Here is a 115,343-nt window from a genome sequence, read left to right on the forward strand (position 1 = left end):
GCCCCAGCGCTGCACGTTGAACAGCAGCGGGCCTTGGCGGGTGTCGATCAGGCGGATGTTTTCTGCCAGCGTCCACTGCGCGCGCGGGCGGTTGAATTGGCGTTCGAGGCGTTGCGGGTCGATGCCGCCGGGGCTGTGGTTGAGCAGTGACGGCAGGGCCTGTTCGAGGCTGACGCTAAGGGCAAGGGTTTGCAGTTGCGCGAGGCGTTCAAGGCTGCGGCGTTGGCGCGCCGGGGCGAATGGGTCGAGCACAACACCGCCGCCCAATGTGCCCTGGGCGCTGGCGTCGCGCAGGATCAATCGATCGCCTTTCACTGCGTGCACCGGCGCGTTGATCAGCAGTTGCGCGAACATGCGCTCGCCGGGGCTCAGGCGCGGGCCTTGCAGCAAGGCGACGCGGGCGATGACATCTTGGGTGCCGAGGTGCAGATGCACCGGGTGGAAGTGTTCGAAGGTGCGCTCGCCCGGCAACAGATGAAAGTCGATGTCGATGCGCTGGGTCGGGGCATGCAGCCAGTCCGCCAGCAGCCATTGGCCACGGTGGATCTGCGTCAGTTCCAGACGTTCGCCGCTGAGGTTCAGCGCCACGCGCTGGCCGGCGAAGGCCTGTTCGGCGGCCTGGTTTTGCGCGTGCAGGCCACGGATGCGCACCGATTTGCCGGCAGGCGCCAGAACCAGTTTGTCGCCCACTGCAACCGTGCCCGATAGCGCCGTGCCCGTGACCACAATCCCCGCACCCGCGACGCTGAACGCCCGATCAATCGCCAAACGAAAGCCGCCGTCGCAACCGCGCGCCTGCACCTCGCTCCGCACCTGCAACAACGCCGCGCGCAATCCATCGACGCCCTGCCCGCTCACACTCGACACGGTAAAAATCGGCGCATCAGCAAATGGTCCGGGCGCGAGCAGGTCCAGGACCTGGCGCTGCACCTCTTCCACCCTGCCCGCTCCCGCCCGGTCGCATTTAGTGATCGCCACCAGCGCGCGCGGGATGCCGAGTAGTTCGACGATCGCCAGATGTTCGCAAGTCTGCGGCATCACGCCGTCGTCGGCCGCGACCACCAGCAACACCAGATCGATGCCCTGCGCACCAGCGAGCATGTTGTGGGTGAATTTTTCGTGGCCGGGCACGTCGATGAAGCCGGTCAGCCCGGAGCCCGCTGCGAGTTCGGCGTAGAGATAACCGAGATCGATGGTCATGCCGCGTTCGCGCTCCTGCGGGCGGCGGTCGCCGGTTTGCCCGGTCAGCGCCTGCAACAGCGAAGTCTTGCCGTGGTCGATGTGCCCCGCCGTGCCGACGATCACGGATCGACCTGCAATTGCGGCAACTGCGCCAGCCACGCTGGCTCAGCGTCGAGCTGGCGTAGATCCAGCCACAGCGCATCGTCGCCGATTCGCCCGAGCACCGGGATCGGCAAACCGCGCAACGCTGCTTCGAGATTGAGCAGATAACGCCCGCGCCAGCGCTTGGACACTTGCGGGCGGCAACACAGCGCTGCACTCGGCAAGCGCGCCACCGGTTGGCTGCCGCTGCCGATCATGCCCAACGCCTCGACTGCACTGACCTGCCAGACCTCGCCCAACACATCGGCGAGCAACGGTTGCAAACGCAGAGCCTGAGCATGAATGTCGGCCTGGGGCCGGGTCAGCAGACGCAGGCTCGGCAGACGCTCGGCGAGGCGATCCGGATCGCGGTACAGACCGAGCACCGCTTCCAGCGCGGCCAAGGTCAATTTATCGACCCGCAGTGCGCGCTTCAGTGGATTCTTCTTGATCTTCGCGATCAGTTCTTTGCGCCCGACGATCAACCCGGCCTGCGGCCCGCCGAGCAATTTGTCGCCGCTGAAAGTGACGATGTCGGCGCCATCGAGCAGCGCCTGCCGCACGGTCGGTTCCGCCGGCAGCCCCCAGCGCGTCAGGTCGAGCAGACTGCCGCTGCCCAGATCTTCCAGCAACGGCAAGCCATGGGCGTGCGCCAGTTCAGCCAACTCGGCGGTCGCCACTCGCGCGGTGAAGCCTTCGATGCTGTAATTGCTGGCATGTACGCGCATGATCAAACCGCTGCGCGGACCGATTGCCGCTTGGTAATCCCGGGCATGGGTGCGGTTGGTGGTGCCGACTTCGTGCAGGCGCACGCCGGCCCGGGCCATGATGTCGGGGATGCGGAAAGCGCCGCCGATTTCGATCAGCTCGCCACGGGAAATGATGCCTTCCTTGCGCGCGCCGAGGCTGTTGAGGGTCAGCAGCACGGCGGCGGCATTGTTGTTGACCACGGTGACGGCTTCGGCGCCGGTCAGTTCGCGGATCAGGCCTTCGATCAGGTCGTCACGATCACCGCGCTTGCCGCTCGCCAGATCGAACTCGAGATTGAGCGGATAGCGTGCGGCCATTTGCACCGCTTCGATGGCTTCTTCGGGCAGCAAGGCGCGGCCGAGATTGGTGTGCAGCACCGTGCCGGTCAGGTTGAACACCCGGCGCACCTGACTGCGCTGCTGTTGCGCCAAGCGTTCACCGACGCGGCCGGCGAGCACTTCGGGGCCGATTTCCACGGCCGCCAATTGCCCGCTCAACACGTCAGGCCTTAGCTCATCGAGCAACTGACGCAGGCCAGTCAGCAACGAATCCCGGCCGTAACGTTCGGCCAACGGCGCGCACGCCGGATGACGCAACAACCCATCAATGGACGGCAACCGCAGGGCAACGCTTGAAGACATCAGCCACTCCTGATTTGACCGAAACAGGCCCTTTTGGGAGCAAGCTTGCTCCCAAAAGGGTTTCAGAAGTGTAGACGCACTGCCGGAGCTAGCCTGCTCGCGAATGCGGTGTGTCAGTTGGTGTGGATGTGGCTGACCTGACGCCTTCGCGAGCAGGCTCGCTCCCACAGAGAAATTCGGGGCTGACCGGGCTTTGTGATTCGGCACATAGACTTGTGGGAGCTGGCTTGCCAGCGATTGCGGTGGGTCAGTCAAAGAAGGCGGTGGATGTGCCGACCAATCGCTGGCAAGCCAGCTCCCACAGGGATTCGGGGTGGAATGAACATTGTTGGTCACCACAAAAACCTGTGGGAGCGAACCTGCTCGCGAAAGCGGTGTGTCAGTCAATGTGGATGTGGCTGACCTGACGCCTTCGCGAGCAGGCTCGCTCCCACAGAGAAACCCGGGGCGGACCGGGCTTTGTGATTCGGCACATAAACCTGTGGGAGCACACCCCCTTCCACAATTTGCTCTGGTCAGTCGTCTCCCGGCGCCAGCAACAGATTGGGCGCCAGACGCTGATAGCCGTCCTGGGCCAGACGCATGTCCAGCAGCAAACTGCCGAGATCCGCCGACAACGCCTCGGCTTCGGCGTCGTTCTCCAGATAGAGCAATTTCAGGTAGCTGTTGCAGCTCGGGCAGACTTCGGCGCGCAGCGGCGCCTGTTCGGCGCTGTGCCGGTCGTCTTCCTGGCTCAGATACTCAAGGCCCTTGCTCTGCTCGCAATACACGCACTTGACCCGCACCACATGCCATTCGCAGGCGCACAGCGAACACACCAGATAGCGCAAACCGTTGTGCTTGCCGCGATGGCGAATCACCCCGGCCATGGCCGGTGAACCACAGGCCGGGCATTGGCTGAGGCTATCGCCAGGCTTGAGTTGCAGATTTGGCACACTGAGCAGCCAGTGGCTCCATGCGGTTTGCAGCGCCGCGCCGAGAAACGGCACCAGCGCCGCCGGCACCAGCGAATACTGCCCACTGACCAGCGCCACCGCCCACGCGCGCAACTGGCCGGAACTGGCCCCGCGCAGAGTGTCCAGCGCGTCGATCACTGCAGGTTGATCCGCTGGCGCATAGCGCTGCAGCAAGGCGTCAAGCCACGGCTGCCAGGCATCTTCGCGCACCAAGGTATCTGCCGCGAATGGTGGCAGACCGTGTTGCTGACAGGCTTCGAAACGCTGCGCATCAAACGGCGCGGTGAGCGGCGGATCGTCGAAGACCTGCTGCTGCGCCCGGCACAATCCGGCCATCAGCCGTAGATAATCCGCCAACCCATTGCCCTCGGCCAGACGCTCGAGGCGTTCAGCGCGCAGGGCAAACAGGTTACGTGGCGGCAGATACAGAAACGGCGGCGAACTGGCCGCCGCCTCGATTTCCCCAGGTTCAAGAATGCTTGGCAAAAGTCAGCCCTTTTTTGTCAGCGGTCGCTCGGGCACGTCCCGAGGCTGTTCGTCGCGGGTCACCTCGCGGTACCACAGTTCATGGTGTTTTCTCGCCCACGGCCGGCTGACCCAGCCATGCAACATGGCGTCGACCGAACCCTTGATCCACAAACCGGCGTAGATGTGCACGATGATGCTCAGCACCAGCACGAACCCGGCCAGCGCATGCAGCAGCATGGCCCAGCGGATCGTGGTGATGGCGAAGTACGCGCTGAACCACGCGCGCCAGATCACCAGCCCGGTGAACAGCAACGCGAGCATGCACAGCAGTAAAGTCCAGAACAGCAACTTCTGCCCGGCGTTGTATTTGCCCACCGGCGGCACGCTTTCTTCGTCGTTGACCATCACCCGGTTGATCCGCCGCAGCCACTGGCGGTCATTGGCGATGAAGAAATTGGTACGCCAGAAGCTGAACACCAGGCCGAGAAACAGCACGAACATGGCGATGCCCATGTACGGGTGCAGAATCCGCGTCCAGGTGCCGCCGCCGAACAGGTTGCTCAGCCAGAACAGCGATGGATGAAACAACGCCAGCCCGGACAACCCGGCCATGAAAAACAGGATCGCTACCAGCCAGTGGTTGGTGCGCTGGTTGGCGCTGTAACGCAGGATCGTCTTGTTGCTCATGGCCGCTCCTCCCCGCGTGGATCGAAGGTGTGCACCGCCGGGTCGACCACGTGCACCGAGGTGTCGGGTGGCGTGGGATGCTCATCCTCCTCGACACGATTCGGGCCGATGCGCACGTAGTGGAAGAACCCGGCCAGCACCGCCGCGCCCATCGCCAGCAGGCCGAGGGGTTTGCTGATGCCTTTCCACAAACCCACCAGCGGACTGATCGCCGGATGGTCCGGCAAACCTGCATAGATTTTCGGCGTATCGGCGTGATGCAGCACGTACATCACGTGGGTGCCACCAACGCCTGCCGGGTCGTACAGACCGGCGTTTTCAAAACCACGGCTTTTCAGGTCGACGATGCGTTCGGCGGCGTGTTCTTTCATGTCTTCCTTGGTGCCGAAGACGATCGCGCCGGTCGGGCAGGTTTTCACGCAGGCCGGCTCCAGCCCCACCGCCACCCGGTCGGAACACAGTGTGCATTTGTAGGCCTTGTGATCCTTCTGCGAGATGCGCGGAATGTTGAACGGGCAACCGGTGATGCAATAGCCGCAACCGATGCAGTGGTCCTGATCGAAATCGACGATGCCGTTGGCATGCTGAATGATCGCCCCGGGGCTTGGGCACGCGGCCAGACAACCGGGCTCGGCGCAGTGCATGCAGCCGTCCTTGCGGATCAGCCATTCGAGGTTGCCGGCGTCGGTTTCGTGCTCGGTGAAGCGCATCAGCGTCCACGAATCCGCCGTCAGATCCTGCGGATTGTCGTAGGTGCCGTGGTTGTGACCGACCTCGTCGCGCAGCTCGTTCCATTCCGAGCAGGCGACCTGGCAGGCCTTGCAACCGATGCATTTGGTCGTGTCGATCAGCTTGGCAACGCCCTGCTGAGTCCTTACCGACGGCGGCACGGTGGTGGTGGCCGAGCGGGCAATGATGTCTTGGCTGGCCATTTACAGTTTCTCCACGTTGACCAGGAATGACTTGGATTCCGGGGTCTGAGTGTTGCCATCGCCGAGGAACGGCACCAGGGTGTTGGTCAGGTAACCGTGGCGCGTCAGGCCGGTGAAACCCCAGTGCAGCGGGATGCCGATCTGATGCACGACCTGGCCGTTGACCTGCAGCGGCCGGATCCGTTTGGTCACCACCGCCACCGCTTCGATAAACCCGCGCTTGCAGCTGACCCGCACCCGATCACCGGCAGCAATGCCCTTCTCGTTCGCCAGCACCTCGCCGATTTCAACGAACTGCTCAGGCTGGGCAATCGCGTTCAACTTGCAGTGCTTGCTCCAGAAGTGGAAATGCTCGGTAAGCCGATAACTGGTGCCGGCGTACGGGAAGTCCTTGGCTTCGCCGAGGGTTTCCCAGACCGAATCGAAGATCCGCGCCGCCGGGTTGCTGGTGGCCTTCTTGTTTTGCGGGTGCAGCGGGTTGATGCCGATCGGCGTTTCGAACGGCTCGTAGTGTTCGGGGAATGGGCCTTCGTTCATCTTGTCGACGGCGAAGAACCGGGCCACGCCTTCGGGGTTCATGATGAACGGATTCATCCCGGCTTCCGGCGGCACGTCGGCCTTGTAGTCCGGCACATCGGTGCCGGTCCAGGTCTTGCCGTTCCACCACACCAGCCGCTTTTTCGGGTCCCACGGTTTGCCCGCCGGATCTGACGAAGCGCGGTTGTAGAGAATCCGCCGATTCGCCGGCCACGCCCACGCCCAGCCCTGATGCTGGTGCATGCCGAATGGGTCGGCGTTATCGCGCCGGGCCATCTGGTTACCGGCCTCGGTCCAGCTGCCGGCGAAAATCCAGCAACCGGACGCGGTGCTGCCGTCATCCTTGAGCAAGCCGAAACCGGCCAGTTGCGTACCGGCCTTGACCGTGACACCGCTGGCATCGGTGAAATCGCTGACGGCGGTGCCGTTGATTTCCCGCGCCAGTTCTTCCGGCGAAGGCTCGTCGGGGATCTTGTATGGCCACGACAGTTTCAGCAGCGGATCAGGAAACTTGCCGCCTTCGATCTGATAACGCTGGCGCAGGCGCAGGAACAGTTCGCTCATGATGCGAATGTCGGTCTGTGCTTCGCCGGGGCCGTCGGCACCCTTCCAGTGCCATTGCAGCCAGCGGCTGCTGTTGACCAGCGAGCCGTCTTCCTCGGCAAAACAGGTAGTTGGCAGGCGAATGACTTCGGTCTGGATTTCGGCGGTTTTCACGTCGTTGTACGGCCCGACGTTCTGCCAGAACTCCGAGGTTTCCGTGGCGAGCGGGTCCATCACCACCAGCCACTTGAGCTTGGCCAATGCGCCCATCACGCGGTTCTTGTCCGGCAACGCCGCGATCGGATTGAAGCCTTGGCAGAAGTAGCCGTTGACCTTGCCCTGGCTCATCAGATCGAACATTTTCAGCACGTCGTAGTTGGGGATGTCGAGCTTCGGCAAATGATCGAACAGCCAGTTGTTCTCGGCGGTGGCATTGGCGCCGTACCAGGATTTCATCAGGCTGACGTGGAATTTGCTGTAGTTCTGCCAGTACGAAAGCTGCCCCGGTCTGAGCGGAACCTGCGTGCGTTTGAAGATGAACTGACCGTAGTCCTGCTCGCTGTCGCTGGGCAGCGTGAGGTAGCCGGGCAAGGCGTTGGACAGCAGGCCGAGATCGGTCAGACCCTGGATGTTCGAGTGCCCGCGCAGCGCATTGACGCCACCGCCGGGCATGCCGATGTTGCCCAGCAGCAATTGCACCATCGCCGCGCTGCGGATGATCTGCGCGCCGATCGAGTGCTGCGTCCAGCCGAGGGCATAGAGAATCGTCATGGTCTTGCCCGGTGTCGAGCAGGTGGCAATCTCTTCCCAGATTTTCTGCATGGCGTCGACCGGCATGCCGCAGATCTGGCTGGCCAGGTCGATGTTGTAGCGGCTGTAATGATGCTTCATCAGTTGATAGACGCAGCGCGGGTCTTGCAGGGTCGGGTCGACGCGGACGAAACCGTCCTCGGCGAATTCGTAGCCCCAGCCGGACTTGTCGGTGTAGCTGCGTTTTTCCGCGTCATAGCCGCTGAACAGGCCGTCTTCGAAGCCATAGCCGGCTTTGACGATGAACGACACGTCGGTGTAATTGCGCACGTATTCGTGCTGGATCTTGTCCTCGGTCAGCAGGTAATTGATCAATCCGCCCATGAAGGCGATGTCGGTACCGGTGCGGATCGGCGCGTAATAGTCGGCCACCGAAGCGGTCCGGGTAAAACGCGGATCGACCACGATCAGCCGCGCAGCGTTGTGCGCCTTGGCCTCGGTCACCCATTTGAAGCCGCACGGATGCGCTTCTGCTGCGTTGCCACCCATCACCAGGATCAGATTCGCGTTGGCGATATCGGTCCAGGTGTTGGTCATGGCACCACGGCCGTACGTCGGGGCAAGACTTGCCACCGTCGGGCCGTGTCAGACACGCGCCTGGTTATCGAACCCCAGCAGACCGAGGCTGCGAATCACCTTCTGAGTGATGTAGCCGGCTTCGTTGGATGCCGCCGATGCCGCGAGAAAACCGGTGGTCAGCCAGCGATTCACCGTTTGCCCGTTGGCATTTTTCTCGATGAAGTTGGCGTCGCGGTCGGCCTTCATCAGGTCGGCGATGCGATCGAGGGCTTCGTCCCAGCCGATGCGCGTCCATTCATTGCTGCCGGGCTTGCGCACTTGCGGGTACTGCAAGCGGCCGGGGCTGTGAATGAAGTCGAGCAGGCCCGCGCCTTTCGGGCACAGCGTGCCGCGATTGACCGGGTGGTCGGCATCGCCTTCGATGTGAATGATGTTTTGCGCCACGTTCTTGCCGGCATCGCCCTGGCTGTACATGATCAAACCGCAACCGACCGAGCAATACGGGCAGGTGTTGCGGGTTTCACGGGTGTGGGCGAGCTTGAAGTGACGCACCTGCTCGGCGAAGGCCGCCGTCGGGGCCATGCCCAACGCGCCCAGGCTTGAGCCTGCAAGGCCGATACCGGCGACCTTGAAGAACTGACGACGGCTGAGATCCATCGTGCACTCCTGATCAGGTGGAACCCGGTACTTGTGCCGGGCTTTATCTGGACAATCACGGTTGCGACGCCTTGACGCCGACTTTTTCACTGTAGACAAAGACCTTGCCGATTGTGTGAAAACCGACCGTCGGGTGTCTGGCCCGGATTTCCAGCCAGTGCACACCCCCCCCTGTGGGAGCGAGCCTGCTCGCGAAAGCGCTGGGTCATCCAACTCGATGCTGCCTGACCCGACGTATTCGCGAGCAGGCTCGCTCCCACACAGATGGTGTTGCGCATAGAATGTCCGGCAGAACCAACTCCGCCTCGACGAGACCATGCATGACTTTCGATTTTGATCAGCTGTTCGACCGCCACCACACTGGCAGCACCAAGTGGAGCCGTTACCCGACGGATGTGTTGCCGATGTGGGTCGCTGACATGGATTTCGCCGCGCCGCCGGTCATCGTCGAAGCCTTGCAACAGCGCCTGCTGCACCCGCTGCTCGGTTACAGCGTGGCCCAGGACAACCTGCGCGACGCCATCGTCGCCGACCTGTGGAACAAGTACGCATGGCAGGTCAAACCGCAGGAGCTGATTTTCCTGCCGGGCGTGGAATCGGGTTTCAACATGGCCCTCAAGGCCTTGGTCCAGGCGCAGCAGAATGTTGTCGTGCAAGTGCCGAACTATCCGCCGCTGCGCCATGCGCCGGGCCACTGGGGCCTGAACAAGGTCGAGCTGCAATTCGAAGCCCAGGCCGATGGCACTTACGCCACGCCGCTGGACGCACTGCGCGAGTCGCTGAAAGGCGGCGGCGCCCTGCTGTTGAGCAACCCGCACAACCCGATCGGCAAGGTCTTCGCCCGCGAAGAATTGCAGGCAGTCGCGGATATCTGCGCAGCGCAGGACGCGTGGATCATCTCCGACGAAATTCATGCCGAACTGTGCTTCGACGGCCGCGTGCACATTCCCACCGCCTCGCTGAGTCCGGAAATTTCCAAGCGCACGATCACCCTGATGTCGGCGAGCAAGGCCTACAACATCGCCGGTCTGAAGACCTCGTTCATGATCATTCAGGACGCCGCGCTGCGTGAACGCGTCAACCACGCCCGCTGCGGCATGGTCGACAGCGTCAACCCGCTGGGCATGGAAGCCACCCGCGTCGCCTACAGCGAAGCCGGGCCTTGGCTCGCGGAATTGAAAATCTACGTGCAGGCCAACCGCGACTGGCTGGTGAACGCCGTACGCACGCGCCTGCCGGGCGTGACCATCAATGTGCCGCAGGGCACGTATCTGGCGTGGCTCGATTGCACCGCGCTGGACCTGCCGGATCCGCAGCGGTTCTTCCTCGAACAGGGCAAGGTCGGCCTGAGTGCCGGGCTCGATTTTGGTGACCAGCATCAGCAGTTCGTGCGCTTGAACTTCGGTTGCCCGAGGGCGTTGCTCGAAGAAGGGATTGCGCGGATGGAGCGGGCGCTGGCCAGCCGCAAACGCTGATCCTTGCCCGGTATTCCCCTGTATAAATGACCCCCTGTGGGAGCGAGCCTGCTCGCGAAAGCGCAGTGTCAGTCGACATATTTATCGTCTGACAGACCGCTTTCGCGAGCAGGCTCGCTCCCACATTGGTTTTGCATAGCCAACTAAATCCAGCGCAAATCCGATCGAACTCAAGACAAAGCCACCGGGTCAACCCGGAACACTGGACTTGAAATCAGGAGACCCTGCGATGACTGACTATCCAAAACCACCCTTCCCGAAACAAGCCCAACCGGTGCCCGGCTCGCAACGCAAGATGGAACCGTATCCAGACTGCGGCGAGCAAAGTTACGTCGGTTCCGGCCGCCTCGCCGGCAAGATCGCGCTGATCACCGGCGCTGACAGCGGCATCGGTCGCGCGGTGGCGATTGCCTTCGCCCGTGAAGGCGCCGACGTCGCCGTGGCTTACCTGAATGAACACGAAGACGCCAAGGAAACCGCACGCTGGGTCGAACAGGCCGGGCGTCAGTGCATCCTGCTGCCGGGCGATATCGCCGAAAAGGCTCAGTGCCAGGCGCTGGTCGACAAGACTGTCGAGCGCTTTGGCCGCATCGACATTCTGGTCAACAACGCCGCGTTCCAGATGACCCATGAAAACTTCGAGGAAATCCCCGATGACGAATGGGTGATGACCTTCGACGTCAACATCACCGCCATGTTCAGGATCTGTCAGGCGGCGATCAAACACATGCGCCCAGGCTCGTCGATCATCAACACCAGCTCGGTCAACTCGGACATGCCCAAACCGACCCTGCTGGCCTACGCCACCACCAAAGGCGCGATCGCCAACTTCACCGGTGGCCTGGCGCAGATGCTCGGGCCGAAGGAAATTCGCGTCAACAGCGTCGCCCCAGGCCCGATCTGGACGCCGCTGATCGTCTCGACCATGCCTGATGAAGAAGTACAGAACTTCGGCGGCAGCACCCCGCTCGGCCGTCCGGGCCAACCGGTGGAAGTCGCACCGATTTACGTGCTGCTGGCCTCCGACGAAGCCAGCTATATCACCGGCCAGCGCTACGGCGTGACCGGCGGCAAACCGATGCTGTAACCGTGCAGCAGAAAAACTGAACCCGAGCGGCATGGCATCTCTCCATACCTGTAAGCGCCTACGGGCCAACAGGAACAGGAGGTTGTCATGTCCGCCCCCCTCGTCAGACTCTTCACCCAACCGAACTTCGCCTGGACCGATATCCGCCGCGAAGAGGAAACCCATCCCCGCCACTACCTCGCGCATCTGCTGCTGCTCGCGTTGATTCCCGCCGTGTGCCTGTTCATCGGCACCACCTATGTCGGCTGGAGCCTCGCCGCGGGTGAGAACGTGCGCCTCAGCACGGCCAGCGCCCTGCAACTGAGCGTGCTGCTGTACGTGACGATCGTTGCTGGTGTGGCGATTATCGGCGGGTTTATCAGATGGATGTCGCGATCGTTCGATGCGCGACCAACGCTCAATCAATGCATCGGTTTTGCCGCCTACACGGTGACGCCGTTTTTCCTCGCCGGGATTGCCGGGCTGTACCCGAGCCGCTGGCTGGCGATTCTGGTGCTCGGCGCGGCGTCGATCTATTCGACGTTTTTGCTGTTCGTCGGCCTGCCGACCTTCATGCATGAGCGCAAGGAGCAAGGCCTGCTGTATTCGGCGTGCGTGTGGGGCGTTGGCCTGCTGGTGCTGGTGACCATGCTGGTGTCGATGATCCTGCTGTGGTTCAACGTGCTCATCCCCGAGTACCTGCGCACGACCGTGAGCTGACCCGGTGCGCCTGTCCTTGAGAATTCACCGAAGTGAGCGGTCATGAGTTTCGGCATATGGGTCGCGGTGCTCGGCGCCGTGCTGCTGACGCTGGCCCTGACGTCGTCGTGGTTGCGCTGGATGCCGGTCACCACCTCGGCGGTGTGCCTGCTGCTGGGCATCGCCATCGGCCCCAGCGGCCTCGACCTGCTGCAATTGCCGCTGGGGGAATCGTCGCTGTGGATGGAGCACCTGACTGAAGTCGCGGTGCTCTTTTCCTTGTTCGTCTGCGGTCTGAAGCTGCGGTTGCCGTTGGCCCACAAGACCTGGCGTATCGCTTTTGGTCTGGCGGGGCCGGTAATGATTCTGACGATTATCGGCGTATGCCTGCTGTTGCACTGGGGCCTGCAATTGCCGTGGGGACCGTCGTTGCTGATCGGCGCGATTCTGGCGCCGACCGACCCGGTGCTCGCCGCACTGGTGCAGGTCAATGATGCGCAGGACGTCGACAGCGTGCGCTTCGGCCTCTCCGGTGAAGCCGGGCTCAATGATGGCGTGGCTTTCCCTTTCGTGATTCTCGGCCTGCTGTTGCTGCACGGTGACGGCAGCGCCGGCGAATGGCAGCACTGGGTGCTTCGCAGTCTGTTATGGGCGGTGCCGGCGGGTTTGCTCACCGGTTACTGGATGGGGCGCGGCATTGGCCGCATCGCTCTGTTGCTGCGCATTCACAACGAGGACAGCACCCTCGGCCCGAACGATTACCTCACTCTCGCGCTGATCGCGCTGTCCTACGTGGTCGCCGACGCCATTGGCGGCTACGGCTTTCTTGCGGTTTTCGCTGCTGGCCTGGGTCTGCGTCAGGAGGAAGTCAAATCCACGGGCATCACCCAGGCACCTGCCGAGCATCTGGTGCAGCCGGTGGTCGGTCATCAGAACGTCGAACCACAGAACGCCGTGCACGGCGACACCGAGAAGCTGGAAGACAGCCAGGTCGCGGCGGGAATCATGATGGGCGACATGCTCGCATTCGGCAGTCTGGTCGAGCGGGCGATGGAAGTGTTTCTGGTGACCCTGCTCGGTGTCGTGCTGATTGCGCATTGGGACTGGCGGGCCTTGTGGATCGGCGCCGTGCTGTTCTGTCTGATTCGTCCACTGAGCGTGGCGCTGATGCCGTGGGGCAATCTGCTCAGCGGACCGCAGCGTTTGTTGATCGGCTGGTTTGGCATTCGTGGCATCGGCAGCCTTTTCTATCTGTTCTTCGCCCTGAACCATGGCCTCGATTCCGACGTGGCCAAGGTCTGTACCGACATCACGTTGTCGGTGGTGGCCCTGAGTATCCTGCTGCATGGCATCAGCACACAGCCGATGCTGGCGCGCTATGAAAGTCTGAAGCAACGAAAAAGCTGATTCTTCAACCGCTGCGCTTTGACGAAAATCATCGAAGATTTTTCTACAAAAAAATGGATCGCCGGGCGCGACCCAAGGGTCACACCTTTAACCGCGCCAACCATCCAGCGCGACCCGGCAGGTTCGGTTCCCCTGCGGTGAACAGCCTATCAAACGGAACCCCGACACAAACAAGGTCACAGTCATGAACGAATGCTCGACTCCTGCGCAAATCAAGGCTTGCAGAGCACTGGCTCTGGAACGCAATCGTCAACTGTTCGAAGAAGCCCACGAACTGAACCGAGCGGCCAACGCGCTGCTGGAACAGACCCCGACCGACTTCGAACGCTTTGAGCAATACCGGGCACTGCGCAAGAAAGCCGATGCGAAATTTGAAGATGCAATTGATCATCTGTGTGTGCTGAATGAGGATTTCCCGCCTATTCCGGCAGCGGTGCAGAATGCTGTTACACCGCGGCGTGAGCTGGAAACCGCGTGATAAAAGTCAAAAGCCCCTCACCCTAGCCCTCTCCCCGAGGGAGAGGGGACTGACCGAGGTGTTCTCACGTGCTACACCGACCTGGCATACCGCGCCGAATGTAGATTTTGAAAAGCATGAAGATCTGCTCCCTTTCCCCCTCGCCCCCTTGGGGGAGAGGGCTGGGGTGAGGGGGTAAGATCTCACTAACACCACAAAATCCAGCACCTGTCCCCTGCCCCCGACCAATCCACCTCAAGGATTGGTCACCTGAATAAACACCGCATACACCCCCAACATCACCCAGAACGTCGCAAAAATCCAAGGCGTGCGCACTGAGAACAGCAGCGACTTGCGATAGCCCTTGTGGCTCGATTCCATTTCGCTGAACAGTGGAGACTCGTCATACGCCGCGCCCATCACCGGTTCGCTGTGCAGCAACTGGCTTTGTTTAAAGTGCCAGTGATCAATGATGTCGTAAGCCGCACGAATCCCCGGCCAGGCATTCAGCGAACTGAGCACACCAAGCAGCGCCAGAAAAGGCGGCACGACAAGGGTGAACATCTTGCCCCACTCGGGATTGAGGTTGGCCATGCACGAGGCGAAAGCGATCACCAGAAACGACTGCGCCGCCAGGTAGGCGTCTGTGCGGTTGGCGAGGATGCTGGTTTCGTACTGGATTTCCCGGCGATAGAAATCCAGCCGCTCCTTGGGTGAGCCAAACATCTTGGCGTCGTGCTCGGCCAAGGCTTCTTCAACAGCGCTTGGCTGGGTCAATATGCGAGACAAGAGACGTGCCCTCCAAAAGTGAACAAGACTTTTGGAAAGGCACGCGTCAGCACTAGTTCAGCCGGATCGACCAGCGCGTCACTTCATCGACTGGGCGATGATCTGGACCAGATTCAACTGGGTGAACGGTTTCGGCAGGCGCGGCAGATCGGCGGCGAAGCCTTCCAAACGTTCGGCGTATCCAGTGGCGAGAATGATCGGCAAATCCGGCTTGAGCATACGCAAGGCGTGAGCCAGTTGCGCGCCGCTCATTTTTGGCATGGCCATGTCGGTGATCACCAGATCGATGACTTCGCCCTGATCGAACAGCGCCAGCGCCTGGGCGCCGGAGGTCGCGCCGATGACGCGGTGGCCGAGGTCTTCGAGCAGCAGGCTGGTGCTGGTCAGCACCAGCGAATCGTCATCGACCACCAACACGCTGAGCCTTGGGACCGCAATGGGCGCGGCGTTGCTGTACGCCGGGCGACTGGCCGTTTGCTCTAGCGCCACCGGAATCCACAGTTCGGCCGCCGTGCCGTGGCCCTTCTCGCTTTTGAGAGTAAAGCGCCCGCCCAACTGCTCGATAAAGCCGTGCACCATCGACAAGCCCAGCCCGGTGCCTTTGCCCAGGCCCTTGGTGGTGAAGAACGGGTCGCGGGCGCAGGCCAGCGTGGCTTCATCCATGCCTTCGCCGCTGTCGATCAGGCTCAGGCACACGTAACGCCCCGCTGCCAGGGTCGAATGAGTTTGTTCCAGCACCACTTCGGCTTGCGCCTGAATGATCACCGTGCCGCCCTCGGGCATGGCATCGCGGGCGTTGGTGGCGAGATTGAGGATCGCCAGTTCCAGCTGATTGCTATCGGCCAGCACTGGCTGCAGGTCGTCGGGAAAGCGTGTTTCGATACGAATGCCCGGTCCGAGCGAACTGCGCAGCAGCCCGGTGATGCCTTGCACCAATTGCGGGATATCCACCGATTCGGTCTTCAGTTCCTGACGCCGGGCGAAGGCCAGCATGCGCTGGGTCAGCGAGACACCGCGCAAGGCCCCTTGGGTGGCGTTCTCCAGCAGTCGAGCGATTTTCGGCGCGTCGCCGATGCGTTTCTGCACGATCTCGAGATTGCCGAGAATCACCGTCAGCAGGTTGTTGAAGTCATGGGCGATGCCGCCGCTGAGTTGGCCGATCGCCTGCATCTTCTGCGCCTGGAACAACGCCTCGCGGGTCTTTTCCAGGGCTTGCTGCGCCTCGTGCGCCTCGGTCACATCGCGGGTGATCTTGGCAAAGCCGAGCAGCGTGCCGGTGTCGCCGCGAATCGCATCGACGACCACGTGGGCAAGAAACCGCGTGCCGTCCTTGCGCATCCGCCAACTGCGGCTCTCGAACCGGCCTTCGCGGGTGGCAATCTCCAGCGAGCGCTGCGGCTCGCCGAGTTCGCGGTCTTCGGGGGTGTAGAAAATCGAAAAATGCTGGCCGATGATTTCTTCCGGCAAGTAACCCTTGATGCGCTGCGCGCCCTGGTTCCAGTTGCTGACGCAACCTTCGGGGCTGAGCATGTAGATCGCGTAGTCGGTGACGCCCTGCACCAGCAGGCGGAACTGCTGTTCGCTTTGCTTGAGGGTTTCCTCGGCCATTTTGCGGTCGGTGAGGTCGCGGGTGATCTTGGCGAAACCGAGCAGTTCGCCGTTGGGGTCGATGATCGGATCGATCACCACGTGCGACCAGAAGTGCGTGCCGTCCTTGCGCACGCGCCAGCCCTCGCCTTCGAAGCGACCTTCACGGATCGCTGTGTCCAGCGCCCGTTGCGGCATGCCGTTGGCGCGGTCTTCCGGGGTATAGAAGCGCGAGAAATGCTCGCCGATGATTTCCGCTTCTTCGTAGCCCTTGAAGCGTTTGGCGCCGGAGTTCCAACTGGTGATGGTACCGTCGGGGTCGATCATGTAGATCGCATAGTCGACAACCGCGTCGATCAATAGCCGGAAACGGCTGTCTTCGATCGCTGCGGTACTGTTGTTTTCACTCATCACACTCACCAGCCACTGTCATGGGCTGAAGTATGCGTGAATCCACTGATTTGGAAAGTGCCGGCTCGCTTTTGATTGCCCACCACTGCGGCAGCAGTTGCTGGATGCGGCTTTCGGCAAAGCGGTCATCAATGAGCATGACCGTACCGCGATCCTCGCGGGTGCGAATCACCCGCCCGGCGGCTTGTACGACTTTTTGCATGCCCGGGTACAGATAGGTGTAGTCGTAGCCGGCGCCAAAAATCGCCGCCATGCGCCGCTTCATCTGCTCGTTGACCGGGTTGAGCTGCGCCAGCCCCAGCGTGGCGATGAACGCGCCGATCAGCCGCGCGCCGGGCAAATCGATGCCCTCGCCAAACGCCCCGCCCAGCACCGCAAACCCGACGCCCTGGCTGTCGGCGCTGAACTGGTCGAGAAACGCCTGCCGCGCGCCCTCGGCCATGCCCCGCGATTGCAGCCACTGGGTGATGTGCGGATGGCGCTCGGCCAATAAGGTCGCGACCTGTTGCAGGTAATCGAAACTGCTGAAGAACGCCAGATAGTTGCCCGGGCGCTCGCTGAACTGGCGCGCGATCAGTTCGACGATAGGCTCCAGCGAGGCCTGGCGATGGTTAAAACGGGTGGAGATCTGGCTGACGATGTGTACCTGCAATTGCTCGGCGCTGAACGGCGATTCGACGTCGATGCACACCGTGTCGGCGGGCGTGCCGAGCAGGTCGGCGTAATAGTTGCGCGGGCTCAGCGTGGCCGAGAACAGCACGCTGCTGCGCGCCGCTGTCAGGCGCGGGCCGATGAACGCCGCCGGCACCACGTTGCGCAGGCACAGTTGCGACAGCGGACGCTTGCGGTCGAGATCGCGTTTGCTGATATCGAACAGGTAATGCTCGTCGTACAGCTCGGCGACCCGGGCGAATTGCAGCAGATCGAAATAGAAATTCTGCAAGCTGCTGTCGAGGCCTTGCGGATGCTCGTTGAGGTAATCACCAATGGCCGCGCAACACAGCGAGATGGCGTGCAGGAGCTTGTCCGGCGCCTTGTCGTACGCCTGATACGCCGCCAGTTGCGGCGCATGCAGCGCGTTCCATTCGCGGTTGACCCGTTGCAGGGAATTCTTCAGCGCTGCCGGCGCGGTTTTGCGCACGCTGGCGAGGGTGAACTGGTCGAGACTGGCGCTGTACATTTGCCGGCCGCGTTCGACCAGGTTGTGCGCCTCGTCGGCCAGCACCGCGACTTTCCATTGATTGAGCTGGGCCAGGCCGAACAGCAGCGCGCTGAAGTCGAAGTAATAGTTGTAGTCGGCAACCACCACATCCGCCCAACGGGCCATTTCCTGACTCAGGTAATACGGGCATACGCTGTGCTGCGCGGCAACTTCACGCATCGCCGCCTGATCCAGCAGATTGATATGGCTGGCAGATTCGCGGGCAGCCGGCAGGCGATCATAAAAACCCTGGGCCAACGGACAGGATTCACCGTGGCAGGCTTTGTCCGGATGTTCGCAGGCCTTGTCGCGAGCAACCATTTCCATCACTCGCAGCGGCAAGTCCGGCGCTTGCCTGAACAACACTTGACTGGCATCGAGCGCCAGTTTGCGTCCGGGAGTCTTGGCGGTGAGAAAGAACACCTTGTCCAGTTGCTGCGGCGCCAAGGCCTTGAGCATCGGAAATAGCGTGCCAAGGGTTTTGCCGATGCCGGTCGGCGCCTGGGCCATGAGGCAGCGGCCGGTGCTGACGGCTTTGAACACTGATTCGGCCAGATGCCGTTGGCCGGGACGAAAATCCGCGTGCGGGAACGGCAGTTGCTGCGCGGCCAGATTGCGCGCTTCGCGATGGGCCATTTCCTGCTCGGCCCATTGCAGGAACAAAGCGCACTGCTGCGCGAAAAACCCCTGAAGCGACTCGGCGCTGTAGGATTCAACCAGGCAGGTTTCCTTTTCGCTGACGACGTCGAAATACACCAGCGCCAGATTGATCTGCTGCAATTGCAGTTTCTGGCACATCAACCAGCCGTAGATTTTCGCCTGCGCCCAGTGCAACTGGCGGTGATTGGCCGGTTGCTTGCTCAAGTCGCCGCGATAGGTTTTGACTTCTTCCAGGCAGTTTTGCGCCGGGTCGTAACCGTCCGCCCTGCCCTTGACCTTCAGCTCGCCGAATTCGCCTTGCAGCGCCACTTCGCTCTGGTACTGCTCGCTGCGTCGCGAGGCCACGGTGCGATGGCCGACGATGCCTTCCAGCGCGGTCGGTGACGGGGTGAAGCGCAGGTCGAGGTCGCCGGTCTTGGCGGTGAACTCGCACAGTGCACGCACGGCAACGCTGTAGCTCAAGCGCTCTGCTCCGCCCATTGCACGTAACACACGGCCACCGGCATTTGATGCTCGTGGCAGAACTCCAGCCAGCGCAGTTGATTGTCCTGCAAGCGGTCGCCGGGGCCTTTGACTTCGATCATCCGGTAGGTCTTGTGCTGCGGCCAGAACTGGATCAGGTCCGGCATGCCAGCGCGGTTGGCCTTGATGTCGAGCAATAGACGATTGCACCAGTGTTTGAGGTGTTCGGCGGGCAGACAGGCCAGCGCCTGTTCCAGCAAGTCTTCGTTGAGCGCGCCCCAGAACACGAACGGCGACTGGATGCCCCACTTGTCGACGAAGCGCTGGCGGATGGTCTCGGCGTAGCGGCCGTCATCGAGTTCGCCCAGGCAGGCCTGGAACAGCTCGGCGCGGCGCTCGAGGAAGTCTTCGCTGAGCAGATCCACCGGGCCGCGCTGGAACGGGTTAAAGAACGCGCCCGGCAACGGCGCGAAGATCGCCGGCCAGCACAACAGGCCGAACAGTGAATTAATCAGGCTGTTCTCGACGTAATGCACCGGGCCGTCATCGGCGTGCAAGTGCGCTTGCACATGGAATTCCACCGATCGCGTCGGATCGACGCGTGGCAAGTGCAAGTCGAGGCGCTCGACCTCTCTGGCCTTGGCACGCTTGAGCGGCGGGCCACCGAGTTTGCGCCGCAGACGCGGGACGATGCGTTGCAAACCTTGTTGCTCGGCCGCGCTTTGCGGTGCCTGTTCGGCCAGCGTGCCGAGCTCCAGCGCCAGCGCGTATTCGCCGCAACGCTCGAGCACACGGATCATCCGCAGCCGTGCGCCCGGATAAGCGCAGTCGCGGTAAACACTCAGGGCCAGCGCAAAGTCGCCGATGCGCTCGCCATATTGGCCGATCTGGAACAACGCCTTGGCTTGCCGGCGGCGCAGCCACGGGTTGTCGAATTGCACGGCGTTGATCTGTTCGACGATCTCGTCCAGCGCTTCACCGGCTTCGAAGCGCAACTGGCATTGATGCAGGAACAGGCAGGCGTCGACGTCTTCGCGGCTGCGCAGGCCTCGGGAGTCGGCGCAGAACTCGACTTTTTCATAAGTGAAGATGCCCAGGTCGGCCAGCACGAACTCCGACCAGTCCTGATACAGATTGCCGAAGAACATCAGGCGCAGGCGATCGCACAGGTCCATCAGGGTCAGGCTGAACAGCCGCTCAGCCAGTTGCGGCGCCCAGACACGCAGGGGCTGCGCCTCGCTGAACTGTTCGGCCAGCACCGGCAGCCACTCGTCCTTGCGCCCTTTCGGCTGTTCTATAAAGGTGCCGAACGCTTGCAGCAGCTCGGCCTTGAGCAGGACATCAAACAGCTCTGCCAGGGTCAGCGCAGCGTGTTCGTCGAGCCAGCCGTGTTCGAGCAACGGCCGCGCCGCCTCGGCAATGTCGCCGATTTCCAGATAGTTGAGTTTGCTCGCGCGAAAGTGAATGCCCTTGCGCATGACCATGCGCACCAGCAATCCCTGCGAGGCTTGCGGCAGCGTGTTGAAGTCGCGGATGAAGCCGTGCTCGCTTGCGCTCATCACATCGGCATAGCGAAGCCCAAGCCAATCAAGCACTTGCCGGAAGTTGTTGAGGTAATAGAACGGATCGTCGAGAGGGTTGGAGGTCACGGGAATTCAAAGCCACGGCAAGCGAACACTGGTTATGCGTACAGATAACAGCTCAGCCCTGCCCGGCGCAAACGGAAAAAGATCAATGGCATTTTTTCGCGCCGCCATCGAACTTTTCCGCCGCTGCTGGCACCAACCGCGTTACAGGGCCGACAATGCCCGCAATCACATTCAAGCAAGGAGTCAGAGGTGGGTATGAAAATCAAGATGCTGGGCATTCCTGTAGCGGTCGCAGCCCTGTTGGCGCTGGGCGGCTGTTCGACCCAGACCGTGGTGACGTTGCAGAACGGCACCCAGTACCTGACCGAGGACATGCCAAAGACCGAGACCGAGGACGGTTTCTATGAGTTCGAGGATATTTCCGGCGCCAAGGTCAAGGTTCGCGCCGATGAAGTCGCGACCGTGCGCAAGGAAGACTGACTTGGCCTGAATGATCGTTCCCATGCGCAGCAAAGGAATGCCTCCACGGACGCTCCGCGTTCGGCTCTCGAGTGGGACTCAGAGCGTCCCGGGCTGCATTCCCACGCGGAGCGTGGGAACGATCACACACTGGATCTGCGTCGTTCACAAATCCCCTGTGGGAGCGAGCCTGCTCGCGAAGGGGCCGGCACAGGCCCCGCATCAACCTCAGGCGATAACCACCCCGTCGTCGCTCAAACTCCCCAGCGCCACCCCCACCAACGTCACCGAATCCCCACCAAATGTCAGCACGGTATCCTGCCCGACCGCCGACGCATGGGCGCGCAAATCATCCCCCGGCAACACACCCTGTACGCCGAGAAACACCAGTTTGTCATCGGCGGTATAGCCAACCACACGATCCTGGCCGAACGCGCCGTGGAACAGAAACGTATCCGCCCCGCCGCCCGATTCCAGCAGGTCATTGCCAGCGCCGCCGACAAACACATCATTGCCCGCGCCGCCGAGCAAATGATCATTGCCCTCCAGGCCAAACAGCCAATCGCCGCCGGTATGCGCCTTGAGCATGTCAGCAGCGGCCGTGCCTTTTACGCTCGATTCATAAACGGTGAGGTTGCTGCCGACTTTCAACCCCGTGGCCGTGACGCTGTGCAACACGTCGTCCTTGAACACGCCCCAGAGAAACCCCGGCTCTTTGCTGACAATGCTACCGATGTCGCGGGTAATGCTGATCCCGCCGTTGGCATCGCGGATGTACAGGTTGCCGGCACCGTCGTTGGCGAAATCAAAGTTCTTCACTGTTTGCTGCAAGTCGAGCGTGTTGTTGCCCTGCCCGCCCAGAATGACGTTGTTGCCGCCGTTGTCGCGGAAGCTGTCGTTGCCGGCGCCGCCCTCCAGATAGTCATTGCCGCTGCCGCCCTGGATCAGGTCGTTGCCGTCACTGCCAATAATGAACGTGCTGCCCTTGTGGGTTTCGGCGTTACGGTTGAGGTCCTGTACCCAAGTGTTTGCCCGCGCCGGGTCGGAGAGGTTGGCGACGATGATCGTCGAGTCGCGGCTGGTCAGGTCGTAGAACTTCGATTCCAGCACGCGGGTCATGCCGTCGCCGTAGCCAGTGGGCAGGTGCGAAATCCAGGTCGGGATATTCAGGATCGAATACGGCAGCACGTTCCAGGCGTTCGAGGCGTAGTGATCGTTGAAGCTGACGAGGTTGTCGGTGGTGGATGTGTGCGGCGCATCGTGCACACCCACCGAGGCACTGCTGAAGGTCGAACCGTCGAGGGCGCGAAACACCGGGTCGTTTTCGTAGCCGATATTCAGCACCTTGTCGCCGCTGCTCTGGGTCGGCGAGGCGTAGGCGATGTAGTTGGAATCGGCGAAGAAACCGCCCCACTTGCCAGCGCTCAAGTCAGCCATGCTGTTCACCGCCAGACCGCCCAGGCTGTGGCCGCTGACCAGCACGTCCTTGCCGCTGAGGCCGTTGGCCCGGGCGAATACGACAACATCGTTGAGCAGATTGCCGAAAGCTTCGCCGACGTAGTTTTTTGCGTAATCGGCCGGGCCGAACGCTGCGAGCAGATCGTTGATCACGTCGCCAATCGAATCACCAATGAGGATTTCGCGCGGGCCGCTGGTGCCGCGAAAGGCGATACCCAGTTCGGTGAGGTGACCCTGGACATCGTACTTGCCGAGGATTTCCACTTGCGCGCTGGTGTAGCCGGCCTTCTCGCCGAAGAACGTCCCACGTGCATCGGTCTTGCCGTCGTAGCCCAATTGCGCAGCGGTGATGGGCGTCCAGCCGGCCTTTTGCACGGCATCGAGGGCGAGTTTTTCCGAGTCGGGATTCCACGGGATACCGGGGATCACCCCTTGCGAATCGGTGCCGCCAATCAGTGCGGTGACCAGCGTTGCCGGCAGGCCCAGGCCGAAGCCGTTGTGCTGATAACCGGCGGCGAAGCCGTTATCGAGGTTGTGATAGGAATACAGCGTGATCGCCATGGCATCGCTGAACAGCGCCGCGGAATCGGCTGTGCCGAAGTTCTTGTAGTCGTATACACCCATTGCCATTGCCTCTCTTGTTGTTGGAATTGTCAGAGATAGCTCACAGCCAGAGCGCGGGGCTCTGGAGCATTCGTTACATCTTGCACATCCTCTGTAGGAGCTGCCGAAGGCTGCGTTCTTTTGGGACGCAGAGCGCCCCCGGCTGCATTCCCACACAGAGCGTGGGAACGTTCATGTGTACGCCGCACCTGTGGGAGCGAGCCTGCTCGCGAAGGCGGCAGCACATTCAACATCACAATCGCCTGACCCACCGTTTTCGCGAGCAAGCTCGCTCCCACAATGAGATCTCCTGCACCTTCGGAATCAGGCAAAGACGAAACTCGAATCCGTCAGGTCAGTCACGCCGACGCCAATCAGCGTCACGGCAAAATCGCCGACTTTCAGCACGGTATCAGCGCCGGACTGCGCGGCATGCTGCTTGTAGTCATAACCCTGTCCCGCGCCCGCGACGCCCATGAACAGCAGTTTGTCGCTGCCTTGATAACCATTGATCGCATCGAAACCGAACGCGCCGCTGAACAGGAAGGTGTTGCCGCCACCCACCGCCGTCATCACGTCGTTGCCGGCGCCACCCACGAAAGTCACCTGCGACTTGTCACTGATCAGTTGATCATCGCCACCAAGCCCGAACAGCCAGTCGCCATCGGCCGTGGCATGCAAGGCATTGCCGTAGCCATCACCGCTGAGCGAATGGTTGTACTGGGTCAGTTCGCTGCCGTTGCTCAGGCCCTTGGCGGTGACGCCCCAGGTGATTTCCTTGCTGCCCCACCACGAACCGGCCTCTTTACCGACCAGCGCGCCGATGTCGCGGGTCAGGCTGATGCCGCCGTAGGCGTCGCGCACGTACAGCGTGCCGTCGCCGTCGTTGGCGAAGCTGAAGTTCTGCAACGGTTTCTGCAGTTCGAAGGTGTTATGGCCCTGCCCGCCGAAAATGACGTTGTAGCCGCCGTCATCACGGAAACGATCGTCGCCGCCCAGCCCTTCAAGAAAGTCGTTACCCGCCCCGCCCTTGAGCCAGTCGCTGCTCTGCGTGCCGATGATGAAGGTGCTGCCGCTGTGCGGCTCGCCGCTGCGGCCCAGGTCCTCGACCCAGGTCTTGCTCCGCGATGCCTCTTCGAGATTGGCAACGATGATTGTCGAGTCGCGCTCGGTCAGGTTGTAGAACGCCGAATCGATCACCCGATTCAAGCCATCGGCGTAGCCTAGTGAACTGTGCGCCGACCAGTTCAGCGGGTTGGCGATGCTGAACGGCACCAGGTTCTGCGCCGTGGAAGCGTAGTTATCGGTGAAGTTGACGAGGTTGTCGGTGGTCGATTCGTGCGGCTTGTCGTGCTTGCCCATCGACGCCGTGCTGAACGTGGTGCCGTCGAGCACGCGAAATACCGGATCGTTTTCGAAACCGATGTTGAGCACCTGGGGGCCGGTGCTGCTCTGGGTCGGCGAGGCGAAGGCGATGTAATTGGCATCCTTGTAGAAGCCGCCCCAGTTGTCCGCGCTCAATTCAGCAACGCTATTAACCCCAAGCCCGCCGAGGCTGTGGCCGCTGATCAGCACATCGTTGGCGGCAATGCCGTTGGCGATCGCGAAATCGGCGACGGCGTTGAGCAGATTGTCGAACGCGTTTTTCGCGTAGTTGCTCGCGTAATCCGACGGCCCGACCGCGGCGAGCAGATTGTTTTTCAGATCACCGAAAGTGTCGCTGTAACCCAGCCCGCCGGTGCCGCGAAAGGCAATGCCAAGGCCGATCAACTTGCCAGCAGCGTCATACTTGCCGAGCACTTCGGCCTCGGCGCTGGTGAATCCGTCCTTTTCCCCGAAGAACGTGCCTTGCGCACCGACCTTGCCCTGATAGCCCAGCGCCGTCGCCGTGACCGGTGCCCACGCCGTGGCCGGCAACGGTTTGCCGGTGGGCGTGTAGGCATACAGCGTCAGCGCGATGGCATCGCTATAAAGCCCCTTGCCGTCGGCATTTTTGTAATCGAACAATCCCATGTGCAGCGCTCCCTTTTCTTGAAAAACCGGCAGCCCATCAAGCGCTGCCGGTTACGCCTCAGAACTGCCAGTCGAGGGTCAGACCGACGCCGTGATCCTTCTCGTTCGAGCCGATCAGGCCGTTGTAGTCGAGGTTGACCCGCACGTCGCGATTGAGCGCCAGCCCGGCGCGCACTCCGACCACGGCAGCGTCACGATCCATCGACACGCTCTGCACGGTGAACGCGCTATTGCCGTTGGCGAAGGCCAGATGGCTGTCGGCATCGACGCTGCTCAGGTTGTGCTGCCAGCCGAGACTGGCGCCCAGTTCCAACTGATGCTTGTCCGACACAGCGAAGCTGCGCTTGGCGCGCACGCCGAGGGTCGACAGCACCACGTCGCGGTTGTCTTCACCACCCTTGAGCGCGGCAGCGTCACCCTTCTCGGTGAAGCTGTCGGTGTTGAGGTGCACGTAGGACAGATTGGCGAACGGCTCCAGGTTCATCGGTTGCAGGCCCAGATCGTATGCGGCCTCGGTGAACACTTGCGCGGTGGTCACGTCACGTTTGATTTTCTGTTTGCCGCTGACGTCGCCGAACTGCAGATCACGTTTGACGTCGATGCGATGCCAGCTATAGGCGCCACCGACGGTCAGGCGCAACGCGTCGATTTCATGGCCCAGATACGCACCCAAGTGGTAGCTGTCGACCGACGCCGACGAATGCGTGCCGCTGCCCATGCTCAACGAACTGTCGCTGTAACCGGTGACGAAACCGAGACGGGTATCTTCAGCAATCAGACCGTCGACACCGGCCAGCAGCCCACCGATGGAGCTGTTGGAATCGGCATTGTCGTGTCCGCCGTCACTCTCGCCCCACGAGCCGAGGACCTTGACCCAGACGTTGCTGCGCTCATCAGTCGGCGCATCGGCGTTGAACAGATCACGCTCACGCAGGCGCTCGCCGACGGCTTCGCGCAGGTAGCGGCTGTCGTTGATCAGCAGCGTGCCGATGGCCGGGTGAATCTCGCCGGACAACTGTTGAAAGGCCTGCTGCGCCGACGCCGCGTTGGGCGACAGCAACAGGGTTTCGAACAGCGCATTGCCCGCCCCCAGACGTTCGGCAGCCGCACCAACGGCGCGCTGGTTCGGCGTCAGACCGACGCTGGCGAACGATGCCTCATTGCGTCCCACCGCCAGCTGAATGCCGCCCGCCGAGTAATCCAGGGTGCCGCCAAGGAAGGCGTAATTCGGCAAGACCTGACCGAAGCGCCCTTCAATGCCACCCGCCGCTTGCAGAATGTTGTAGCGGGTGCCGAGCAGGCTTTGCACTTCGCCGGTGCTGAGCAAGGTCGGGCTGTTTTCCAGCGACAGGCTCACCGTGGCGCCGTCGATGATGGCTTTGCCGCCCGCAACGATCTGATCGCTGCTGGTTGGCGACAGCTCTACGGCGTAGGTCGAACCCGGCGCGAAGGTCACGTCACCGGCGACGTTCAGGGTGCCGATGGAGTTGCCCGGCGCCACTGTACCGCCGCTGTTCACTGCCAGCGCGCCGATGCGGCCATTGCCGCCGAGGATGCCGCCATTGTTGACGGTGACCGCCGATTGCAGCGAACCGTTGATGGCCAGTCGACCCTGATTGACCAGAGTCGGACCGCTGTAAGTGTTATTGCCGGTCAGCACCAGGGTGCCGATGCCTTGCTTGGTCAGACCGCCATGGCCGCCGATGTCGTTGCGCCAGGTGTCGAGGCCGCACGTGATATCGCTGCACACGCGTTCGGTGGGTTTGCCCTGATCGATGATCGCGCCGATGCCCGGCAGATCGGCGACAAACTGGCCGGAACCGTAAGCGCCCTGCACGCGGAATTCCTCGGGAATGTCCTGCTCGGTCACGAACATCGCCGGGCCATCGATGGCCTTGCGCAGGTTGATCATGCCCCAACCGTACAAGGCGTCGATGCCCGGTGCGCCGAGGTCGGTCGCAGTGGTGCGCAACACGCTGGCGACCTGGTCGCCGCTCATGTATGGAAAGCGCTCCATCAGTACGGCAATGGAACCAGCGACATGCGGCGCCGCCATCGAGGTGCCGTTGTAATTGGCGTAGCTGGTGGTCAGGTTGCCGGCGTTGGTGCCTTCGATGATCGAGCTGTAGATCTTGGTGCCCGGCGCCGAGACGCAGTAACTCGCCGTATAGCCGCAGCGCGAGGAGAACGTGCTGATCACGTACGGATTGGCGCTGGCGGTGTCCGGGTTCTGCTGCAACGCGGCGACGGTGATCCAGTTCGGCGCGATGTCCGGGACGAAATAACCCAGGCCGGCAATGGCGTCGGGATTGTTCAGGTTGTAATCGTTGCCGGCGGCAAAAATGGTGACGATGCCGCTGCGAGCGGCGGCGATGGCGCCGTCGTAAGCGCCGCCGGGTTTGGTGCCGAGCAGCGTGCGGATTTCGTTGAATTGCAATTGCGCGTCGTTGACGGTGAAGTGCGGATACGCCGGATCGCGGCCGCCGAGGTCGAAGCGGTCGGTGATGCCGATGCCCCAGCTGTTGTTGATGATCCGCGCCCCGCTGGCGATCAGCGCATCCCAACCGGCCTTGTACACCGCGCCGTCGTTGCCGCGCACGATGCCGTCTTCCGGGCCTGGGTCGCCGTTATCGGCGCTGATGATCTGCGCACCGAATGCAACACCGTGCATCACCCCGCCGTCGCGACTGCCCGCCGCGATGCCGCCGACGTGCGTGCCATGGGCGCCGAGCTTGCCGTTGGAGCCGACCGAGGGTGAACCGTCATAGAGGAACGCATCGCCGGCCTTTACCGGGATGTAAGGGTCGGTGTATTCGCGAATGCCGCTGGTGACCAGGGTGACGACTTTGTTGCTGCCGGAGAACTCCGGATGTGCGGCGTAGACCGGCTGATCGAAGATGCCCAGCTTCACGCCTTTGCCGGTGTAGCCGGCGGCGTAGGCGTAATCCGCGCCGATCGCGCCCAAGCCCCAGTCAGCCTTGAATTCATTGCTGCGCCAGCTCGACGGATCGCCGCTGCGGCCGTTTTCCACGTAAGGCGCTGCCTGCGCCATCGCACTGGCACAGAGCATGGCGACTGTCAGGGTTTTCAGGGCAAAGCGGCCACCCGATTGCGCGGGGGTATTGTTGTTTTCCATCCACGACCTTCCTTAGTGATGTTGCGAAAAATCCGGTTGTTTCAATAGTTGTGGCGAGGGGATTCATCCCCGTTGGGTTGCGAAGCGACCCCCAGGAATTTTTCCAACCTACGTAAACACAGGTTTTGCGACTGCTGCGCAGTCGAGCGGGGATAAATCCCCTCGCCACGGTGACTCAAACACATGCAATCAGAACTGCCAGTTCAGACTCAGGCCAACGCCGTGCAGCTGCTCGCGGCTGGCCAGTTGGCCGTTGTAATCGAGGTTGACCCGCACGTCCTTGCTCAAGGCCAGACTGGCCTGCACGCCGACCAGTGCGGCATCGCGTACCAGCGCTGAGCTCTCCACGGAATACGGCGTGCCGCCGCTGGCAAAACGCAAATGCTGCTCCGATTCGATATCGCTGAGGCTGTGCTGCCAGCCGAGACGCGCGCTGACGTCCAGCGCTTGCTGGCTGGAAAGGTTGAAGGTTTTGCTCGCCCGCACGCCCAGAGTGCTCAGCACCACATCGCGCTGATCGCCCGAGCTTTTCAGCGCAGCGGCATCGCCCTTTTCGGTGAAGCCTTCGGTGTCCAGATGCAGGTAGGTCAGGTTGGCGAAAGGTTCCAGCGCCAGCGCTTGCAGTTGCAAGCGATACGCCGCTTCGCCGAAGACTTGGGTGGTGGTCGCGTCAACTTTGGCTTTCTGCTTGGCGCTGACCTCGTCGTATTGCAGATCGCGTTTCACATCGCCGCGATGCCAGCTGTAGGCCGCGCCAGTGCTCAAGCGCCAGGCGCCGAGATCGTGTGCGGCGTAAGTGCCGAGGTGATAGCTGTCGACTTTCGCCGAAGAATGCGTGCCCGAGCCCATGTTCAACGAGCTGTCGCTATAACCGGTGACCAGACCGATGCGGGTCTGCTCGTCCAGCGCGCCGTCGACCCCCGCCAGCAGGCCGCCGATCGAGGTGTTGTAGCCGGCCGTGTCGTGGCCCGAATCGGTACTGCCCCAGGCGCCGAGTGCTTTGATCCAGCCATTGCTGCGTGTCGCCGATTCATCGTGCAGCCGCTCGCCGACCGCATCACGCAACTGGCGGCTGTCGTTGATCAGCATTGTCCCCAGCGCTGGGTAAATCTCGCCGCTCAGTTGCTGGAAGGCTTGCTGGGCCGAGGCTTGAGTCGGTGCACGAAGCACACTTTCGTAAACCGAATTGCCGGCGCCCAGACCTTCAACTGCAGCGGCCACCGAACGCTGGTTCGGCGTTTGCCCGACGCTGGCGAAGCTTGTGGCATTGCGCTGGATATTCAGCTGGATGCCGCTTGCGGCGTAGTCAAGGGCGCCGCCGATGAACAGGTAGTTCGGCACTACTGCAGCGAACTGCCCCTGCACGCCGCCGGCCGCTTGCAGGATGTTGTACTGGCGACCGAGCAGGCTTTGCGCTTCGGCGCTGCTGAGCAAGGTCGGGCTGTTTTCCAGCGCCAGGCTGACGCTGGCGCCGCTGACGGTTGCCGTGCCACCGGCAACGATGCGGTCACTGCTTGTGGGCGATAGCTCGACGGCGTAAGTCGAGCCCGGGGCGAGTGTCACATCACCAGCGACGTTCAAGGTGCCGATGGAATTGCCCGGTGCGACCCGGCCGCCGCTGTTGGCGGTCAACGCGCCGATGCGTCCGGAGCCGCCGAGGGTGCCGCTGTCGTTGACGGTGACCGCTGAGGTCAGCGAACCGTTCACGGTCAGCAGACCGCCGTTGACGGTGGTCGGGCCGCGATAGGTGTTAGCGCCACTGAGCAGCAATTGCCCGGCGCCGGACTTGATCAGGCTGCCCTCATACACCCGGTTTGCCGCTGCCGCATCACGCAGCATGCCGATGGCGTAATCGGTCTGGTCCTGCTGACTGGCGCCGGCCGGGACACCGTTCTCCCAGCCTTTGTCCTGCAGGGTTTGCTGCCAGGCGCTGTGCTCGGCGAGGTCTTCGCGCTGGCGCTGGAGCAGCGCCTTGTCAGAGATGTCATTGCTCCAGACATCGCGCTGCCCTGCCCCCAGATTCGCGTCGAACGTACCGAGCAATTGCCCCGGCCCGCGCATCGCCCGATTGAGATTGGCGACGCCCCAACCGACGCGCTCGTTCGGTGCGTCGGTGACCGCGCCATCGAGCTGGGTGGCGGTGGTCAGCAGCACCTCGAGCGCCTGCTGATTGTTCATGTACGGATAACGTTCCATCACCAGCGCCAGGGCGCCGGTCGCGTGCGGCGCCGCCATCGAGGTACCGGACTTGATCGCATAACCGCCACCGGGAATGGTGCTGTCGATCTTCGCCCCCGGTGTGGTGATGCACCAGTATTTGGCGATGCCGCACTGGTTGTATTTCTGCTGATTGCTCTGATCGAGCCCGGACACCGCCAGCCAGTGACCTTCCAGATCCGGCTGAAAGTACGGCAGCGCCGAACGTACGCTGGCATTCGGGTAGCCGCTGTTGCCGGCGCTGAAGACATTGATCACGCCGCGCCGGGAAACATCGGCAGCGGCGTCGAGCCAAGTGCCCTTGTTCCAGTGTTGCGCGTAGGCGGCGTGCAGATCCGCGAGAGTGCGGTAACTGACATCCGGCGGCTGACTGCCCCAACTGTTGTTGATCGCCCGCACCCCGGCATTGGCGAGGCTGTCGTAGACCGCTTTGAAATAACGCGGATCAGGGCTGGGGCCGAAGAGGAAACTGTCGTTCTTGTTGGTGTTGCCGACGTAGATTTGCGCGTTGTACGCCACCCCGTGCATGCCGCTGCCATCACGGGCGGCGCCCATGGTGCCGACCACGTGGGTGCCGTGGGAATCGTTGTTGGGGTTGAGCGTGCCGTCGACGTTGAACGCGGAGCCATCGACGTAGCTGCCGCTGGCGGTTACCGGGTGATAACGGTCGGCGGAGAATTCGGGGTGGGCGGCATCGAAACCGGAATCGAGCGCGCCGATTTTCACGCCCTTGCCGGTGATGCCGGCTGCGTAGGCCTGATCGGCCTGCATGCGTTCCAGGCCCCAGTCGCGCAAGAACTCGGCGCTGCGCCAACTGGCCGGATTGCCGGGCTGGCCGGGTTCCAGGTATTGCGCCTGCGTTGCGGAGGTCACCAGCAATAGCGTGCCGAGCGAAATCGGTTTGATGCGTACGTCCATGGTCATCATTCTCGTTTTTGTTGTTTTGTTCAGGGCTGATAGCGATGTCGCCCGTTCCCCTCACCCCAGCCCTCTCCCCGAGGAGAGGGAGCCGATTTGTGTTGATGTCAAAACCTGCGGCCTGCTCGGTCGCTCAAGTCGATGCAGCTATCGCAGGCCACTCGGTCCGTCCCCTCTCCCTCTGGGAGGGTCAGGGTGAGGGCTGTTGCGCGACCACAAATGCTTCGTCCACCCGCACCAGATCCTGCTCATTAACGTCTCGGTGCAAAGCCTCAGATCCTGCGGTGTCGCCCGTTTCCCTCACCCCAGCCCTCTCCCAAAGGGAGAGGGAGCCGACCGTGTTGTCTTCAGTTATTCAGCGACCTGGAAAACCAGTCGATTACGGATTCAGCACAGCTCGTTCAAATCGGTGCATCTCGCCAATCTCCCCGGATCGGTCCCCTCACCCCAGCCCTCTCCCAAAGGGGGAGGGAGCCGACCGTGTTGTCTTCAGTTATTCAGCGACCTGGAAAACCAGTCGATTACGGATTCAGCACAGCTCGTTCAAGTCGGTGCATCTCGCCAATCTCCCCGGATCGGTCCCCTCTCCCCCTGGGAGAGGGTTAGGGTGAGGGCTGTTGCGCGACCATAAATGCTTCGTCCACCCGCACCAGATCCTGCTCATTAACGTCTCGGTGCAAAGCCTCAGATCCTGCGGTGTCGCCCGTTCCCTTCACCCCAGCCCTCTCCCAAAGGGAGAGGGAGCCGACCGTGTTGTGTTCAGTTATTCAGCGACCTGGAAAACCAGTCGATTACGGATTCAGCACAGCTCGTTCAAGTCGATGCATCTCGCCAATCTCCCCGGATCGGTCCCCTCTCCCTCTGGGAGAGGGTTAGGGTGAGGGCTGTTGCGCGACCACAAATGCTTCGTCCACCCGCGCCAGATCCTGTTCGTTCAAAGTCCCGGCGTAGTAATGCAATTTGGTCCAGGCCATCAGGTAGTCGTAGCGTGCCTGGGCCAAATCCCGGCGGGTGGTGAACAGTTGCTGCTCGGCGTTCAACGCATCGAGATTGGTACGTTCGCCGCCCAGAATGCTTTGTCGGGTCGAGACCACCAGTGCTTCCGCCGACTTCAAAGCCTTCTGATAAGCACGCAATTTGCTCACTCCGGACAGGCACGCGCTGAACTGTCGGCGCAGTTCGATCAGGGTTTCGCGGGTTTTGCCATCCAGCTCGTACTCGGCCTGTTCCATGGTGCGGCTGGCCTGCCGTGTGGAGGCCGACACCCCGCCGCCGGCATACAGCGGCAGGCTGACTTCCAGGCCGATGGTGTTGGTTTCGTAGCGCTGGTTATAGGTGTTGCCGCTTTCCGACTCGTTGTCGCGCATCGAGGCATAGGCGCTTACTTTCGGCAGATGCCCGGCGCGGTTGCGCTCAACTTCGTAGCGCGCCACTTCCACGGCCTGACGCTGCGAAGCGAGGTTCGGGTTGTTGCTGATCGCCAGTTCATGCCAAGTGTCGAAATTGGCCGGTTGCAGCGTGAAGGTCTGGAATTGCTGACCAAGCGGCGCCAGGTCGCCGATGTCCACTGCCGGCACGCCCACCAGCGCACCCAGCTCACGCAAGGCGGCATCCTGCTCGTTGCGCGCTTCGATTTCCTCGGCAGTCGCCAGCTCATAGCGTGACTCGGCTTCAAGAATATCGGTGCGCGTGCCCTCGCCCTGCTTGAACATGTGTTCGTTCTGCTGGAACTGCTGCTCGTAGGCCTTCTTCTTCGCCTGGGCGATGTCGATCTGGTCCTGGGCGAACAAGGCTTTGGTGTAGTTATCCAGCACTCGCACCAACAGTTCCTGACTCTTGCCGCGAAAGGCTTCGTCGGCAAATAACGACTGCGCCACGCCTTTGCGATACGCCGCGTAAGCTTCGTAATCAAGCAGCGGTTGCTGCACCGTCAGCGCCGAGCCGTAACTGTTGTAGTTGCGCTCATCGGTGCGGTTGCGCGCGCGATCATCCAGAGACGTAGCCTTGGACGAGTTGCGGCCCGTGTTGTAGGTGTAGCCGATCCGTGGCAGCAACCCGGCGCGGCCAATCGCGCGGTTTTCCAGGCCTGCATCGCGCTCCTTGATTGCACCGAGAAACACCGGATCGTTGCGCAATGCCTGCTCGTAGATCTCAAACGGCCCCATGGCCGCGATTGCCGAGTGACTCGCGAGCAGCGTCATTGCGGCCCCCAGCATGCAAAGCTTTTTCATACAGCCGAACATCCTTATTCCTCGGTCAACGCAGAACCGGCGCGATCGAGCAGCGGTTTGAACAAATAGTTGAGGAGTGAACGCTCACCGGTGCGCACGAACATTTCCGCCGGCATGCCGGGCTTGATCACCAGGCCGTTGAGCTTTTCCATGGCCTGATCGCTGACGCTGCTGCGCAACACGTAATACGGCACGCCGGTTTTCTCATCGACCATCTGGTCGGCGGAGATCAGGCTGACTTCGCCGGGCACGCGCGGGGTTTTGCTCTGGTTGAACGCGGTAAATAGAATGTCCACCGGCAAATGCGTGCCGACCTTGTCGATCAGGTTAACCGGCAAGTGCCCCTCCACTTCCAGGGTGGTGCCTTGCGGAACGATCTCCAGCAGGGTTTCGCCCTGACGCACCACAGCGCCTTCGGTGTGCACACCGAGGTTGACTGCCACGCCATCGGCGGTGGCGAGGATCTCGCTGTGTTGCAGGTCGAAACCGGCGGAGGTCAGCTGTTCGGACAGCGTCACGCTTTTGAGCTGGGCATCGGCCAGTTGCGTACGCACTTCCTTCTGGTATTCCTCGCCGTGCTGCTGCAACTTCAGGCGCGATTCAAGGATGCCCTGCTCCACGCGCCCGCTTTCACCGGTGTTTTCCGCCAGTTGCTGCTGCACTTGCGACAGTTGCCGCTGGTAGTCCATCAAGCGGTTGCGCGGGATGTAGCCGTTGTCGGCCAGCGGTTGCAGGTTGCTCAGTTGTTGTTGCAGGGAACTGGCCTGGGCATTGAGGTCGCTGCGCGCGCGGCGCATGCCGGCCAGTTGTGCGGTGGCGCCTTCGATATTGGCGCGCAGTGCCGCTTGTTCCCGGGAGAACGCTTCGCGGCGGCTGCTGAACAGTTGCCGCTGGCCTTCCAGCACCAGCGCCAGGCGCGGGTCCGGGTCGTTGCTCAGCTCGGCCGGAAAGGTCACTTGCTTGAGGTTGTCGCGCTCAGCTTGCCAACGCGCGAGGCTGGCCCAAGCCATGCGGTACTGCGCCTGCAGCGATTGCACATCGGCAGCCACTTGCGTCTGATCAAGGCGGAACAACGGCTGGCCCTGCTTCACGATCTCGCCTTCGCGCACCAGAATCCGGCTGACCACGCCGCTGCTCATCGACTGCACGGCCTTGCGCTTGCCCGAGACCACCACCGTGCCCTGCACCGGAATGCCCTGATCCAGCGGCGCCAGTGCCGCCCAGGTGAAGAAACTGCCAGCGCCGACGATGGCCAGAATCCAGCCCATGCGCGCGAAGAATTTCGCATCACGCTCCGGGCGCTCGGTGAGGTAGGCGTGTTCCATGTTCGCTTCGTTTTCAGTGTTCATGCTGGCGCTGCTCATACACCCGAATTCCTTGTCGAGGGCTGATACTGCCGGCTCATGCTGAGCCCGCCCGGTGTTTGTGCGGCTTTTTCGCGTTGCTGTTCGTGCTGGCCGGAAAGTGCCTTGAGCACATCCTGACTCGGGCCGAACGCCTGCAAACGACCATCGTTGAGCACGAGCAATTTGTCAGCCTGAGCCAGCACCGAAGAACGGTGCGTGACCAGAATCACCGTGGTGCCTTGCGCCTTGAGTTGCGCAATGGCGCTGGCCAGTGCGGCTTCGCCGACGGTGTCGAGGTTGGAATTGGGTTCATCGAGCACCACCAGACTCGGCGTGCCATATAGCGCGCGGGCCAGGGCCACGCGCTGTTTCTGGCCACCGGACAAGCCGCTGCCGTCCTCGCCCAGTTGCGTGTCGTAACCTTGCGGCAGGCGCAGGATCATCTCGTGGACACCGGCCTGTTGCGCGGCGGTGACGACTTTTTGCGGGTCGGCTTCGCTGAAGCGCGCGATGTTCTCCGCGATGCTGCCGCTGAACAATTCGATGTCTTGCGGCAGGTAACCGATGTAGGGACCAAGCTGGTCGCGGTTCCAGCGGTGAATATCGGCACCGTCGAGGCGCACCGTGCCGCCCAGAACCGGCCACACGCCGACCAGCACTCGAGCCAGCGTCGACTTGCCGGAACCAGACGCGCCGAGCACGCCGAGCACTTCGCCAGCGCCCAGCGTGAAATTGACCATGTGCAAAGTGGCCGCACGCTGCCCGGGCGGGCCGGCGCTGACTTGTTCGAAGCTGATCTGGCCATTCGGTGCCGGCAGTGCCATCGCCTCGTCGCTAGGCGGAAACGCCTGCAACAGCGCATCAAGGCGCCGGTAAGCCAGCTTCGCCCCGCTCCACTGCTTCCAAACGGCGATCAACTGATCGATCGGGCTCAGCACGCGTCCCATCAGGATCGAACCGGCGATCATCATCCCCGCCGTCATGTCGCCCTTGATCACCAGCAACGCGCCCAGGCCCAGCACCAACGATTGCAGGCACAGGCGCAGGGTCTTGCTCAGCGAACTGATCACCGCACCGGTGTCGCTGGCCTGGTTCTGCAAACCGAGAAAGCGCGAATGCACCCCGAACCAGCGCTTGCGCAGCGAGCCGAGCATGCCCATCGCCTGAATGGTTTCGGCGTTGTGCAAGTGGCTGGTAGCCAACTGACTGGACTGCTGGGAAAAACCGGCGGCTTCGCCCAACGGTTTTTTGGTCATGTATTCGTTGAGGCAGGCCAGTGCGATCAGCAGCAACGCGCCTGCCGTGGCCAGCACGCCGAGCCAGACGTTGAACAGGTAAATGACAAACAGATAGACCGGGAACCACGGCGCATCGAAGAAGGCGAACAGCGCCGGTCCGGTGACGAACTGGCGAATGTGGGTCAGGTCGCCCAGCGACTGCCCGGCGTTACCCTCGCCCTTGAACAGGTTGCGCTCGAACGCGGCCTGATAGACGCGCAGATTGAAGCGCCGCTCCAATTGGCTGCCGATGCGGATGACGATAAAGCTGCGGATCACTTCCAGCAGGCCGATGAAGGCGAAGAACCCGACCACCATCAACGACAGCATCGCCAGAGTGGTTTCGTTCTGTGACGACAGCACCCGATCGTAAACTTGCAGCATGTAGATCGACGGCACCAGCATCAGCACGTTGATCAACGCGGTGAAACAACCGACGCTGATCAGAATGCTTTTATAGTCGCCCAATGCCTTGATTAACGGAGCGGCCGGAGACTTCGCCATCTTCATTGATTCTTCCTGAGTTCATAGTCTCGTCGGTGCGGACGAGCATTCCATTGATATTTCGCGTACCTGCCAAAGATCATTTGCAAGTAGTGCTTACAATTTCATAACAAGTTGATCGGCTTCGCGGTTATAACGCTCAGTTATTGCAGTACATCAACTTCGCGCAACTACCCAGCCACCGCTTAGTGCCCGACGCGTTCGAGCAAGATAAGCAATTCCGAACTCAACCTGCTTGTGTAAGAGCCATCCCCCCGGCGGCCGAAAAAGGCGATTTTCGAACCCTCCTTGCCAGTGATGGCAATGCCATCGGGTTCTGGAAACCAACCAATCGGGGCTTCGCTCAACCACGCGCCCAGACAATCGGCGCCCTCGCCCAAGGTCTTGTTTGGCGCAAGATCGACAACGCATGTGTTCGACGGTTTGTCTTGCAACGACCGCGTTTCGGGTGTGTCGTTGTGACCGGTCAATGTGGCCTGCCAGCGCCCGGCGAATGCCGAGGGTTCTTCGAGTCTGAGGCTGCTTGCCATGCTTGTCGCTCCGGTCATCATCAGCGTGACTGCCATCAGCCATGCCATCGTCGTGTCAGTTAAAACGTATCGAGTCATAGGAAATTTCACTTCCGCTCGTAGCCTTGCTCGGGGATCAGGCCGATGCAAGCGAAGAAAGCGACGCACGAGGCGCCGCTTTCCTTTCACATCACGCCACGATGTCGCTGGTCGCAGCCTGGCCCACGGTGCTGACGATAAAGTCAGCCACGCCATGCCCGGAGAAATCCACCGACAACAGGCTATTGCCGCCCGACGAGGTCAACACTGCGTCGCCGGCCGAACCGGTGAAGCTGTTGACGAAGTGCAGGCCCGCACCGTTGGTGATGCCGGTCAGGTCGATTTTGTCCAGACCGCTGACGAAATCGAGGATCTGATCGATCGCACCTGGCTTGGAGTCCGAGCTGGCGGCGAACACGAAAGTGTCCGAACCGGCGCCGCCCCACAGCTTGTCGGCACCGCCAGCGCCGTACAGAATGTCGTTACCGGCACCGCCCTTCAGCTCGTTGGCCACGCTGTTGCCGATCAACAGATCGCTGCCGGAACCGCCAATCGCATTCTCGATGACCGCGCCCTTGGCGATCGACACGTTACCGACCATGCCGCCAACGTCGGAGAACGAAGCGCTGTTGAGGTTGATCTTCTGGTTCTGGGTGAAACCGGAGAAATCCAGGGTGTCCTTGCCGCCGGCATCCCACACAGAGAACACCACTTTGTCGCTCGACGACGACGCGCTGAGGAAATCGCGGCCGGTATTGGAGTTGAAGCCGTAGGTGGTGTCGCCGGTGCGGGTGGTGGTGTTGGCGCCGTAGAGTTTCTGGATGGCTGCGATGTCGTCCATCAGCGGGCCGGACGAATAGGCTTCGACGCCGCCCTTGCTGAAGTTCTGGTTGGTGTTACTCTCGCTCCAGTAACTCATGACGCTGTAGCCACGGGTGTCCTGGCCGTAGGTCGCGTCGTTGTAGGTCGGGTTGCCGTTGCCGGCGTTGTAGTCGCCAGGGTGAGCAAGGCCCAGGGTATGGCCGATTTCGTGGGTCAGGGTCTGACGACCGTAGTTGTTCAGATCCGGGTTCTTGTTCTGCGTGTAACCGCTGTTGATCAAGTACCACGAGGTGCCGTCATAACCGGCGCCGGTCCCCGGCAGATAGGCAAACGCCGCAGCGCCATCCTGGCCACCGCTGTAGTTACCGAAGGTCATGTGCCCGTCGCCGCCCGAGGCTCTCTCGGTGAAAGTGACATTGGCCACGTCGGCCCAGGACTGCATGGCGAGCTTGGCCTGAGCCTGTTGCTGCGCGCTGAACTGACTGAACCCGCTGATGCCGTGCTTGTTCATCGTGCTGTTCGAGGCCGAGGTCAGGAACGTGTAGGTCAGTTCGATCTTGCCGCTGCCGTCCTTGTCCTGGTAGGCAGCGCCGTCACGCAGCAATTGCGTAGCCGCCTGATCGACGGAGTACGAGGGTTTGCCATTGACCGTGAGGTTGCCGCCGCGGTCGTACTGATGGCTGAAGCTATTGATCTGGTTGTACGCCGAGCTGAAGGCAGCCAGCTGGAAAGCCTGTTCGGCGGAATCAACAGCATTGGTTTTAACTTTCGACATAAACACACTTCCTTGTTTAGCAATGGAACAGTTTTTGTCCGACAGGACGATCTTTGGCGAGATCGTCCTATCACTCGCCCAATGAAGGCGTAACGAACCTGACACAATTGGAAATCTGTCGTAAAGAGTTTTTTTGCGATCCAATTTGGCTATATCAGGAAACTGCCGTAAACAAAGCGCGCGGGGAGAAAAGATTGTTTTTAGTTGCGATGAGGGCGGAAATTGTCTGACGATTTTCTATTTAAATATTAAATATCGCTAAGTTTGAATTTGTTGGGCAAGTCACACTTTCAGTCAGCGGTGCCAGTGCTTTGATATCAACTATGCTGATTCATTGAATAACAAATGTGGGAGCGAGCCTGCTCGCGAAGGCGCCAAGCCAGTCAACATAAGTGTCGAATGACAAACCGCTTCGCGAGCAGGCTCGCTCCCACAGGGGTCTTGTACGTTGGCCTGAAAAAACTCAGCTGCCGGTACGAATCTTGTTCCAAACCCGCGTCCGGATCCGGTCGATATTCAGCGGCATCGCTTCCAGCGCGAACAGCTTGCCCATCATTTCCGCACTCGGGTAAACCTTGGTGTCGTTCTTGATCGCCGGATCGATGAGCGTGTCCGCCTGTTCGTTGCCATTGGCGTAATGCACGTAATTGGTGATGCCGGCCATGACATCGGGGCGCAGCAGGTAGTTCATGAAGGCGTAGCCGGCCTTTTCGTCCGGTGCGTCGGCGGGCATGGCGACCATGTCGAACCAGATGGCCGCCCCTTCCTTGGGAATCGCATAACCGATCTCGACGCCGTTCTTGGCTTCCTTGGCGCGGTTCTCCGCTTGCAGGATGTCGCCGGAAAAGCCGACTGCTACGCAGATGTCGCCGTTGGCCAGGTCACTGGTGTACTTCGAGGAATGGAAGTAGCTGACGTAGGGCCGCACTTTCATCAGCAAAGCTTCGGCTTTTTTGTAGTCTTCGGGATTCTTGCTGTGGTGCGGCAGGCCGAGGTAGTTAAGTGCCGCCGGGAGCAGTTCCGGGCCGTTGTCGAGGATCGCCACGCCGCACTTTTGCAGTTTTTCCATGTATTCGGGTTTGAAGATCAGATCCCAGGAATCCACCGGCGCGTCGTCGCCCAGCACCGCTTTGACCTTGGCGATGTTGTAGCCGATGCCGGTGCTGCCCCACAGATAAGGGAAACCGTGCTCGTTGTTCGGGTCGTTGGTCTGCAAGGCTTTGAGCAGTGCCGGGTTGAGGTTCTTCCAGTTCGGCAACTGACTCTTGTCGAGTTTCTTCAGCGCCCCACCCTGAATCTGCCGCGCCATGAAGTGGTTCGACGGGAAGACCACGTCGTAACCGGATTTGCCGGTCATCAATTTGCCGTCGAGGGTTTCGTTGCTGTCGTAGACGTCGTAGGTGACGCCGATGCCCGTGTCTTTCTGGAAATTCTTCGTGGTGTCCGGGGCGATGTAGTCGGACCAGTTGTAGACCTTGACCGTCTCGGCCGCGTGACTGACGGAAGCGGCCAGCAGCAGCGGCGCCAATGCGAGGGTTTTCTGGATCATGGGGCGATTCCTGTATGGGCTTTTTTTGTTGGCAGGCAATCAAAGGATCGAACAATCAGAAAATCAGCACGTAGCTCTTGCGCACGGTTTCCTGGATATCCCAGATCCCGAGCGTGTTGGCTGGCAACATCAGTGCGTCGCCGCCTTGTATGTGCAGGGTTTCGCCACCACCGTCGGGGGTGAAGGTGCAGCGCCCGGAAATGAAATGGCAGAACTCCTGCGCGGTGATCTGCCGCCGCCAGCGGCCCGGGGTGCATTCCCAGACGCCGGTTTCGACGCCGTTGTCGCGCTCGACGCTGGTGGTCGAGGCAATTGCGACAGGTTCGCCGAGGGGCACGGCGACCGGGTTGGACTCCTCGAGTTCGAGCGCGGCGGTGTTCTTGAATTGGGTGATGCTCATGGCGTGACCTGTTTGTTGAGGGAAACGGCGTTTAGTGCATGAAACCTTCCATGAACCCGGCGACTTGGCTGGCGAGCTTGCGCCGCCAGGGCGCGGTCGCCGGATTGGCCAGCGTCTGGTCTTCATGCACGAAACTTTTGATGATCGCGTTGTAGCCGAGCCAGCGGCATGGCTCTGGCTCCCAGGCACGCAGCGCGTGAATGCCACCGTCGGGCAGGACCCACGGTTGTTGGGTCAGCTCGCTGTCGCGCTCAAGAATCAAATCGGCCAGCGTCCGGCCGCCGAGATTGCTGGCACCGACGCCCTCCCCGCCATAACCGCCCGATAGCGCGATGCCGTTGCCGCGGTCGCAAAGCATGTGCGGCTTGAAATTCCGCGACATGCCGAGGTTGCCGCCCCAGGCGTGGGTGATTTGCACATTTTTCAGCTGCGGGAACAGTTCGCCGAACAGATAGCGGCGCAACTCGACTTCATCGCGGGTGAGGTTGAAGTCATGGCGTAGCTTGCCGGCGAACTGATAACCGCCACGGGCGCCGAAAATCAGGCGGTTGTCGGCACTGCGCTGGCCATAGGTGACTTGACGGCTGAACTCACTGAAGGCTTGCCCACGATTCAGGCCGATTTCGTCCCAGGTCGCGGCGGACAGCGGCTCGGTGGCGACGATCAGGCTTTGCACCGGCAGCTGATAGCGGCCCAGCGGCGGCAACGTCACCGAATAGCCTTCTACGGCCGGGACGATCCAGCGGCTGCGTACGCTGGCCTCGGCAGTGCGCAAACTGCCGGATTGCCAGTGGGTAACCGGGCTGTTTTCGTAGATTTTCACGCCCATGTTCTGCACGGTACGCGCCAGGCCACGGACCAGTTTCGCTGGGTGAATGGTCGCGACATGGGGGGCGAAGATGCCGCCGTAGGGCTTGGCCACGCGGATCTGCTGGGCCAGTTGCTCGGGACTCAGCCAGCGGTAATCGTCGTCAGTCAGGCCTTGGGCATGCAGCTTGTTCAGGTAATCGCGCAGAACGGTTTCCTGCTCTGGGTAGCGCGCAGCACAATAAAGCACCCCGCCCTTGCGGTAATCGCAGTCGATGCCTTCGCGTTCAACGACGATCTCTACTTCATCAGGAATGCTGTGCAGCAGATCAAACGACGCCCGCCGTTGCTGCGGCGATAAGCCTGCGAGCAAGCGATCCTCACCCAGCAAGTTACCCATCAGCCAGCCGCCATTGCGTCCGGACGCACCGAACCCGGCGGTTTGCGCCTCGATGATGGCGATATCCAGGCCGGGCGCCTGTTTTTTCAGGTAGTACGCCGTCCACAGTCCGGTGTAACCGGCGCCGATGATCGCCACGTCGACATCTAGATCCCGCTCAAGCGCAGGGCGCGCCAGCAGCGGTTCATCGAGCTGATCCATCCACAAACTGATCGTGCGCCACGCCGACATGCCAGACTCCGCCACTGAAAACCTTCGATGGCGTCGATCCTAGTGGCTGCCTTCAGTGGATGTCTTGCGCGCGTGCCCGCAGAGAAATTTGTTTGGCGTAGGCCTTGGGCGACTGGCCGGTGTGCTCGCGAAAGCATTTGTAAAACGCCGACAGCGAATTGAAACCGGCGGCAAACGCCAGCTCGTCGACGCGCAATGGCGGTGCGGCGCTGTCCAGTGCACGCAGCAAATGCTGCAGGCGCGCCTGGTTGACGTAGCGATAAAAGCTTTGCCCGAGTACCTGATTGAGCAGATAGGAAATCTGATTGCGGCTGTACCCGCACTCCTTCGCCACCCGTTGCAGGTCAAGCTCAGGGTCCAGATAGGGCTGCTGCTTTTCGAAATACTGCTGCAGGTCTTCGGCCATGAAGCTCAGTTGGCGCGGTGACAGACCGAGACGACTGACCGCCGGACGGCTCGGTGCCGAACTGCCGTCGGTTTGGGTACGCACCAGCGAGGCGTATTCATTGACGCGCCATATCAGGCCGTCCTTGACCGTGATCGCTTCGCTGGAACGAAACGACACCAGGCCATCGCCGCCACGCAAGGTCACCTCGTACTGAATGAACGCGGTGTTGCCATCCACCCGGATGCGGTCGCAATGCTCGAGCAGTTCGTCGGATTCTCGCGGCATGCTCACGCGCACGTAGTCGCGTAACTCATCCAGTCTGAGTACGCGATTCTGAAAGAAATCGCTGTACTGGATATCGGCGTGATAAAGCGCCATGACGCTGTCCAGATCCCGGTGTTTCCAGCTCAGGTGATAGCGCATGACCGTGGCGGCCGTGGCCTGGGTCTGTTCTGGGCCGTCGTCATCGGCGTGCATAAGCGGCTCGGCAAAAAAGAACCGAGCTTGCCCAACTTCCTCTGCCGCTTCAATGGAAAATCCATGGTGGCGTTTTGGCGATAATCGATGAGCCAGTGACTTACATCAAAAAATGCGAATCAATCGCTAAACGGACTGAAAAAACTCACAGTTTTTTCACACACGGATGCTACTTTTAAAGCTCAAGCACTGGTTGAGCCAATGAAGGCTCTTCCCACCTAACATGAGCAAAAGGAAGCGCTCGATGAAGCAGGCGGGCAACACCATGAATAAAGGGTTCAGCAAAGTCACCTTTCCAAATGCTTGCCAGCTGATGCGCTGGCATTTTCATCCCATGGGTTTCGAGGCGACGATGGATGCGCCGGGCAGCCTGATCGCCCGTCTGTTTGATCGTGCCAGCGGCGAAACCATGATCGCCATTGCCGGCATTCCCTGCGCAACGGTGATGAACGCGGCGGACGTCGAGCGCATCATCGAGGCCATCGAAGATGAGCTGGAAGCTTTCACTCCTCCGGAATCTCTCAAGAACTACGCATAACCGCCTGATTTAAAACAAAAAGCCCGCAGCGATGCGGGCTTTTTTATTGATCAGGCGCTGGCCTTCTCGGTTCGATGATCGACGAAGAACGGCTTGCCCTTGGCAACTCGATCCGATGCCCTCGGCATGTTTACCGCTTGGGTTTCCTGCGGTTCGACGTACCAGTAGCAATGGCTGACGGCGCGCGTGATACCAACGTAGGCAAGGCGCAGGATTTCGTCTTTTTGCGCATTGTCGTACGGCTCGCTATCGCCACTTTTGCCCAATCCCGCCATGCGATACACCTGGTTCTTGTACGGAGAACTGGTCAGATGCTGGCAATCACCCAGCAGGAATACCGCATCAGCCTGCAAGCCTTTGGCGCTGTGATAGGTCAGCTGTTTCAGCCGCCGCGCATCATAGGGCAAGCTCGAATCCACATTAATTACAGGCTGAATATGCTGCTCAATCAATAACTTATCGCTGCTTTTTCGATAAAGCATCAGGATTGAATCACCCCGCCGGTAATGCTCGGCCAGACGCTGCCCCAACGCTTCATCGTCACGCTCAAGCACGTTGACCGGGTGAAGCGGCTTGGGCTCACCACTGGCCTTGGCCTTCTTGCCTGCGATCGCCGGCGCTGCACGGACAATGTGTTCGGCTGCGTCGATGATGTGCTGATGGCTGCGATAGTTGTCACTGAGCATCACTCTCGTGGTGCTCGGGGAAGGAAATTCCTTGTTGAACTCCATGAAGTAGCTCGGAGAACTGCCGCGCCAGCCGTAAATCGACTGCCAGTCATCACCGACGCACAATAGCGACGACCGCTGCGCCCCTCGCCCAACGTGCATGGCCGGGCCACGGCTGCGGATTTCATTGAGGCTGGCGCGAATCCACGAAACGATCTGCGGCGATACGTCCTGGAACTCATCGATCATCAAATGCGCCATAGGCCGCAGCAACTCATCGCTGAGCAGCTTGAGGTTTTCCGGCGAGTGCTCGCTGAACAGCGCGAACATGCGGTTGTAGGTCATCACTGGCGGTTTCTGATCCAGCAGATGATCTTCAAATGCGCGCCAGAACAGGCTCAGGGCCTCAAAGAAAAAACGATCAGGATCGTCCTTGGCGAAGCTCATCCGGCTGACCGCGTCCGGCACATCCAGGCCGAGGTTTTCGATGAAGCCCGCCGCGGCGACAAAATAGTCCAGCAATGGCGCGGATGCCAGCTCGCCCTTGACCTTGTAATCAAATCCGGGACCGGCGCTGGCATCTCCGGCCAACGTCGCAAGAACGCGCCTGGATGACTCGTAACTATCCAGCCATATCAATGGCTTACGGCAGAAAGCTTGAAACAGGGTGCGCTTGACCGCCCATTCTGCGCGGACACTCAGCTTGGCGTTGGGTCGGGTCAGCTGGGCGTTTTCCTTGGGATCAAAGCCGAGCACCACCCAGGCATCGAGGCTGGGAATATAGCCGTGAGCGTGGAACTTCGAGCCATTGATTTCGAAGGCCTGCCGATTCGGCTCGATGCCTTTAATGGGCCACGCCCCTGCACGAAACCATAAATCTTCAATCACATCGCAGAGCTCTTCATCGCGCTTGGCCGCCAGTTCGGTGACCGCCATGCGTTTCTGCACATCGGGGTGGTCGCGTTCCAGTTCCTTTAATTGCAAACCCGCGCGGGACAGCGGCTGGATCAATTGGCGGAAACGCTCATCCTCGTTGAACAAGCGGTGGTAGCAGGCATTGAGTTGTTGCCGTTGCGCGTCGTTGATCCGCAGGTCAAACGGATTGCTGTCGACCTCCTCTGCGCCACTTTGCGGGCGATCGCTGAGGTTCTCGAAGGCCTGCAAGCGCTCGAAACCCGGCAGGCTGCGCACCATCGGCAGGATGCGCGAGTGGAAGGTTCGCACCAGTTCGCGCGCCTGCTTGAGGTTCAGCGGCTGACCCCACAGCGTGAATATTTCGATGAGCTTGTTGATGAAGTCCTTGCGCGATTCACGGGTGAAGGTCACCACGGTCATCGAATCCAGCTCAAAACCCAGATAATGGCTGAGCAACAGTATGCGCAGCACCAATGTGGTCGACTTGCCGGCGCCCGCACCGGCGACCACCGAGGTGGACGGCGTATCGCTGAAGATCATTTTCCATTGCGCGGCGCTGGGCTGGGCGTGGGCCGGGAGCAAACGAGCGACGTCAGCCTTGATGCGTTTTTTCAGTTCGGCGGTGAGCGGCAGGCGCCAGTCATCGAACAGGTGGTTATCGACGCTGGGCGGCCGATGCTCGGTGTTGCGGCTGTCGCGAATCAGCAGCACCTGACGGCCCTCTTCCAGCCCCTCGAGCTTGCCTTCCTTGAAGCCGTACTCGACGCCTGCTGTGTGGCCACTGCGAAATCCGTCAGCTTGCCCGTGCAGCCACGATGCCCGGTGCTGCGCGCGCAGCTTGGTCAACCCGTGACCAAAGAATCGCGCGGCCAGACGCTTGAACCATGGCATCTCGGCCAGTGGACGAAGTTCAGGGGGAAGATCGGGGGTGTGTTGCGCCACGCTGACGGACTCCAGGGTGTGAGGCTGTGGCGGCTATGGTGTCTGGATTTGCCGTCCAGTTCTAGCGAAATGCTTACGGGTCATCGGTTTAGGCGACGAATTGAAAGTCGGATGAGACGATTTTGAGGCACATTCCTATCAAATAACCTGATCATGATGCGGCAGTTTTTGCGCTTTTTATCGATGATTGCCTGATAGATGATCGTCGTCATCAACCACGGGGCCCGCCCCCTGACGAACCTAATTTAAGGAGACGATCATGCTTGAACTCAGACCCTTCAGCTCGCTGGGCGGCGCCCATCATGGCTGGCTGGACGCGCATCACCACTTTTCGTTTGCCGAATACTATGATCCGCAGCGGATGAGCTGGGGTAACTTGCGCGTGTGGAACGACGACATCATCGCCGCAGGCACCGGTTTCCCGCAGCATCCGCACCGCGACATGGAAATCATCACTTACGTGCGTGAAGGTGCCATCACGCACCAAGATAATCTGGGCAACCAGGGCCGCACCGAAGCCGGTGATGTACAAGTGATGAGTGCCGGCACCGGCATCGCCCACAGCGAGTACAACCTAGAAGACAAGGAAACCAAGATCTTCCAGATCTGGATTCTGCCGACCGAAACCGGTGCGCCGCCGTCCTGGGGCGCCAAGCCGTTTCCCAAAGGCGAGCGCGAAGGTTTTGTCACCTTGGCCAGCGGCAAGGACGGCGACGATGAGAGCCTGCACATTCGCGCCAATGCGCGCCTGGTGGCGGCGAACATCAAGGCCGGTGAAACCGCAGAATATCGACTGGATGAAGGACGGCGCGCCTATCTGGTTCCGGCCACTGGCGTGATCGAGGTCAATGGCTTGCGTGCCCAAGCGCGTGACGGTGTGGCGGTAGCCCATGAGCAAGTGCTGACGGTCACGGCGATCGAGGACAGCGAGATCGTACTGGTCGACCTGGCTTGATCTGCAGGCAATAAAAAAGGGCAACCCTCACGGTTGCCCTTTTTCATGTGCGCATCATTTGCTGGAAATGGCGCCGTCTACCAAAGTTTGCGCCTCGGCCACCAGTTGCTTGAGGTGGTCGTCGCCGAGGAAGCTTTCGGCGTAGATCTTGTAGATGTCTTCAGTGCCCGAAGGGCGCGCGGCGAACCAGCCGTTTTCGGTCATGACTTTCAGACCACCAATGGCCTGATCGTTGCCCGGTGCATGGCTGAGGATGCTCTGGATCTTCTCGCCTGCCAGCTCGGTCGAGGTGACCTGCTCCGGCGCCAGCTTGCTCAGCAGTGCCTTCTGCTCAGGGTTGGCCTTGGCGTCGACGCGTACCGAGAACGGTTCGCCCAGTTCGTCGGTCAGCGCGCGGTAGGCCTGGCTTGGATCGCGCCCGGTGCGCGCCGTCATTTCAGCGGCGAGCAAGGCTGGAATCAGACCGTCCTTGTCGGTGCTCCATACACCGCCATCCTTGCGCAGGAACGAGGCGCCAGCACTCTCTTCACCGCCAAAACCCAGCGAACCATCGAACAGGCCATCGGCGAACCACTTGAAACCAACCGGCACTTCGTAGAGACGACGGCCCAGGCGCTTGGCCACGCGGTCGATCAGGCCGCTGCTGACCACGGTTTTGCCGACAGCGGCATCAGCGCGCCATTGCGGACGGTTCTGGAACAGGTAGTCGATGGATACCGCCAGATAGTTGTTCGGCGCGAGCAAACCACCGGACGGCGTGACGATGCCGTGGCGGTCATGATCCGGGTCGCAGGCAAACGCCACGTCGAAGCGCTCTTTCAGGCCGATCAGGCCCTGCATTGCGTGGCTGGACGATGGGTCCATACGGATCTGACCGTCCCAGTCGACGGTCATGAAACGGAACGTTGAATCGACCTGTTTATTCACCACTTCCAGGTCGAGACGATAGTGTTCGGCAATGGCCGACCAGTAGCGCACCCCTGCTCCGCCCAGCGGATCGACACCCAGACGCAGCTTGGCATCACGGATGGCATCAAAGTCGATGACGTTGATCAGGTCGGCGACATAGGTGTTCAGGTAATCGTGACGATGGGTCGTGCTGGCCTTGAGCGCCTGCTCGTAGCTGATGCGTTTGACCCCGGCCAGTTTGTTCGCCAGCAGCTCGTTGGCCTTGGCTTCGATCCACTTGGTGATGTGGGTATCGGCCGGGCCACCGTTGGTTGGGTTGTATTTGTAGCCACCGCTTTGTGGCGGGTTGTGCGACGGCGTGATGACGATACCGTCAGCCAGGCCGGAGGTACGGCCGCGGTTGTAGCAGAGAATGGCGTGGGAAATTGCCGGGGTCGGTGTGTACTCATCGCCTTCGGCGATCATCACGGTGACGCCGTTGGCGGCGAGGACTTCCAGTGCGCTGGCGCCCGCCGGGGTCGACAGTGCATGGGTGTCGATGCCGACGAACAGCGGGCCGGTGATGCCCTGGGCTTCGCGATACAGGCAGATCGCCTGGCTGATGGCCAGAACGTGCCATTCGTTGAAACTCAAATCGAACGAACTGCCGCGGTGGCCGGACGTGCCGAACGCCACTCGCTGGGTAGAAATCGATGCATCAGGCTGGCCGGTGTAATAGGCCGTAACCAGTCGCGGGATGTCGACCAACAGTTCTGCCGGTGCCGGTTTGCCCGCAAAAGGACTGAGTGTCATGCAAAAACCTCTGAAATCGGAGTGGTTCAGGAAATGCAGCGCAGTTTACTGGCAGTTTGACCACTGTGCGACGGGATGTATCCGAAACTCGCCCGATGTTTTTTAACGTTATTGACCGGGCGACAGGCGCAAGGCATCGCCGAGCAAGCCGATGACACTCGGCAAATCCCGCTCGCCATGGTTCAGCGCGCTCAAACGCAGATGGTCCGCGTGCAAGCCCTGCAGACTGAACAGCTCGCCCGGCGCCACGATGATCTGTTGCTTGAGCAGGCGATGAAAGACGCTTGCCATGTCGACCGGGCGTAACGAACGCACCCACACCGTCGCCCCGCCCTGCGGCTCGACAATCTGCAGGGTATCGCCCAGACGTTCGCGCAGTACCTGAATCAACACGGCTCGCCGCTCACCCAGCATTCGCCGCAACACGAATAAATGCTGATCAAGCCGTCCGCCATTCAACAGCCGCGCAATCGCCTTTTGGCGAATGGGCGACAAGCGAAACGCCCGCAGCAGAAAATGGCGCTGCAATTCCTCGCGCCAGTGACGCGACAAGACAAAGCCGAATGGTGCTTCGGCGCCGATGAATTTCTCGAAAGTGGAAAACACCAGCAGACGATCAGGATCGAGCCAACTGCGCAAACGCTGCGAATCATTGCGCTCGTCAAGCTCGCTGTAGCAGTCGTTTTCCAGTACCCAGACGCCATGATGATTGAGCAACTGCGCCGTGGCCTGCTGACACTCGCGAGTGAAACCGTTGCCTTGGGGCATGCTCAGCACGGAAGACAGCAGGATCAAACGAACCGGCTCGTTCTTCAGCAGTGATTCGAGTGCCGACAGATCGAGCACGCCTCGGGCAAGCAATGGCCACTCGATCACGCGTACTCCGCACGACTCGAGCAGGCGCAGGATGACCCAGTCGCACGGTGATTCGACAATCACGGTGGCCTGACGCAATCCAAGCACCGAAATCAGAATCTCCAGGACCCCGCGCAGATCAGCACCGATATAAATGTCATCGGCGTGCCAGAAGTGCTCTGTCGAGCTGGTATACCGCGCCGCCAGCGCAACCCGCAGTTCCAGTTCACCGCAAGGCTGCACGAATGTCTGCAACTGACGCGGGTATTGACGCAAGAGCTCACGTTCCGAGGTCAGCAACGGACTGTCCAACGGTTGCAGCGAGGCCGGTTCGTCAGCACTCAACACACACATCCCGGGACGCCTGGCGTTGACGTACAGGGTCTCCAGCAGGTCATTGCCGTTGCCGGGTGCATCCATGCTGAACTGCGCTTGCGCGTAATACCCTGACTTGGCGATCGAATAGACCCGGCCTTCCTTTTCCAGAAGCGAATAGGCGTATTGCACAGTTGAGATGGAGACATTCAGCCGGTCCGCCAGTTGTCGCAAGGAAGGCATGCGTACCGCCCCACCACCTCCGGCAGCATCAATCAGCGTTGTCAGATATCGATAAACTGCCTGATAAACAAAGTCGTTGTCCCGCGCGCCCTTCACACCCTCATTTCCGTAGATATTGGTTCACAATCCAGGCTCTGGCTCACCGTCAGCGTTCCGTCGACCGCTCGAACGGAGCAGCCGAACGCGCCTCGTCCGACCCCGAACTCTCTGAGGAGAATTGCGCAGGTGCATCAATCTGCACAGGACCCATCGCATACAGGCGATTCAACAGCCTGACTGGCAAGCCGCTGACTTCCGTCAGCCACTTCATCACCTGCTCAGGTGCGTGCAGACCCTGCATGGCGCGGTGCAGGTCCGGCATAGCGACCAGCATGCCGGGATGACAGTTGCGCAGGAAGCGTTCGAGACCTTTGCCGTTGTCGATGAACGGCGCAAACAGCAGGCACGCCAACTGCGTTTCGGTCAATCCGAAACCATTACTGAGGTAATCCTCGGCAAGCATCCGCAGTTGTTCTGGCCCGCCGGCGTTGTCGTAGCTGGCCAGCAAGTGCTCGCAGACGGTTTCGGCAACCTGCTTTCGCCGCATGTCGGCCAGCGTGTGCCGGACGTAATCGTCGATGCCCGCCTCATAGGCGCGCCCCTCGATGAACCGTGCGTACAAACCTCGCACATGTGCCGAAATCAGAGGATCAGCAAACACCGCTTCGCCCTGGTACAGCGCCAGATCATCAGGTTCATAACCGAGAAACTCGCCCAACAGCGGCCAGCGGTCCTCGAGCTTGCCGACCATCATGTCGTTGATGTCGATAAAACTGGTGCGCCGGCAGGCTTCGAACTCACCTTCCGGCCGCCACACGGTCCGGTCATCATCGGCACGCAGTTCCCGGTAAAAGTCATCACCGAGCTCGTCGAGCAGAGGAAAAAGCATTTCGAATCCGGCATTGACCAGGCCTGGAGCCGGTATTGCCACTCGCTGCATCGCGCGGTTCAGGCCTTCGAGGAAATGCTGCTGACTGCCTTTGGTTTCGGTGCTGATCATGGCATCGACGCCGTTGTTCCAGCGCGCGATCTGGCTGTAGTACTCGGCCGTCGCCAGGTAGGCGTCATCCCATAATTCAGGCGTTTCCAGCCAGGTGCGACAGTGCCCCACCAGCAGCAGATTGACCCGGCTGGCCTCGCGCCCTTCATTGCTGACAGGCGTGCGATGGTCGAACGGCAGGACCTCGCGGTTATCCACCATCAGCACCTCGACCCGCGGATCGTCATAAAGGAATAGCGCGCTGTAGCTGCGATGCAGGTTTTGCAGGGCGAGCGGGCTGTCGCCATTCCAGCGCAGGGAAGCCACGCGCAGCTGAAAGGTCGCCGGAGCACGGCCGGCAATAGTCAACTGAGCGGCCCGGAGCAAGGCCAGGGTATAGCAACCGTCACGCAGGCCGGACTGAGGCACCAGCACCTTGAATTGCCCAATGTTTTCCATGCCGCCTGCGGCCACCACCAAGCGCTGTATCAGCAACTGCAATGCCGTGCGCTCGGCTCGGGAAAAGAAACTCAGCAAACGCTGCAATACTTGCTGATAGACATAGTTCATTGCCTGATCATGGATCGTGCTCATCGGTATTTACCCGGTATCAAAAGTTTCATGCCGCGCAGACATGACAGTAGGCGCGCGGCAATTGGATCAATAAGTAATAGACGCTGAAATGCTAACACTTACAAAGTTGTAGTTATTTGAAACACTTCACCTAAACAAAGCCTTCCAGATGCCAGGCTGGACGCTCAACCACCCGTATTCATTGGCCTTTCGCCACTCAACAATGTTCTGAGGAAACTTCCCACAACGTCCCACGCCAAATCATTACAAGAAAAAGAGAAGCAACTTCCGAATCGCCCTACAGCAATTAAACAGAAATTGACGAAGCCAGCTGAGCCAGCCATTTGATATTGCATCGGACAAATTGAATGCACAGCCATAGCTCATTCCTTGAGATGAAAGTAATCATTCAATTATCAGTGCTTACAGTGTGATTAGAAGATACAGATGAACGGCAAAAACCAGTTCAGTTGCTGAAAAGGCCAATGCTTCGATATCGGGGAGGGTTTACTGACAGCGGAGGGAATAAACAGAAAAGAGTCCGTGGGGGCCACGGACTCTGATGAGCGGATTTACGCGGTTTCCACTTGCAGGGCCACTCGCTCGCGGCATGGGCATTCGTCCATGTAGCGATGTGCTTCGACGAACTCGTTGAACGGGAATACACGAGTCTTGAGCGGCAGGAGCACGCGGTCAGCGGTCAACTGGTTGATGTCACGCAAAGCACGCTGCAGAGCGACGTGGTCCTGGACAATGCCCAGCTCCGGCTTGCCGGTGAAGTTGCCGATGCAGTGCACAAAGAACTGAATGTTCTTCTGAAACGCTGCACACGCCGGGAACGGGGTCTGGTTACCACCTTGCAGCCCGTACAGCACCAGACTGCCGCGTGGCGCCAGCACATCGCCGAGCAACGACATCTGCGGGCCGCCAAGACCATCGAACACCACATCGACGCCGCGGTTGTCGGTGATCTTGTTGATACGCATCAACAGATCTTCCTCTTCGGTGACGATGACCTTCTCCGCACCGAGGGACAGCAGGTACTCCCGCTCCTCCGCCGATTTGGTCGCGGCGATCACTCGCACACCCAGCGCCTTGCCCAATTGCACAAACGACGGGCCGGCGCAGTGGCTGGCGTCAGTCACCAGCGCAAATTGACCCGGTTTGACCCGCGCCAGATCGGCATAAGCGAAGTAGGCGATCAGCAGCGGCGTGTAATGCACGCTCGCTTCGATCGGGCTGAGCACATCGGGATAACGGGTCAGCGCGGTGCGTGGCAGGACGATGGACTCGCCGTACACCGGATAGTCGTTCGGGCTTTCCGCAGGAAAACTGGCCACTTTGTCGCCGACGGACAGGTCTTCGACATCAGCGCCCACCGCAGTGACCACGCCAGCCATTTCATGACCGAGGCCCGAAGGCAGACGTGCCTGGGACGACGCCAGATTCTGGCGCCACAGGGTGTCGTACCAACTGATGCCGATTGCCTCGACACGCACCTGCACTTCGCCAGGACCTGGCTGAGCAGCCGCATGCTCTTCGCATTTGAGCACCTCGGCCGGACCAAACTTGTGAAAACGGATCGTGCGGGACATCGCAAACCTCGTCAAAGTAACCTCTAATGCCATGAACTCTATCTGGGCTTTGGACCCAAGACCATCAGTGGCTATTAATAGTCGACATGCCTGTCATTGATTCCGCATCAAGGGCGGCATTGGCAAAATCCATGAAAAAAGGCCTGCCACCGTCGCAGTAAAGCTGAATTTTCCGGTGCAGAGTACCAGCCTTTCCCCGTAAGATTCATGCCGGCCATTGTTCTCATATGGCCGCCCTCGTCAAGTTTGATGACTCTGCCAGGACTCCAGATGAATCGTAATGACCTGCGTCGTGTCGACCTGAACCTGCTGATCGTGTTCGAAACATTGATGCACGAACGCAGTGTGACTCGGGCCGCGGAAAAATTGTTCCTCGGCCAACCGGCTATCAGTGCGGCGCTGTCGCGCCTGCGCAGCCTGTTTGACGATCCCTTGTTTGTCCGCACCGGTCGCAGCATGGAACCTTCCGCGCGCGCGGTGGAAATCTTCGCCCTGCTCTCGCCTGCCCTTGATTCGATCTCGACCGCCGTCAGTCGTGCCGCCGATTTTGATCCGGCGACCAGCACCTCGGTGTTTCGCATCGGTTTGTCCGACGACGTCGAATTCGCCCTGCTGCCGATGCTGCTCAAGCGCCTGCGCGCCGAAGCACCAGGCATCGTCCTCGTGGTGCGGCGGGTCAACTACATCTTGATGCCGGGCCTGCTGGCCTCCGGCGAGATTTCCATCGGCGTCAGCTACACCACCGACCTGCCGGCCAACGCCAAGCGCAAGGTCCTGCGCCGCAGCGCACCGAAGCTGCTGCGCGCCGACACCGTGCCGGGGCCGCTGAGCCTGGACGACTACTGCGCCCGACCGCATGCACTGGTGTCGTTCGCTGGCGACCTCAGTGGTTTTGTCGATGAAGAACTGGAAAAACTCGGACGCAAACGGCACGTGGTGCTGGCGGTGCCACAGTTCAACGGACTGGGCACGCTGCTGGCGGGCACCGATATCGTCGCGACCGTGCCGGATTACACGGCTGAGGCACTGACGGCGGCTGGAGGGCTTCGTGCTGAAGATCCGCCGCTGCCGACGCGGACCTTTGAATTGCACATGGCATGGCGTGGGTCGCAGGATAACGACCCGGGAGAGCGGTGGTTGAGGTCGCGGATTCAGATGTTTTTTGGCGATCCGGATAGTCTGTAGCCGGACCTACTTGCCACCCGTCACATCCAGAAAAGTCCCGGTGACAAACGATGCCTCCGCGCTGGCCAGCCACAAGATGGCCCGCGCCACCTCTTCCGGCTGACCGCCCCGCCCCATCGGGATCGAATCTTTCACGCGATCAACCCGCCCCGGCTCGCCGCCGCTGGCGTGCATATCGGTATAGATGTGCCCCGGGCGAATGCAGTTAACCCGAATTCCCTCGCGCGCGACTTCCTTGGCAAAGCCGATGGTGAAAGTTTCCAGCGCGCCTTTCGATGCTGCGTAGTCGACGTATTCATTGGGACTGCCCAGGCGCGCGGAGGCAGACGAAATATTGATCACCACGCCACCCGTTCCGCCGTGGCGCAGAGACATGCGCTTCACCGCCTGCTGCGCGCACAGTATCGGCCCCAGAGCATTGACTGCGAAGATGCGCTGCATGCGTTCGAAGCTGAGGCCCTCCATGCGTGACTGTTTTGCCAGAACGCCTGCGTTATTGACCAGAACGTCGATCCGTCCAAATGAGCGATCGACGGCCGAGAACAGTTCAGCAACCTGCTCGGGGTCAGCACTGTCAGCACGCACCGCGATGCCTTTGCGCCCCAACGCTTCGATATCCGCCATCACCTCAAGAGCGGCAGACTCGTTGGCGACGTAGCTGATGGCGACGTCGTAGCCTTGCGCGGCGGCGAGTCGGGCGGTGGCGGCGCCGACTCCGCGACTGCCGCCGGTGATCAGAATCAGCGGTGCTTGCGAGACTTTATCCATGCGACGTTCTCCTGAGCAGTTGGCCTATGTCAGCCGATGATGATGGCGCCGCTGGCGATGACCACGCATGCCAGCATCCTGCGGACGGTGAGCTTTTCACCGAGGAACAAATAGCCGAGCAATGCCGCGAACAGCACGCTGGTTTCGCGCAGGGCCGACACCGCGCCCAGTGGCGCTTCGCTCATCGCGTAGATAACGATTGCGTAAGCCAGTAAGGAAACCAGTCCGCCGCCCACAGCGGCGAGCATGCCGGGCCGTACGGAAAACAGACTGCGGGCGTCGCGCAGGCCGATATACACCAATGGCATCAACACACCCCACAGGGCGCTCATCCACACCGTGTACGCGAGCGGCGCACCGGAAAGCCTGGCGCCAATGCCATCGACGACGCTGTAGGCGGCGATGAAACAACCGGTACCCAGCGCATATGGCAGGCTCGGCACCGACAGGCTGCGCCCTCGGAACGCCAACGAGATGATCCCCCCGGACACCAGACCAATGCCGAGCAGTTCGCCGGGGGTTATGGTTTCGCCGGCAAACAGCGCGGCGCCGAGGGTGATCAGCGCTGGCGACGACCCACGGGAAATCGGATAGATCTGCCCTAGATCGCCGACCCGATAGCTGCGTACCAGAAACAGGTTGTAGCCGACATGCAGCAGTGCCGAGAGCAGCGCGTAACCCCAGCTCTCAGGTGCAGGCGGGGCCATGAAAGAGGCGGCGATGGCGCAGACGATGGCGATGGCCACGCACATCATCGTCATCGACCAGAGCCGATCGGCGCCACCGCGCAGCAGCGCGTTCCAGCTGGCGTGCAGGAGCGCGGCGAACAGAACGAGGAGTACGAGATGGATTGGCATGCAGCATTCTAGGCATCCCTGGCATTGGCCTTACAGTGAAGTCTCCTCATTACACCGTGAGCAATTACTCATACTTCAGCGCTGTGCGCTCTGCACCTTCAACGCTTCACTGAGCAACCATTGACGAAATCTGAGGATGTGCGGCTGGGCTTCGATGCCTTTGGGACAGACGAAATAATAAGCAAGCGGCGAAGTGAACGGCACATCGAACAGCCTCACCAGACGGCCGTCGGCAATTTCATTTTCGACATGGCCGCTGCGCACCAACGCCACTCCCTGGCCGAGCAACGCAGCTTCCACCGTCATGTTGGTGTCGCCAAACCTGACGCCTTCGCGCAGCGGTAAAAACTCCAGCCCGACGGACTGAAACCACACCTCCCATTTCGGCGCCAACTCGGCGCCGTCGCGAATGAGTAACGGCATCTGCAGCAACTCGGCGGGACTGCCCGGCCTGCCGACGCGCTGCAGCAGTTCGGGACTGGCCACGGGAAACACCTGCTCACCGAACAGGAACTCCGAATACAGACCGGGATAATTGCCTTTGCCCAAGCGAATGGCGACATCGGCTTCGCCGCTGGCGAAATGGATGATCGTGTCCGTGGTATCCAGCGACACCAACAACTCCGGGTGCAGGCGCGACAGATTCGGCAAGCGTGGCAGCAGCCACTTCAAGGCAAACGAATAAGTGGTGCTGACGGTCAGGCGAACCCTGTCCTTTTGCTCGCGCAGATCCTCCAGCGTTGCTTCAAGGCTGATGAAAAACTCGCGCACGATCGGCGCCAGCGTCGCCCCCGCTGTTGTAAGGCGCAACGCCTTGCCGCGCTCGAACAATTGCAAGCCCCAAAGTTCTTCAAGGTGCCGGAGCTGATGACTGACGGCGCTCTGGGTCACGTGCAACTCTTGAGCGGCAGCGGTGAACGTCGGGTGTCGGGTGGCCACTTCAAAAGCCCGCAGGGTCGCGGTCGGGGGCAGGTCGCGCATAAAAATGATCCGGGGACGATAAATGTCAGAGCATGAGGTTGCGCTCATGTTAGAGCGAAACTCCCTTGGTTGCCCGTTCCGCGATATTGGCGTATTGCTCCGGCAAGTGGGCGAGGTGCTGGTAACAGCGAGGTATTTAATCGCCGGATAATCCTCCGCGCGCAGCGTCGGTCGCAATCATTGCAGATCAAGCAACACAGAATTGCCTTCAGGCCGATTGTTAGCCCCCTAACGAAAAGTGCATGCTAGAGGGCTGCCTCGGCGCTTATATCATTCCGAATGATAGTTACCTTTGCTTCATTCGATTCGTGCCATCACACCCGCGCCGAGCATCATCCGCCCATCTTCAATACTTCGGCGGATTGCATCCATGGAACAATCACTCAAACATTTGCGCTTCCCGTTGGCCATGCTGGCCGTACTGGTGATGAGCGCCTGCGGCAAAACTCCGGAGACTGCCGGCGCCCCGCCCGCTGCCAAAGTCAGCGTGGCCAAGGTGCTGGAACAACCGGTCAACGAGTGGGACGAATTTACCGGGCGCCTCGAAGCGCCGGAAACCGTTGAAATCCGCCCACGGGTTTCGGGCCAGATCGATCAGGTCGCGTTCACCGAAGGCGCGCTGGTCAAGAAAGGCGACCTGCTGTTCCAGATCGATCCGCGTCCGTTCCAGGCCGAGGTACGCCGCCTCGAAGCTCTGGTTGCTCAAGCCCGCGCCACCGCCACTCGCAGCGAAAACGAAGCCGCTCGCGGTGAACGTCTGCGTACCAGCAACGCCATTTCCGCTGAACTGGCCGACTCGCGCACCAGCGCTGCCCAAGAGGCCCGCGCCGCCGTCGGTGCTCTGCAGGCACAATTGGACCTGGCCAAACTGAATCTGAGCTTCACCCGCGTGACCGCACCGATCAGCGGCCGCGTCAGCCGCGCCGAAATCACTGCCGGCAACCTGGTGACCGCCGATACCACCGCACTGACCAGCGTCGTCTCCACCGACAAGGTCTACGCCTATTTCGACGCCGACGAACGCGTGTTCCTCAAATACACCCAACTGGCCCGCAACGGCCAGCGTGGCGCCACTACGCCGGTATACATGGGCCTGTCCAACGAAGACGGCAACCCGCACCTCGGCCAGATGAACTTCGTCGACAACCAGGTCAATCCGAAAACCGGCACCATCCGTGGTCGCGCAGTCTTCGACAACGCTGACGGCACCTACACCCCGGGCTTGTACGCACGGCTGAAACTGGTCGGCAGCGGCACCTACAACGCCATGCTGATCAATGACGAAGCCGTGGGCACTGACCTGGGCAAGAAGTTCGTGCTGGTGATGGATGGCGACAACAAGACCGCCTACCGCGCCGTAGAACTCGGTCCGAAGATTGAAGGCCTGCGCATCGTCCGCAACGGTCTGAACAAGGACGACACCATCATCGTCAAGGGCTTGCAACGGGTTCGTCCTGGCTCACCGGTCACCCCTGAGGTGATTCCGATGGCCAGCGAGCAGACCCTCGCCGCCCTCGCTCAACAACGTCAAGCGCTGGAAGCCAGCAACCTGCCCAAAGTTGCCCCTGCCAAGGGTGCATCGGGTTCGGCTGCGAAGCTGGCTGCTACGACCCCACGCGGTTAAGGGACGACAACTCCGATGAATTTTTCCCAATTCTTCATTTCCCGGCCGATCTTCGCAGCGGTGCTGTCGCTGTTGATCCTGATCGCCGGTGCGATCTCGCTGTTCCAGTTGCCGATCAGCGAATACCCGGAAGTCGTGCCGCCGACCGTGGTCGTGCGCGCCAACTTCCCGGGCGCCAACCCCAAAGTCATCGGTGAAACCGTGGCCGCTCCGCTGGAGCAGGCCATCACCGGCGTCGAGAACATGCTGTACATGTCCTCGCAGTCGACCGCCGACGGCAAGATCACCCTGACCATCACCTTCGCCCTGGGCACTGACCTGGACAACGCGCAGGTGCAAGTGCAGAACCGGGTGACCCGGACCGAGCCGAAGCTTCCCGAGGAAGTAACGCGCATCGGTATCACCGTCGACAAGGCATCGCCGGACCTGACCATGGTTGTGCACTTGACCTCACCGGACAAGCGCTACGACATGCTGTACCTGTCCAACTACGCGATCCTCAACATCAAGGATGAGCTTGCTCGCCTCGGTGGTGTCGGTGACGTGCAGTTGTTCGGTATGGGCGACTACTCGCTGCGCGTCTGGCTTGATCCGAACAAAACCGCTTCGCGCAATCTGACCGCCACCGATGTGGTGACCGCGATTCGCGAGCAGAACCGTCAGGTCGCCGCCGGTCAACTGGGCGCGCCCCCTGCCCCGACCGCGCAAAGTTTCCAGCTGTCGGTCAACACCCAAGGCCGTCTGGTCTCCGAAGAAGAGTTCGAGAATATCGTCATTCGCGCAGGCGACGACGGTGAGATCACTCGCCTGAAGGACATCGCACGCATTGAACTGGGTTCCAGCCAATACGCCTTGCGCTCGCTGCTGAACAATCAGCCGGCTGTAGCGATTCCGATCTTCCAGCGTCCCGGTTCCAACGCCATCGACATTTCCAATGAAGTGCGCGGCAAGATGGAAGAGCTGAAGAAAGGCTTCCCGCAGGGCATGGACTACAGCATCGTGTATGACCCGACGATCTTCGTTCGTGGCTCGATCGAGGCGGTGGTGCACACCCTGTTCGAAGCGCTGATCCTCGTGGTGCTGGTGGTGATTCTGTTCCTGCAGACCTGGCGCGCCTCGATCATCCCGTTGGTGGCGGTGCCGGTATCGTTGATCGGTACGTTTGCGGTCATGCACCTGTTCGGTTTCTCGCTCAACGCCCTGTCGCTGTTTGGCCTGGTACTGGCCATCGGTATCGTGGTGGATGACGCCATCGTCGTGGTGGAAAACGTCGAACGGAACATCGAACTCGGCCTGACGCCGGTCGAAGCGACCAAGCGCGCCATGCGGGAAGTGACCGGGCCGATCGTGGCCACCGCACTGGTGCTGTGTGCGGTGTTCATTCCAGCGGCGTTCATTTCCGGCCTCACCGGGCAGTTCTACAAACAGTTCGCACTGACCATCGCTATCTCGACAGTGATCTCGGCGTTCAACTCGCTGACCCTGTCGCCAGCATTGGCCGCTGTGTTGCTGAAAAGCCACGACGCGCCGAAAGACCGCTTCTCGAAAGTGCTCGACAAGATCTTCGGCGGCTGGCTGTTCCGTCCATTCAACCGCTTCTTCGATCGCGCCAGCCATGGCTACGTCGGCACCGTGCGCCGGGTTATCCGTAGCAGCGGCATCGCCCTGCTGGTGTATGCAGGCCTGATGGTACTGACCTTCTTCGGTTTCTCCAGCACGCCGACCGGTTTCGTACCCGGCCAGGACAAGCAATACCTGGTGGCCTTCGCGCAATTGCCGGATGCCGCGAGCCTGGATCGCACCGAAGACGTGATCAAGCGCATGTCCGACCTCGCGCTGAAACAGCCGGGCGTGGAAAGCGCCGTAGCGTTCCCGGGCCTGTCGATCAACGGTTTCACCAACAGCCCGAACGCCGGCATCGTCTTCGTGACGCTGAAACCGTTCGACGAGCGTAAAGACCCGAGCATGTCCGCCGGCGCGATTGCCGGCGCCTTGAACGGCCAGTACGCGAACATTCAGGAAGCGTACATGGCGATCTTCCCGCCACCGCCGGTACAAGGTCTGGGCACCATTGGTGGTTTCCGCCTGCAGATCGAAGACCGGGGCAACCTGGGCTACGACGAGCTGTACAAAGAAACCATGAACATCATCAACAAAAGCCACAACGTGCCGGAACTGGCCGGTCTGTTCACCAGCTACACGGTGAACGTGCCGCAGGTCGATGCCGCCATCGACCGTGAAAAAGCCAAGACCCACGGCGTGGCCGTCAGCGATATCTTCGACACCCTGCAGATCTATTTGGGTTCGCTGTATGCCAACGACTTCAACCGCTTCGGGCGCACCTATCAGGTCAACGTTCAGGCTGAACAGCAGTTCCGTCTTGAGTCCGACCAGATCGGTCAGCTGAAAGTACGCAACAACAAAGGCGAAATGATCCCGCTGGCGACCTTCATCAAGGTCAGCGACACCTCGGGGCCGGATCGGGTGATGCACTACAACGGCTTCATCACCGCTGAAATCAACGGTGCCGCAGCCCCGGGCTACAGCTCTGGCCAGGCGGAAAAAGCCATCGAGAAACTGCTCAAGGAAGAACTTCCGAACGGCATGACCTATGAGTGGACCGACCTGACCTACCAGCAGATTCTGTCCGGCAACACCGCGCTGTTCGTGTTCCCGCTCTGCGTACTGCTGGCGTTCCTGGTGCTCGCCGCACAATACGAAAGCTGGAGCCTGCCACTGGCGGTGATCCTGATCGTACCGATGACCCTGCTGTCGGCCATTACCGGTGTGATCATCTCCGGCGGTGACAACAACATCTTCACCCAGATCGGCTTGATCGTACTGGTGGGACTTGCCTGTAAAAACGCGATTCTGATCGTCGAGTTCGCCAAGGATAAGCAGGAAGAAGGCCTCGATCCGCTCGCTGCGGTACTGGAAGCCTGCCGCCTGCGTCTGCGGCCGATCCTGATGACCTCGTTCGCGTTCATCATGGGTGTGGTGCCACTGGTGTTCTCCAGTGGTGCCGGTGCCGAAATGCGTCACGCCATGGGTGTGGCAGTGTTCTCCGGGATGCTCGGGGTGACCTTCTTCGGTCTGCTGCTGACGCCAGTGTTCTATGTACTGATCCGTAACTTTGTCGAACGCGGCGAGCAGCGCAAAGCAGCCAAGGCGCACACTCTTCAAAAGCCACTGGAGGCGCAACAATGAGTCTGAAAGTCTTCCTGCCGAGTCTGCTGGTGCTGGCCCTCAGCGCCTGCGCCGTCGGCCCCGACTACAAGACCCCAGCTACGGAGGCGGCCAACATCACGACCGCCACCGACGGCGCCGCCGGGCAAAAGAACTTCGACCGTTCGAAATTCGAAGGCATCTGGTGGCAGCAATTCGATGATCCGACACTCAACCAGTTGGTGACGCAATCGCTGCAAGGCAACCGTGAACTGCGCGTGGCGTTCGCCCGCTGGAAAGCCGCCCGGGCGATCCGCGACGACGCCAGCAATGACGCGATGCCGACCATCACCAGCCGCGCCAGCAGCGACTTGGGCAAGGGCCAGATTCCCGGCCAGACCACCGACCGGGTCAATAGCGAGCGCTATGACCTCGGTCTGGACATGGCCTGGGAGCTCGACCTGTTCGGCCGCATCCAGCGCAATCTGGAAGCCAGTGACGCCGACCAGCAGGCCGCCGAAGCCGATCTTTACCAGTTGCAAGTCACCATGATTGCCGAACTGGTCGACGCTTACGGTCAACTGCGCGGCGCCCAGCTGCGGGAAAAGATCGCCGTGGCCAACCTGAACAACCAGCAGGAGTCGCGCAAGATCACCATCAGCCTGCGTGACGCCGGTGTCGGTGATCAGCTCGATGTCGAACGCGCCGATGCGCGTCTGGCCAACGTCGAAGCCACGGTGCCGCAGTTGCAGGCGGAACAGGTTCGGCAGAAAAACCGTATCGCTACCCTGCTCGGTGAGCGCCCGGACAAACTGACCGTCGACCTGAGCCCGAAGGATCTGCCGGCCATCGCCAAGGCGCTGCCGATCGGTGATCCGGGTGAACTGCTGCAACGTCGTCCGGACATTCTCAGCGCCGAACGGCAATTGGCTTCGGCCACTGCGCGCATCGGCGTGGCCAAGGCCGACCTGTTCCCGCGGGTCAGCCTCAGCGGCTTCCTCGGCTGGACCGCCGGACGTGGCTCGCAGATCGGTTCCTCGGCAGCCAACGCCTGGGCACTCGGCCCGAGCATCACCTGGGCTGCGTTTGACCTCGGCAGCGTCCGCGCCCGTTTGCGCGGTGCCGATGCTGACGCCGAAGGCGCGCTGGCGAACTACGAGCAACAGGTGCTGCTGGCGCTGGAAGAATCGGAAAATGCCTTCAGCGATTACGGCAAGCGTCAGCAACGTTTGATCTCGCTGATCCGTCAGAGCGAATCGAGTCGCAAGGCCGCTGATCTGGCGGAAATCCGCTACCGCGAAGGCACCACCGATTTCCTCGTCCTGCTCGACGCCCAACGTGAGCGCCTGAACGCCGAAGACAGTCAGGCACAGGCCGAAGTCGAGCTGTATCGCGGCATCGTCGCGATATACAAGGCCCTCGGCGGTGGCTGGCAACCGGAGACGGTCGCCAGCAAGTAAAGGTTGTTAAAGAGCTCCTTTGGTTGGCCGCAACCAACCAAATTTTTTGCCCCGCGTATCATTCGGTCGCGGGGTTTTTTTATGCCTGTTTGCAGCACTGGGATTTTTTGTGGGAGCGAGCCTGCTCGCGAAAGCGTCAGGTCAGACATATCAGCGGTGGCTGATACTCTGCCTTCGCGAGCAGGCTCGCTCCCACAATGGATCAGCGGTGATCCTCCAGGACGGTGACAGTGGCGGTTGTACCGGCGCGCAGGCGATTCTTGCCGGCAAAGTCACCATCAATCCCAATGCGCACCGGCACCCGTTGCGCGAGCTTCACCCAGGTGTAACTCGGGTTGATGTTTGCCAGCAATCGGCTGCCGGGCGCGTTTTCGCGGTCGGCGATGGCGAAGGCGATGCTTTCCACTGTGCCGCCGAAGCGCTCACCACTCATCAATTGAATGCGTACCCGATCACCCTCCGCGATTCGCGGCAGCTTGGTTTCTTCGAAATAGCCGCTGACGTAGAACGAATCACTGTCGACCAACGCCAGCAGTGCCCCGCCCGCCTGTGCGTAATCACCCTGGCGGGTAAGCAGGTTGGTCACGTAACCGCTCACTGGCGATTCGACGCGGGTGCGCTGCAAGTCCAGTTCAGCCTGGGTCAGCGCGGCAATTGCCAGTTGCACATTGGCCTCGGCCAAGCCGAGGTTAGCCTGATTGCGCAACAGATCCGCCTGGGCAACCGCTACGTCGGTACTGGCCTTCTCCCATTCTTCACCGGAAATCGCGAAGCCCTGCTTCAGCGTCCGGCGCCGGCGCTCCTCGCTCTGACGTTGTTTGAGCAACGCTTCACTGGCGACGATTGCCGCTTGCGATTGCCCCAGCGAGGCCTTGGATACTTCCACCGAGCGTCGGGCATGCTCGACCGCCAGTTGATAGCGCGCCGGATCGATCTCCAGCAACAATTGACCTTTGTCGACATGCTGGTTGTCCTGCACCGCCAGTTTGACGATACGCCCCGAAACATCCGCCGACAGCGTCACCACGTCCGCCCTCACCCGGGCATCCCGAGTCCACGGTGCGCGGGTGTAATACTCCCAGGCGAACCAGCCGAGGATGATCGCCAGGATCACCACTGCCACGGTCATCATTCGTGCAACTAGTGCTTTCACGACATCAGGCTCCCATCAACAGAATCAGCGTGGCGCAGACACAGGCGTACAGCGCGCCTTCGAACAGCGCTTCATGCCAGACCAGGCGCAGTACGCCCAGGCGGCGCAAGCACCAGTCCAGCAACATGAAAATCGGGATCGCCAGTAACAGAGCCTGGGCAATCGGCGGCAGATAAACCCCGCCAATTTCGAAATCAATGGGCAAGTTGCGGTTCTCCTTCCAGACCTTGAGGTTGCAAATGTTCGCCGTGGCGCTCGAGGAACGACACCACAATCAGCAGCGCCACACGCATGCGAAAAACCGACCATAAATGTTCATGGCTGGCGGCGTGCAGCTCGTCCAGCTGATCTCCGAGTTGGTGCAACGTCGCCAGCAGCGCCGGGAGCTGGACATCGTCGCGACCGGCAACCAAACGACCGGTCTTGCGTAACGCCGATGCCAGGCGCTGGCTGAACGCATCGGTGAGTAACGCGTTGTTCTGCGCCTGCTGCCTCAGCTGATGCATGGCCACGCCCAGGGCTACGCAAGCCAGGCTGATTTCATACAAGCGTTGCATGGCGCGATCGTTTGCCGCTGGCAGCAGGCCGAGCATGCTGGTCAGGCGATCGGTCATCCGACTCTCGAAGGCGAATTGTTGTTCATCGGTGGCCGGCATTTTGCTCAGTTGGTACACCTGCTCCCGCGCTTCGCCGTACAGGCGCCGGATGCGCAAGCCCGGGCGGAACGGGAAGATCAGCGCATAAACGATCAAGGCCAGCATCGCTGCACTGACGTAGGCGCCGGCGAATTCGAACCATTGGATCGCCGTATTCTGCCCAGTGCCGGTATTTTGCGGCCCGAGCATGAGGAAACTGGACAGGCCCAGGCCCATGCCGATACCGGCGGTGGCCGGACTGGAAATGCCCACGGCAATGGCATACAGCAGCGGCGCCAGCAGCAAGGCCAGCAGCTCGAAATCACTGATCGCGGGCACCAGCATGAATTGATAGAACGCCGACACCACCAGCGCCAGACCCAAACCTCGCGCATAGCTTTGCGCAGCCATGAGCGGACGCGGAAACGTCGCCATCAGCGAGCAGAGAATCCCCACCAGAATCATTCCGCCGCGCGCGCCATCCCACGCCGTTTCGATCCAGATCAATCCGCTGACCAACAGCGCGGTAAAGGCGCGAATGGCGTTCATCGAGGCCAGGGTGAAATCCAGATGCAACGGACTGCTCTGGCCGCGATAGAGGCAACTGGCCGGGCGCCCTTCCTGAATGGCGTCGCTCAGTTCGAGAATCTGCTCCAGTTGCTGCAGCAGGCGCGCCTGCTCCCAACGCAGCGCCCAGGCCAGTGAACGCAGGGTCGCGCTCATGTTCTCGGTCTGCTGCTCGGCCTTGTACGCCAACGCTTCGAATTGTTGCTGCAAGGTGACGAAACGTTGCCGGTCCGCGCCAGACAGCGCGCGGCCCTGTTGCGCCAGTTGCTCAAGCAACGCCAGTTCCTCGGCCCGCAGCTGCTGCACCTCCAGCGGCAGATCGCCCTCCCAGCGTTCGATGAGCAATTCGCGCTGATGCCGTAGCGCGGTCAGTCGCGAGGTCAGCAGCATCAGTTGATTGCCGAGCAGCAACACCAGATTGTCGGCATCGCGCAAACGTGGGGCATCGAAATACAAATGGCGCCGCAACCCCTCCAGTGCGCTGATCTCGCCGAGCAGTTGCATCTGCCGACGCTGAAAATCGGCTTCGCTTTCTTCCGTGCGAAGCACTTCGGCGGCGTGGCTGGCGGCCAGTTTGATCACCTGATCGATTTTGGCGAAATAACCTTTGGCCACTGCTTCAGGCCGGGCTGTGAGCAGGCTCACCACGCACACGCAGGCAACGGCCAGCAGGGTTTCAGTGACGCGGGTGACCGCTAGCAAAAACGTGCCTTCCTGATCCGGGATTGCCAGCAAGGCCACCACCACTGCGGTGTAGCCACTGAGCACGAACGCCTGGGAACTGGTGTAGCGCAGCAAGGTGCCGCCCGCGGTGCACAGCGCCAGCCACAACGCCAATGTCGTGATGAACGGCAGCGGCGCCTGAGGGAAAATCGCCATGATCAGCACCGCCACCGCGGCACCCACGGTGGTGCCGACCACTTGGCCGAAACTGCGCGCCAGTGCCATCCCTGCCAATGGCTGACTGACAATCACAACAGCCATGATCGACCACTTCGGTTGTTCGAGATCGAAAATGAACGCCAGATATAGGGTCAACAGCCCGGCGGCGATGGTCCGCAGGGCAAACAGCAGAACAGCCTGACCGGGATGGATCAAAGCCTTGAAATAAGCGAACAGCGCTGGCATGGGCACACTCTTTAAAACGACTTCTGCAAGCGTAGACATTGCAGCAAAAGCCTGACGGATTTCACAGTCGACACGTGTTGTAGGACGATTCGCCGGCAACGGTTTGACTCCCGCGCCAAGCTGAACGAAGCTTGCCGCTCTGCTCAAGTTCGAAGCTTTCGGAAACCCCGCATGACTCAGTCCCGCCGCAACCTGCTGATCGGCCTAGGCCTCGTACTGATCCTCGGCGTCGTCTGGCTGTCATGGCGCAGCAGCACACCGACCATTCCCGATGCTATCAAACATGGCTACAGCGAAGCGCTGAACGCCGCGCGCACTGGTGAACCCGGAGCGGCGCGCCAGTTGTACCAGCAATTGGGCCGCCCGGACATCTCGGTCAAACGCCGGGTCTGGCTGCACGGCGAGCTGCCCAACTACCCCAGCCCGCAGGCCTTGAAACTGGCTGACATCGACCTGCATCACGAAGCGCCGCAAGTGCGCGTCGCCGCGATCAAAAGCATCGTCGGTCTGGTGCCCGGCGGGCAACGCAGCTTGTTGCTTGGGCCGTTGCTCGACGATGAAGAACAAACTGTCCGTTTCGCTGCGATCAATGCCCTGCTCGGCCTGAGCCCGGATGAATTGGGTTTGTACTTCGCACCGCTGCAGCAGGCTATTGATGGCTGGCAGCAGACACTGGAAAGCCAGCCGGAAAGCGCCGCCAACTATGCGCAACTGGCCCGTCTTTATATCCACAACGCCGAATACAAACAGGCCCAACAGGCGTTGGACAATACCTTGCGTCTGGAACCGGGCAACCTGGCGGCGCTGGTCATGCAGATCGATGTGCTTGACCGCCAGGGCCAGAGCGATGCCGCTCGCCAGTTGCTCGCACGTCAACTCAAGGCGCAGCCTGATTCCGCCTATCTGCAACATGCCCTCGGCCTGTGGCTGCTGCACCACGGCCAGCGCGAATATGCCCTGCTCGGCCTGTCCAAAGCCGTCGAGCTGGAGCCGGACAACAAGGATTATCGCTACGACCTCGCCACCACCCTGCACAGCGCGGAAGAACTGGAAGCGGCGCAAAAACAGCTGCAGGAAATCGTCCAGCGCCACCCCGCCGACCGCAAGGCACGGGTGTTGCTGATCAACTACTGGAAGGAAAGCGGACAACTGCAGAATGTGCAGATCCTGTTGGCGCAACTGGAGCAGCTGAATCCGGACGACCCGGCCTTGCAACAAGGTCTTTAATCCAGTCAGGGCGGACTCAATTGGCCGCCCGTCCAAGAAAAAGCGGAACCGTGAACACGCCGTGAGGTCAAGTTACTCAGGCGGCTCACTCTAGCCAGCCGCCGGATTACCCTAGTCATAAGAGGGCGTTTTTTGACTACATCAAACGAGTTGATCAGTGCAAAGGCCGCCGTCGGCATTGTAGGTCTGGATGACATCCTTGCCGGTGGCTTGTCTCGCGGCCATGTGTTTTTGCTCGAGGGGGAACCCGGGACCGGCAAAACCACCGTGGCGTTGCATTTCCTGCGCGCCGGTGCGCTGGCAGGGGAACGCTGCCTGTACATCACTCTCTCGGAAACCGAGAAAGAACTGCGTCAAGGTGCGCTCTCCCACGGTTGGGAGCTGAACGAAAACATCAAGATCTTCGAGCTGACACCGCCGGAAAGCCTGCTCAATGCCGAGCACCAGCAAAGTCTGCTGTATTCCTCGGACCTTGAACTGGGTGAGGCGACCAGGCAGATTTTCGAAGTGGTCGAACGCTTCAAACCGACCCGCGTAGTGCTCGACAGTCTCTCGGAGATCCGTCTGCTGGCGCAGAGCTCGTTGCGCTATCGTCGGCAGATTCTGGCGATCAAGCATTACTTCGTGCGCTACGACGCCACCGTCCTGCTGCTCGACGACCTGACCACCGAGTCCCTCGACAAGACCGTGCACAGTGTCGCCCACGGCGTGATTCGTCTTGAAGAGCTGACACCGAGCTACGGCGCTGAGCGTCGCCGCGTTCGAGTGGTCAAGTATCGCGGGCAGAAATACCGTGGCGGTTTCCACGACTTCACCATCATGGGCGACGGCGTCCATGTTTTTCCACGCTTGGTAGCGGCGGAACATCGCGGCGACTACCCACGTCTGCAGCTGTCCAGCGGCATCCCGCAAATGGACGCCCTGCTCGGCGGCGGCATCGAGACCGGCTCAAGCACGCTGATTCTCGGCCCGGCCGGTACCGGTAAATCGCTGATCTCGATGATCTTCGCCGCCGCAGCGGTGGCTCGAGGCGAAAAAGCCGCGCTGTTCATTTTCGATGAAGAGCTGGGCCTGCTGTTCGAACGCATGCGTCATCTCGGTATCGACCTCAAAGCCTTGCAGGCCACCGGTAATCTGCTGATCGAACAAGTAGACGCCGCCGAATTGTCTCCCGGTGAGTTGTCCCATCGCGTGCGGCGTTGCGTCGATGAGCTGGGTATCAAAACCGTGGTAATCGACAGCATCAACGGCTATCAAGCGGCGATGCCGGAAGAAAACGCGCTGGTGCTGCACATGCACGAGCTGTTGCTGTACCTGAACCGCAAAGGCGCGGCGACTTTCATGACGGTCGCCCAGCACGGTCTGGTGGGCGATATGCAGGCGCCGGTCGATATCACTTACCTGGCCGACACGGTGATTCTGTTGCGCTACTTCGAAGCCCTCGGCAAAGTCCGCCGGGCGATCTCGATTATCAAGAAACGTACCGGCAACCACGAGTCGACCATCCGTGAATACCGGATCTCCTCGCATGGCATGACCATCGGCCAACCGCTGGAATCCTTCCAGGGCGTGCTGCGTGGCGTGCCGACCTACATGGGAGCGAGCAATCCATTGCTTGAGGATGAAAGCTTGTGACGGTCAACACGCCGTTGGCCGAGCGGGTGCTGGTGCTGGCGCCCATGGGTCGCGACAGCCAGATCGCGTTGATGATCCTCAACGAAGCCGGCTACGGCGGCATGGTGGCGCCGAATCTCGGCGCTTTATGCACCGAGCTGGAGGTCGGTGCCGGACTGCTGGTGATTGCTGCTGAAGCGCTGCGCGGACCTGAACTGGAAGGGCTAATCGCCTACCTTGACCAGCAGCCCGCGTGGTCGGACATGCCAATTGTCCTGCTGACTCATCATGGCGGTGATGAACAAGGGCCGCCGTCGCGCCTCAGTACCCTGCTGGGCAACGTGACGTTTCTCGAGCGCCCCTTCCATCCCGCGACGCTGGTCAGCCTGGTCTCCGCCGCGCTCCGTGGGCGACGACGACAATATGAAGCGCGCGATCGGCTGATCGACCTGAGTGAAAGCGAACGCCGCCTGCAATCGACTCTGGAAACCCTCGAGCAGCAAGTCGAAGAACGCACCGCACAACTTCGCCACAACGAAGAAGCTCTGCGCCAATCGCAGAAAATGGAAGCGGTCGGCCAACTCACTGGCGGCATCGCTCACGACTTCAACAACATGCTCACTGGCATCATCGGCAGTCTCGAATTGCTGCGTCGACGTCTGGCCCGAGGCCGCACGGAAGACCTCGACAGCCTGATCGATCTAGGTGTGACGTCAGCGAACCGCGCCGCCGGCCTGACTCACCGTCTGCTGGCGTTCTCGCGCCGTCAGTCACTCGACCCGAAAGCCGTGCAAATGAACACGCTGGTGCTGTCGATGGGCGAGCTGCTGCAACGCAGCCTCAATGAAAGCATTCATCTGGAAATGCGCCTGGACGACAATCTCTGGGTTGCCGAGGCCGATCCCAATCAACTGGAAAGCGCCCTGCTCAACCTGGTGATCAATGCCCGCGATGCGATGCCCGAGGGTGGCAAGCTGGTGGTGGAAACCAGCAATCAGGTGCTGCATCGCGAATTCACGGCTGCGTACAGCAATCTGGAGCCGGGCGATTACGTGATGCTCAGCGTGACTGACAACGGCAGCGGCATGCCGCAGAGCGTGGTCAGCCGTGCGTTCGATCCGTTTTTCACCACCAAGCCGATCGGCCAGGGCACCGGCCTCGGGCTGTCGATGATCTATGGCTTCAGCAAGCAGTCGCGCGGGCATGTGTCGATCGACAGTGAAGTCGATCAAGGCACCACGGTAAAACTCTACCTGCCGCGTTTCCGTGGTGAAGAAGTGGAAATTCCCGTCTCGGATTCGCAGCAGGCTCCGTATGCGATGGATGGCGAAACCGTACTCATCGTCGAAGACGATCCGGCTGTGCGCGTGTTGGTCAGCGCCGTGCTCAGTGAGTTGGGTTATGCGTTCGTGGAGGCCGGTGATGCCGACGGCGCCATGCCGATTCTCAACTCGACGCAACGCATCGACCTGCTGATCAGCGATGTTGGCCTACCGGGGATGAACGGTCGTCAACTGGCGGAGGTTGGTCGGCAATATCGGCCAGGTCTGAAAGTGTTGTTCATCACCGGTTATGCCGAGCACGCGGCGGTGCGCGGTGGCTTCCTCGACTCGGGAATGCAGATGATCACCAAGCCATTCACGTTTGATCTGCTCACCGCCAAGGTGCGGGAGATGATCAATAGCTGAATCTATAGGAGCTGCCGAAGGCTCGGCAGCTCCTGCATGAGAATCAGGCCAGCAACTCCTGAATCTTTTCCTGCAACACATCCAGATCGAACGGTTTTTCCAAAATCGGTGCGCTGTTGGTAATCGGGCTGCCGGTCTCACGGATTTCCTGCGGATAGCCGCTGATGAAAATCACTTTGAGGTCCGGTCGCAATTTCACCGCCGGATCGGCAATCTGCACGCCGGAGATCCCGCCCGGCAGGCGGAAATCGGTAATCAGTATGTCGAGATGAGGTTTGCTGGCGAGGATCTCGAAAGCCTGCTCGCCATTTTCCGCTTGCAACACGCGATAGCCCTGCCCCGACAGGTAATCCGTCAGGACCATCAAGATAACCGGTTCGTCTTCGACGACGAGTACTACATCTTGCGCATCTACGCTCATGGGAAGCCTTTGTTCGGTCAATAGCTGCTGATACGACCGTGTGGTCACTCAGAGGTTGCGTCGGATATGCCGTTTTCCTGGATCGGCAGACAAACGCGAAACAGGGCGCCTTCGTTGATTTCACTCTCGACGACGATGGAGCCGCCATGGGCGGCGACGATCTGCTCGGAAATGAACAGACCCAGCCCGAGCCCGGCCACCACCGTCTTGGCGGACACCCGTTCGAACTGCTGAAAAATACGCTTCTGGTTCTCGGCGCTGATGCCGATGCCGTGGTCCTGAACTTCGACCCGCGCCTCCTCGCCCTCGCGATAGACGCGCACCTGAATCGGGCTGCGACCACCATAACGCAAGGCGTTGGTCAGCAGATTGGACACCACTTGCTCGATGCGGAACTCGTCCCAGCAACCTTCTACCGGCGCCGATGCCTCGAAGGAAACGCTGGTTTCTGCCGCTTCCATTTGCGAGGCAAAATTCTGCAGGAGATTGCTGACCAGTTGCACCAGATCGAAACGACTCGGGCGGATCGACAGTTTGCCGGTGCGGATTCGCGAGACATCGAGCATGTCTTCGATCAGGCGAATCAGGCTTTTGATCTGCCGCTCATCGCGGTCGACCATCGCCTGCATCTTGTCGAGGGTGAACGCTGAGGCGTTGTCTCGCGCCAGATGCATTTTACGCAACTGGGTTTCGAGAATCAGGCCATTGAGCGGCGTACGCACCTCGTGGGCGACGATGGACATGAAGTCATCACGCATGCGCACCGCTTGTTCCAGCTCCAGCTGGGTGCTTTGCAGCTGTTGCAGCAGCGCTTCCTGCTCACGCCGGGCCTGCTCCAACGCCTCGACCTGCTGCTTCATCGCCTTGCTCTGGCGATACAGATCGACGAAAACGTTGACCTTGCTCTTCACCGCATGGATATCCAGCGGCTTGTGCAGGAAGTCCACCGCACCGCTTTCATAGCCTTTGAACGCGTAGTTGAGTTCTCGGCCGGCAGCGCTGACAAAGATGATCGGAATGTTCTTGGTCTTCTCTGTACCGCGCATCAGCTCGGCGAGTTCGAAGCCGTTCATGCCGGGCATCTGCACGTCGAGAATGGCCATGGCGAATTCGTGCTGCAGCAACAGCGACAGTGCTTCGTCCGCCGACAGAGCCTTATAGACCGTGCGATCCTCGCGCTTGATCAGCGCTTCCAGCGCCAGCAGGTTTTCTGGCAGATCGTCAACGATCAACAGTTTGGCTTGGATATTACTCAGCATGCGATTCGTTCCAGCTCGACTAGCAGACGGCCGATGCCGTGAATGGGTAGGACATGATCCGGCTGCAGAACGTTCAGTGCAGCCTGGGGCATGGTGGCGACTTGTGCATCCTCGGGGTCTTGAACAATGGTCAGGCCGGCGCAACGCTTGACGTAAGCGAGCCCGCGCGCGCCATCGTGATTGGCGCCGGTCAGCAGGACGGCGGCGAGTGTCTGGCCATAAACATCGGCGGCGGATTCAAACAGGTAATCGATTGAAGGCCGCGAATGATGTACGCGGTCCTCCAGGCTCAGTGACAAGCTGCGATCCGCTTCGACCGACAAGTGATAACCGGGCGTGGCGAAATACACCGTGCCGGCTTCAATGTCCTGCTTGTCTTCAGCTTCCTTGACCGGCATCGCCACACGGCGGGAGAACACTTCGGCCAGATGACTGCGGCGTTCTTCCGGCAGATGCAAAACGATGATGATCGGCAGCACATAGCCTTTGCGCAATGGCCCGAGCAGGGTCAGCAGCGCCTCGACACCGCCTGCGGAGGCGCCGATCACGACAGCCTCGATGCGAGGCAGGCTCGGGGTGTCGTTCATGATTTGCGGTAGATCCGTTCTTGTTTGACCAACGCCTCGAACTGATTCGAATAGTTGGAAAAATCCAGGGTTTCCTTGCTGCCCAACACCAGAAAGCCGCGATGCGACAGTGATTCATGGAACAGCCCGAATGCCCGGTCCTGCAGCTTCTTGTTGAAGTAGATCAGCACATTGCGGCAGGAAATCAACTGGGTTTCGGAGAACACGCTGTCGGTGGCCAGACTGTGGTCGGCGAATGTCACGTTCTCGCACAGGCTCTTGTCGAAAATCGCGTAGCCATAGGCTGCCGTGTAGTAATCGGCAAACGAACGCTGGCCGCCGGCCTGCTGGTAATTGGCGGTGTAGGCGCGGACGTTTTCCATGGAGAAAATCCCTTGCTTGGCCTTCTCCAGCGAGCGCGGGTTGATGTCGGTGGCGTAGATGATCGTGCGGTCGAGCAGGCCTTCTTCGCGCAGCAGAATCGCCATCGAATAGACCTCCTCGCCCGTGCTGCAGCCGGCAATCCAGATCTTCAGCGACGGATAGGTGCGCAGCAGCGGCACCACTTCGTTGCGGATCGCCAGGAAGTGCGAAGGATCACGGAACATCTCGCTGACCGGGATCGTCAGCAGTTGCAGCAGCTGCATGAACGCCGTCGGGTCGTGCAGGACTTTCTCTTGCAGGGCCGAGATGGTCGCGCACTCGAACTGACTCAGCGCGTGCTGCACCCGGCGCTTGATCGAAGCGCCGGAGTAGTCGCGAAAGTCATAGCTGTACTTCAGGTAAATCGCCTCGATCAACAAGCGTAATTCGATTTCGCTGTTGCGCTCGGCTGAACTGCTGCGTTCCACTAGATGCGTTCCATTTTCGGTAACCACACACGTATCAGCGAGAACAGACGATCAAGGTCGATGGGCTTGGCCAGGTAATCGTTGGCGCCCGCTTGCAGGCAGCGCTCCTGATCGTCCTTCATGGCCTTGGCCGTTACCGCGATGATTGGCAACTTGCGCCAGCGCGGATCCTTGCGGATTTCCATGGTGGCTTCGAAGCCATCCATTTCCGGCATCATCACGTCCATCAGCACCAGATCGATGTCCTCGACTTCATGAAGTTTCTCAATCGCTTCGCGGCCATTACGGCCGATCACCACGACTGCGCCTTTGTGTTCCAGTGCACTGGTCAGGGCGAAGATGTTGCGCACATCGTCGTCCACCAGCAGCACTTTGCGACCTTCAAAGACCTTGTCGCGGCTGCGCGCGGTCTTGAGCATCTTCTGCCGTTCATGGGACAGCTGCGATTCGACTTTGTGCAGAAAGAGTGTGACCTCGTCGAGCAACCGCTCCGGGGAGCGTGCGCCCTTGATGATGATCGAGCGTGAATACTTGCGCAGCTCGGCCTCTTCATCGCGAGTCAGGTTGCGGCCGGTGTAGACAATGACCGGCGGGAACGAGCAGATGTCCTCGGTGGACATGCGCTTGAGCAGATCGTTGCCGAGCATGTCCGGCAGCTTGAGGTCGATGACCATGCAGTCGTAGATGGTCGTGCGCAGCAATTCCAGGGCGTCCTGGGCCAGGCCGACCGCAGTGATTTCGATGTCTTCGTCGCCAATCAGCCGCGCGATGCTTTCGCGTTGCAGATCGTCGTCTTCGACCAGCAGCACGCGCTTGACCTTCTGCGTCAGCTTGGCCTCAAGACGGGCGAACACGTCCTTGAGCTCTTCGCGGGTGGTCGGCTTCACTGCGTAGCCGATGGCGCCCATGTGCATGGCGGCTTCGACGCGGTCTTCCACGGAAATCACGTGCACCGGAATGTGCCGGGTTTCGGCGCGTTCTTTCAGGCGTTGCAGCACGGTCAGACCGGAATGATCCGGCAGGCGCATGTCGAGCAGGATCGCATCCGGCACGAATTCGCGGGCCAGGTCGTAACCTTCATCGGCACCGTGGGCGACCAGACACATGTAACCCAACTCATGGGCCAGGTCATAGAGGATACGGGCGAAGTTCGGTTCATCCTCCACCACCAGAATGCAGCGCGTGGCGAACGGTGCCTTGTCGCGATCGTCGGCGAAGCGCGGGATAACCGCTGGAATTGCTGATTTCAGCGGTGCCGCAACGGCCACTGGTGGAGCCACCGCAGGCGCGGTATGAAAAGTCAGCGGCGCGGCCGGCGTTTCGCCGAATTCGTGATACTGACGCGGCAACACCAGGTTGAACGTGCTGCCCTGCCCCGGTACGCTGTCGACGCTGATCGAGCCGCCCAGCAACGTTGCCAGATCCCGCGAGATCGACAGGCCGAGGCCGGTACCGCCGTACTTGCGGTTGGTGGTGCCATCCGCCTGACGGAACGCTTCGAAGATACTTTCCTGCTGATCCGCAGCGATACCAATCCCGGAATCCCTGACGCTGAAAGCGATGTGATCATTCGGCTGCGCGGTGATGCTCAGGCTGACGGCGCCGTGCTCGGTGAACTTGATCGCGTTGGACAGCAGGTTCTTGATCACCTGCTCCAGCCGCTGCCGGTCGGTGAACAGTAAGCCGGGAGCGTCCGGCTGAACCTCGACGGTGAAAGCAAGGTGCTTGTCGGCAGCAAGCGGTTCGAACATCGAGCGCAAGCCATCGACCAGACGATCGACGCGGGTGTTTTCGGCAATCACTTCAAGCTTGCCGGCCTCGACCTTGGAAATGTCGAGGATGTCGTTGATCAGGTTGAGCAGATCGTTGCCGGCCGAATAGATCGATTCGGCAAACTTGACCTGTTCCGCCGACAGATTCTGCTGCGGGTTTTCCGCCAGCAGCTTGGCCAGAATCAGCGAACTGTTGAGCGGCGTGCGCAGTTCGTGGGACATGTTGGCGAGGAATTCGGACTTGTACTTGCTCGAGCGTTGCAGCTCTTCGGCACGCTCTTCGAGTTGAATCTGCGCCTGATTCAACTCGGTGTTTTTCTTGTCCATCGCATCGCGCTGTTCGGCGAGCTGCTCGTTGGTCTGCTCCAGCTCCACTTGCTGGGTTTCCAGATGCGCCTGGGATTCCTTGAGAATCCGCGACTGTTCTTCCAGCTCTTCGTTGGCGGTCTTCAGCTCTTCCTGCTGCACTTGCAGCTCTTCATTGAGCTGCTGGGTTTCGGCGAGCACTTCCTGCAAGCGTTGACGGTAACGCGCCGCTTCGATCGAGGTGCCGATGTTGCCGGCAATCAGCTCCAGCAGCTCGATGTCGCGCTCGGACAGCGGACGCAGGAAACCCAGTTCGATCACGCCATTGACGCGGTCATCATCACTGGTAGGCACCACCAGCACACTGTGCGGCAGGCCTGCGCCGAGGCCGGAGCTGACTTTGAAATAGTCGCCAGGGACCGCGTCGAGACGGATCAGGCGTGCCTGTTCTGCGACTTGGCCAACGATGCCTTCGCCGCTGTAAATCGTTTGATTCAGTTCTTCCTGCTCGCGGGAGAAGCCATAAGTCGCCACGCGCTTGAGGCCGCCATGTTCTTCACGCACATAAAGCGCAGCGACGGCAGTGCCAAGGTATTGCGCGCAGAATTGCAGAATGTTGCGCCCCAGCAGGTTCAGCGTCAGTTGCCCCAGCACCTGCTCGGCCAATTGTGTCTGGCCGTTGCGCAGCCACGCCTGCTTCTCCAGGCGTTCGGCGCTGGCCTGTTGCGCCGCGAGGTTGGCGCTGTAATTGGTCGACAGATTGACCAGGTCACGGCGGCCGATGTAGGCCAGCAAACCGCTGATACCAACGATGAAAATCAGATAAAGGGTGATGCTCCAGATGGTGGTGCGACGCACATCCTCGTTGCGCGTGGCGCGCAGCACTTGCTCGGTCTCGATGACGTCCTCGAATTGCTTGCGGATTTCATCGGTCAGGCGCTTGCCCCGCCCAGCCTTGACCGCACCGCGATAATCGCCGCTGCTGCGCTGCAGGTCGATCATCGATTGCGCGTAGTTGGCCCATTCCACCTGCAACGCTTGCAGGCGACGCAAGCGGTCGGTCTGCACCGGATTATCGGCGGTCAGCTCCAGCAACGTATTGAGAGCGACGTCGATACGCGGCTTGGCAACTTCGTACGGGTCGAGAAAGTGCTCGTCACCGCTAAGCAGATAGCCGCGCATGCCGGTTTCGAGATCGACAGTGAGTTTCACCGCCTCATTGGCGTTATTGATCACCCGGTCGGTATGCTCGACCCACTGGATGACGGACAGCAAATAGGTGATCAGTGAGACGAAAAACACCGCACTGAGCACGCCGACGCCCAGCGGCAGGCTGACGTTGCGACTCAGAAGTTTGCGGAACCGTTGTTCATCAACCGAGGACGGAGAGGACATGGGGCAGCCTTGTCGAACTGTTGAAAACCCGAGAGTTTGCCCCAAAACCCCGCCATGGATCCATTTTTCTCACACAAATGATGGCATTTTCCTACGCACACCTGCGCATTGGACGACGCCAACGGTTATCCTTGCCTCACCGCACTGACCTGTTCTTTTTTGTATCAGCTCGGGAACTTGTGGCTATGCGCCACTTACTCATGCAAGAGTCCGGCAAATTCGCTTGCCCGGTATCCCCCGATTTCATTTTTCTGAGAGTCCTGCCATGTCTGCCACTCCATCCACTATCCTGGTCGTAGAAGACGACTCCATCGTGCGCATGCTTATCGTCGATGTGCTGGAGGAGCTGGAATACACGGTATTGGAGGCTGATGACGGCAACGCGGCACTCGAAATCCTTGCGGATCCTGGCAAAGCCATCGATTTGATGATGACCGACTACGGCCTGCCTGGCATGAATGGCCGCGAACTCTCTCAAAAGGCCCGTCAGCTGCGCCCTGCTCTGCCCATCCTGTTCGCCAGCGGCTATGCCGAGAGTCTCGAAGTACCCGATGGCATGCATGTCATCGGCAAGCCATTCTCCATCGATCAATTGCGCGACAAAGTTAAAGGCATTCTGAAATAAACCTGATAAATGCCCGTCGCAGATGCAACTTGTCACATCCGAAAATAATCAGCAACTAACTAACACTGCCATTGCTTAACCTGCCAGCTCTATCCTGAATCATCTTTGGCCGCGTTAATAAATAACGAAATACAGCCAGGGAACTTTCGATACTCATTCAGGATAGAGCCCATGCAGTTCATTTCTTCTGACGTGCCTGCCGCCGTCGATTGCTCCGCTTCCGACAAACAGGAACGCGCGCTTATTGTTCAGTTACTTGTTGAAGCCCTTAAGGCAACTGAGTTTGAAGTCTCGGCCGACAGTTACTCGGCAAGCGCCTCGCTGCCGGTCGCCACTGTATTCAATGTGCAAGATCGCTTCATCCCCCGGGTCATCGGCAGCAGTTTTGACGAACGCTGTGAACCAGCACGCAATGCCTTGAAAAATTTAATTGCAACCCCGGAGTTTGCGCAGCTGTTACGCAACCATTCTTTTTCAGCTGATATTCAACTAGCAGTGGATGCCAACGCCGGGGTTCTCGTTGTTTATGATTCAGAGTTCGAATCTCATCGTTTCAGTATTGCACTGGATAATGCTGAAGTTTCGGTGTTTTCCGAAGAACTCGATATGCTCGCCGATTTGGCGAAGAACATCGGCGGCGTCGTTTATTCCGGCCAAGTGATTGGCATAGTGCAATGGTTGAAGTTCAACGGTTATGACGTGCCGACGAACATTGCCGAAACCCGGGCACTGATTGAATGGCTGGCCTTCGAACTGCCCGAGCCACCCGCCTTGGGCGACTACCACGAATTGCTCCACGCCGATGAGTCGTCACCGTTTCATCTATCGATAGCGGACCGCAAAGTCATAACCCAGACAGTGCATGAGCTGACCCAAGGTGCGACAAGCCTGTTGCAGGTACTGGCGTTCGCCAACTTCAACCTGATTCCGGCACAGGACATACGCGACAACGCGGACAAGTTCCTGCACAACTTCCTGAGGCGAAAAACCGCTCGCGCCCTGGGAGAAACCCTGCATGCACGCCTTGGCTGGCATCTGGAAGCCAATAACGCGGACGTGCGCGAACGCCAGGTCAATGAGTTAGTCATCGCTGCGCTGATCATCGACATGCAATTGCGCTCCGATCAGCCTCTTGTCGCCGGCTATGACTTCTATCAACCGGCGAATTCCACACTCAGCGCTGCCGAAGTACGCGTCCTGTTCGAACAGCATCTGGTTGATCTGGGCCTGAGCGAAGCGCACAACGCGCCACTGGCAGCGCATCTATTGATCGCGGGTGCAGCACCGGAGTTGCTGATCGACCAGATCCCGCCCGGGCTCACGCTGGACAAGCCAGGCTGGGTAACTGCGCGCCAGAGCGCTGCCGTGGTCGAGCACGCCGCACCTGGCAGCTCGCGTGCAATGACGTTTGCACAACTCAAGGCGTTTTCCGAGCTGACCCCGGTTTCCGGTGAGCTCGACAAGTTGTACGAAGCGGCGGCGATCCCGGCGGTGGTGGACTGGGCGGTACTCAACGGAGTCATCCCTTACCGCAGCGACAAAGACTACGACAAGACCACGGTGATCAAGGCCAGCGCGTATTTCTCGCGTTACATGGAGGCTCTGGCCCAGTCTGAAACAGGCTTGTCCACCGCGCCACCGGACCGGCGCAAAATCGCTTTGCGTGCGCTGGAGCAAGTGATGCCCGCCGGCGCCTATCTCGAACAGCCGGCCTTCGAAATAAAGTACCTGGACAGTTTCGGCGAACGGAGCTGGCTCGAAGGGTTGAAGGCTGCGCATCCGGCGGGAATTCTCACCGAGTTCTGGAATTTCCTCGCCAGCGCCACTGACAACAACCAATACGCGATCAACGGCCTGTTGCGCCTACGCCTGTCGATTCTCGATCTGTATCTTTCCGGCGATCTGGTTGAAGACGGGCAACTTTCGGACAAATTCAAGACCCGCGACAACTTCCACCCCCCGGCCGATGCCTTCACCCGCCTGGCCGAACTGCAATCGCCGTCGCAACTGTTTGACCAGGCGTTTGATCGTTACTACCGGAACGTGCGCGAGGGTCTATCGTCCCTGATCAAAATGGCGATCACGCAGATGCCAGAGCATGATCGTCAGGCCTTGACCAGCGGCCAAATGACCTTCTACACCGTCAGGAAGGAAGTCAATCCACTGAATACGCAGCAAGAAACGCAAATCCAGCGAGATGAGGCCAATGGGCGTTACGGGATTATTCTTTGCTGCGACAACGGTGATCGGCTGCGCGCTTACGAACTGTTCACGCTGCGCGGCGTTTGCTACGAGCGTCCGGATCTGGCGCTCAAGCTGCAAGACACCGGTCTCATTCATCAACGGCCGACCCTTTCATACACTGGCAGCAAGTACGATTTTCAGGACAAGAACAAAGCCAGCGAGTGGCCCCTCGATTACGCCGCCTACCGCGAAGGCAGCGAACCACGCCAGGGCATGACTTCAAAAGTAGTGGTGGAGAAGCTCTGGCAGTTGCAACTGCAAGAGACTGATGTGCGCGCGGTTCCGCTGTTCTTTTCTGCGCAACTGGATGAGATCGCCCAATGCGTACTGGACAACCATCCTGTCGCCCGCCGCGAAGAGTTGTATGCCGCACTGGATGTGCGCAACGGCCTGGAAGAATGGCGCGACACCAGGGAGATCGTCGAGAACCTGGCAATCAACGTCATCGTGCCGTTCAAACAGTGCATTGAAGACATTCGTTCCGGACGCACCGACCGTGTCGCCGAAGGCATTGGTGGCTGCATTCTGGATGGCCTGTCGGTCATCGGCCTGCTGGTCGGTCTTGGCGCGTCGGCAGCGAGCATCATCGCCAAGACCGGGTCGACCACCCTAAAACTGCTGAAAGTCGCCAAAGCCGTGGCCCGAGCGGCCGTGTCGCTGATCAACCCGCTCGACGGTTTGCCCGCCCTCGCCCGCAAAGGTTTTCGTCTGGTCAAACGCGGCGTGGTCTTTGCCGGTGAAACCGCGCTCGACACCGCGCACACCGCCAGCGTGCAATTGAAAAGGTTGATCCATGGCGTCGAGAGTCGGGACTGGCTCAGGCTCTCCCACACCGGCGATGTGCGTCAGGCGACCTGGCGAGGCGCCGACGCGCTTGACGAGGCGATCGACATCGCAGTGCTGGAACGCAACCAGGACTGGCACGCGCTGAGCATCCGCACCGGCGGTGCCTGGGGCCCGCGCCTGAAACTGCTCGACCTGGGTAACTTCGCCCCGTTGAAGCGCCTGTTCGGCCGCTTCAAGCCATTCAGTTACACCCGCGGTTATCTGAAAAAAGCCATTCCCCGCGCCCGGACCAAGCTGGACAACTCCATCAACGCGCTGTCGCAACCGTCTTCCAACGACGACATTCGCGCGGTGCTCAAGCATGTGTTCGGTAACGATTCCGATGAAGTGGCACAGCACGTGTCGAAACATCTCAGCGCGATGCGCAAGGATCTCGAGTCGATCAGTTTCAGCAATGTGACGTTCCGCCCGCATCAACCCGGCGTGATCGCCTCGCTTTCGCCACCGGCCTATAAGCGTTGGCAGACAGCGCTGCGCACAGGCGAAAAAATCGATGAGTCCGCAGGCCGGTTTCTGTCGATCTACCCGGACAATCTCGATGAGTTTTACAAGTTGTCGCGTTACGACGACGGCAGCGTCGCCGACGTGCTGATTCACGAAATGTCCCACGGTGGCCCGGACACCCTCGACCTGTACTACGGCAAGGTCTACCCGGAGTTGCATCAGGCGGAGTTCGATGCGGTCGGACTGCTGGAGCTGGCTCGGGACGCGCGCAAGGCGCATCCGGACAACCTGATCAATCCACACCACGCTCTGGCGCACCGACCGGGATTCGTCGAGTTCAACCAGGTAAAAGCCAACCTGCCGAAACTGGTCCAGGACCATCCGGCGCTGGCCAACGCTGAGTCATACATGCTTGCGGTATCGCTGCTCGATCAAGCACAAACGCGTCCGGCCATATTGAGCTTCAATGTGAAGACCATCGACGATGCCGTGCGCAACACCGCTGCAGGCAAGTTTCTACAAGGGCCGCTGCTGCTCAACCTCGCCAAACCGGTCATTTAAACGCTGAAACGGCTGGTCGGTGGACAGGGTGCATTTCAATCACTTCGCTGTGGTTTAATTGCGCCCTTTTTTCTTCCATGGGTCAGAGGATCAGTCGTGAGCCATTCGCGTACCACCAAAGTTCTGGTCATCGGCTACGTCTGGCCAGAACCGCGCTCATCGGCGGCCAGCGGGCATGTCATGCAGATCCTCGAGACATTTCTCGATCAGGGATGGGACATCACTTTCAGCAGCCCGGCCGGCCCGGGTGAACACAAGGCTGATCTGACGGCGCTGGGCATTCGCGAAGTATCGATCGAGCTCAACAACAGCAGTTTCGACACGTTCATCAGCGAGTTGGCGCCGGATATCGTGCTGTTCGATCAGTTCATGATGGAAGAACAGTTTGGCTGGCGGGTGGAGAAACACTGTCCGGACGCCCTGCGCCTCCTGGAAACTTCCGACCTGCAAAGCCTGCGGCATGCGCGTCATCAGCGCCTGAAAGACCGGCTGAAAAGCAACGACGAGCAGACTGATTTCACCGGGCTGTTTGCACCGGCATTGCCCGAAGAATTCCAGTTGATGGCCGGCACCGATCTGGCCAAACGGGAAATCGCTGCGCTGTATCGCTGCGACTTGAACCTGATGATTTCCGAAGTCGAGATCGACCTGCTGGTGGAGGAATTTGGCCTGCCTCGGCAAATCCTGCATTGGTGTCCGTTGATGATTGATCTTCCGGACACCGCCCCGCCAGGTTTCGAAGAGCGGGAGCATTTCCTCAGCATTGGCAACTTCCGTCACGCGCCGAACTGGGATGCCGTGCTCTGGATGAAGACCACCCTCTGGCCGCTGATCCGCGCGCGCTTGCCTCGCGCGCAACTGCATATCTATGGCGCCTATACACCGCCCAAAGCCACCGCACTGCACAACCCGGCCCAAGGCTTTCACATCATGGACTGGGCCGAAGATGCACTTGAAGTGATGTCGGCAGCACGAGTCTGCCTTGCGCCATTGCGCTTCGGCGCGGGAATCAAGGGCAAACTGCTCGATGCCATGCTCTGTGGCACGCCAAGCGTGACCACACCGATTGGCGCTGAAGCCATGCACGGCGATGCTCCGTGGCCGGGAGCCGTCGCCCTCGACGCAAACACCTTTGCCGAACAGGCGGTGCAACTGTACGAAAATCCGGCGCGCTGGCAGCAGGCGCAGATTCAGGCTTCGGCACTTTTGCAGCAGCGTTATCAGCGCAGCGTACATGGCCCGCGTCTGATCAACCGGATAGATGATTGCCGACAACACTTGGCACAACTTAGAAACGACAACTTCACCGGCGCCATGTTGCGACATCACACACTCAAAAGCACTCAATACATGGCTCAATGGATCGAAGCCAAAAACCAATTGAGCCCAACAGAGCGCTGATTGCATCAATTACATGACTTGCATTAAAAGCCAACTTTCGCAATAACACGAACATGCTTATAAACATCCTGCGCGCAACTACTAACCACTTCGCAGGATGTGCAACATGGAAAACTTCGACGATATACCAACCCATCAATGGATGGCTTATTCACCACAAATCGATAATCTTTCGTTATTTGAAATGACCCTGCCCGGCGCGCATAACGCCGGTTGTGACTGGGAAGCGTCTTACGCCCTTATTCCCGGGAAAAACTGGCTTGCCTGCCAGGACGTTTCGTTTTATTCGCAGTTGAATCGCGGCGCTCGCGCACTTGATGTACGCCTTGTTTACAACAGCAAGGCGAAACAACTGGCGAGATTCCGTTTCCAGCACAATGGATTCAACTCTTCGCGAACGCTTGAAGACCTGATCAGGGACGTAAAGGGGTTTTATGAAAGAAGCCCGAACGAGTTTATCGTTCTGGACTTTCATGAACTTTCCAACGCTACAGACCCATTCAACCATGAGGAATTCAAAACAGCTTTGCTGGAGCACCTTGGGGAACGGATCATTCCCACCGACAATCTGCATCTGACAATTGGCCAACTCAAAGCCATCAATCCATTGCAACGCATTATGGTGGCCGCGCCGATGACCTGGGAAAGCGAAGACTTTCGTTTCTACAGACCAATCAATCACAAGTGGATCGGCAAATCACAGGTCAGCACCTCGGATCTTTATGGCTATATAGACAACGTACTGAGCACACCTGTCAGTACGCTTCGCCCATGGTCGCTGTCGGCAACCAGTTACACACTCGGCGGCCCACAGCGGATCCTCGACAGTCTTGACGAGTGGTTCGACCCGGAAAAATCCGATTGGGCGCGCAAGTGCAACATTATCAATTTCGACTTCATCAAAAATTCCAACATCGTGCGTTTCTGCCAAATGGCCAACCTGCAAAAGGCGCGCGACAAGCTCAGCTGAGCGGTCACCACGGACGGCCGGTCGGAAGTGGCACAAATGGCAAAAAACGAGGCATGATCGCGCAGCGATAATAAAAAAGTGCCCCGTCATGACCCGAACCGCTCGCGTGACCGACCCTTCCTACGAATTGATGGACGACCATAACGGTTTGTCCATCATCTACCGCCAGCACGGCTTCCCCTGCCCGCTGGTGCGCTGGCATTTCCACAAGGAGTACGAGCTGCACCTGATCGTGGCCAGCTCCGGCAAGGTGTTCATCGGCGATTACATCGGCAACTTCTATCCAGAGACTTTGTTTTTGACCGGTCCCAACCTGCCGCACAACTGGATCAGCCAGGTCGCCGAGGATGAAGTGGTGGAGAAGCGCGACATGCTGGTCAACTTCACCGACGAATTGTTCGAGAGCGGGCACCAGGTGTTCGCTGAGCTGAAATCCCTGGCGCCACTGCTTGAGCGTGCGCAGTACGGCATCGAATTTCGTTGCAAGCGCACGATCCGTCAGGCCATGACACTGATGCAGCGGATCGCCGACAGTACCGGCATCACTCGCCTCGGGCACTTTTTCATCCTGATGGAGTTGCTCGCGGCCAGTGATGACTTCCAGTTGTTGTCCGGCGCCACCACGCCGCAACTGGCCGACGAACACAACATCGACCGCACCAACCGCGCGGTCGACTACATCTTCAGCCACTACGCGCGGGACATCTCACTGGAAGAAGTGGCCGAGCACCTGGGCATGACACCGACCTATTTCAGCCGGGTATTCAAACAGGCCACCGGGCGCAACTTCATCGAATTCGTCAATCGCCTGCGCATCAGCAAATCCTGTGAGCTGCTGGCCGATGGTGACAAACCGGTGACCGAGGTGTGCTTCGAGTCGGGCTTCAACAATATTTCCAACTTCAATCGACGCTTCCAGCAACTCAAGGGCATGACGCCGTCGCACTATCGACGGCTGGCGGTGCAACGGCTGACAGAACAGAACCATCTCTGACGACACGCCACCTGTGGGAGCGAGCCTGCTCGCGAAAGCGGTCTGTCATTGAAAAATCCTGTGGCTGACACACCATCTTCGCGCGCAGGCTCGCTCCCACAAAAAACCGTGCCCCGGCTGGCGAAATCTGTACGCATTCGCTAACGCCCCCTCGCGCAAAACCCCTTCCCTGCGTTCCCCCGCCCAAACCCCAGTGCAAAAAAGTATCAACAAAAGTGCTAGGGATGATTTGTCAGCTCCGCCGTGGAAGGCTGTAATCAGCGCAGATTCTTCCTGCATTCGGAAGACACAAAAACAATAACTGTCCTTCTGCCCCGTCGGGTGTCAGAAAAGGAGTGCACGATGCAACCCACTGCAAAAGCTCTGCTCGCTCTCACCTGCATGACCCTCAGCAGCGTCAGCCTTGGCGCCCAGACCCTGACCATCGCCACCGTCAACAACAGCGACATGATCCGCATGCAGAAACTCTCGAAAACCTTCGAGAGCGAGCATCCGGACATCAAGCTCAATTGGGTGGTGCTGGAAGAAAACGTCCTGCGTCAGCGCCTGACCACCGACATCGCCACTCAGGGCGGCCAGTTCGACGTGTTGACCATCGGCATGTACGAAGCCGCACTCTGGGGCGGCAAGGGTTGGCTGGAGCCGATGAAGGACCTGCCGGCCAGTTACGCCCTCGACGATGTCTTTCCGTCGGTGCGCGAAGGCCTGTCGGTGAAGGGTTCGCTGTATGCGCTGCCGTTTTACGCGGAGAGTTCGATCACCTATTACCGCACCGACCTGTTCAAGGAAGCCGGGCTGACCATGCCGGAGCGGCCGACCTGGGAAGAGATCGCCGGGTTTGCCGAAAAGCTCACCCACAAAGACAAAGAGCAGTACGGCATCTGCCTGCGCGGCAAGGCCGGCTGGGGCGAGAATATGGCGCTGGTCACCACGGTCGCCAATGCTTATGGCGCGCGCTGGTTCGATGAGCAATGGAAACCGGAATTCAGCGGCCCGGAGTGGAAAAACGCGCTGAATTTCTACGTCAACACCATGAAGAAATCCGGCCCGCCGGGCGCATCCAGCAACGGTTTCAATGAAAACCTCGCCCTGTTCAACAGCGGCAAATGTGCGATCTGGGTCGACGCCAGCGTCGCTGGTTCGTTCGTCACCGACAAGACCCAGAGCAAGGTCGCCGATCACGTCGGTTTCACCTTCGCTCCGCATCAAGTCACGGATAAAGGCTCGGCGTGGCTGTATTCGTGGGCGCTGGCGATTCCGACCAGCTCCAAGGCCAAGGACGCAGCAAAAACCTTCAGCGCCTGGGCCACGTCCAAAGAGTACGGCGAACTGGTTGCCAAGACCGATGGCATCGCCAACGTGCCGCCGGGCACCCGCGCTTCGACCTACAGCGATGCTTACATGAGCGCCGCGCCGTTTGCCAAAGTGACGCTGGAATCGCTGAAAGCCGCTGACCCGAGCAAACCGACGCTGAAACCGGTGCCGTACATCGGCATTCAACTGGTGACCATTCCTGAATTCCAGGCAGTCGGCACCCAGGTCGGCAAGCTGTTCTCGGCAGCGCTGATCGGCCAGACCACGGTGGATCAGGCGCTGGCGGCGGCGCAGCAGACCACGGAACGCGAGATGAAGCGCGCGGGTTATCCCAAGTAACCGCTGAATGCCTTGCTCCTGCCTCTTGTGGGAGCGAGCCTGCTCGCGAAGGCGTCGTGTCAGCCAACACACATGACACTGACCCAGCGCTTTCGCGAGCAGGCTCGCTCCCACATGGGGATCTCCATAGGTCTGTATGACTCGGTTGTGAATGCCATGAATACTTCAACTGCCAAAGCCCACATCGACCTGTCGCCACCGCAGCGCAAGCTGCGCGTGCGCAATCCCGGCTGGTTTCTGGTCAGTCCTTCGGTGGCGCTGTTGCTGCTGTGGATGATCGTGCCGCTGGGCATGACCCTGTACTTTTCGATGATCCGCTACAACCTGCTCTACCCCGGCGAAAACGAATTCGTCGGGCTGGAGAACTTCACTTACTTCCTCACTGATTCGGGTTTCATGCCCGGCGCGACCAATACATTGCTGCTGGTTGGCAGCGTGTTGCTGATCAGCGTGGTCTTCGGTGTGTTGATCAGCGCGTTGCTGGAGGCCAGCGAATTCCTTGGTCGCGGCCTGGTGCGGGTGATGCTGATCTCGCCGTTTTTCATCATGCCCACCGTCGGCGCGTTGATCTGGAAAAACCTGATTTTCCACCCGGTCTCGGGGATCCTCGCCTACATCTGGAAGCTGTTCGGTGCTCAACCGGTGGACTGGCTGGCGCACTACCCGCTGCTGTCGATCATCATCATTGTTTCGTGGCAATGGCTGCCCTTCGCGATCCTGATTCTGATGACCGCGATGCAATCGCTGGATCAGGAACAGAAAGAAGCCGCGCGCCTGGACGGCGCCGGCCCGATCGCGATTTTCTGGCACTTGACCCTGCCGCACCTGGCGCGGCCGATTGCCGTGGTGGTGATGATCGAAACAATCTTCCTGCTCTCGGTGTTCGCCGAAATCTTCACCACCACCAACGGTGGCCCCGGCTACGCCTCGACCAACCTCGCCTACCTGATCTACAACCAGGCGCTGGTGCAGTTCGACGTCGGCATGGCCTCGGCGGGCGGTCTGATTGCCGTGGTCATCGCCAACATCGCCGCGATCATTCTGGTGCGAATGATCGGCAAAAACCTGACTGACAAAGCGTGAGGCCTGCCATGACGCTCCAACAATCCCGCCGCCTGCAAAGCCTGCTGCTCGGCACGCTGGCCTGGGCCATCGCGATCGTGATTTTCTTCCCGATCTTCTGGATGGTGATGACCAGTTTCAAGAGCGAAATCGACGCTTTCGCCACGCCGCCGCAGTTCATCTTCACGCCAACGCTGGAGAACTACCTGCACATCAACGAGCGCAGCGACTACTTCAGCTTCGCCTGGAACTCGGTGGTGATCTCCTTCAGCGCCACCGCCCTGTGTCTGTTGATCGCGGTACCGGCGGCGTACTCGATGGCGTTCTATGAAACCCAGCGCACCAAAGGCACGCTGCTGTGGATGCTCTCGACCAAGATGCTGCCGCCGGTGGGCGTGCTGATGCCGATCTACCTGCTGGCCAAGAGCTTCGGCCTGCTCGACACGCGCATCGCGCTGATCGTGATCTACACGCTGATCAACCTGCCGATCGTGGTCTGGATGGTTTACACCTACTTCAAGGACATTCCCAAAGACATCCTCGAAGCCGCCCGCCTCGACGGTGCGACGCTGTGGCAGGAAATGGTCCGCGTGCTGCTGCCGATCGCCAAGGGCGGCCTCGCCTCGACCGTGCTGCTGTCGCTGATCCTGTGCTGGAACGAGGCGTTCTGGTCGCTGAACCTGACCTCATCGAATGCCGCACCGCTGACCGCGTTGATCGCCTCGTATTCAAGTCCCGAAGGGCTGTTCTGGGCCAAGTTGTCGGCCGTATCGACCCTGGCCTGTGCGCCGATTCTGATCTTTGGCTGGATCAGCCAGAAGCAACTGGTGCGCGGCCTCTCCTTCGGCGCCGTGAAATGAACATCCCGAATCCAACCCTATCCCCTGTGGGAGCGAGCCTGCTCGCGAAAGCGGAGTGTCATTCAACCCTGATGTCGACTGACACGGCCCCTTCGCGAGCAGGCTCGCTCCCACAGAAAAGCCGATCTGGTTTAACCCAATAATAAATTGCGGAGGCCCATCTCATGGCCAACCTGAAAATCAAGAATCTGCAAAAAGGCTTCGAAGGCTTTTCCATAATCAAGGGCATTGACCTTGAAGTGAACGACAAGGAATTCGTAGTCTTCGTCGGCCCGTCGGGCTGCGGCAAATCCACCCTGCTGCGCTTGATCGCCGGGCTGGAAGAGGTCAGCGGCGGCACTATCGAACTCGATGGCCGCGATATCACCGAAGTCAGCCCGGCCAAGCGCGATCTGGCGATGGTGTTCCAGACCTACGCGCTGTACCCGCACATGACGGTGAAAAAGAACATGTCGTTCGCCCTCGATCTGGCCGGCGTGCCGAAAGCCGAAGTCGAGCGCAAGGTCGGCGAAGCGGCACGCATTCTTGAACTCGGGCCGATGCTCGAGCGCAAACCCAAACAGCTGTCCGGCGGTCAGCGTCAGCGCGTGGCGATCGGCCGCGCCATCGTGCGCAACCCGAAGATTTTCCTCTTCGATGAACCGCTGTCCAACCTCGACGCGGCGTTGCGCGTGCAGATGCGGCTGGAACTGCTGCGCCTGCATAAAGACCTGCAAGCGACGATGATCTATGTGACCCACGATCAGGTCGAAGCGATGACCATGGCCGACAAAGTCGTGGTGCTCAATGGCGGCAGGATCGAGCAGGTCGGCTCGCCGCTGGACCTCTATCACAACCCGGCGAACCTGTTTGTCGCAGGCTTTCTCGGCACGCCGAAAATGGGTTTCCTCAAAGGCAAGATTGCCCGCATCGACGGCGCCAGCTGCGAAGTTTCGCTGGACGCCGGCACGCGCATCACCCTGCCGTTCAACGCCGCCAACCTCAGTGTCGGAGGCGCAGTGACGTTGGGCATTCGCCCCGAACACCTGGAGCTGGCGCAACCCGGCGATTGCACGTTGCAGGTGACTGCCGACGTCAGCGAACGCCTCGGCAGCGACACCTTCTGCCACGTCACCACCAGCGCTGGCGAAGCCCTGACCATGCGCGTGCGCGGCGATCTGGCCAGCCGTTACGGCGAGCAATTGAGCCTGCGTCTGGACCCGACCCACTGCCATCTGTTCGATGCCGAAGGTGTGGCGCTCACCCGCCCGCTGCGTGCTGCGGCCTGATTTCGAGACTATCCGATGAAACTCAACCAACAGAACCTCAATCGCCTCGCCGCCCAAGTGCAGCTGCCGGGCTACGACCTCGGCGACACACGCCAGGGCATCGCCCACATCGGCGTCGGTGGTTTCCATCGTGCGCATCAGGCGTATTACACCGATGCCTTGATGAACACTGGCGAAGCGCTGGACTGGGCAATCTGTGGCGTCGGCCTGCGCCCGGAAGACCGCCGCGCCCGCGATGATCTGCGCGAGCAGGATTACCTGTTCACCCTTTTTGAACTGGGCGACAGCGATGACACAGAAGTGCGCGTCATCGGCGCGATCCGCGACATGCTGCTGGCCGAAGATGGCGCGCAAGCACTGATCGACAAACTCGCCGAACCGCAGATCCGTATCGTTTCGCTAACCATCACCGAGGGCGGTTACTGCATCGACGACAGCAACGGCGAATTCATGGCGCATCTGCCGCAGATTCAACACGACCTCGCCCATCCCGAGGCGCCGGGCACCGTGTTCGGTTTCCTCTGCGCCGCGTTGGCCAAACGGCGTGCGGCGGGCGTTCCGGCATTTACTGTGATGTCCTGCGATAACCTGCCGCACAACGGCGCCGTCGCCCGTAAGGCGCTGCTGGCTTTCGCCGCCCTGCGTGATCCGGATCTGCGCGACTGGATCGACCAGAACGTCAGTTTCCCCAACGCCATGGTCGATCGCATCACACCGATGACCAGCACCGCGCATCGCCTGCAACTGGCCGACAAACACGGCGTCGACGATGCCTGGCCGGTGGTCTGCGAACCGTTTGTTCAGTGGGTGCTGGAAGACAAATTCGTCAACGGCCGCCCGGCATGGGAAAAGGTCGGCGTGCAGTTCACCGACGATGTGTCGCCGTACGAAGAGATGAAGATCAAACTGCTCAACGGCAGTCACCTGGCGCTCACCTATCTGGGTTTCCTCAAGGGTTATCGCTTCGTCCACGAGACCATGAACGATCCGCTGTTCGTGCGTTACATGCGCGCCTACATGGACCTGGATGTCACGCCGCAACTGGCGCCGGTGCCGGGCATTGATCTGAGCGAATACAAGGACACGCTGGTGGCGCGGTTTTCCAATCAGGCGATTGCCGATCAGTTGGAGCGCGTGTGTTCGGATGGCTCATCGAAGTTTCCCAAGTTCACCGTGCCGACGATCAATCGGCTGATCGCCGATGGCCGCGAGACCAAACGCGCGGCGCTGGTCGTCGCGGCGTGGGCGTTGTATTTGAAGGGCGTGGATGAGAATGGCGATACGTATTCGATTCCGGACCCGCGAGCGGCTTTCTGCCAGGGATTGGTGGCGGACGATGAGTTGATCACCGAGCGCCTGTTGGGCGTGGAGGAGATTTTCGGCACAGCGATACCGAAGTCGGCGGAGTTTGTTGCGGCATTCGAGTGGTGCTGCCAGAGTTTGCGCGAGGTTGGGGTTTCGCGGACTCTGGAACGGGTGCTCGGCTGAAAAGCCCCTCACCCTAGCCCTCTCCCGGAGGGAGAGGGAACCGACCGCGTGGTTCTTCCGTTATTCATCGACCTGAAATTCCGAGTCGAATACAGAGTGTGAAAGGCATGAAAATCTGCTCCCTTTCCCCCTCGCCCCCGTGGGGGAGAGGGCTGGGGTGAGGGGGTAGCTCTTGATCTTCAGCGCAATCTGACAGGCCCATACATGACAACAACAAAGCTCTTCCTGGGTATTGACTGCGGCACCCAAGGCACCAAAGCGATCATCCTCGATGCCGGCAGCGGCCAGGTGCTCGGTCTGGGCGCAGCGCCGCACACGATGATCAGTGGCGCCAACGGCCGCCGCGAACAAGACGTTCAACAGTGGCTCGACGCGTTCGTCAGCGCCACCCGCCAGGCCTTGCAAGCGGCGAACGTAGACGGCCAGGCGATCCTCGGCGTTGGCGTTTCCGGCCAGCAACACGGCCTGGTCATGCTCGATGAGCAAGGCGCAGTGCTGCGTCCGGCCAAACTCTGGTGCGACACCGAAACCACGCCGGAAAACGAGCGCTTGCTCGCGCAAATGGGCGGCGAGCAAGGTTCGCTGGAACGCCTCGGCGTGGTCATTGCGCCGGGCTACACGGTGTCGAAACTGCTCTGGACCAAAGAGCAGCATCCCGACGTGTTCTCACGCATCGCCCGAATCCTTTTGCCCCACGACTACCTCAATTACTGGCTCACCGGCCGCGCCTGCAGCGAATACGGCGATGCCTCCGGCACCGGCTATTTCAACGTGCGCACGCGGCAATGGGATGTACAGATCCTGCGCGACATCGACGCCAGCGGCCGTTTGCAAGCCGCGCTGCCGGAGCTGATCGACGCGCACGCCGCCGTCGGCACCCTCCTGCCGGCAATCGCCGAGCAACTCGGCATCAACCCCAACGCGGTGGTTTCCAGCGGCGGTGGCGACAACATGATGGGCGCCATTGGTACCGGCAATATTCAGCCCGGCGCGATCACCATGAGCCTCGGTTCGTCCGGCACGGTCTACGCCTATTCGGAGGAGCCGAACGTCAGCGCCGATGCCTCGGTTGCCACATTCTGCTCCTCCAGCGGCGGCTGGCTGCCGCTGATCTGCACCATGAATTTGACCAACGCCACCGGTGCGATTCGCGAACTGTTCAAGCTCGATCTGCCGACCTTCAACGAACTGGTCGCGCAGTCGCCCATCGGTGCCGAAGGCGTGAGTATGCTGCCGTTTCTCAACGGTGAGCGCGTTCCCGCCCTGCCCCACGCCACCGGCAGCCTGCACGGGCTGACCATGGACAACCTGACCCAGGCCAATCTGTGCCGCGCGACCGTCGAAGGCACCACCTTCGGTTTGCGCTACGGGCTGGATTTGCTCCGCCAGAATGGTTTACAAAGCCGGCGCATCTGCCTGATCGGCGGCGGCTCGAAGAGCGCGGTGTGGCGACAGATCGTCGCCGATATCATGAACGCCCCGGTCATCTGCACCGAACAAAGCGAAGCCGCCGCACTGGGTGCGGCGATTCAAGCGGCGTGGTGCGCGTCGCGCTCTCACGGCGATGATGTCTCCCTGGCCGAGCTGTGCGAGCGCTGCGTGAAACTCGACGCAGGCAGCGAAACCCTGCCGATCGCCGCCAATGTCGCGGCGTTCCAGCAGGCCTATGAACGCTATCAACAGCATGTCGCAACCCTATAACGAGCAAACAACTATGTACCTGGTGTGTGGCGAAGCCCTGTTTGATTTCTTCAGCGAAAACGATGCCAGCGGTCTGGCCTCGAAAGTCAATTTCAAGGCGATTGCCGGCGGCTCGCCGTTCAACGTTGCCGTAGGTTTGCGGCGTTTGGGCGTGGACTCGGCGCTCTTCGGTGGGCTGTCCACCGACTACCTCGGCCGCCGTTTGCAGCGAGTGCTGCAGGACGAAGGCGTGCGCCCGGACTATCTGGTGGATTTTGCCGCGCCGACCACCCTGGCGATGGTCGCGGTAGGCGCCAATGGCTCACCGCACTACAGCTTCCGTGGCGAAGGCTGTGCCGACCGGCAACTGAGCGAGGCGCATCTGCCGACACTTGGCGACGAGGTGCGCGGCCTGCACATCGGCTCGTTTTCGCTGGTGGTGCAGCCGATTGGCGACACGTTGCTGAAACTGGTCCAACGCGAAAGCGGCAAACGCCTGATCAGCCTCGACCCCAACGTGCGCCTCAATCCCGAGCCGAACATCGAGCTATGGCGCGAACGCATCGCCACGCTGGTACGACTGGCCGATCTGATCAAAGTCAGCGACGAGGATCTGAGCCTGCTCTATCCCGAGCAGGATCCGCAGCATGTTATTGAAAGCTGGCTCGAGCATCGCTGCCAGATCGTGTTCCTGACACGCGGTGGCGACGGCGCAACGGTGTTCAGTCGCACCCATGGCTCGTGGTCGGTGCCGGCCAATCAGGTTCAGATCGCCGATACGGTAGGCGCCGGCGACACCTTCCAGGCCGCGCTGATCACCTGGCTGACCGAACATTCGCTGGACTCGGTCGAAGGCGTCCAGCAGCTCAGTCGAGAGCAAATCGACGGCATGCTCAGGTTCGCCGTACAAGCCGCCGCACTGACCTGCAGCAAAACCGGTCCGGATCTGCCCTATCGTCATCAATTGAGCTGAGCGCGTAGACTGTCGGCCTTTTTGCGCACGACGGAAAACAGCTCTTGAATCACAGGCACATCCTCGCCCTCCTGACCATGGCCACCCTGCTGAGCGGTTGCGGCACCTCGCCGCCCCGCTCCCCGGAAGACATCTGCGCAATCTTCCGCGAGAAAAGCGATTGGTACGACGCTGCGCAAGTCACGCAGAAACGCTGGGGCGTGCCGATCCAGGTGCCGTTCGCGATCATGTATCAGGAATCCGGCTACCGCTACGACGCCAAGACGCCGCGCAAATACCTGCTCTGGGTGATTCCTTGGGGCCGCGTCTCAACCGCTTCCGGTTATGCGCAGGCCAAGGATGAAGTCTGGGCCGACTACCAGAAAAGCACCGGCCGCAACTGGGCCGATCGCGAAGACTTCGACGACGCCATCGACTTCGTCGGCTGGTACATGGACAAGACCACCTCGATCAACGGCGTGTACAAATACGACGCCTATAACCAATACCTGAACTACCACGAAGGCTGGGGCGGCTTCCGCAACAAGACCTACGCGAGCAAAGCCTGGCTACCGCCGACCGCGCGCAAGGTGCAGAACCGTTCGGATCTGTATGCGCAGCAATATGCCGGCTGCAAGGAAGACCTCAATCGCGGGTTCTGGAGCCGGTTCTGGCATTGGTTGTAGAAGCCCTTCGCGAGCAGGCTCGCTCCCACAAGACCTTAGTGAACGCCGATTTTGTGTACACCCGAGAAACCTGTGGGAGCGGGCTTGCCCGCGATGGCAATCTCTCAAACACCATCAAAGTCTATGAAAGGCCCGATTTCACTGACCCAAACCGCCCTCCTAAGGGTTTTCCCTATGGCACTGACGCCCCACACCTACGCCATTTGCGCCTTGAATGAGGCCGTCTAATCCTGCAACATCCATCACCTGCTTATTCAACGGACGGAATTCAAGGCATGCTGGACGCCAATGCAACCCACATCACCCTCTCGATCGAAGACGCCAACGCCGACCTGCAAGTCCTCAGCTTCACCGGTCGCGAAGCCCTCAACGAACCGTTCCGTTTCGACCTCGAACTGGTCAGCGCCCGCCCCGACCTGAAGCTCGAAGAGCTACTGCACAAGCGCGCCTGCCTGACCTTCGGCGCCACCGGAGAAGGCAAGATTCACGGCCAGGTCTATCGCATCGAGCAGGGCGACTCCGGCAAGACCCTGACCCGCTACAGCATCAGCCTGATGCCACAACTGGCCTATCTGCAGCACAACCATGATCAGCAGATCTTCCAGCAACTGACGGTGCCGAAAATCATCGCCCAAGTGCTGGAAGATCGCGGCATTCTCTCCGACGCCTACAGCTTCCAGCTCGGCGCCGAGTATCCGGAACGCGATTATTGCGTGCAATACGACGAGTCCGACCTGCACTTCATCCAGCGTCTGTGCGAAGAGGAAGGCATTCACTTCCACTTCCAGCACAGCAGCAGCGGCCACAAACTGGTGTTCGGCGACGATCAGACGGTGTTCCGCAAACTGAAACCGGTCAGCTACCAGCAGGACTCCGGCATGGCCGCCGAGAAGCCGGTGATCAAGCGCTTCAACCTGCGCCTGGAAACCCGCACCACCCGCGTCAGCCGCCGCGACTACGATTTCGAAAAACCCAAGCTGCTGCCCGAAGCCGCGGTCAAATCCGAATTCGCCCCGGACCTGGAAGACTACGATTACCCCGGCCGCTTCACCACCCGCGAGCGCGGCAAGTTCCTCTCGACCCGCGCCCTCGAGCGCCATCGCAGCGACTACAAACTCGCCGAAGGCAAAGGTGACGAACCGACCCTCACCAGCGGCCACTTCCTCACGCTCGCCGAACACCCGCGCGCCGAGTGGAACGACCTGTGGCTGCTGCTGGAAGTCTTCCACGAAGGCAAACAGCCGCAAGTGCTCGGCGAAAACGTCACCAGCGACGTCACCGATAACAAGAGCGATTTCCACCAGGGCTACCGCAACAGCTTCCTCGCCACCCCGTGGGACGCGCACTACCGCCCTGCCCTCGAACATCCGAAACCGAAAGTCCTCGGCAGCCAGACCGCCGTCGTCACGGGTCCTGCCGGTGAAGAAATCCACTGCGATCAATACGGCCGCATCAAAGTCCAATTCCACTGGGACCGCGACGGCCAGTCCGACGATAAAACCACCTGCTGGATGCGCGTCACCAGCGGCTGGGCCGGCGCAGCCTACGGCGGCATCGCCATCCCGCGCATCGGCATGGAAGTCCTCGTCACCTTCCTCGAAGGCGACCCCGACCAGCCCCTCGTCACCGGCTGCCTGTACCACAAGGAAAACGTCGTCCCCTACGACCTGCCGGCCAACAAAACCCGCAGCACCTTCAAAACCCTCAGCTCCCCGGGCGGCAAGGGCTACAACGAATTCCGCATCGAAGACAAAAAAGGCGCCGAACAGATCTACATCCACGCCCAGCGCGACTGGGACGAAAACATCGAACACGACCAGAAAATCCGCGTCGGCAACGAACGGCATGACACTGTTGAAGCCAATGTGCTTAGCGAATTCAAGGTTGAAGAGCACCGGATCACCCATCTGGACCGCATCAGCGAAATGCGCGCGGATGATCACCTGACGGTGGGTGTGACGCAGCATGTGAAGGTTGGGACTGGGCAGTTTGTTGAGGCCGGCAACGAAATCCATTATTACGCCGGCCAGAGAGTCGTGGTCGAAGGCGCCATGGAACTGACCGCCAAGGCTGGCGGCAGCTTCGTCAAGGTCGATGCAGGTGGCGTGACCATCAGCGGGGCTGAGGTGAAGGTGAATACCGGCGGCTCGCCCGGGGTGGGCACGCCGGCGGCGCCGTTGTTGCCGGGGCCGATGAAGGTTGTGGATGCGGATAAGGCGGGGAAAGCACCGCTCCCTGCCCGTCTTAATGAGTCAGGTATTACCCCGCTGTGTGGAAAACAGAGTAACGGCGCTTGCAGCCGTAAGGATTGCACATGCATGTAAAAGCGCTGAGCGCTCTCCTCGCCGAGCCTCGTTACAACTTTTCTGACTTGCCCGCTACCAGCGAGTCGCTGTGTTTCATCATTGACCAAGGGCTCCAGCCTGACGCTTTAGGCCGTCTTTATCGATTAGGCGAACCCGTCGTCGCTCAAGGTCTGTTTGTAGGGACAGACCTTGCAGGGATTCCTGACGAGCCATTGTGGCTGGTGGCCCCAAAGGGCGGCAAAGTGGCAAAGGTCGCTGTGGAACTATGTGAGGAACGCTTTTCGGGAATCGCAATCTCAACCCGGGATCCTGGAAAAGCTCTGGCTCATGCGCGCTGGCTGCTTAAGGCAAACGATGGTTCAGGTGGCCAAAGTCTGCTGAGTTTCCACAAGCCGAGTCTATGGGCTGCGCTGGCCTACACCGCCGATAAAGCATTCGATCAGTTACTAGGCTGCTGGGATGCGGTCTACAGCCCGGCGCCAATTCATTTCGGTCAAGAGCGTGGGCGATGGCTCACCTGGAAGGCCACCGATCAATCAACGTGGGACGGTGACAGAGCGGCGTTCAATCTGCCCGAGGCGGCCGCGAAAGTACAAGCGCGTCTGGGCTGGATGTACTGGATCGATGAGGAATACGCAGCATTCAATGAGCCAGACGATGACCGCTTGAATGACATCGCGGACAACCTCGACATGTTGCTCAAAAACAACATTTATGATGGCGATCACCTGCTCAAGCTTGGCCATGTCGTGAACGGTCCGCTGTTCGAGACCCAGCTTGGGATCATGGCGATCCTGCAATCAAAGGACGAGTCGTTTATCAAAGTAGATCGGCTCCTGGAATCAGCCGCCGTTGCCCAACACTAAGGCGACGCGACAACAGAACGGAATCACCATGGAAATTACAAATCACGCTGTGATGCCCGGCGAAACTCTGGGTCAGATTGCTACGCGCTACAACACTACTGTGGCGCAACTTCGTCAGATGAACCCCTTCATCACCAACCCGGATAACGTCAAAGTCGGATGGAACCTGAGCGTTCCGAAAAGCGCACTAACGCCTGCTGCGCCTGCCGCTCAGACACCTGCCGCGGCTCAACCGCCTGCGCAAACTACCCCGGAAGCCGCAACTCAGTGCTCTGCGGAGGATCTGGTTGAACTGGAGCCTGTCAAAGATACCCCTGATCAGAGCTCAAAGACTTTCAAACCGCACGCGCCTCCCTGCTCGAAAAAGTTTGCAAGTGCGATTTATGCCACCGAAGAGCAAGAATTTTGGCTGCTCCCTGAGCGCGCCGTGTCGTCCATCAAAGAATCGATGTTCGCATTGGAGAAGATGATCGCGCCGAACAAGCCTCGTGATGAACGCCTGAACGGACTTCAGGAGTCAGGCTTGCTTGAGTCTTTCCTTGAGCCAAAGTTGAGCAACTTTCTCACGGGTCCGCAGCGTACGCGCATGGAGGAGCTTGAAGCGTTAGGGGATGAAATCGACATTGACCCTGCTACGGCTAAGCAAAGACAGTATGAAGCTGGTCTGAAAAGCGCGGCGCCTGCTCCGTCCTCCCTTTTACAGGAGGACACTGCTCGATCCCGTATGGATCAAATGACAGCCGATAATGACGCTCGCGAGAGCGTTCGCCAGCAGTTTGTCGATTTCCACAACCGTCGGGCTGAGTTCAAGGCGCTTAAAAAAGACGCAATAGCGGCTGCAAAACTGCAAGGCTATACCTACGAAAGTGGGTCGTTGTATTCCAAGGAAGCCATCGAAGCCCGCGCCCGTGTTCAGGCGTACCTTGAGGCACGCACCAAATTTCTGAACAGCAAAGACTTCAAGCCTGTATCGGCTGAGGAGGTTGCCAAGGCTTTAGCCGAGCAGAAAAAAAGTTATGACAGTCTGTGCAGCGGAATGAATGATTGTACAGCCGACCTTGTTGGGTACGCTTACACGCTACACAAAAACGCCGATGCGCTTGATTACCATGCATACACAGAATCCATAATGAAAGCGTCAGATTATGGAATCGCGCTTCCTGAATTCGCCCTGATAAACGACGGACTCGCATCAGGCATCGAGCAATTCAAACTGTATCTTGATACAGAAAAAAAACAGTCGGAAGTTACCGCACGGCTTCAGGATAAATACAAACGCTGGATCGAAGCGACTGGCCAGAATGCGCAGGCACCCGCAGGCTTGGTGGATGCGGAGCGTGCAGAATGGGATCGTCTGCAACAAATCAAGGATGACCTCCAGAGAACTGCCCAGAACAATGTCAATGCAGCGAAACCTGGCCGCTATTTGATTTGGGAACCGGAAGCGTTCCAGCCCAAGCCAGTAGATCGTATGGTTAAACCGGGCTTTCCTCTGCGCGAAGTCAGTCTTTCGGACGCCAAGGGCACTCCCTTGGGCTGGTTCAGTATGTCGAACCTGAAAGATGCAAAAAAAATAATGGCAGAGGACTTCAAAAAAGTCCCCGGCTCTGTAACCAAGGCATTTAAGAGCCCCCCCGCAAATGCCACGGAAGGGTCTGATAAAAACAGTGAATTCAGTTCGTTCCGCCAATGGCTGTTGGCTCAGGGCGCGGTAAAATTCAGCGATCAAGTCGGCGACTGCTTCGATAAAAAAGGCTGGTTTATCGCTAAGGATTTCTACGCCTATATCAAAAAACAGGGCTATGAAGTCAAGGATCTGGAGGATGATGCCGCGCTAACCAATTGGGGCGAGCATCTCCAGCAACTTGTTTTCAAAAACAGTGTTCGCGGCAAGGTCAGGCTTTTCGACAATAGTCCGCAAGCACAATTCGTCCGCTGCCTGACACCTCCTCAACCAAACATTCACGGGGATGTCAAACTCGAAGGTCCGAAAATTTCCGCTGCCGAAGGCTGGCAGGTTTCGGCGGCAGTGGGGCTAAGTCTGGACTTGGCCCGAGGCGAAGTGCAGCTGATGAAGGTGGACATGCCCTCCCAGGCAAGCGCACCAGAAATCACACTCGACTATTTGCTGGACGGTAACCCCCAAAAAATGAATTTTGGGCGATTCTCCTTCCACTTTGGCGTGAAGGCGTGGGGCTATGCTGGAGCGTCCCTGCTGCTTGCCGGCAGCGTCGAGCTGAGCCCTATCTTCGGTAACGTCAAGTACGGTGCCTCACTGAGCCCGGTCAAACGCGCCCAGCGTGAAGATGCCTCAGCCAAACAGGAACGCGCCGATCACGCAGCCGCCAAGCAAGCAAAAGCCGACAGCGGCGGCGATAGTTCTACTCCAGATCTCGTCCATCAATCAAAAGCCCCCACCGCTACGGGCACCCTGAGCACAGGTCAAATGTCGAATGGTCGCCTCGCCAATGTTCAAATCGAAAATGGCGCGAAGGCAAGCTTCAACGTCTTCGGCGGTTTGCAAGCCGCTATTGAGCTCACTGGAGCACTAAACTGGGCGCCGCCAAAAGAACTCGTCGCCTTACGCACGGCCCCATCAATGGGAATGGGCAGCGCAAAAGATGCAAAAAGCGCTAACCCTTGGCTGACACTCGCGAAATTGAGCGGCTCCGTCGGAGTCGCATTAGGCGCAGGATTCCAAGGGAACGCTCAGATCTCCCTGGATAAAGGCCGGTTCATTCTTAACTTAAAGGCAGCGGTAGTGCTTGGACCGGGTGCTAGTGGTAGTTTCAAATTTGAAGTCGGTTATGAGGCGGTGGTTGATCTAATTAACTTGTATCGCAAAGAGCTGCATAAAACCAAAGGCCGTAAAGTTGAGTGGATGGATCCTGAAGCGAGTGAATATGCTTCAGCACTTAACGCTTTGGGCGCTGCTGGATTGAATGTAGCAATGGCGTACATGATGCGTTGGGATGTTGTGATGGGTCTTTATGAGGCTTTGACTCGTAGCGGTAAAGGGGGTCCTATAGCTGACGCGATTGTGGAATACGGCAACCAGAATGAACTAGAGGATTGGTTTGTAAACGCAATCCCTAGCGCACTAGGCCCTCTGCTTAGGACGCTAATCAGTCCCCCTGAACTCTTCTCTATCAACAGTGAAGGTGCTAAACGGACATATTCACAATCGGAAGCTCATGCACTCCAGCAGAAGGCGATTGAACAGATTCTAGGTTGGATCGTAAAAAACGCGCAAAAAAACAACACTATTGACAAAGCACAAAGCCAATTTGAATTGGCGTGTATGTCGATGAATGAGTTCGGTATCAAATCTACCGACTCTGAACAGGATTACTGTAAGAATAGATTTGCTCTAGATAGCTTTATGGCAGAAGGCGCTCAGAATTTGCTGGACAAACAAAGCAACAGCGCGCGGAGCCGCTACAAAAACCATGTAAAATTGCTTGGCGCAAACCTTTCAGATTATTGCCAAAAAAACTTTATCCCCCTCCCAAATTACTCCAGCAGCGGCGCAACGCCGCTTTTAAACAATTACTAATGGTACAGCAAAAAAAATGACTATCCTCCAGGCATTTCGCGCCCTGCTTATCCTGACCTTCATTTGCTCTCCGACTTGGGCTGCGGAAACGCACGCCTCCATCTTGCAAAATCAGGGAGGCACAAAACAAACCTCTGGAATCGTCCTTTACAACCAACTAAAAATCGACCATGCCATTCCGCAATTAAAAAAGGAAGCCGAAGCCGGAGATATAGAATCACAATATTACTTAGGTGAAGCTCTTCGAAAGCGAAATCGATATATGACGCCCGAAGCGCACTTCTGGTATGAAACAGCCGCTAACAATGGATCCATATACGCAATGATTCAATTAGGTCGTCAAAATGATGATCTTTGTAAAAAAATGGATAATTGCCCCGCCAGCAAGAGATCGAGCTCCAAATGGTTGGATCAAGCAAAACATCAAGCTATGAAGGACGCAGGGACAGGCAACCCTGAGTCCCTATACTTAATGTATGAAATAACTTTTGATCGTACTTGGTTAGAAAAATCTGCAGACGCAGGTTATGCGCTCGCTCAATATTGGATGGCCGTCGGTGATCGACAAGGTGAGGGGTTTTTTCTTGTACCTGGAAAACGTGATGAGGCCATTAGTAAATGGTTGAAAGCTGCCTCTGAAGGAGGCAATCCCAAAGCAATGATGGACTACATTGAGATTCTCTATAAAAAGGGCGATCTTGAGGGTGTCCGCCATTGGCTTCAGGCAGCAGCTGAAACGGGGGACCAGAAAGCCATTAGCAGTTATGGCTCTTTTATCGCACACGCGCCTGACCAAGTGGGCTACCCACTGGACCTAGTTAAAGGTTATGCACTGATTAGCCTGCTGAAAGAGCTGGATGGTGGGGGCGCTATTCAAGACTTTGTACACGACACACTTGAAGAAATTGCAAGCAAAATGACAGTTGAACAAATAGAAAGCTCGAGAGCCGTCGCTGAACAATGGAAAACCACTCACCCACCGCTGTCTTTCTTCCCCGACAAGCTGAGTAATTGAGTATATTTTTAGGTGGTCCGCACCCGAGATTTCATCCCGATGAATTATCGCCCTTGCCCTTGATGAACGACTCCACATGATTAGGCAAAGATTTCAATGAAACTGCTGGCAACTGCGTTAACATTTTTAAGCCTAGTATCAGCCCAGTCAAACGCGCTTACAAACGAACAATCTCAGGCGAAGATCAAGGGCATTGAACTATACAATCAATACAAAGCCATCTCCGCAATTGAACCATTACAAATAGCAGCCGACGGCGGTGACGATGAAGCACTTTATTATCTCGGTGAAGCGCTAAGAAAAAACAACCGTCACATGACTCCGGAGGCTAAAAAAGCATACGAAAGCTCCGCAAAAAAGGGGAACATCTACGCCATGATTCGCCTTGGAAGGATTGGAGAAGATTTGTGTACGACCATGAAAAACTGTCCTCCAGGTGAAGATTCTGCCAGCAGCTGGGTGATTAAAGCTAAAAGCCTTGCCGTTGAACGAGCAAAGCAGGGAGATAGCGAATCGATGTACTTGTTATATGAAATGACGGGCAACGATGAATGGTTGGAGAAATCCGCAGAGAACGGATTCGCATTTGCTCAGTTCCGTCTGGCGACGAAGTACCAAGAAGGGAATGGCTCATTTTTACTACCCTCAAGGCGCAAACAAGCTATCGAACGATGGATGAAGGCGTCCGCTGAAAATGGTTATCCACTCGCAATGATGGGGTTAGCCGCAATCATGATAGAAAAAAATGATCTAGCCTCGTTCAGATTCTGGAACGAGAAAGCCGCCGACTCAAGCTATGTAGAAGGTGTATTTGGATATGCATCCTACATAGGTGAAGAAAACTCCAAGTACGGTTTCGCATTCGACCCAATTAAGTCCTTTGCTCTACTTTCAAATCTGCTGGAGCTTAATGGCGGAGGTAACGTAACACGAGATGTCAATGACACATTACCTGACATAGAAAAAAACCTGTCAAAAGAGCAATTAAAAAAAGCAAAAGAACTCGCAAAAACGTGGAAGGCCACTCACCCACCGCTCTCGTTTTTTCCAGATAAGTTAGGGTACTGAAATTTAGCAGTACAGCCTTATCATTAATTTTTTTTGAGCACGTCAAAGCCCGTACCCTAATGATTCATATCGCAAACGACAAATGCCCGAGACAAGGGAAAAGCAACCGTAAATAACTCAGCTCATGTTCACATCGGTTAACTCAGCCTTAACGCCACAGTCAGAGACTCCATATCACCGCACACCCTCAGCTCTCCCCCGCTGACGCCCAGTGCGGCAGGCTCGCCCGGCTTCGTGCCGGGCGCCTATCCGTTAGGCTGGAGTCCTCTCATGAACATTCGTCCCTTCCTGCTCACTGCCACCCTCGCCTGCAGCTCATACGCCGCACTGGCCCAAGCCAACGTCACCTCCGCCACATCGAATCAAACACCCTACCAATACGGCATGCCTCTCCACGTGGCAAAGGTGCTTTCGCTAACCGAGCCGCCGACCTCGGAATGCAAAGTCATCACCGCCGACATGAAATACATCGACAACACCGGCAAGCCGCACAAATCAGTTACAGGAAATTATCTGACGCTTGCAGTCAACAGAACTGACAGACGCTTCTGATTTTCCGGTTGGCCATAGGCTTGGGGTGGCTTCGGCGGTTATGCTCGGGGCCTTCCCTACTGCCGCAAGGATTGGCCATGCAGTTGTCGTTCCGCACGTTGTCGAGCTTCACTTCAATCCTGTGTTTTCTGCTGGCGCTGGTCTGGGGATTTTTTCCGGAGGTGTTGCTGGCGATCTGGAGCATTGGCTATTCGGAAGGCACTGGCGTAGTCGCAAGGCGCAGCGCGGTGCTGTTTGCGGCGTTGGGGGTGATGTTTTATTTGCTGCGCAATGCTCCGCCGTCAGTGGCACGCAGTGCACTGAGCAATGGTTTTATCGTCGGCTGTTTCGGTTTGGCGGCGTTGGGTTTTGGCGAATGGCTCAATGGCCATGCCGGCCCCGGAATTTTGCTCGCGGTGCTGGTCGAGTTCGCGCTGGGCCTTGGCTTTGTGCAGGCCCGGCGCGTGACGGTCGAACTGGGTGAAACGGTGGGTTAAACAGCTCGAGAACGAGCGCTGGTTTGATGGGTCGTGGTTTGTTGCGCGAGGTCGGAGCGCAGGCCAGCGACCAGGTTGTTGATTTCACGGCAGCTGTTCAGGCGGCTGGCGTCGATTCCACTGACGTAGAGATCGGCTTGGTCGGTTCGATGGTCGCCAAATACTTTGACGGACATCGACAAGTCGGGTGACAGCGTGCACTGGCAGCGTTTCGGCAAGAAGCTGCTTTCAATGATGTTGCGTAATTCCAAGGCAGATAAAAACATGGCGAACCCTCTCCTTTCTGTGCGATTGCCAATCAAGTATTCACGCTGACCCTCTGCTGCGCCTTCACGGGTGTGCCCCCGCTGTTTCCCTGGTGCGGCAAGTGGTGGTACTGCGAAATGCCCATTGGAGTGTAGGCGCCCAAATCCTGTGCGCCTCACCAAAAGAACGCATAAAACGTGCCTTTGATCGGTTCGTTTTGCTCCCTTCAAAATCAAGCACTTGGAAATGTGGCCAGTATCCTGCTATTTGCAAATTGCATGAATCGACCACCCGTCCCCTGCAATCTGCAATCTCCGGGCAAATTTGCTTTCGAAGACTATGACGGCAAGAATGTCTCCCATTGCAATTCAACCCGCACGGAGGCCTCCATGAATTCCTTAAGCGTTTGCGCGATCACCGGCCTGTTGATCGCCAACCTTTCCACTCTAGCCCACGCCGCCAAGCTCGAAGACATCGCGCCGTATCCCAAAGCCGAAGCCGGGTTTACCCGACAAGTCATCCATCTGCCCAAGCAAGAGCAGGAAGAGAATTTCCAGGTTGAAATTCTCGCCGGCAAAACCCTCGAAGTGGATTGCAATCGCCAGCGTCTGGGCGGTGTGCTCGATGAAAAGAATCTGCAAGGCTGGGGCTATCCGTTCTATCGCCTGGAAAAGGTCATCGGCCCGATGAGCACGATGATGGCCTGCCCGCCTGGCAGCAAGAAAAAGCGCGCGTTCGTTCCGGTCGTCGGTGATGGCTTCATGTTGCGCTACAACAGCAAGCTGCCAGTCGTGGTGTACGCGCCTTCGGACGTCGAAGTGCGCTATCGCATCTGGTCGGCGTCGGACAAAGTCGGCACCGCCCTGCAGGAATAACCGGAGCCCAGCCCTTGATTACTTGCCACGTCAGATATGTGATCGATCCTTACCAGTTACCCGCTTTCGAAGCCTATGCCAAAGCGTGGCTCGACATCGTTGAGCGCTTGGGCGGCACCCACCACGGCTACTTCCTCCCCTCGGAGGGCGCGAGCAACATTGCTTATTGCCTGTTCAGTTTCCCATCGCTGGCCGATTACGAAAGCTATCGACATATTGCAATGACAGACCCGGAAAGCACCGCACTGGTTGCCGATCTGGTCGAGAAGAAATTCATCGTCAGTTACGAGCGCACGTTTCTGCGCCCGCTGCTGCCCTGATCGACATCACGCCGGCACGCCGCAAGCAGCGGCGCGTTCGGCGACATGGCGCAGGCTGTCGAAGTTGATGTTGGCCCCGGAGTCGATGGCGACGAATGTCTGATCGCGAACCCCACTGCGCGCCACGTACTGCTTGATCCCCGCAACAGCCAGCGCACCCGAAGGTTCAGTGATCGAACGGGTATCGTCGTAGATATTCTTGATCGCGGCGCAGAGTTCGTCATTGCTGACCGTGATCACTTCATCTACGCAGAAGCGGCAAACCTCAAAGCCATACGCGCCAATCTGCGCAACCGCTACGCCGTCGGCGAAGGTGCCGACGCTAGGTAGAACCACCCGCTCGTCCGCATTTAAAGCCGCTTGCAGGCACGCCGAATGTTCGGATTCGACGCCGATGATCCGCACTTCCGGGCGCAGGTATTTGACGTAGGCCGCGATACCGGCGATCAAACCTCCGCCCCCGACCGGGATGAAGATGGCGTCCAGCGCGCCTTGATGCTGGCGCAGGATTTCCATTGCCACGGTGCCTTGTCCGGCGATCACGTCAGGATCATCGAACGGTGAAACAAACGTGCATCCGGTCTGTTCGGCCAAGTGCAACGCATGGGCCAGAGCAAAGGGGAAACTATCACCGTGCAGCAATGCGTCGGCACCGCGACTGCGCACGCCGAGCACCTTGAGCTCAGGGGTGGTAGACGGCATGACGATCGTCGCGGCAATGCCCAATTCCCGTGCCGCCAGCGCTACACCCTGCGCGTGATTACCCGCCGATGCCGTGATCACTCCCCGCGCTCGCTGCTCATCGCTCAGTTGCACGAGTTTGTTGTAAGCACCACGGATCTTGAAAGAGAACGTCGGTTGCAGATCTTCGCGCTTGAGCAGGACCCGATTGCCCAATGCTTCCGACAACGCTGGCGCAAGCTGCAACGGCGTACGCACCGCAATGTCGTACACCGGCGCGGCCAGGATCTTTTTCACGTAATGCTCAAGCAGGGCTTGCTGGTCGGGGGTGTGCGGCATGGTCGTCTCCTGACATTTTTCAGAACCCCGGAGACAGAAAGTAAAAACCCGCCTCTAGGGCGGGTTGGGTGCTGCAGCCGTGAGCTAGCCCGCCAAATGAGGAATGGCGGTAATAATGCTTGGCTGGCAGCGCGATACGGTGAAAGTCATGGGCTGGAAATTAGCCTGCCAGCGGATGACAAGTCAATGGCCCGCTGTAGAACTTTGAATCTTCCGCAGAACTGAACAGTCACTGCAAAGGAGAACAACAACTTCTGCTCCAAGCCGATGAAAGTGGAGATCGACCATGAATATCCGCCAAATGCTGTTCGCCGTCCCGCTGCTGGTCGCCGTCCTGTCCAGCCCTGCTGCTTTCGCCGTCGATGAAAGCGACGCCGTGAAAAAGCCCGAATGTCCGAAAGGCCAGGTGTGGGACAGTAAAACCCAGCAATGTGTGTTGCAGACCAGCGGCACAACGCAGCCCTGAAATTCGTCATACGGTTCAGGCCGTGGCCGGCAACCACAGCCTGAATCGCGCCCCACCCAGCGGCGAACTCTCAACGGTAAGTGTGCCGCCCTGCGCTTCCAGCGCTCGGCGGCTTATCGCCAAACCGAGGCCGAACCCACCCGTCGCGCGATCACGGCTGCGGTCGAGCCTGTAGAACGGTTCGAAAATCCGCTCGCGCTCATCGTCGGGAATGCCGATACCATCATCGTCGACCCATATCTCACACCCTCCGGCAATGACCTGCACACCGATCTGAATGCGCTTTTCGCAATAGCGCATGGCATTGCGCAACAGGTTCTGGATGGCCCGGGCGGTCAGGCGCGGATCCAGCGCGAAGCGTTCGAGCTGACCGTGCAGCAGAACGTCAATCACGATGTCTGGCGACTCCAGCTCCTCATCGACGCTGCCGAGAATGCTGTCGATGAATTCGTCCAGCGACACCTCGATGCGCTCAGGCGACTGCGCCGGATTCTGCAAACGGCTGTAGGAAAGCAACTCCAGCACCAATTCATCCAGCTCACGAATATGCGCAACCAGGCTCTGCAAACGCTCGCGGCTGGCAGCCGGCAAGTCTTCTGACAACGCTAGCGCCAGGCCGAAATCCAGACGCGTCAACGGCGTACGTAGCTCATGGGAAACAGCGTTAAGCAGATCACGTTGCTGGTTGAGAAGGTTTTCGATATCGCCGGCCATGGTGTCGAACACGTTGGCGAGGCTGCCGATGTTCGAACTAGGGGCGATTCTGGTTCGCTCGCTCAAATGCCCCTTGCCGAAGCGTTCGGCGGTGCCTTTCAGACGTTCAAGATCGCGCCAGTGCGGGCGCAACCAGAGCAGCAGGCAGCCGAGCAACATGGCGCCGATCAGCACGTTGATGCTCCAGTACAACAGATCGACGTCGACCGGATCCGGCGGTACGACCATGCGCACGGCCATGTCCGCATTCAGCGGAGTCACCGCCAGCGTTCGCCAGCCCCAATCGCCGATGCGCACCACGTTCTCACCACGGTGCAACCGTTCCTGCTCGATGGGCGTGAACACCGGGTCGTCGATTGGCGTCAGGACGATGTGCAGCGGCTGGAACTCCTTGTCCATCGCCGCCGCAATCGCCGGCCATTGCTCTTGCGGCGCAGCATGAAACTGCTTGGTGATCAGCGATTGCAGACCTCGGGAAAATTCCAGGTTGTAGGTGACGAAGCGATCCCGAAAGGCCATGACCACCAGATCCGGCACCAAATAGATCGCCGCACTATAGGAGACGATCGTCACCAGATACAGGCGAAACAGAATGCGAAACATCAGCTCAGCATTCCCATTCGGAGCGGCTGAACAGATAGCCCTTGCCCCACACGGTCTTGATCTTGCGCGCCTCGCCGGCGTGATCATCGAATTTGCGCCGCAGCTTGGAAATCGCCACGTCCACCGAGCGGTCAGTGCCATTGAATTCAATACCGCGCAGCCGCTGAAGAATCTGATCGCGACTCAGCACTTCGCCAGCGTGCCGGGCCAGCACCACCAGCAAATTGTATTCGCCGCTGGACAGTTCAACCGCTTGATCACGCCAGGTCACGGTGCGCTCGGACAGATCGATGCACAGATTGCCCATGACGATCCGATCGTTGACCGCCAGCGGTTCGCCGAGGCTGCTGCGCCGCAACAACGTGCGCACTCGCGCCAGCAGCACTCGTGGCTCGCAGGGTTTGGTGACGTAGTCGTCAGCGCCCATTTCCAGGCCCAGTACCTGATCATGACTGTCATCGCGGGCCGTGAGCATGAGGATCGGCAGTGTCGCCGAATCGGCACGCAGCAAACGGCACACCTGCAAGCCGTCGAGGCCCGGCAGCATGAGGTCGAGGATCACCAGATCCGGCGGACTGATCCGCGCCCGCTCGCGCACATGGTCGCCACGGCCGATGACGCTGACGGAATAACCGTTGCGCTCCAGGTAGCTGGAAATCAGTTCGGCGAGGGCGGTGTCGTCTTCGACCAGGAGAATGTTGGGCATGGGGTGTTCCAGAGAATGCTGTGGCGACAGTCGGGACTCATTCGCTCGCACATTGAAATGCGATCTCCTGTGGGAGCGAGCCTGCTCGCGAAAGCGATCGAACTGTCGCAATAAATTTCAAGGCCTGCAGGATATACGCCCTCGCGCACCACCGAGCAAAACCCTTACACAATTTCACACAGCAGCTACAAAGCTTCACCGCTAACCTCCCCGTCTGGCCGTAGGATGCGGCCTTCAATATTGGGGGTTGTACATGTCTGGAAAACTGCTGGCCGGGCTCGGCCTGATCGCATTGGCGCTGACGCTGAGCGCCTGTGACTCATCCTCGAACGCCGAAGAGCAGACGCCGCCGGCTACGGTGCGCATCGAGACCATCAAAACCCAGCCATTGTCGATCAGCAGCGAACTGAGCGGCCGCATCGCCGCGCCACGGATTGCCGAAGTGCGTGCGCGAGTGGCCGGCGTAGTGTTGCAACGCACCTACCGCGAAGGCAGTGACGTGAAAAAAGGCGATGTGCTGTTCCGCATCGACCCGGCACCCTTCAAGGCGGATCTGGACAGTGCCGAAGCCGCGCTGCGCAAAGCCGAGGCCAACGCCTTTCAGGCCAGATTGCAAGAACAACGCTATGCGCAGTTGATCGAGGATCAGGCCATCAGCGGTCAGGACTACGACAACGCCCGCGCCGCTGCCCGGCAGACCGCCGCTGATGTCGCGGCCAGCAAAGCAGCGCTGGAACGGGCAAAACTGAACCTCGGTTATGCCACCGTGACCGCGCCGATTTCCGGCCGTATCGGTCGCGCCTTGGTCACCGAGGGTGCGCTGGTCGGGCAGAACGAAACCACGCCGCTTGCGTTGATTCAGCAACTCAACCCGATCCATGCCGACCTCACCCAGTCGACCCGCGAGCTCAATGAACTGCGCCGGGCATTGCGCTCCGGGCAGTTGCAGGAAGTCGGTCAGGATCAAGCGAAGGCCACGCTGATTCAGGATGACGGTAGCGTGTATCCGTTGCCCGGCAAGCTGCTGTTCAGCGACATCACGGTCGATCCCGGCACCGGGCAGATCATTGTGCGCAGCGAGTTTCCCAATCCGGATCTCGACTTGCTGCCGGGCAGCTTCATCCGCGTACGCCTTGAGCAGGCAACCATCCAGAACGGCATCACCGTACCGCAACGCGCGGTGCAGCGTGACAGTGCCGGCATTGCCCAGGTGCTGACTGTCGATGAACAGATGCGCGTGGCGCAGCAACCGGTGCAACTGGGTGCGGTGCAGAACAATCGCTGGATCGTCACCGGCGGCCTGAAGCCCGGCGACCGTGTTGTCATCGAAGGCCTGCAACACGCCCGTCCCGGGGAAAAGGTGCAGATCGACGAAACCCCACTTCCACTTGCCCAGACCACTGGTCAGTAAGCAGGACGCTTCTATATGCCGCAGTTCTTTATCGACCGCCCGGTGTTCGCCTGGGTGGTCGCCCTGTTCATTCTGTTGGCCGGTGCGCTGGCCATTCCGCAGTTGCCGGTGGCGCAATACCCCGACGTCGCCCCGCCGCAAATCGAGATTTACGCCGTCTACCCTGGCGCCTCGGCGCAAACCGTCGATGAAAGCGTGGTCAGCCTGATCGAGGAAGAGCTCAACGGCGCCGATCACTTGCTCTATTTCGAATCGCAGAGCAGCCTGGGCAGCGCGACGATCAAGGCGACTTTCCAGCCGGGCACCAACCCGGAACTGGCGCAGGTCGATGTGCAAAACCGCCTCAAGGTGGTCGAGTCGCGCCTGCCGCAAGCGGTCAATCAGCAGGGATTGCAGGTGGAGAAGGTCTCTTCCGGTTTCCTCTTGCTGATCACTTTGACCTCCAGCGACGGCAAGCTCGATGACGTGGCGCTCAGCGATTATCTGGCGCGCAACGTGATGAACGAGATAAAGCGTCTGGACGGTGTCGGCAAGGCGCAGTTGTATGGTGCCGAGCGGGCTATGCGCATCTGGATCGATCCGCAGAAACTGATCGCCTTCAACCTGACGCCGGCCGATGTCAACGAAGCCATTGTTGCGCAAAACGCCCAGGTTTCGGCAGGTAGCATCGGTGATTTGCCGTCGCCTTCCACACAGGAAATCACTGCGACAATTCTGGTCAAAGGCCAATTGTCGACGCCGCAGGAGTTCGCCGACATCGTGCTCAAGGCCAATCGCGACGGCTCCACGGTGCGCATCGGTGATGTTGCGCGGGTCGAAATCGGCAGCCAGGAATATCAGTTCGGCACACGCCTGAACGGCAAGCCGTCCACCGCCGTTGGCGTGCAGCTTTCTCCAGGCGCCAACGCGCTGAACACCGCGACACTGGTGCGGGCGAAGATGGATGAACTGGCGCGCTACTTCCCGGCCGGCGTGGAATACAAGATTCCTTACGACACTTCGCCGTTCGTCAAAGTCTCGATCACCAAAGTGATCTACACCCTCGGCGAAGCGATGCTGCTGGTATTTGCAGTGATGTTCCTGTTCCTGCAAAACGTGCGCTACACGCTGATCCCGACACTGGTGGTGCCGGTGGCGTTGATGGGCACTTTCGCGACCATGCTGGCGCTGGGGTTCTCGATCAACGTGCTGACCATGTTCGGCATGGTGCTGGCCATCGGCATTCTGGTGGATGACGCCATCGTCGTGGTGGAGAACGTCGAGCGCATCATGGCCAGCGAGGGCCTGTCGCCCAAGGAAGCCACGCGCAAGGCGATGACGCAGATCACCGGGGCGATCATCGGCATTACTCTGGTGCTGGTCGCGGTGTTTATTCCGATGGCGTTCATGCAGGGTTCGGTCGGGGTGATCTACCAACAGTTCTCGCTGTCCATGGCCACCTCGATTTTATTCTCCGCGTTCCTCGCCCTGACCTTGACGCCGGCGCTGTGCGCGACATTGCTCAAGCCTGTCGGCAAAGGCGAGCACCACGAGAAGTCCGGATTTTTCGGCTGGTTCAATCGCCGATTTGAGCAATTGACCGACCGTTATCAGGGTTGGGTCGGCTATGCGCTCAAGCGTACGGGTCGCTACCTGATGATCTACGTGGTCCTGCTGATTGGACTCGGAATCTGTTTTGCGCGCCTGCCCTCCTCGTTTCTGCCGACCGAGGATCAGGGCTACACCATTACCGATATTCAATTGCCACCCGGCGCAACGAAGAACCGTACTGTACAAGTAGCCGAGCAGCTCGAAGCGCACAACGCCGGTGAGCCGGGAATCAGTGACAGTGTGGTGATCCTGGGTTTCAGTTTCTCCGGTAGCGGGCAGAACGCAGCGCTGGCGTTTTCGACGCTCAAGGATTGGTCGGAACGTGGCAGTGACGATACTGCCAGCTCAATCGCCGACCGCGCCAACGCGGCGCTGAGCCAGATCAAGGACGCCATGGCCTTCTCGGTGCTGCCGCCGCCGGTGGATGGCCTTGGCACGTCCAGCGGTTTCGAGTTCCGCTTGCAGGATCGCGGTGGTCTGGGCCATGCGACGTTGATGCAGGCGCGTACGGAACTGCTCGCCGCCGCCGAGAAAAGTCCGGTATTGATGAACGTCCGTGAAAGCGCACTGGCCGAAGCACCGCAGGTGCAGCTGATCGTCGACCGCAAGCAGGCGAATGCCTTGGGCGTATCGTTCGCCGACATTGGCAACGTGCTGTCCACTGCCGTAGGTTCGAGCTACATCAATGACTTCCCCAATCAGGGCCGCATGCAGCGGGTGGTCGTGCAAGCCGAAGGTGATCAGCGCAGTCAGGTGGATGATTTGCTGAAAATGCATGTGCGCAACAACGCCGGGAACATGGTGCCGCTGTCGGCCTTCGTTCAGGCCAACTGGATTCAAGGCCCGGCGCAGTTGACTCGTTACAACGGCTATCCAGCGATCGCGATATCTGGTGAACCGTCACCTGGGCACAGTACCGGCGAGGCCATGGCGGAAATCGAACGACTGGTTGCGCTGGGGCCGAAAGGTCTGGGTCAAGAGTGGACCGGTTTGTCGTTGCAGGAACGCCTGTCCGGCAATCAGGCGCCGATTCTGCTGGGCCTGTCGCTACTGGTGGTATTCCTGTGTCTGGCGGCGCTGTACGAGAGCTGGTCGATTCCGACCTCTGTATTGCTCGTTGTCCCGCTTGGTGTGCTCGGCGCGGTACTCGCCGTGACACTGCGCGGCATGCCCAACGACGTGTTCTTCAAGGTCGGACTGATCACCATCATTGGTCTGTCGGCGAAAAACGCGATCCTGATCATCGAGTTCGCCAAGAGCTTGTATGACGAAGGTCACGATCTGATCGATGCGACGTTGCAGGCCGCGCGTTTGCGTCTGCGGCCGATCGTGATGACATCGCTGGCGTTCATTCTCGGTGTGGTGCCGCTCGCGATTGCAACTGGCGCGAGCTCGGCAAGTCAGCAAGCGATAGGCACAGGTGTGATTGGCGGGATGATCACCGCGACACTGGCAGTAATCTTCGTGCCAGTGTTTTTCGTCGTGGTCATGAAGCTCGTACAGCGATTCACCAAACAACGCTGATCAAACTGTGGGAGCGAGCCTGCTCGCGAATGCGTCCGGTCTGCCAACACTAATGTTGAATATGCTGACGTCTTCGCGAGCAGGCTCGCTCCCACAAGGATTGGCCAACATCATGCGCAGTGGCCACATCTGTCATCGCTGGGCTAAGGTGGTGAAACCTCCCTCGCCTA

At 59.7% G+C, this 115,343-nt stretch carries 81 protein-coding genes and 2 pseudogenes (1 of these 83 only partly in view); 40 read left to right on the forward strand and 43 right to left on the reverse strand.

Going from position 1 to position 115,343, the window contains the following annotated elements; all coding sequences use genetic code 11:
- The 6 genes from selB to fdnG all read right to left on the reverse strand — a co-directional run.
- Positions 1-1,305, reverse strand: the 5' portion of a protein-coding gene (gene selB, locus AB9L16_RS13490; RefSeq protein ID WP_375122217.1) for a selenocysteine-specific translation elongation factor. 612 nt of this gene lie to the left of the window's left edge; only the first 1,305 of its 1,917 coding nucleotides appear in the window; the start codon lies at positions 1,303-1,305; the stop codon falls past the left edge of the window.
- Positions 1,302-2,714: an L-seryl-tRNA(Sec) selenium transferase gene (gene selA, locus AB9L16_RS13495; protein WP_375122218.1), complete on the reverse strand. Its 1,413-nt coding sequence runs from the start codon at positions 2,712-2,714 to the stop codon at positions 1,302-1,304. The genes selB and selA overlap by 4 nt, the downstream gene beginning before the upstream one ends.
- Positions 2,715-3,229: 515 nt before the next feature.
- Entirely contained in the window at positions 3,230-4,156 is a 927-nt protein-coding gene (gene fdhE / locus AB9L16_RS13500; protein ID WP_095180076.1) for a formate dehydrogenase accessory protein FdhE, read from the reverse strand.
- Between the two features lie 3 nt (positions 4,157-4,159).
- Positions 4,160-4,825 carry a formate dehydrogenase subunit gamma gene (locus AB9L16_RS13505; protein ID WP_375122219.1) on the reverse strand — a complete coding sequence of 222 codons (666 nt, stop codon included), beginning with the start codon at positions 4,823-4,825 and terminating at the stop codon, positions 4,160-4,162.
- Positions 4,822-5,757 (reverse strand): formate dehydrogenase subunit beta, encoded by a 936-nt coding sequence (gene fdxH, locus AB9L16_RS13510; RefSeq protein ID WP_016774818.1) that lies wholly within the window; start codon positions 5,755-5,757, stop codon positions 4,822-4,824. The genes AB9L16_RS13505 and fdxH overlap by 4 nt, the downstream gene beginning before the upstream one ends.
- Positions 5,758-8,823, reverse strand: coding sequence for a formate dehydrogenase-N subunit alpha (fdnG, locus tag AB9L16_RS13515; RefSeq protein WP_375122220.1), 3,066 nt, complete (start codon positions 8,821-8,823; stop codon positions 5,758-5,760). It lies immediately after the preceding gene.
- 320 nt (positions 8,824-9,143) lie between these two features.
- On the opposite strand from fdnG, the gene AB9L16_RS13520 reads away from it, so the two are divergent.
- The 5 genes from AB9L16_RS13520 to AB9L16_RS13540 all read left to right on the forward strand — a co-directional run bounded on the left by AB9L16_RS13520 (position 9,144) and on the right by AB9L16_RS13540 (position 13,948).
- Positions 9,144-10,298, forward strand: a complete 1,155-nt coding sequence (locus AB9L16_RS13520; RefSeq protein WP_375122221.1) for a MalY/PatB family protein — start codon at positions 9,144-9,146, stop codon at positions 10,296-10,298.
- Positions 10,299-10,527: 229 nt separating this feature from the next.
- Complete coding sequence (locus tag AB9L16_RS13525; RefSeq protein ID WP_016774822.1) at positions 10,528-11,385, forward strand: glucose 1-dehydrogenase; 858 nt, start codon at positions 10,528-10,530, stop codon at positions 11,383-11,385.
- Positions 11,386-11,472: 87 nt separating this feature from the next.
- A complete protein-coding gene (locus tag AB9L16_RS13530; protein WP_256809954.1) occupies positions 11,473-12,084 on the forward strand; it encodes a Yip1 family protein in 612 nt (203 codons plus the stop codon).
- A 42-nt stretch (positions 12,085-12,126) separates the two neighbouring features.
- Positions 12,127-13,470, forward strand: coding sequence for a cation:proton antiporter (locus tag AB9L16_RS13535; RefSeq protein WP_375122222.1), 1,344 nt, complete (start codon positions 12,127-12,129; stop codon positions 13,468-13,470).
- A 184-nt stretch (positions 13,471-13,654) separates the two neighbouring features.
- Positions 13,655-13,948, forward strand: a complete 294-nt coding sequence (locus AB9L16_RS13540) for a hypothetical protein (RefSeq protein ID WP_039761510.1) — start codon at positions 13,655-13,657, stop codon at positions 13,946-13,948.
- 234 nt (positions 13,949-14,182) lie between these two features.
- Here AB9L16_RS13540 and AB9L16_RS13545 read toward each other — a convergent pair whose 3' ends face one another.
- The 4 genes from AB9L16_RS13545 to AB9L16_RS13560 all read right to left on the reverse strand — a co-directional run bounded on the left by AB9L16_RS13545 (position 14,183) and on the right by AB9L16_RS13560 (position 20,686).
- Entirely contained in the window at positions 14,183-14,716 is a 534-nt protein-coding gene (locus AB9L16_RS13545; RefSeq protein WP_016774826.1) for a hypothetical protein, read from the reverse strand.
- Positions 14,717-14,794: 78 nt separating this feature from the next.
- Positions 14,795-16,714, reverse strand: a complete 1,920-nt coding sequence (locus AB9L16_RS13550) for a PAS domain S-box protein (protein WP_375122223.1) — start codon at positions 16,712-16,714, stop codon at positions 14,795-14,797.
- Positions 16,707-19,037: a helicase C-terminal domain-containing protein gene (locus tag AB9L16_RS13555; protein WP_375122224.1), complete on the reverse strand. Its 2,331-nt coding sequence runs from the start codon at positions 19,035-19,037 to the stop codon at positions 16,707-16,709. Before AB9L16_RS13555 ends, AB9L16_RS13550 begins: the two co-directional genes overlap by 8 nt.
- A complete protein-coding gene (locus tag AB9L16_RS13560; protein ID WP_375122225.1) occupies positions 19,034-20,686 on the reverse strand; it encodes a VRR-NUC domain-containing protein in 1,653 nt (550 codons plus the stop codon). The genes AB9L16_RS13555 and AB9L16_RS13560 overlap by 4 nt, the downstream gene beginning before the upstream one ends.
- A 195-nt stretch (positions 20,687-20,881) precedes the next feature.
- On the opposite strand from AB9L16_RS13560, the gene AB9L16_RS13565 reads away from it, so the two are divergent.
- Positions 20,882-21,106 carry a YgdI/YgdR family lipoprotein gene (locus AB9L16_RS13565; protein ID WP_016774830.1) on the forward strand — a complete coding sequence of 75 codons (225 nt, stop codon included), beginning with the start codon at positions 20,882-20,884 and terminating at the stop codon, positions 21,104-21,106.
- Between the two features lie 207 nt (positions 21,107-21,313).
- Here AB9L16_RS13565 and AB9L16_RS13570 read toward each other — a convergent pair whose 3' ends face one another.
- From AB9L16_RS13570 to AB9L16_RS13630, 13 genes are all read right to left on the reverse strand, one after another.
- A complete protein-coding gene (locus AB9L16_RS13570) occupies positions 21,314-23,167 on the reverse strand; it encodes a polyurethanase (protein ID WP_375123770.1) in 1,854 nt (617 codons plus the stop codon).
- A 303-nt stretch (positions 23,168-23,470) separates the two neighbouring features.
- Entirely contained in the window at positions 23,471-25,159 is a 1,689-nt protein-coding gene (locus AB9L16_RS13575) for a polyurethanase (RefSeq protein ID WP_375122226.1), read from the reverse strand.
- A gap of 58 nt (positions 25,160-25,217) precedes the next feature.
- Entirely contained in the window at positions 25,218-28,295 is a 3,078-nt protein-coding gene (locus AB9L16_RS13580; protein WP_375122227.1) for an autotransporter domain-containing protein, read from the reverse strand.
- Between the two features lie 189 nt (positions 28,296-28,484).
- Complete coding sequence (locus AB9L16_RS13585; RefSeq protein ID WP_375122228.1) at positions 28,485-31,430, reverse strand: autotransporter domain-containing protein; 2,946 nt, start codon at positions 31,428-31,430, stop codon at positions 28,485-28,487.
- A gap of 872 nt (positions 31,431-32,302) precedes the next feature.
- Complete coding sequence (locus AB9L16_RS13590) at positions 32,303-33,673, reverse strand: TolC family outer membrane protein (protein ID WP_375122229.1); 1,371 nt, start codon at positions 33,671-33,673, stop codon at positions 32,303-32,305.
- Positions 33,674-33,675: 2 nt separating this feature from the next.
- Entirely contained in the window at positions 33,676-35,025 is a 1,350-nt protein-coding gene (locus AB9L16_RS13595) for an HlyD family type I secretion periplasmic adaptor subunit (protein ID WP_375122230.1), read from the reverse strand.
- Positions 35,022-36,794, reverse strand: a complete 1,773-nt coding sequence (locus AB9L16_RS13600) for a type I secretion system permease/ATPase (RefSeq protein WP_375122231.1) — start codon at positions 36,792-36,794, stop codon at positions 35,022-35,024. The genes AB9L16_RS13595 and AB9L16_RS13600 overlap by 4 nt, the downstream gene beginning before the upstream one ends.
- A 179-nt stretch (positions 36,795-36,973) precedes the next feature.
- Positions 36,974-37,396, reverse strand: coding sequence for an AprI/Inh family metalloprotease inhibitor (locus tag AB9L16_RS13605; protein WP_375122232.1), 423 nt, complete (start codon positions 37,394-37,396; stop codon positions 36,974-36,976).
- A 91-nt stretch (positions 37,397-37,487) separates the two neighbouring features.
- On the reverse strand, positions 37,488-38,933 hold the full coding sequence (locus AB9L16_RS13610; protein WP_375122233.1) for a serralysin family metalloprotease: 1,446 nt from the start codon (positions 38,931-38,933) through the stop codon (positions 37,488-37,490).
- A 463-nt stretch (positions 38,934-39,396) separates the two neighbouring features.
- Positions 39,397-40,482 carry a polyamine ABC transporter substrate-binding protein gene (locus AB9L16_RS13615; RefSeq protein ID WP_150740902.1) on the reverse strand — a complete coding sequence of 362 codons (1,086 nt, stop codon included), beginning with the start codon at positions 40,480-40,482 and terminating at the stop codon, positions 39,397-39,399.
- 55 nt (positions 40,483-40,537) lie between these two features.
- A complete protein-coding gene (locus tag AB9L16_RS13620; protein ID WP_256809967.1) occupies positions 40,538-40,882 on the reverse strand; it encodes a cupin domain-containing protein in 345 nt (114 codons plus the stop codon).
- Between the two features lie 31 nt (positions 40,883-40,913).
- Positions 40,914-42,320 (reverse strand): NAD(P)/FAD-dependent oxidoreductase, encoded by a 1,407-nt coding sequence (locus tag AB9L16_RS13625; protein WP_375122234.1) that lies wholly within the window; start codon positions 42,318-42,320, stop codon positions 40,914-40,916.
- Between the two features lie 52 nt (positions 42,321-42,372).
- Positions 42,373-43,185 carry a nuclear transport factor 2 family protein gene (locus AB9L16_RS13630; RefSeq protein WP_095180091.1) on the reverse strand — a complete coding sequence of 271 codons (813 nt, stop codon included), beginning with the start codon at positions 43,183-43,185 and terminating at the stop codon, positions 42,373-42,375.
- 265 nt (positions 43,186-43,450) lie between these two features.
- Here AB9L16_RS13630 and AB9L16_RS13635 point away from each other — a divergent pair, with 265 nt between their 5' ends.
- Positions 43,451-43,723, forward strand: coding sequence for a DUF1652 domain-containing protein (locus AB9L16_RS13635; RefSeq protein ID WP_041480416.1), 273 nt, complete (start codon positions 43,451-43,453; stop codon positions 43,721-43,723).
- Between the two features lie 50 nt (positions 43,724-43,773).
- Here AB9L16_RS13635 and AB9L16_RS13640 read toward each other — a convergent pair whose 3' ends face one another.
- Complete coding sequence (locus AB9L16_RS13640; RefSeq protein WP_375122235.1) at positions 43,774-46,248, reverse strand: UvrD-helicase domain-containing protein; 2,475 nt, start codon at positions 46,246-46,248, stop codon at positions 43,774-43,776.
- Between the two features lie 259 nt (positions 46,249-46,507).
- Between AB9L16_RS13640 and AB9L16_RS13645 the strand changes: the two genes are divergently transcribed.
- Complete coding sequence (locus AB9L16_RS13645) at positions 46,508-47,203, forward strand: pirin family protein (protein WP_305380849.1); 696 nt, start codon at positions 46,508-46,510, stop codon at positions 47,201-47,203.
- A 54-nt stretch (positions 47,204-47,257) separates the two neighbouring features.
- On the opposite strand, the gene pgm is transcribed toward AB9L16_RS13645, so the two are convergent.
- From pgm to AB9L16_RS13665, 4 genes are all read right to left on the reverse strand, one after another.
- Positions 47,258-48,904, reverse strand: a complete 1,647-nt coding sequence (pgm, locus tag AB9L16_RS13650) for a phosphoglucomutase (alpha-D-glucose-1,6-bisphosphate-dependent) (RefSeq protein ID WP_056789815.1) — start codon at positions 48,902-48,904, stop codon at positions 47,258-47,260.
- Positions 48,905-49,012: 108 nt separating this feature from the next.
- Positions 49,013-50,413, reverse strand: coding sequence for a PLP-dependent aminotransferase family protein (locus AB9L16_RS13655; protein ID WP_095180094.1), 1,401 nt, complete (start codon positions 50,411-50,413; stop codon positions 49,013-49,015).
- A gap of 49 nt (positions 50,414-50,462) precedes the next feature.
- Positions 50,463-51,929: a hypothetical protein gene (locus tag AB9L16_RS13660; protein WP_375122236.1), complete on the reverse strand. Its 1,467-nt coding sequence runs from the start codon at positions 51,927-51,929 to the stop codon at positions 50,463-50,465.
- A 551-nt stretch (positions 51,930-52,480) separates the two neighbouring features.
- The gene (locus tag AB9L16_RS13665) at positions 52,481-53,503 is read right to left on the reverse strand and encodes a zinc-dependent alcohol dehydrogenase family protein (protein ID WP_095180096.1); all 1,023 of its coding nucleotides are present in this window, start codon (positions 53,501-53,503) and stop codon (positions 52,481-52,483) included.
- A 270-nt stretch (positions 53,504-53,773) separates the two neighbouring features.
- Between AB9L16_RS13665 and AB9L16_RS13670 the strand changes: the two genes are divergently transcribed.
- Complete coding sequence (locus AB9L16_RS13670) at positions 53,774-54,688, forward strand: LysR family transcriptional regulator (RefSeq protein ID WP_016774850.1); 915 nt, start codon at positions 53,774-53,776, stop codon at positions 54,686-54,688.
- A gap of 6 nt (positions 54,689-54,694) precedes the next feature.
- On the opposite strand, the gene AB9L16_RS13675 is transcribed toward AB9L16_RS13670, so the two are convergent.
- The 3 genes from AB9L16_RS13675 to gcvA all read right to left on the reverse strand — a co-directional run bounded on the left by AB9L16_RS13675 (position 54,695) and on the right by gcvA (position 57,294).
- Positions 54,695-55,456 (reverse strand): SDR family oxidoreductase, encoded by a 762-nt coding sequence (locus AB9L16_RS13675; protein ID WP_375122237.1) that lies wholly within the window; start codon positions 55,454-55,456, stop codon positions 54,695-54,697.
- A gap of 29 nt (positions 55,457-55,485) precedes the next feature.
- Entirely contained in the window at positions 55,486-56,313 is an 828-nt protein-coding gene (locus AB9L16_RS13680) for an EamA family transporter (protein WP_375122238.1), read from the reverse strand.
- Positions 56,314-56,388: 75 nt separating this feature from the next.
- Complete coding sequence (gene gcvA, locus AB9L16_RS13685) at positions 56,389-57,294, reverse strand: transcriptional regulator GcvA (protein WP_252886271.1); 906 nt, start codon at positions 57,292-57,294, stop codon at positions 56,389-56,391.
- A 370-nt stretch (positions 57,295-57,664) separates the two neighbouring features.
- Here gcvA and mexE point away from each other — a divergent pair, with 370 nt between their 5' ends.
- Genes mexE through AB9L16_RS13700 form a run of 3 tightly spaced genes read left to right on the forward strand, consistent with a single transcriptional unit; the run spans position 57,665 to position 63,543 of the window.
- Positions 57,665-58,918 (forward strand): multidrug efflux RND transporter periplasmic adaptor subunit MexE, encoded by a 1,254-nt coding sequence (mexE, locus tag AB9L16_RS13690; RefSeq protein WP_039761553.1) that lies wholly within the window; start codon positions 57,665-57,667, stop codon positions 58,916-58,918.
- A 15-nt stretch (positions 58,919-58,933) separates the two neighbouring features.
- Positions 58,934-62,125 (forward strand): efflux RND transporter permease subunit, encoded by a 3,192-nt coding sequence (locus AB9L16_RS13695; RefSeq protein WP_041480270.1) that lies wholly within the window; start codon positions 58,934-58,936, stop codon positions 62,123-62,125.
- Positions 62,122-63,543: an efflux transporter outer membrane subunit gene (locus tag AB9L16_RS13700; protein ID WP_150635171.1), complete on the forward strand. Its 1,422-nt coding sequence runs from the start codon at positions 62,122-62,124 to the stop codon at positions 63,541-63,543. The genes AB9L16_RS13695 and AB9L16_RS13700 overlap by 4 nt, the downstream gene beginning before the upstream one ends.
- Before the next feature lie 202 nt (positions 63,544-63,745).
- Here the strand turns inward: AB9L16_RS13700 and AB9L16_RS13705 are convergent, their stop codons facing one another.
- Genes AB9L16_RS13705 through AB9L16_RS13715 form a run of 3 tightly spaced genes read right to left on the reverse strand, consistent with a single transcriptional unit; the run spans position 63,746 to position 67,026 of the window.
- Positions 63,746-64,675, reverse strand: a complete 930-nt coding sequence (locus AB9L16_RS13705; RefSeq protein WP_375123771.1) for a biotin/lipoyl-binding protein — start codon at positions 64,673-64,675, stop codon at positions 63,746-63,748.
- 25 nt (positions 64,676-64,700) lie between these two features.
- Entirely contained in the window at positions 64,701-64,901 is a 201-nt protein-coding gene (locus AB9L16_RS13710; RefSeq protein ID WP_016774855.1) for a DUF1656 domain-containing protein, read from the reverse strand.
- Complete coding sequence (locus AB9L16_RS13715) at positions 64,891-67,026, reverse strand: FUSC family protein (protein WP_150635169.1); 2,136 nt, start codon at positions 67,024-67,026, stop codon at positions 64,891-64,893. Before AB9L16_RS13715 ends, AB9L16_RS13710 begins: the two co-directional genes overlap by 11 nt.
- A 171-nt stretch (positions 67,027-67,197) precedes the next feature.
- Between AB9L16_RS13715 and AB9L16_RS13720 the strand changes: the two genes are divergently transcribed.
- The 3 genes from AB9L16_RS13720 (at position 67,198) to AB9L16_RS13730 (ending at position 71,555) form a co-directional block, all read left to right on the forward strand.
- A complete protein-coding gene (locus AB9L16_RS13720; RefSeq protein WP_375122239.1) occupies positions 67,198-68,253 on the forward strand; it encodes a tetratricopeptide repeat protein in 1,056 nt (351 codons plus the stop codon).
- Between the two features lie 132 nt (positions 68,254-68,385).
- On the forward strand, positions 68,386-69,888 hold the full coding sequence (locus tag AB9L16_RS13725; RefSeq protein WP_056789781.1) for an ATPase domain-containing protein: 1,503 nt from the start codon (positions 68,386-68,388) through the stop codon (positions 69,886-69,888).
- Positions 69,885-71,555 carry an ATP-binding protein gene (locus AB9L16_RS13730; protein WP_056789778.1) on the forward strand — a complete coding sequence of 557 codons (1,671 nt, stop codon included), beginning with the start codon at positions 69,885-69,887 and terminating at the stop codon, positions 71,553-71,555. Before AB9L16_RS13725 ends, AB9L16_RS13730 begins: the two co-directional genes overlap by 4 nt.
- A 43-nt stretch (positions 71,556-71,598) precedes the next feature.
- On the opposite strand, the gene AB9L16_RS13735 is transcribed toward AB9L16_RS13730, so the two are convergent.
- The 5 genes from AB9L16_RS13735 to AB9L16_RS13755 are packed head-to-tail and all read right to left on the reverse strand — an operon-like array spanning position 71,599 to position 78,125.
- A complete protein-coding gene (locus tag AB9L16_RS13735; RefSeq protein ID WP_056789776.1) occupies positions 71,599-71,976 on the reverse strand; it encodes a response regulator in 378 nt (125 codons plus the stop codon).
- 44 nt (positions 71,977-72,020) lie between these two features.
- The gene (locus AB9L16_RS13740) at positions 72,021-73,235 is read right to left on the reverse strand and encodes an ATP-binding protein (RefSeq protein ID WP_375122240.1); all 1,215 of its coding nucleotides are present in this window, start codon (positions 73,233-73,235) and stop codon (positions 72,021-72,023) included.
- Complete coding sequence (locus AB9L16_RS13745) at positions 73,229-73,822, reverse strand: chemotaxis protein CheB (protein WP_150635166.1); 594 nt, start codon at positions 73,820-73,822, stop codon at positions 73,229-73,231. Before AB9L16_RS13745 ends, AB9L16_RS13740 begins: the two co-directional genes overlap by 7 nt.
- Positions 73,819-74,652 (reverse strand): protein-glutamate O-methyltransferase CheR, encoded by an 834-nt coding sequence (locus tag AB9L16_RS13750; protein WP_016774863.1) that lies wholly within the window; start codon positions 74,650-74,652, stop codon positions 73,819-73,821. Before AB9L16_RS13750 ends, AB9L16_RS13745 begins: the two co-directional genes overlap by 4 nt.
- Positions 74,652-78,125 carry a response regulator gene (locus AB9L16_RS13755; protein WP_375122241.1) on the reverse strand — a complete coding sequence of 1,158 codons (3,474 nt, stop codon included), beginning with the start codon at positions 78,123-78,125 and terminating at the stop codon, positions 74,652-74,654. Before AB9L16_RS13755 ends, AB9L16_RS13750 begins: the two co-directional genes overlap by 1 nt.
- Before the next feature lie 265 nt (positions 78,126-78,390).
- On the opposite strand from AB9L16_RS13755, the gene AB9L16_RS13760 reads away from it, so the two are divergent.
- From AB9L16_RS13760 to AB9L16_RS13855, 20 genes and pseudogenes are all read left to right on the forward strand, one after another.
- On the forward strand, positions 78,391-78,750 hold the full coding sequence (locus tag AB9L16_RS13760; RefSeq protein WP_095180108.1) for a response regulator: 360 nt from the start codon (positions 78,391-78,393) through the stop codon (positions 78,748-78,750).
- 606 nt (positions 78,751-79,356) lie between these two features.
- Positions 79,357-82,845, forward strand: a complete 3,489-nt coding sequence (locus AB9L16_RS13765) for a hypothetical protein (protein ID WP_375122242.1) — start codon at positions 79,357-79,359, stop codon at positions 82,843-82,845.
- 96 nt (positions 82,846-82,941) lie between these two features.
- On the forward strand, positions 82,942-84,246 hold the full coding sequence (locus tag AB9L16_RS13770) for a glycosyltransferase (protein ID WP_150740921.1): 1,305 nt from the start codon (positions 82,942-82,944) through the stop codon (positions 84,244-84,246).
- Between the two features lie 106 nt (positions 84,247-84,352).
- A complete protein-coding gene (locus AB9L16_RS13775) occupies positions 84,353-85,216 on the forward strand; it encodes a phospholipase (RefSeq protein WP_375122243.1) in 864 nt (287 codons plus the stop codon).
- 88 nt (positions 85,217-85,304) lie between these two features.
- A complete protein-coding gene (locus AB9L16_RS13780; protein ID WP_056789758.1) occupies positions 85,305-86,210 on the forward strand; it encodes an AraC family transcriptional regulator in 906 nt (301 codons plus the stop codon).
- Between the two features lie 342 nt (positions 86,211-86,552).
- The gene (locus tag AB9L16_RS13785; protein ID WP_056789755.1) at positions 86,553-87,863 is read left to right on the forward strand and encodes a sugar ABC transporter substrate-binding protein; all 1,311 of its coding nucleotides are present in this window, start codon (positions 86,553-86,555) and stop codon (positions 87,861-87,863) included.
- Between the two features lie 156 nt (positions 87,864-88,019).
- Entirely contained in the window at positions 88,020-88,946 is a 927-nt protein-coding gene (locus AB9L16_RS13790; protein WP_041480415.1) for a carbohydrate ABC transporter permease, read from the forward strand.
- Between the two features lie 8 nt (positions 88,947-88,954).
- On the forward strand, positions 88,955-89,785 hold the full coding sequence (locus AB9L16_RS13795) for a carbohydrate ABC transporter permease (RefSeq protein ID WP_016774872.1): 831 nt from the start codon (positions 88,955-88,957) through the stop codon (positions 89,783-89,785).
- A 164-nt stretch (positions 89,786-89,949) separates the two neighbouring features.
- Positions 89,950-91,053 carry an ABC transporter ATP-binding protein gene (locus tag AB9L16_RS13800; protein WP_110600423.1) on the forward strand — a complete coding sequence of 368 codons (1,104 nt, stop codon included), beginning with the start codon at positions 89,950-89,952 and terminating at the stop codon, positions 91,051-91,053.
- A 15-nt stretch (positions 91,054-91,068) separates the two neighbouring features.
- Complete coding sequence (locus tag AB9L16_RS13805) at positions 91,069-92,541, forward strand: mannitol dehydrogenase family protein (RefSeq protein WP_375122244.1); 1,473 nt, start codon at positions 91,069-91,071, stop codon at positions 92,539-92,541.
- 204 nt (positions 92,542-92,745) lie between these two features.
- On the forward strand, positions 92,746-94,242 hold the full coding sequence (xylB, locus tag AB9L16_RS13810; RefSeq protein WP_375122245.1) for a xylulokinase: 1,497 nt from the start codon (positions 92,746-92,748) through the stop codon (positions 94,240-94,242).
- 13 nt (positions 94,243-94,255) lie between these two features.
- Positions 94,256-95,194: a carbohydrate kinase gene (locus AB9L16_RS13815; protein ID WP_056789741.1), complete on the forward strand. Its 939-nt coding sequence runs from the start codon at positions 94,256-94,258 to the stop codon at positions 95,192-95,194.
- Positions 95,195-95,271: 77 nt separating this feature from the next.
- Entirely contained in the window at positions 95,272-95,859 is a 588-nt protein-coding gene (locus tag AB9L16_RS13820; protein ID WP_041480414.1) for a lipoprotein, read from the forward strand.
- Positions 95,860-96,134: 275 nt separating this feature from the next.
- Positions 96,135-98,183: a type VI secretion system tip protein VgrG gene (locus AB9L16_RS13825; protein WP_375122246.1), complete on the forward strand. Its 2,049-nt coding sequence runs from the start codon at positions 96,135-96,137 to the stop codon at positions 98,181-98,183.
- Positions 98,174-99,031 (forward strand): DUF4123 domain-containing protein, encoded by an 858-nt coding sequence (locus AB9L16_RS13830; protein WP_375122247.1) that lies wholly within the window; start codon positions 98,174-98,176, stop codon positions 99,029-99,031. Before AB9L16_RS13825 ends, AB9L16_RS13830 begins: the two co-directional genes overlap by 10 nt.
- A gap of 28 nt (positions 99,032-99,059) precedes the next feature.
- Positions 99,060-102,587 (forward strand): LysM domain-containing protein, encoded by a 3,528-nt coding sequence (locus tag AB9L16_RS13835; protein WP_375122248.1) that lies wholly within the window; start codon positions 99,060-99,062, stop codon positions 102,585-102,587.
- A gap of 16 nt (positions 102,588-102,603) precedes the next feature.
- Positions 102,604-103,602, forward strand: a complete 999-nt coding sequence (locus tag AB9L16_RS13840; protein WP_375122249.1) for a tetratricopeptide repeat protein — start codon at positions 102,604-102,606, stop codon at positions 103,600-103,602.
- Positions 103,603-103,698: 96 nt separating this feature from the next.
- The gene (locus AB9L16_RS13845; RefSeq protein WP_165368421.1) at positions 103,699-104,670 is read left to right on the forward strand and encodes a tetratricopeptide repeat protein; all 972 of its coding nucleotides are present in this window, start codon (positions 103,699-103,701) and stop codon (positions 104,668-104,670) included.
- A 270-nt stretch (positions 104,671-104,940) separates the two neighbouring features.
- Positions 104,941-105,209 (forward strand): annotated as a pseudogene (locus tag AB9L16_RS13850) (DUF2790 domain-containing protein).
- A gap of 90 nt (positions 105,210-105,299) precedes the next feature.
- Positions 105,300-105,698 (forward strand): hypothetical protein, encoded by a 399-nt coding sequence (locus tag AB9L16_RS13855; RefSeq protein ID WP_129999415.1) that lies wholly within the window; start codon positions 105,300-105,302, stop codon positions 105,696-105,698.
- On the opposite strand, the gene AB9L16_RS13860 is transcribed toward AB9L16_RS13855, so the two are convergent.
- A complete protein-coding gene (locus AB9L16_RS13860; protein WP_016774885.1) occupies positions 105,695-105,964 on the reverse strand; it encodes a DUF1652 domain-containing protein in 270 nt (89 codons plus the stop codon). The two genes, AB9L16_RS13855 and AB9L16_RS13860, sit on opposite strands and share 4 nt — an antisense overlap.
- 369 nt (positions 105,965-106,333) lie before the next feature.
- Between AB9L16_RS13860 and eco the strand changes: the two genes are divergently transcribed.
- Entirely contained in the window at positions 106,334-106,819 is a 486-nt protein-coding gene (eco, locus tag AB9L16_RS13865; RefSeq protein ID WP_252882121.1) for a serine protease inhibitor ecotin, read from the forward strand.
- Between the two features lie 14 nt (positions 106,820-106,833).
- The gene (locus AB9L16_RS13870) at positions 106,834-107,139 is read left to right on the forward strand and encodes an NIPSNAP family protein (protein ID WP_056789713.1); all 306 of its coding nucleotides are present in this window, start codon (positions 106,834-106,836) and stop codon (positions 107,137-107,139) included.
- A 30-nt stretch (positions 107,140-107,169) separates the two neighbouring features.
- On the opposite strand, the pseudogene ilvA reads toward AB9L16_RS13870, so the two are convergent.
- Positions 107,170-108,159 (reverse strand): annotated as a pseudogene (ilvA, locus tag AB9L16_RS13875) (threonine ammonia-lyase, biosynthetic); the annotation flags it as partial.
- Between the two features lie 286 nt (positions 108,160-108,445).
- Here ilvA and AB9L16_RS13880 point away from each other — a divergent pair.
- Positions 108,446-108,625 (forward strand): hypothetical protein, encoded by a 180-nt coding sequence (locus AB9L16_RS13880; protein ID WP_375122250.1) that lies wholly within the window; start codon positions 108,446-108,448, stop codon positions 108,623-108,625.
- A 15-nt stretch (positions 108,626-108,640) separates the two neighbouring features.
- Here AB9L16_RS13880 and AB9L16_RS13885 read toward each other — a convergent pair whose 3' ends face one another.
- Positions 108,641-109,942, reverse strand: coding sequence for an ATP-binding protein (locus AB9L16_RS13885; RefSeq protein WP_258706768.1), 1,302 nt, complete (start codon positions 109,940-109,942; stop codon positions 108,641-108,643).
- Positions 109,943-109,946: 4 nt separating this feature from the next.
- Positions 109,947-110,648 carry a response regulator transcription factor gene (locus tag AB9L16_RS13890; RefSeq protein ID WP_016774890.1) on the reverse strand — a complete coding sequence of 234 codons (702 nt, stop codon included), beginning with the start codon at positions 110,646-110,648 and terminating at the stop codon, positions 109,947-109,949.
- Positions 110,649-110,901: 253 nt separating this feature from the next.
- Between AB9L16_RS13890 and AB9L16_RS13895 the strand changes: the two genes are divergently transcribed.
- Positions 110,902-112,059 (forward strand): efflux RND transporter periplasmic adaptor subunit, encoded by a 1,158-nt coding sequence (locus AB9L16_RS13895; protein WP_252867688.1) that lies wholly within the window; start codon positions 110,902-110,904, stop codon positions 112,057-112,059.
- 15 nt (positions 112,060-112,074) lie between these two features.
- On the forward strand, positions 112,075-115,173 hold the full coding sequence (locus AB9L16_RS13900; protein ID WP_375122251.1) for a multidrug efflux RND transporter permease subunit: 3,099 nt from the start codon (positions 112,075-112,077) through the stop codon (positions 115,171-115,173).
- Positions 115,174-115,343 lie beyond the last annotated feature (170 nt).

It is taken from the genome of Pseudomonas sp. LW8 (genome assembly GCF_041956865.1).
In the GTDB taxonomy this organism is placed as follows: Bacteria; Pseudomonadota; Gammaproteobacteria; order Pseudomonadales; family Pseudomonadaceae; genus Aquipseudomonas; species Aquipseudomonas siliginis.

Excerpts from the sequence above, each read along its gene's own strand:
- mexE (WP_039761553.1), top strand. The coding sequence starts at position 57,665 with ATGGAACAATCACTCAAACATTTGCGCTTCCCGTTGGCCATGCTGGCC.
- AB9L16_RS13895 (WP_252867688.1), top strand. The coding sequence starts at position 110,902 with ATGTCTGGAAAACTGCTGGCCGGGCTCGGCCTGATCGCATTGGCGCTG.
- AB9L16_RS13645 (WP_305380849.1), top strand. The coding sequence starts at position 46,508 with ATGCTTGAACTCAGACCCTTCAGCTCGCTGGGCGGCGCCCATCATGGC.
- AB9L16_RS13880 (WP_375122250.1), top strand. The coding sequence starts at position 108,446 with ATGAATATCCGCCAAATGCTGTTCGCCGTCCCGCTGCTGGTCGCCGTC.
- AB9L16_RS13705 (WP_375123771.1), bottom strand. The coding sequence starts at position 64,675 with ATGATGACCGTGGCAGTGGTGATCCTGGCGATCATCCTCGGCTGGTTC.
- AB9L16_RS13780 (WP_056789758.1), top strand. The coding sequence starts at position 85,305 with ATGACCCGAACCGCTCGCGTGACCGACCCTTCCTACGAATTGATGGAC.
- AB9L16_RS13570 (WP_375123770.1), bottom strand. The coding sequence starts at position 23,167 with ATGGGTGTATACGACTACAAGAACTTCGGCACAGCCGATTCCGCGGCG.
- AB9L16_RS13675 (WP_375122237.1), bottom strand. The coding sequence starts at position 55,456 with ATGGATAAAGTCTCGCAAGCACCGCTGATTCTGATCACCGGCGGCAGT.
- AB9L16_RS13540 (WP_039761510.1), top strand. The coding sequence starts at position 13,655 with ATGAACGAATGCTCGACTCCTGCGCAAATCAAGGCTTGCAGAGCACTG.
- AB9L16_RS13530 (WP_256809954.1), top strand. The coding sequence starts at position 11,473 with ATGTCCGCCCCCCTCGTCAGACTCTTCACCCAACCGAACTTCGCCTGG.
- AB9L16_RS13505 (WP_375122219.1), bottom strand. The coding sequence starts at position 4,825 with ATGAGCAACAAGACGATCCTGCGTTACAGCGCCAACCAGCGCACCAAC.
- AB9L16_RS13525 (WP_016774822.1), top strand. The coding sequence starts at position 10,528 with ATGACTGACTATCCAAAACCACCCTTCCCGAAACAAGCCCAACCGGTG.
- AB9L16_RS13695 (WP_041480270.1), top strand. The coding sequence starts at position 58,934 with ATGAATTTTTCCCAATTCTTCATTTCCCGGCCGATCTTCGCAGCGGTG.
- AB9L16_RS13820 (WP_041480414.1), top strand. The coding sequence starts at position 95,272 with ATGGCCACCCTGCTGAGCGGTTGCGGCACCTCGCCGCCCCGCTCCCCG.
- AB9L16_RS13855 (WP_129999415.1), top strand. The coding sequence starts at position 105,300 with ATGCAGTTGTCGTTCCGCACGTTGTCGAGCTTCACTTCAATCCTGTGT.
- AB9L16_RS13830 (WP_375122247.1), top strand. The coding sequence starts at position 98,174 with ATGCATGTAAAAGCGCTGAGCGCTCTCCTCGCCGAGCCTCGTTACAAC.
- gcvA (WP_252886271.1), bottom strand. The coding sequence starts at position 57,294 with ATGCGCGACCTGCCCCCGACCGCGACCCTGCGGGCTTTTGAAGTGGCC.
- AB9L16_RS13790 (WP_041480415.1), top strand. The coding sequence starts at position 88,020 with ATGAATACTTCAACTGCCAAAGCCCACATCGACCTGTCGCCACCGCAG.
- AB9L16_RS13620 (WP_256809967.1), bottom strand. The coding sequence starts at position 40,882 with ATGAGCATCACCCAATTCAAGAACACCGCCGCGCTCGAACTCGAGGAG.
- AB9L16_RS13550 (WP_375122223.1), bottom strand. The coding sequence starts at position 16,714 with ATGAGTGAAAACAACAGTACCGCAGCGATCGAAGACAGCCGTTTCCGG.
- AB9L16_RS13715 (WP_150635169.1), bottom strand. The coding sequence starts at position 67,026 with ATGCCAGCGCTGTTCGCTTATTTCAAGGCTTTGATCCATCCCGGTCAG.
- AB9L16_RS13595 (WP_375122230.1), bottom strand. The coding sequence starts at position 35,025 with ATGAGCAGCGCCAGCATGAACACTGAAAACGAAGCGAACATGGAACAC.
- AB9L16_RS13575 (WP_375122226.1), bottom strand. The coding sequence starts at position 25,159 with ATGGGATTGTTCGATTACAAAAATGCCGACGGCAAGGGGCTTTATAGC.
- AB9L16_RS13520 (WP_375122221.1), top strand. The coding sequence starts at position 9,144 with ATGACTTTCGATTTTGATCAGCTGTTCGACCGCCACCACACTGGCAGC.
- AB9L16_RS13735 (WP_056789776.1), bottom strand. The coding sequence starts at position 71,976 with ATGAGCGTAGATGCGCAAGATGTAGTACTCGTCGTCGAAGACGAACCG.
- AB9L16_RS13740 (WP_375122240.1), bottom strand. The coding sequence starts at position 73,235 with ATGCTGAGTAATATCCAAGCCAAACTGTTGATCGTTGACGATCTGCCA.
- fdxH (WP_016774818.1), bottom strand. The coding sequence starts at position 5,757 with ATGGCCAGCCAAGACATCATTGCCCGCTCGGCCACCACCACCGTGCCG.
- AB9L16_RS13860 (WP_016774885.1), bottom strand. The coding sequence starts at position 105,964 with ATGTTTTTATCTGCCTTGGAATTACGCAACATCATTGAAAGCAGCTTC.
- AB9L16_RS13795 (WP_016774872.1), top strand. The coding sequence starts at position 88,955 with ATGACGCTCCAACAATCCCGCCGCCTGCAAAGCCTGCTGCTCGGCACG.
- AB9L16_RS13565 (WP_016774830.1), top strand. The coding sequence starts at position 20,882 with ATGAAAATCAAGATGCTGGGCATTCCTGTAGCGGTCGCAGCCCTGTTG.
- AB9L16_RS13630 (WP_095180091.1), bottom strand. The coding sequence starts at position 43,185 with ATGCACGCCGATGACGACGGCCCAGAACAGACCCAGGCCACGGCCGCC.
- AB9L16_RS13660 (WP_375122236.1), bottom strand. The coding sequence starts at position 51,929 with ATGAGCACGATCCATGATCAGGCAATGAACTATGTCTATCAGCAAGTA.
- AB9L16_RS13815 (WP_056789741.1), top strand. The coding sequence starts at position 94,256 with ATGTACCTGGTGTGTGGCGAAGCCCTGTTTGATTTCTTCAGCGAAAAC.
- AB9L16_RS13800 (WP_110600423.1), top strand. The coding sequence starts at position 89,950 with ATGGCCAACCTGAAAATCAAGAATCTGCAAAAAGGCTTCGAAGGCTTT.
- AB9L16_RS13755 (WP_375122241.1), bottom strand. The coding sequence starts at position 78,125 with ATGTCCTCTCCGTCCTCGGTTGATGAACAACGGTTCCGCAAACTTCTG.
- AB9L16_RS13700 (WP_150635171.1), top strand. The coding sequence starts at position 62,122 with ATGAGTCTGAAAGTCTTCCTGCCGAGTCTGCTGGTGCTGGCCCTCAGC.
- AB9L16_RS13745 (WP_150635166.1), bottom strand. The coding sequence starts at position 73,822 with ATGAACGACACCCCGAGCCTGCCTCGCATCGAGGCTGTCGTGATCGGC.
- AB9L16_RS13845 (WP_165368421.1), top strand. The coding sequence starts at position 103,699 with ATGAAACTGCTGGCAACTGCGTTAACATTTTTAAGCCTAGTATCAGCC.
- AB9L16_RS13890 (WP_016774890.1), bottom strand. The coding sequence starts at position 110,648 with ATGCCCAACATTCTCCTGGTCGAAGACGACACCGCCCTCGCCGAACTG.
- AB9L16_RS13720 (WP_375122239.1), top strand. The coding sequence starts at position 67,198 with ATGACTCAGTCCCGCCGCAACCTGCTGATCGGCCTAGGCCTCGTACTG.
- AB9L16_RS13585 (WP_375122228.1), bottom strand. The coding sequence starts at position 31,430 with ATGGACGTACGCATCAAACCGATTTCGCTCGGCACGCTATTGCTGGTG.
- AB9L16_RS13825 (WP_375122246.1), top strand. The coding sequence starts at position 96,135 with ATGCTGGACGCCAATGCAACCCACATCACCCTCTCGATCGAAGACGCC.
- AB9L16_RS13900 (WP_375122251.1), top strand. The coding sequence starts at position 112,075 with ATGCCGCAGTTCTTTATCGACCGCCCGGTGTTCGCCTGGGTGGTCGCC.
- AB9L16_RS13535 (WP_375122222.1), top strand. The coding sequence starts at position 12,127 with ATGAGTTTCGGCATATGGGTCGCGGTGCTCGGCGCCGTGCTGCTGACG.
- pgm (WP_056789815.1), bottom strand. The coding sequence starts at position 48,904 with ATGACACTCAGTCCTTTTGCGGGCAAACCGGCACCGGCAGAACTGTTG.
- AB9L16_RS13580 (WP_375122227.1), bottom strand. The coding sequence starts at position 28,295 with ATGGAAAACAACAATACCCCCGCGCAATCGGGTGGCCGCTTTGCCCTG.
- xylB (WP_375122245.1), top strand. The coding sequence starts at position 92,746 with ATGACAACAACAAAGCTCTTCCTGGGTATTGACTGCGGCACCCAAGGC.
- AB9L16_RS13670 (WP_016774850.1), top strand. The coding sequence starts at position 53,774 with ATGAATCGTAATGACCTGCGTCGTGTCGACCTGAACCTGCTGATCGTG.
- AB9L16_RS13590 (WP_375122229.1), bottom strand. The coding sequence starts at position 33,673 with ATGTTCGGCTGTATGAAAAAGCTTTGCATGCTGGGGGCCGCAATGACG.
- AB9L16_RS13885 (WP_258706768.1), bottom strand. The coding sequence starts at position 109,942 with ATGTTTCGCATTCTGTTTCGCCTGTATCTGGTGACGATCGTCTCCTAT.
- AB9L16_RS13605 (WP_375122232.1), bottom strand. The coding sequence starts at position 37,396 with ATGACTCGATACGTTTTAACTGACACGACGATGGCATGGCTGATGGCA.
- AB9L16_RS13680 (WP_375122238.1), bottom strand. The coding sequence starts at position 56,313 with ATGCCAATCCATCTCGTACTCCTCGTTCTGTTCGCCGCGCTCCTGCAC.
- AB9L16_RS13785 (WP_056789755.1), top strand. The coding sequence starts at position 86,553 with ATGCAACCCACTGCAAAAGCTCTGCTCGCTCTCACCTGCATGACCCTC.
- AB9L16_RS13600 (WP_375122231.1), bottom strand. The coding sequence starts at position 36,794 with ATGAAGATGGCGAAGTCTCCGGCCGCTCCGTTAATCAAGGCATTGGGC.
- AB9L16_RS13610 (WP_375122233.1), bottom strand. The coding sequence starts at position 38,933 with ATGTCGAAAGTTAAAACCAATGCTGTTGATTCCGCCGAACAGGCTTTC.
- selA (WP_375122218.1), bottom strand. The coding sequence starts at position 2,714 with ATGTCTTCAAGCGTTGCCCTGCGGTTGCCGTCCATTGATGGGTTGTTG.
- AB9L16_RS13835 (WP_375122248.1), top strand. The coding sequence starts at position 99,060 with ATGGAAATTACAAATCACGCTGTGATGCCCGGCGAAACTCTGGGTCAG.
- AB9L16_RS13765 (WP_375122242.1), top strand. The coding sequence starts at position 79,357 with ATGCTCGCCGATTTGGCGAAGAACATCGGCGGCGTCGTTTATTCCGGC.
- AB9L16_RS13760 (WP_095180108.1), top strand. The coding sequence starts at position 78,391 with ATGTCTGCCACTCCATCCACTATCCTGGTCGTAGAAGACGACTCCATC.
- AB9L16_RS13625 (WP_375122234.1), bottom strand. The coding sequence starts at position 42,320 with ATGTCGGCGTGGCGCACGATCAGTTTGTGGATGGATCAGCTCGATGAA.
- AB9L16_RS13665 (WP_095180096.1), bottom strand. The coding sequence starts at position 53,503 with ATGTCCCGCACGATCCGTTTTCACAAGTTTGGTCCGGCCGAGGTGCTC.
- AB9L16_RS13805 (WP_375122244.1), top strand. The coding sequence starts at position 91,069 with ATGAAACTCAACCAACAGAACCTCAATCGCCTCGCCGCCCAAGTGCAG.
- AB9L16_RS13775 (WP_375122243.1), top strand. The coding sequence starts at position 84,353 with ATGGAAAACTTCGACGATATACCAACCCATCAATGGATGGCTTATTCA.
- eco (WP_252882121.1), top strand. The coding sequence starts at position 106,334 with ATGAATTCCTTAAGCGTTTGCGCGATCACCGGCCTGTTGATCGCCAAC.
- AB9L16_RS13615 (WP_150740902.1), bottom strand. The coding sequence starts at position 40,482 with ATGATCCAGAAAACCCTCGCATTGGCGCCGCTGCTGCTGGCCGCTTCC.
- AB9L16_RS13635 (WP_041480416.1), top strand. The coding sequence starts at position 43,451 with ATGAATAAAGGGTTCAGCAAAGTCACCTTTCCAAATGCTTGCCAGCTG.
- AB9L16_RS13840 (WP_375122249.1), top strand. The coding sequence starts at position 102,604 with ATGACTATCCTCCAGGCATTTCGCGCCCTGCTTATCCTGACCTTCATT.